Raw genomic sequence first — 111,109 nt, 5'->3', positions numbered from 1 at the left:
TTGTCGACGGGCGGTTCGGGAGCGGGCAGTACGCGCATGCTGCGCAGTGGGGAGAGGAGGAGCCAGAGAGCGGAGAGCGCGGTTCCCGCGGCTCCCGCCCAGACGGCGGAACGCGCGTCGTGGAACTCGGCGACAGCGCCGCCCAGGAGGACTCCCAGCGGCCTTGCGCCCCAGGCGAAGAACCGGACCGTCGCGTTCACACGTCCCAGCAGGTCCGGTGGTACGGACCGCTGGCGGTAGCTGACCTGGGCGACGTTGTAGATGACGAGTCCCGCCGCGAAGGCGAACTGCGCACAGGCCACGAGCGCGAGCCGGGGGCCTGTCCCGGTCAGGCCTGCCAGAAGGGTGCACGGCGCCGCCAGGGTCACGCTCAGGACGACGGCCCGGCCGTCGCCCAACCGTTCCACCACCCGCCCCACGAAGACTGTCGCAGCCAGGCCGCCCACGCCCCCCGCGGTGAACAGCAGTCCGATCGTGACGGCGGGTACCTCCAGGTCCTGGGCCAGCAGGACGAGCAGCATGCCGTATCCCATGCTCCAGCAGAACGTCATGGTCGTGGAGCAGGCCACCAGGGGGCGCAGCACGGTATGGCCCAGTACGTATCTGATTCCCTGGAGGATCGAACGGTCGAGGCGTTCACGTGGTTCCTGGGCGACCTGCTCCGGTGGGCCCCCTATCCGGGCGACGCAGAGGGCGGATGCGGCGTAGGAGACGCACGACACGACGATCGCCAGCGGTGCTGTGACGGCCTGGACGATCAGGCCTGCCATGCCGGGGCCCGCAGCCGAAGCCGTCTGGTCCACGGCGACGAGGCGGGCGTTGGCCCTGACCAGTCCGTCCCGCCCGACCACGTGCGGCAGGTAGCTCTGATCGGCGACGTCGAAGAAGACAGTGGCCAGGCCCACGACGAACGCGACCGCGCAGAGGTGGGCGACCGCGAGGGCATCCAGCATCCACAGCGCGGGCACCAGGGCCAGAGCCGCTGCCCGGACGAGGTCGGCCACGATCATGACGGGACGCCTGCGCATCCGGTCCACCCAGACGCCGACCGGCAGTCCGATGAGGAGGAAGGCGACCGTCTGGGAGGCGGAGACCATGCTGACCTGGAACGGGCTGGCCTGCAGAGTCGTCGCGGCCAGGAGGGGCATCGCGAGGCTGAGCACCACGAAGCCGGTCTGGCTCAGGGCCTGGGCGAGCAGGAGCCGGCGCAGGTTCGACTCCCGCCCGCTCCGACGGGCGCTGCCGGCCCTGCCCCCACGGAACTTGCTGATCTGCATGGCACCGCCAGTACTCCCCCGGCGGACCGGGCCCCGCGGGCGGGGACGCTTCTGGACGCCCAGAAGCTATGCGTCATCGGTGCCCCCCGCAATGCTCTGGAGATCGGGCCGAAGTGCACCGCGTCGGCTTTGTCGCAGGTCAGCGCCGTGAAATGGATGCCGGGCGGGTCTGGGACGGGGCGGTGGAGAGAGTCGGCGGAGAGTCCGGCGAGAGGTCGGTCGACGGGACGGCCCGCAGTGCCGCCTCTCCGCCGGACTTCCCGACTCGGGCGCGCGTTCGATGCGACGCCTTGCTGTCCGAACAGTCTTCGAGGCGCGCCGTGCACCCCACCCGCCGCACCCACCCCACCTGCCCCTGTACTCAGAAGGACTGGCGATCCGACAGAACTTGTAGACGTGGAGGGGCTCCGCGAACGGCCGGGCCTCGGCACAGGGGCAGCAGCCGGAGTTGGCCGAAAACGATGTCCTCCGTGGTAGGCCTGCTGGAGGCCGGAGGGCTTGCCGATCGGATGGCGGGGCGCGTCGACGGCAGCCGGAGCGGAGGGCCGCCCCGGCGCTCCGCGGGGCGGGGCGCCCTTCCGGAGCATCTCGGCCGTGGGCGGCGCACGGCGGCTGGGCGGAGTGTCCACACCGTTGGGTTCACCGGTGGGCCGGCCTTCCCGGGAGCGAACGGGGGCATGGCTGGACGCACTCCGTCCGGCGGAGCGGCCATGGCGGAGGCTACGCACTGTGCACTGTTCGTCGCCGGCGGCGGCACTGTTCGTGGTTGCGTAAGCACGCGAGCGGCAGCGCACCGGCTTCAGGAGGAGGACGCCGACCCCGGAAGGCGCCGTGATGACCGGACCCGTGCGGGAGGGGTCCGCGGAGAGGGTTCGCCCCGGGCCGAACGTCCGGACCGGCTCACGCGCTGTTCGGTTTCCGGTGATCCTGTCGGCAGTCGTCCGCCCCCATAGCGAATCAGCCAATTAACCGGCGCCCAGATGCGTCCATTGACACAAAGCTTCCACGTTCCGTCTACTTCTGACGCACAGCTCAACTGCAAGTTCGGGTAGGTCAGTAGGCGAAGGGTCCCCAGAATGAATGCAGATGACAGTCGCGACGCGAACCGGCCAGTTCACATCGCCGTGCTGGGTCCGTTCGAGGTGCACGCAGGCCCGGTGCGCGTGACCGTCCCGGGCCGTCGCCAGCAGGGGATGCTGGCTGCTCTGGCCCTGCAGTCCGGCCGGATCGTTGCCGCAGAGCAGCTGATCAGAGCCGTCTGGTACGACAGCCCGCCGCGTACCGCGACGGGGCAGGTCCAGACCGGCATCTGGATGCTGCGGACGGCACTCGTCGCCGCCGGAGCCCCCTCGGAGGTAGTGCAGTCCCATGCTACGGGGTACAGGCTGAACGCCGACCTGTGCTCCGTAGACGTCGCGATCTACCGGGCCCGACTCGCCTCGGCCCGCGCGATGCACCGGCGCGGCTGGCCCGACGAGGCTGCACGACTCGTGCGATCGGCCCAGGATCTGTGGCGCGGTCCGGCTCTCGCCGACATACCTCATCAAGGACTGCGGAGCTGCTCCATGCGTCTTGAGGAAGAGCACGTCGCCGCGGTGCACTACCGGGCTTCACTCGAACTCCAGCTCGGGCGTCACGAAGAAGTCATCCCGGAGCTCTTCGAGCTGGTCGACCACTACCCCTTGCGGGAGAGCCTGCACGCGGACCTCATGCTCGCGCTCTACCGCTCGGGCAGGCAAGCCGACGCCCTGGAGGTTTTCCACAGCGTGCGGCGGACCCTCTCGGAGGAGCTGGGCATCGACCCCGGCCCCGTCCTGCGTACCCTGGCCCAGGCGATCCTGCGACAGGACAGCACCCTCCTGCCCGCGTGACGAGAGGCGAGCCCGTTGCGGGCACAGCGTGGCCGAACCGCGAGTGCCCGAGCCGGCCACTCCCCGGCAGCGCACGGATCGCGCCCCCGCCAGGGCCCAGGCGCCCCACTCCCCGTCCGCTGAGGACCGGGAGACGGGCCGTGCGCCGCGGGTACCCGACCGGAGGGTGCCCGGAGCGGCCCCTTCCCGTCGGGTACGCGGCTTCGGCGCAGCTACCGGCGCGGAGTGAAGGTGATCACGTCACCGGCGCGCTCGCCACCAGTGGGGAGCTGGCCGTGGGAGTTCGTACGGATGTACACCCGGTGCAGCCACCGGTCCCTGCCGTCCCAGCGCGGCGTGAAGGGGGTCCGCGCGTGCGTGGTCCGGAAGTTGTCGATGATCAGAACGTCACCTGGGGTGAGGAAGACCCCCTCCGTGACGTCGTCCAGCGACCGGGACAGCTTCTCCACGGCTTCCGCGTCCGAGCCCGGGTGCGGTTTGAGCAGTTCGCGGTCGTATCCGAGCAGCGGATCGTCCAGGGGGCCGTACAGCGGCTTCACCTCCGCGATGGCACCGGGGTCCTCTATCCCGCCCCGGAACGCCACGTCGACCTCGCACGGCTGCTTGCTGTCGTGCAGCCGGCCGACGGTCTCCGGATCGAGGAGCCGGACGGCCTTGCGGATCGAGCCGACGAGCGTCTGCGCCCTGCGCTCGTGGTCGGCCCTGGAGCACGCCAGCATCACATAGTTGGGCTGGAGCGTGTGGTAGGCCATCTCCGTGTGGAACTCCAGGAGGGTCTCGCTGGTCTCCGACGACAGGTGGTGTGCGCCCGGTGACGGGTACACGTCGTGGTAGACCGTCCCCGACCTGAGCTCCGCGTACCCCGTGTGCAGACCGAGCCGCCGGCCGAGGATCGCGAGGAAGGCCTCCATGTGCAGAAGGCCGCGTCCGACCGGGGCGGGCGTGCTCGTGGGCGTCGGCGGGAGCTCCTCGTCCGCCTCGACCGGAAGCCCGCGCAGCAGCAGGTAGCCGTCCTCGTTGCCCACTCGGTTGAACGTGTCCAGCGCGTCGCAGACCGCGTACGGGAGTTCCTGCGCGAGCTTGTGCGCCACGTCGAGGAACCCGTACAGGTCCTGACGCGGTACGGCGGGAAGCTGTGCCGCAAGTGCCAGCAGGTGGTCGCGGTGCTCGGTGACGTCCAGGGTCGCCATGCCTACCTCTCCTCTTCCTTCTTGGCTCGGTGCGCGCGGGCGTACTGGTACAGCAGTTCGGCTCCCACCTCGGTGGCGAGCAGGCTGGTGATGCCGGCGTGGTCGTACACGGGAGACACCTCCATGACGTCGCACCCGACCGGATCGAGCTCACCGACCGTCCGCAGCAGTGCGAGCACCTCCCGGCTGGTGGGACCGCCGGGGGCGGGGGTGCCGGTGCCCGGGGCGAACGCGGGATCGAACACGTCGATGTCCACCGAGACGTACACCGGTCGGCCCCCCAGCCGTTCCCTGACGAGGTCGGCGGTGTTCCGCACTCCCAAGTCGGCGAACTCGTCCGAGGTGACGATGCGCACCCCGTGCCCCCGCGCGTAGTCCAGGCTGTCCGGCTTCGGGTTGTGCCCTCGGATGCCGAGCTGGACCATCGCGTCCGCCTGGACCAGCCCTTCCTCGATGGCGTGGCGGAACGGCGTACCGTGGTGGAACTCCCCGCCGATCATTGCCGGGTTGGTGTCCGAGTGCGCGTCCAGATGCAGAACCGCCACGGGGCCGTACCGGCCGTGCACCGCTCGCAGCGCGGACAGCGTGAGCGAATGGTCGCCGCCGAGCATGAGGAAGGAGGCGTTGTCCGCGAGTAGGGTGGACAGATGGTCCTGCGCCGCCTTGATGGCGAGGTGCTGGTTGAAAGGAGTCAGGTTCATGTCCCCGCCGTCGACGACCTCGATCAGGTCGAAGACGCCGGGGCCGCGGTCGATGCCGGTGCCGTGCACGAGCCCGGACTCGCAGCGGATCTGCTGAGGACCGAAGCGCGCCCCCGGGCGGTAGCTGGTCCCCCCGTCGTAGGGAGCGCCGATGACCACGACGTCCATCCCTCTGGGGGCAGGATCGTGCGGAAGGCGCATGAACGTGGGGACCTGCGCGTACCGCGGCGAGACGCTCGAATTGATCTGACCGCTCACGGAGCCGCCCTTCGGGTGCGGATGCGGATGCCCGCCGCTGCGCGCCGGGCTTCTTCCAGAGCGGCCTCGGCGGTGTCCCCGCGGGCGTAGACGAAGCCGACGGACGCCGAGTTGTCCAGCCGTTCGGCCACCAGGTCGCCCGGCTGGTGGTGGAGGCTGACCGAGACGCCGGGACGGGCTGCCCCGTCCAGCCCTTCGATACGGACGAACTCGCCGCTCTCGTCGGGGAACAGCACCACCACCGCGGCGCCGCCCACCGTCCCCCGGCCGGGTACTCCCTCCGGTACGTGCTCGACTCCGAGCGCGAGCAGCTTCGCGTCCAGATGCGGGTTGGTTCCGCACACGTCGGTGACCATCGTGGAGATCATGTGCGCCGGCAGCCGGGGGTTCACCTCGATGACGCGCGGCCCGTCACCGGTGATCATCACCTCGGTGTGGGCAGGGCCCTGCCGGTAGGAGATGGCATGCAGGGCCCTCTCCACGCTGGACCGGACCGCCTCCCAGACATCCGGGTCGAGGGCGACCGGGAACGAGTGGGCCTCCTCCAGCATGGTCTGCCTGTGCAGGTGCTTGGATGTCGCGCCGAAGAAGTGGGTGCTCCCGTCCACGGTCATGGACTCGACACTGACCTCGGTGCCCTCGGCGTACTCCTCCACGAGCACGTGACCGGGCCTCGGCTGCCCCCGCAGGGAGCGCCGGACACCCGACAGCTCGCGCCACGCCCCTTCGGCCTCCGCAACCGTCGAGCACTTGCGGACACCGTAGGAGATGGCTTCGGAGGGGGGCTTGGCGATCAGCGGCAGCCCGACGTGGGCGATGGCTTCGTCCAGCTCGTCGGCACAGGTCACGAGGCGCCACCGGACGTTCGCCGGGTCCCCGTCCAGCGCGGCCCGCAGCAGGTGTTTGTCGTTCGCCGAGCGGACCGCGTCCCGTCCCTGAGACGGCAGTCCGAGTGCCTCCGCCGCGCGGGCGGTCACCTCGGTGTGGTAGTCGGAGAACGACAGGACGCCGTCCACCAGGGGCTTGCCGTTCTCGTCGGTGAGGGCCTCCAGAACGGCACGCCAGTCGTGTGTGTCCACGTGCAGGACCCGGTCGACACGGCCGAGAGGGTGCTCGGACAGCGGCCGCTCCCCGCCGGTGTACCACTCCTCCCCCTGTACGAGCAGCCATATCTCACAGCCGAAGTCCCGGGCGCGGTGGATACCCGAGTAGAACGCGTCGTGGAGCATCGACTCCACGATGGCGAGCCGCTTGCCCCGGAACCGCTCGTATCCGGTCATGTCCCGCCCCCGCCCACGATCTTGTCGATGACGTCCTCGATGTCGATGCCGTCAGGCTGCTCGCCGCCCACCACCGTCCGGTCGAAGAGGTGCCGGACGACCCGGGCCTTGACCGAGGCGACGTCCTCCTCCCCGGCTCCTGCCCGGCGGACCAGGAGGGAGAAGGAGGCCGTCGTGCCCGATCCCTCGTGCACACCCAGCTTGGGCCGGGTCACGGTCTCGGTCGGCAACAGGTCGGACACCGAGGTCCGCAGGACCCACTTGTCCCGTCCGAACCTGCGTTTCAGACCGGACTCCAGCGAGGTCAGGAGCTCCAGCACCTCGCGGTCCCAGTAGGGGTGGGTGGACCAGTGGCCGGACGCGGCCGACAGCACCGGGCTCATCTCGTTGAGCCCGTCGAAGGTGTCCATGTCGAGGGCCACGGCCGCGTCCAGGTTCGGCAGCCTGTCCTCCCGGTGCATACCGCCCAGGGGGATGTCCGCTCCGTAGCCGGTGAGGACCCTGCGCGGCGGGCCGCCGATACAGCGGTACATCGCCGTCAGGGGCAGGAGGTACTCGATCACTTCCGGGTCCAGCGATTCAGCGGCGTGAACGGTGTGGGGGAGCAGGGCCAGCAGTTCGCCGGACTCCACCGTCATCTCCCGGTGGTCCGATCCCAGGTGCTCCGCGACGACTCTCGCCTGCGGGAACTCGTTCGAGACGTCCGTGCCCATCGACAGGGTGTCGGTCCTGGTCGGGGACGCGCCCGCGGTCAGCGCGGCGACGGCCGAGGAGTCGATTCCTCCCGACAGCACCACGAGTGGCCGGCCGGCGGCCGGAAGGCGCCGCACCACGGCCTTGCCCAGGGCCGCCCGTACCGCGTTGACGGCATCGTCCGGCTCCGTCAGGCACCGGTGCACGGGCGGAAGCCACGTGCGGTGCACCGCGGCGGACCCGGTGTCCACGCCGATGTCGACGACAGCCCCGGCAGGTACCTGGTGGAGCCCGGGAAGCCCGCGGATGCGGCGTGCTCCCAGCACCGGGGCGCAGCGGCCCACTGGACCGGCGCCGGCCAGTGCTTTGACCTCTGTGGCGGCCAGGACCTGACCCGGCTCGACGCGTACGTAGAAGGGGATCGAGCCCGCGTGGTCCGTGGCGGCCAGTACGCGGGTGCCCGACACGGCCAGCGCCGCGTACCGGCCGTTGATCATCCGGAATGCGTGCAGGCCGTACTTCTCGATCAGTCCCGTCACGAGAACGGCGTCCGACGCGCTCGCCTCCGTGCCCAGCGTGCCGTGGATCTCCTCGCGGTTGTAGATCTCCCCGGCGAACAGCAGCAGGGAGTCCCCGTCGGTCGTGTAGGCCCCGTCGGCGTCGGATCCGGGGTGGACCAGGACCGCGTCCACGGTCTGTGCGCGCAGCCGCTCGGCCAGCAGCGTCTGGTGTCCGCGCGTGGCGAAGACGGCCGCCGGCGTCCTGCCCCCGCCGGTGTGGGCGGAGGCCAGGAAGCCGTATGCGGCGGGAAGGTGGGTCTGCGTCATGTCAGATCTTCAGCGCTCCGAAGCCACCCGCGGTGAACTCGTAGTCCACCGGGACCTCGATCAGGTAGGGCCGCCCCAGCTCGACGCCCTTGCGCAGCGCGGCAAGAAGCTCTTCGCGCGTGGTCGCCTTGGTGCCGTCGACCCCGTTGGCCTGGGCCAGCTGCACGAAGTCCACCCCGGTGAACTTGACGGCCGGGTCGTGGCTGCGGTGGTGGCCGATGTTCTGGTACAGCTCGATCAGGCCGTTGGTGTCGTTGTTCACGACGACCGTGACGATGGGCAGGCCCAGACGCGCGATGGTCTCCAGATCGGCGCTGTTGGAGTGGAAGCCGCCGTCGCCCGCGATGAGGAACGTCGGCTGGCCGGGCCGGGCGAGCTGGGCGCCGATGGCCGCGGGGATGCCGTAGCCGAAGCTGGAGCAGCCGGCGGAGGTGAGGAACCCGTACGGCTGGTCGGCGCGGGCGAAGAGCACACCGTAGTGACGGAAGAACCCGATGTCGGAGACGATCGTCCCCTCGGAGCCCTCGGCGGTCTCGGTCATGACGGTGTTCATCGCGTCGATCACCTGGTGGACGCGCATGCCGTCGTCGTACTGCTCGGGGTCGGCCAGCAGCTCGGCGATCCGCTCACGGACCGCCGTGATCTCGTGCCGGTCCTTGGGCCGCACCTGCGAGGTGCCGGCTTCCAGGTGGTCGACGAACGCGAGCACGTCCGTGACCACGTCCACCGAGGGCCGGTAGATCCGCGGAACCGGGTTGGCCGTCGGGGACACCCGCACGGTCTGCTTGGACCTGCCCCGCTCCCACATGGAAGGCCGCAGGTCTTCCGCGTAGTCGTAGCCGAGGGTCAGGATGACGTCGGCCGGCCCGAAGAGCGATTCGAGCGCGGGGAACGACAGGATGCCGTCCATGTAGCCGGTGACCGCACCGTAGTTCAGCTCGTGGTCGTGGGGCAGCACGCCCTTCGCGATGTACGTGGTGATCACGGGGATGTTCAGCCGCTCGGCCAGAGCGCGGATCCCGGGGACCGCACCGGCGCGGATTGCGGCGGCGCCGACGACGAAGACCGGATTGGCGGCCTCGCGCACCAGGGCGACGGCCTGGTCCGCCGCGAGCTGCCACCCGGGCTGGACCGCTGTGATCGGCTTGGCGGGCGTGAGCGCGGGCCCGGGGTCGGACTCGATGTCGATGCCTTCCGAGGAGCCCAGCAGATCCACGGGCAGGCTGATGAAGGAAGGCCCGACCGGCTCCGTCATGGCTGCCGTCACCGCCGAGTCGACCAGGTCGGTGATCTCCCGCGGACGCTGCAGCTCGACGGCGTACTTCGACACCGGCTCGGCGATCCGGACCAGGTCGAGGCACTGGTGCGTGTCATTGGGGAAGATGTCGTGCGACTCCGACTGGGCCGCCATCGCGATCACCGGGGAGCGGTCGAGGACGCTGGTCGCCATGCCGGTGGCCAGATTGGTCATCCCGGGGCCCAGGGTGGCCCAGCACGCCTGCGGGCGCCCGGTGATCCGGGCCAGCACGTCGGCAGCCACGCCGGCGGTGAACTCGTGGCGGGTCAGGACGAACTCGATACCGTCCTGCTCGTCGAAGAGGATCGAGGCCGCCTCACGGCCGACCACGCCGAACACCTTCTCGACCCCGTGCTCTCGCAGGCGCTTGAGCAGGGCGTGCGCGGTGGTCGGCTGCTCACTGGGGCCGGTGGACACACGGGACATCTAGGTTCTCCTGTTCACGGTGTGACGGGGGGTCGGGGCCCACCCTGGGGCGGTCCGCTCTCGCCGTTCTCTCCAGCGGGTATCAAGGAGCGCGCCGAGAGCGGGTGGAGACCGCCGTAACCGAGGATCTGCCACGTGAGCAGTGCACTGGTGATCAACCGATGGCAGACGCCCGAGGACGCACGTGAAGCGGGCTGGGACACGCTCGTCGGGCCGGAGGACTTCTTCCTCCTACCGGACTGGATGCGTGTCCTGCAGGACTCCGCGGGAGCGCGGATGGGGTACCTCACGGCCCGGGTCGGCAGCCGTGTTCTCGCGGCGCTGCCCATGGTCCACGCCACTCGCGAGTCCCCGTGGTCGCTGGGCCGCACCGATCTGCTGATCCGGCACTGCGCCGACGAGGGCATGGACGGGGCCGCAGCGATACTGGGCGCGTTCGGCGAGGTCGAGCGGCTGATGCCCTCGATGATGTGCGGCGGACGCCACCTCGGACGGACCCGCCTCCTCCTGGGCCCCGGCGCCGACGCGGACACCGCGCACCGCATCCTCGAAGAGGCCGAGGGCACCGCCGCGCGGGAAGGGGCGCGGTCGATCTGCCTGCCGTACGTCGACGCAGCCGACCGGGTCCAGCGCAGCGTGCTCCGTGCACGCGGCTACGTGTCCCACGTGTCGGGGCAGTTCGCGTCCCTGGTCCTGCCCGGCGACGGCTTCGCCGACTACGCGTCGGCGTTCCCCGCCCGGCGTGCGCGCCGGGTGCGCGCCGAGCGTCGCCGCATCGAGGCCTCCGGCGTACGCATCACCCTGGAACCTCTCGACCCCGCCGACATCCCCCGCCTCGCCTCCCTGGAGACGGAACTGTTCGCCAAGTACGGCATGGCGGCCTGGGACCCCAAGCGCTCCGAGGCCGTTCTGCGTGCGGCCGCACAGCGCCTGGGAGACCGGGCGCTCGTCTCGAAGGCCGTTCAGGAGGGCCGGATCGTGGGGTTCGCCCTGATCCTCTCCCACTCAGACGCCTGGTTCGCCCACCGCGCCGGCTTCGACTACGCGGCCGTAGGCAAACTCCCGCTGTACTACGAGCTGTTGTACTACTCGCTTGCGGACCACGCCGCTCGGTACGGCGTGGGCACGATCCACTACGGCATCGGCTCCACCGAGGCCAAGGTCTCCCGCGGCTGCACTCTTTCGGAGCAGCACCTCTACGTGAAGGAACTCGCCTGATGTCCGGCTGGAACGCGGCGGTGGCAGCCCTGGCCAACCCCGGGGGAGCCCCGGGCGGCCGTCTGCGGATGGTCGCTTCGGCCGACGTCGACTCCCTCGACCCTGCCCGTACCTACTACGTCTGGTCATGGCTGCTCCAGCGGACCATGCACCGCACGCTCATGGCGTTCGGGACCGATCCCGTGTCCCCCACCGTCGTACCGGACCTCGCCATCGGCCCCGGTGAGGTCTCGGATTCCGGCCTGACGTGGACGTACCGCATCCGCGAAGGCGTCAGGTTCGAGAACGGCGAGGAGGTTCGCGCCCAGGACGTCGCGTACGCGGTGGAACGCGTCTTCGCCCAGGAGACCCTCGCCGGCGGGCCGACGTACCTCCTCGACCTCCTCGACCACGGCGACTACCCGGGCCCCTACCGGGGACAGCGCTGCCGAGCCGTCGACTGCCCTGACGACCACACCCTGCGCTTCCGGCTCAGAAGGCCCTTCGCGGACTTCGACTTCCTCATGGCACAGCCCAACACCGCACCGGTCCCGGCCCCTTGCGACACCCGCGGCGACTACGAGAAGGCCCCGGTGTGCTCCGGGCCGTACCGCATCGGCAGCTACGAGGCCGGCCGCTCCCTCCAGCTCATCCGCAACCCGCTGTGGAACCGCGCCGACGACCCGCTGCGCACGGCCCTGCCGGACGAAATGACCGTCACCTTCGGAGTGGACGTCGACGACCTCGACAGGAGACTCATCGCCGGGGAGTTCCACATCGACGTCGAAGGGCGCGGTATCCAGCACGCCGCACGGGACGCGATCCTCGCCGACCCCGTTCTGCGGGCCCGTGCGGACAACCCCGCAACGGGCTTCCTGCAGTACGTCACCGTCCAGACCTCTGTCCCTCCCTTCGACAACCTCCATGCCAGGCGTGCGGTCTTCTACGCCGCGGACAAGGCCGCGCTCCTCGAAGCGCGCGGCGGGGACGGAGTGGGCGGCTCGCTCGCCACCAGCCTGATCCCCCCGACTCTGCCCTCCCACACCGGCAGCGACCGCTACCCCTGCGGCGCCGACCTCAGGGGCGACCTGCCGGCCGCCAGAGCCGAACTGGCGGCCGCAGGAGTCCCCGACGGCTTCGAGACGGTGATCGCCACCCAGCCGGGCAAGTTCGAACTCGTGGCCCGCGCCCTCTCGGCAGCGGTCGCCCGAGTGGGGATCAAGGCCCGCGTCGAGGTTCTGGACACCGCTTCGTACTACCGGTCAGGCCTCGGGCACCCCGACACCGTGCGCGCGCTGGGCCTCGGCCTGGGAGTCACCGACTGGGGTGCCGACTACCCGACCGAGTACGGCTTCCTCGCCCCCTTGGTGGACGGGCGGCAGATCAAGCGCGACGGCGGAAACTTCAACTTCTCAGAACTCGACGACCCCCTGGTCCGGCGTCTCGTCGACGAAGCCCAGGCCCTTGCCGATCCGTCCGCGCGGCACGGGCTCTGGCAGCGCATCGAGGACACGGTCATGGAGCGCGCCGTGATCCTTCCGATGGCCCACGACCGCACACTGCACTACCGGCACCCCGACGTCACCAACGTGTACGTGCACCCCGCCTTCGGGCTGTACGACATCCAAGCCATGGGACTGGCCCGATGACGGAATCCTTCGCCCCTGTGACCCCGTCCGACCGGCAGGCGGTCGACGACGTGCACCGCCTGCGCCTCGCCGCGCAGGCAGCCGACACACCCCATCTCCCACCTCCCTGCCCGGCCGACCTGGAGGGCTCCCTCGCCGTTCCTCCGCCGGCCACCGCGATCGAGGAGTGGGCGGCCTACTCGGCCGACCGGACCTGTGTCGCCTCCGTACGGCTGGAGTTCCCCCTGGAGGAGAACGACAACGCCGTCACCGCGGCCGTCTTCCTCGTCCACCCCGCCTTCCGCCGCAGAGGCGTCGGAACGCGGGCCGCGGAGTTCGTGCGGGACCGTGCCACCGCGCACGGCCGCACGCGCATCCTGCTGGCCGCGGATGCGGGACCGGGGGACCGCTCCGCGCCGCCCGCGCAGCGGTACTTCGCCAAGGCCCTGGGAGCCCGGCCCCTCGCCACGTTCCACCACCTGCGGCTCATCGTCGACGCGGTGCCCCGCACCGGACCCGTCCCGGAACCGCTGCGGTTGCGCTTCTGGGGCTCGACGGTTCCCGAGGACCTCGCCGCGCAGGCGGCCCGCCTGGAAGCCACCCTGTCGGCCGATGCCCCGACCGGCCGGCTCGCATGGGCACCCCAGCCGAGCGCCGTGGCCCGGATCCGCGACTTCGAGCGCATGCGCATCGCCCGGGGCCGGCGCGCCTACCAGTGCGGCATCCTCGACGCCCGCTCGGGGCGGATGGCCGCGTGGACCGCGCTCTCGATGACGCGCGCCAACCCGGACAACGCCCTCCAGGCCGTCACCGTGGTCGACCCCGCCTACCGCGGGCGGCGTCTCGGACTGCTGGTCAAACAGCACAACCTGGCCGCGTGCCGAGCGGCCGAGCCCGGCCTCGCCCACGTGGACACGTGGAACTCGTCCGAGAACGCCCACATGCTCCGCATCAACGCCGCGTTCGGCTTCACCCCCGCCGGCACGCGGTCGATGTGGGAACTGGCCGTCCACCCGCCATCGGACGCCGGCCGGCCGGACGTGGCGCTGGATCACTAGACGGATCCAGGAACCCCGCACCATCCGCTCGACACGAAGGGCGCTGACAACACCGTGGCATCCCACACGACCTCGCACGGGATCGTGAATCCGTCCGACCGACGCGGCGGCACCCTCAGGTACGTCCGCACCGACGACTTCGACTCCCTGGACCCCGCCGACACCTACTACGCGTACACCTGGAACTTCATCCGGCTCATCGGACGCCCGCTCGTCGGCTACGCCACCGACGGCAAGGGCGGTTCCATCCTCGTACCGGACCTGGCGGAGCAACTCGGTCACGCATCGCACGACTCGCGCACCTGGACCTACCGGCTGCGCGAGGGAATCCGCTTCGAGGACGGCACCCCCGTCACGTCCCGGGACGTGAAGTACGCGGTGCTGCGCGCCGCTCACCCCGAGGAGGTGTACGGGGTCCCCGTCACGCGCGGGGGACCTGCTTACCTCCGCCAGTACCTCACCGGGCCGGAGGGGGTCGAGACGCCGGACGACCGCACCGTGGTCTTCCACCTGCGCGAGCCGTTCGCCGCGTTCGACTACCTCGCAGCGCTTCCCACGACGATCCCGGTGCCGCGCGAGCACGACGACTTTCCCGGGTACCGCCGCCACCCCGTGTCCTCGGGCCCGTACCGCATCGACTCGTACACACCAGGGGCAGAACTCGTCCTCGGCCGCAATCCGCACTGGGCCCTCGCAACCGATCCCGTACGCACGGCCCTTCCGGACCGCATCACGGTCCGGCTCGGGGTGAGCGGACAGGAGGTCGACCGCATGCTGATCGAGGGGGAGGCCGACATCGACCTCGCCGGCGTCGGGGTACAGCCCGGGACCCAGGCACGCCTCCTGGCCGACCGGGACCTGGTGGCGCAGGTCGACAACCCCCGCACGGGATTCGTGTGGCTCTACTGCATCAACGGGAACATCGGCCCGCTGGCGGACATCCACGCCAGGCGTGCCGTGCAGTACGCCACTGACAAGGCGTCGATGCTCGCCGCCTACGGAGGCGGCCCCGCCGGCGAGATCGCCACCACCCTGCTGCCCTCGTCCGTGGTGGGACACGAACCCTTCGACCGCTACCCGGTCGGCCCCGGGGGGACGGGGGACCTGGAGGCGGCCGAACGCGAACTGGCTCTGGCCGGACGCCCCGACGGGTTCGCCACCAGGATCGCCGCCCGGGAGGACCGCACCAAGGAGTGGAACGCCGCTCTCGCCCTTTCGGACGGGCTGGCCCGCGTCGGTATACGCGCCGAGGTGGTCCCGTTCACCTCCGGTGACTACTTCACCAAGGCGGTCGGGGTCCCCGAGTTCGTGCGGAAGCACGAGATCGGAATCGTCATGTTCGGCTGGGCCGCCGACTTTCCCGACGGCTACGGCTTCCTCCAGCAGATCGCCGACTCGCGGGCGATCAAGGAGACGGGGAACCAGAACCTCGGAGAGCTGGCCTCTCCCCGGATCGACGCACTGCTCGACGCCGGCGCGGCGACGCGCGACGAGCGGGAACGCGCGAGGATCTGGGCGACCGTGGACCGCGCAGCCATGGACGAGGCCGTCATGTGCCCCTACATGTACGTCAAGTCCGTCGTGTTCCGGGGGGCGAGGGCCGCCAACGTCGTCATGTCACCGGCCTACGGTATGTACGACTACGCGGTGCTGTCGGTCGCGGACACCGACCCGCCCGCCGCGGGCGGGGCGGTCGGCAACTGACAGGGTGAACGGAGTCCAGGGGCACGCCGCACGAGAGGTTCTGGTACCAAGGACGCGGGCGGCGGGCCACCGGCTTCCCGTCCACCTCTCACCTACGCCGTCCACATCTCCACGTGTCACGAATCGAGGACTTTCATGCATGGTGCGGTTCCCCGCGGGTTCACCCTTCACACCGCGCCGGTCGGAATCGAGGACGACGGGCGCGATGACCTGTGCATCATCGCCTCGGACGTACCGGCCCGCTCCGCAGCGGTCTTCACCCGGTCCAGGTTCGCCGGCCCTTCCGTGACGCTCTCGCGTGCCGCGGCGGCCGACGGAAGGGCGCGCGGCGTGGTCGTCATCGCCCGCAACGCCAACGTGGCCACGGGAGTGCAGGGGTCCCGGAACGCCACCGAGGTACGGGATGCCACCGCACGCGCCCTCGGCATCGCACCGTCCGAGCTGCTGGTCGCCTCCACCGGGGTCATCGGCCGCCAGTACCCCATGCCGCAGATCCTCGACCACCTGAACGGGCTCACGTGGCCGCCTGCCGGTGAGCCGCGCGACATGACCGCGGCCGCTCGGGCGATCATGACCACCGACACCCGGCCGAAGTTCCTCAGCGCGCGGATCGGCGAAGCGACCCTGACCGGCATCGCCAAGGGCGTCGGAATGATCGAACCCGACATGGCGACCCTGCTCACGTTCTTCGTCACCGATGCCGAACTGGGCGAGGAGACGCTGGCGTCGGTGTTCAGGCGCGTCATGGACATCACGTTCAACGCCGTGTCCATCGACACCGACACCTCCACGTCCGATTCGGCTGCGATCTTCTCGAACGGCCTGGCGGGGCCGGTCGATGCCGAGGAGTTCGAGCAGGCCCTGCTGTCGGTCGCGCTGGGGCTGGTGAAGATGATCGCTTCCGACGGCGAGGGCGCATCCACACTGATCCAGGTCGAGGTCGAAGGCGCGCGCGACGTCGCGCAGGCCAAGCGTGTCGGCAAGGCCGTGGTGAACTCCCCGCTGGTCAAGACGGCCGTCCACGGCGCGGACCCCAACTGGGGCCGGGTCGTGATGGCGATCGGAAAGTGCCAGGAGGACACGGACATCCTCCCGGAACGTGTTGCCGTGCGGTTCGGAGACATCGGCGTCTACCCTCCCGGAGCCGACGAGGACGAGCGCCGCGATTCGGTGGCCGCCTACCTCAAGGCCGCCGACGAGGTGGTCATCGGCATCGACCTGGGCATCGGAGAGGGACGGTTCACCGTGTACGGCTGCGACCTGACCGAGGGATACGTGCGCCTCAACTCGCAGTACACGACGTGACCGGCCCCCTACCCTCGTACACCGCGGGAACGTAGCCGAGCGACTTCCGGTCCCCGTCGGCGTCGCGGCCGGGAATCCGCCTTCCGACGTCCACTCGCTCGCCACTGTTCTCCGGGCCGGCCCCTGCGTACGTCCACGCGGGGGCCGGACGCGCCGGGGGCACGTCTTACTCCTGTTACTCCTGTGCCGATGACGGCAGCGGTGGGTGTGCGGCGGCCGGAGTGGCTTGCTGCAACGACCGGTTGAATCCGGTCAATACGCGAGTTTCCGGCTCGCCGAGCATCTGGGCGCCGTCGGCTTTTGCACAACCTGGGTGATCAAGCCGCGGTGGTCCTGGAAAACACTCGCCCAGGTCGAGCCGGCCCCCGCCGGGTGGATCGACTGGTACTGCCACCGGCGCCTGTGTGATGGGACCGGCCGCACACTCCGCCCCCGTCGAGTACGAGAGCAACTGCTACCTCACGACCACGAAACCCCAGGTCGCAAGGACTATCTGCGACCTCTGCCGAACCCGGGCGGTTCACCTGGCCCGACGGCAGAGCGGTTGCCGGGTCTGGGGGCGTGCGGCTGGTCGGTTGTGACCGGTCGGGGTGCATAACGGTGCGGGCGCGGACTTCCGGACGATCTTCGATTTGACGCGTGCGGATGTCCAGTGAAGTCCTCCGCCCGGGCCCGTAGCCGGTGACGGAGCTTGAGTTCGGCGCTCGGCCGGCCAGCGGTGTTGGTCGCGAAGCACGTGATCCGCATGCCGTCCGCGTACGTGAACATGGATGCCGCGGGACGAGTACGCCTTGTCTCCGGCGACCGCTTCGGGCCGGGTGCGGGGACGGCCGACGGGCCGTGGACCCGTATCTTCCCCGACCGGCTCCGGCCTCTGCTGCCCTGCCACCGCTCGGCCTTCATGGCCCTGGAGAGCGGGCTCACCACCGGTCACCGCCCGCCGGCGAACCGCACCGTCGCCCGGCCCGGCGAGTCTGCTCGCCGACTGCGCCCTCGACGGATGACCACCACGGCGGCCGTGGACGGACGCCACGGCCGCCGTGCGCCTGACCACCCGGACCCGGCCGCTCTTTTCCGAGCGGATCAAGCCCGGTACGGCCGCAATCGCCGAGCCCAGGGCCCGGGAATGCGGCCGTACGGTGTCCGGTGCCGGACGGCTCACGCGTTGTACTTGGCGAAGATGCGGGTGCCGCCCACCGCCGAGACGACCATCAGGCCCAGCACCACGGCCACGCCGACCACGACGTGGTGGGAGGTGTAGTCGCCGGTGAAGAAGTCCCGCATGGCGTCCACCGCGTAGCGCAGGGGGTTGGCATCGCCGATGGCCTGGAGCCAGCCGGGGGCGTAGGCCAGGGGCAGGAGGATGCCGGACAGCAGCATCAGTGGCAGCGCGATGCCGTTGAGGACGGGGGCGAAGAGCCACTCCGATGTCAGCTTCATGGCCAGCGCGTAGGAGAGGAAGGCCAGACTGATGCCGACGAGCATCATCAGGGCGATCGCGGCCACGATGCCACCGAACGGCGCGCGTAGGCCGAAGATCAGGGCGATGAGGACGATGACCACCGACTGGATGAACAGGGCCAGAACGTCCCAGAGGACCCTGCCGAGGAGCAGGCCGAGCCGGCTCGCCGGGGTCACCCGCAGCCGTTCCAGGTAGCCGGAACGGACGTCGGGGATGAGACCGAACCCGGCGTAGCCGGTGGCGAACAGGCCCAGCTGGACCAGCAGCCCGGGGATGTAAACCTGCCAGGCTGCCGGTCCGTCCTGCGGCAGCATCTTGACCAGCAGGGGGCCGAACAGAGCCATGTAGACGAACGGCTGGACGAGGCCGATGAGGAGACCCATCCTCTTCTGGGCCACGGCCGCGGCCTCGTCGCGGAAGATGATCGCCGCGTCGCGGATCGTGTGCATCCTTGGCTCCCCTCAGGCGTGGACGGCGTCCGCGCCACGCTGCGAACGCCGGTCGGTCATGGTCATGAAGACGTCGTCGAGCGTGGGCTTCAGCACCCGCAGGGACTCCACCCGGATGCGCGCGGACTCCAGCGAGCGCAGCAGGTCGACGAGAAGGCGCTCCGCGTCGCGGCAACTGATCGACAGGACCAGGCCGTTCACCGACACCTCGTGGACGTCGCGGTGGGCGGTGAGCAGCTCGGTGGCCCGTGCGGTGTCGCCGTCCACCTCGATCTCGATGGTGTCGTATGAGATCGCGGCCTTCAGGCTCCGCGGGCTGTCCTCGGCGATGATGCGGCCCTTGTCGATGATCAGGACACGGTCGCAGAGGCTGTCGGCCTCGTCGAGGTAGTGGGTGGTGAGGAAGACGGTGGTACCGCGTTCGTCACGCAGGCGGCGGATGTGCTCCCAGACATCGTTGCGGCTCTCGGGGTCGAGGTTGGCGGTGGGTTCGTCGAGGAAGAGCAGCTTCGGCTGGTGCATCAGGCCCAGTGCCATGTCGACGCGGCGGCGCTGGCCGCCGGAGAGGGTCTGGATGACCCGGCTCGCGAGCCCTTCGAGGCCGAGCTGGGCGATCGCCTCGTCGGCGCGGGCCTCGGCCTCGGGGCGGGACATGCCGTAGAGGCGGCCTTGGAGGACGAGGTCCCGGCGGACCGGGGAACTGGGCTTGGCGCCGCCTGCCTGGGAGACGTAGCCGATGTGCGTGCGGACCTTAGCGGGCTCGTGCAGCAGATCGTGGCCGGAGATGACGGCCGTGCCCGAGCTCGGCGGGAGCAGCGTGGTCAGCACCCGCATGGTGGTGGTCTTGCCGGCGCCGTTGGGCCCCAGGAAGCCCACGATCTCGCCCGCGTGGACGGTGAAGTCGACTCCGGCCACCGCCTCGACCGGGCCCTGCTTGGTGGTGAACGTCTTGGCCAGCCCCTTGGCCTGAATCATGGGTAATGCCCTCCTCGGCGGATACGGTGCGGCCCGCTGGTCGTGCGTTGCGGGTGGTGCGCTCATGCCTGCTGCTTCTCCGTCCTGTCGTGCGTCGTCTTGTCTTCCGTCCCGTCCCGGTCGATCCATACCTCGCGGCCTTCCTTGGTGGTGAGTTCGGGCCAGGTGAGGGTGCCGTCGTCGACCTCGGCGACGATCCGCCGGGCCCAGTCCCGCTCGGCTTCGGCCATCGTCAGGGCGTATTCGAGTTCGATCACAAACAACCGCGGCGTCTGCTGGTCCAGCACCTCGGTCCTTGCCCGGCGTGCCTCCTCGATCTGCTGGTCCAGGCGGGCGATGCGTTCCCGCAGGGCCTGGACAGCGCGCTCGGGCCCGAGGGCGCCGAGGTAGCTCACCGCGGCGAGGAAGCTGGGGTACTCCTTCACCGGGGTGCGGACCAGTTCGTCCAGCCAGCTCATGAACTCCTTGCGGCCCAGGTCCGTGTGGGCGTACACGGTGCGTTCCGGCCGGCGTCCGGCGCGTTCGGTGCTGTGCTCGGCGATCCAGCCGGCCCGCACCAGGGCGTCCACGACGTCGTAGAGCGAGCCGGTCCTGACCTTGAAGCTGGTGTCCTTGTTGCGCTCCCGCAGGGTCGCGGCCATCTCGTACGGATGCATCGGCTGCTCCAGCAGCAGCCCGAGGACCGCGAGCCCGAGCAGGTTGGACACCGGCCGTTTGCGCACCGCCATCTGCCTACCTCCTTTAGTCGGATCCGACTATACGGCATCGACTGATGTCGTGGGAGCGCCCTAGCCCGGGAGCAGCCCGCGCAGATGGCCAACGGTGGGGCTCCCGAGTCCGGGCGAAGGGTGTCCGGAGAGCCGCAGTGCGGCACGCTGCCCCCGGCCGCACCGCTGCCCGGACCCATGTCGATCAGCCAGTCCGCGGCGGCGGCCAGATGCAGGTCGTGCTCGGCGAGGACCACGGTGTTGCCCGCGTCGATCAGCACGTCGAACGCATCGACCAGCACCTGCACGTCCGCCGGATGCAGACCGGTGACCGGCTCGTCCAGCACCACGAGTCCGGGCTGCCGCGCGCCCCGGTGAGGCAGGTCAGCGCGCCCAGCGGGATGTCGATCCGGTCGGCCCGCACGGTCCGCATGTCGACGTCGGTCAGGCTGAGCATCCGGTCGGCGCGCACCGGGCGCCGGGTGCGCCGCACCCGTCCGCCCGGCATCGTCAGATAGCGGCCGGTCAGCGATTCGGGGACGGCGGCAATATCCCGCGGAGTGCCCTGGGCCACCAGCCGTCCGCCCCCGCGCCCGGCCCGCGGGCCGACGTCAATCACCCAGTCCGCCCGGGAGATCAGCTCGGGATCGTGCTCGATCATGAGGACGGTGTTCCCGGAGCCGCGCAGCTCCTCGATGAGATCGCCCAGCCGCGCCTTGTCGGCCGGGTGCAGTCCGGCGGACGGCTCGTCCAGGACGAACGCTACCCCTGACAGATCGGTGCACAGCTGGGCCGCCACCCGGGCCCGCTGCAGTCCCCCGCCGGACAGCGTAGGAGCCGGGCGGGAGAGCTGGACCTGTCCGACCCCGAGCCGGACCAGCAGCCTGAGCCGCGCCCGGAGGGCGGGCAGGACCGCCTGCGCCGCCTCCCGCCGGGCCGGCCCGAGCGTCGCGGGCAGGCCTTCGGCCCAGTCGAGCACGTCGTCGACCGGGCGGTCGAGGAGTTCGTGCAGGCGCCGACCGCCGAGCCGCACGGTACGGGCGACCATGCCCAGGCCCGTCCCCTCGCACGCGGCACAGGGCTCGTTACGGACGAACGGCTCTTACGTCGCCCGGACGGCGGGACTGGCTGCACCGCTGAACAGCCGCTCCGCCTCGGCGATCGCCCCCGGCCACGGGCGGCTGTCACGGACGCTGACCGCCGTGCCGCTCTTCATGGTCGCCTCGTAGGCGATCCCCACGGCTTCCTCGCCGGTGCCGTGCAGCACCGCCCGCCGGAACTCCGCAGGCTGCTCGCGCCAGGAGGGCGAGATCCACCGCGAAGCGGCGGGCCAGCGCCTGAACCGTCGCCCGCTCGGGAGCGCGCGCCATGGCGAACCACGGCGACGCCCCGTCCAGCAGCGGCCGGCCGGGCTCGGTGCTCAGCAGGGCCTCTGCGGACCGGGCCCGGCCTCCGCTGTCTGCGTCCGACGGGGCCAGGGCTCGTGCGTGGTGGCGGATGCCGGCGCTCGCGGCGCGGAGGCGGGGGGCCGCGTCGTCGGGGCGCGGGGGAGAGGCCGAAGGTGGTGGTCCTTCCTGCCGGTAGGCAGGGCGGCGACGGGCGCCCCGTCGAGAGCAACTCCGGATGTGACGGCGTAGGCCTCGATCTGTGCGCAGGCGGCGTGTCCAGGAGGGCGTCGGTCTCGGCGGTGACGGTGACCGGGCCGGTCAGGGTCGCGCGTGCCCGGCGATGAGCTGACGTTCACGGGTCTTGACGTCGGCGTACTCGACGGAATCCTCGTCGGAATCGGCCGTACGTGCCATAGGGGCTCGAGTCGATAAGGGAGAGGCCCGCGACGCACACCCGCCGTGAACATCAGCCCGTGCAGGAACCCTGCCCCCAGCTCGGTCCACGGCCAGTTTCCCCTCCAGTACTTCGCGTGCCGCGCGCTGTTGGTGGCGAGGCGCTCGTACTCCTCGAACCGCACGACGGGACCGGCGGCTGCAGGATCGGCCTCGGCGCGGCCGGTCGCGGACCACTGCTGGCGCGCAGTGAGCGCCTTCAGGTCGTAGGCGCTGCTCGCGAGAGTGGGCGAAGTCCTCCCTCCACCACCTGGCGGGACGTCAGAAAAGTCGGCAAGTGGTCAGCGCGAGTCCTGAAAACCTGGGGAAAGCTGCCCGGACATACGGCTCGTTGTAGGGTGTCGAAACAGCCTTTGACCTGCAAAAATGCAGGCAGGGAGCCTACTTGTGGGAGTGCCCCAATGTTGCGTACCATGTTCAAGTCCAAGATCCACCGGGCCACCGTCACCCAGGCCGACCTGCACTACGTCGGTTCCGTGACGATCGACGCCGATCTGATGGATGCCGCCGACCTGCTGCCCGGCGAGCTGGTCCATATCGTAGACATCGACAACGGCGCCCGTCTGGAGACGTATGTCATCGAGGGCGAGCGCGGCTCCGGTGTCATCGGGATCAACGGTGCCGCCGCGCACCTCGTGCACCCCGGTGACCTGGTCATCCTGATCAGCTACGCGCAGGTCGACGACGCGGAGGCCCGGGCCCTCGTGCCGCGGGTCGTGCACGTGGACGCGGACAACCGGATCGTGGAGCTCGGCTCCGACGCCTCGGCGCCGGTGCCCGGGACCCGTACGGAGCGGAGCCCGCAGGCCGTCGTCGCGGGCGGCTGAGCCGGGCGCCCGCACCCCCGGACGGGCGACGTCCGGGCCCAACGAGCGAGGGAGCGGCAGCCATGGCGGAGAACACGCCGGTGGAGATCAGGGACGACCGGGAGCGCGGCAGTCTGGTGGCCTACGAGGACGGGACGCCCGCCGGGACCATCGCGTACTTCGTCATGGAGCCCGACCCCGGCGCGCTGGTGGCCGTGCACACGGTCGTCCGTCCCGAGCACGAGGGCAAGGGCATCGCCGGGGCGCTCGTCCGGGAGTTCTACGCCCTTGCCGCCCGCGAGGGCGTGCCCGTCGTGCCGCTCTGCCCCTACGCGGCGAAGTGGGCCCAGCGCCACCCCGAGGAGGCGCCCGAGGCGTCGGCGGATCTGGTCCGGGAGGCGGAGCGGCAGCTCAGGAGTCACCGCGAGCTGTTCTGAGTGACGCCGCTCCGCCCATGTGTGGACTCGGCAGGCGCGGGCAGCCGCACCGGGAGACGGTGGAGGAGAGCTCCATCTGTCCGTTTCGTGTCGCTGTGGAGGACCGAATGACCCACCCGTACCCCGACCCCGTACCGCCCGCGCCGACGCCTCCGCCCGTGCCCGGTCCGCCCACCCCGGTGCCGAGCCCGCCCCCGGTGCCGCCGGGGCCCGCGCCCGTGCCGCCCGGTCCGGCGCCGGACCCGATCCCGCAGCCGCCCGGCCCGGAACCCGTACCGGAGCCGGAGCCCCAGCCCGCGGGGACGTGAGGGCGGGGCCGAAAGTCCGCTGGTCGGCCCTCAGGTGGTCGCCAGGGCCTCGTTCGCGCGGTCGGTGACGGCGTTCAGCACGCGTGCCGCCGTGGCCAGGTCCTCGGCGGGCAGGCCCCCGTAGAGCCGGGCGGTGAGTTCCGCGGTCCCGGTCGCGATCCCGGCCTGGAGCTCCCGGCCCGCCTCGGTGAGCCCGAGGCGGGTGCCCTCGCCAGGCAGCTCCCTGACCAGCCCGGCCGCCGCCAGTGCGGCCAGCACCGCCCCGGCCGTCGCGGCGTCGACCTTCAGCGTGCTCGTCATCCGCTCCACCAGGGCGGCACGGTCGGCCTCCCCGCCCCGGTCGGCGACCGCGTTGAGCGCCGCCGCCTCGTGGAACGTCGTGCCCTTCGTGGTCAGCAGGACTTCCAGCAGCGCCCGGGTGGCGTAGTGCGCCCGGCCGATGATCTGTCCGTTGACGTGGGTCGTCGAGCTCATGACTGCTCCTCCGTGTTCGTCGATGGGTCGAGCGATACGTCGAGGAGGCGTCGCACCTGTCCCGTGAAGTCCTCGGTGCCGGTCCCCGCGAGCCCGCCGAGCGGCTCCAGCAGGCGGTCCATGAGGTCCCGGACGACCGTGACGGCCCGGGCGGTGACGGCGTGCCCGTCGGCGGTGAGGCTCAGCTGGACCGCCCGGGTGTCGGCGGGGTCGGGTGTGCGGTCCAGCAGCCCAGCGGCCTCCAGGGTCCGGGCGAGCTTGGACACGTAGAGCGGTTCGAGCCCGGTGTGATCGGCCAGCCGCCGCTGACTGGGCCGGGCTCCGGAGTGCTGGAGGTCGTGCAGGGACCCCAGGAGCGCGAACTGCGCATGGGTCAGTCCCAGCGGTGCCAGCGCCCGGTCCACGGCCACCCGCCACTTCATGGACAGCCGCCAGACCAGGAATCCCGGTGTCGGACCGCCCGGGGCGGCTGCCCCGACGTCGTGGTTCGCTTCCTTCATGACCGACAGAGTACATAGCTGTTATGTACATGGCTACTAAATGCCGGGCCGCCCGCGATCGGCCGGACCGCCGCCCCGTACGCCGACCAGTGCGTCCGCGTGATCGAGACCGCTCTCCGCCGCGATCGAGTCCACCGACTGCGCGTCCCGTACCGTCGCGAAGGCCACCGGCCCGTCCGGCCCGACGCTCCGGAACCCGTACACCGCGCTCCGTGGCAGGCTGTTGTACGCCCACGGGGTGGAGAAGTAGTACGCCCCCGTGTCGTACAGCACGACCACATCGCCCTCGGCCAGCTCCGGGAGCTCCCTCCCGTACGCCACCACGTCCCCCGCGAAGCAGCACGGACCCGCGATGTCCTGCGCCAGCGGCGGACCGTCCTTGGGCGTGCCGTCCGGGCCGAACGCGCCGATCCGCAGCGGCCAGTCGTCGGGCATGAACACGGTACGGGTGGCGGTCTGCGCCCCGGCGTGGGTGAGCGCGATCCGGCGGCCCCCGGCGTCCTTCGTGTACTCCACCCGGGCCCCGATGAACCCGTTCTTCGCGAGCAGCGACCGGCCGAACTCGGTGACCAGCCCATAGCGCCCGGAGAAGAGGCCGGGAGCGGCCTCGGTGAGGGCCGCCACGTAGTCGGCGTAGGTGGGGCGTACCGTGTCGTCGGCGAAGTTGACCGGCAGGCCGCCGCCGATGTCCAGGCTGGTCACCTGCCGGGTCCCGAGCGTCGCGTTGATCTCGTCGGCCAGTTCGTACGTCCGGGCCACTCCGGCTGCGATCAGCTCCAACGGACAGCCCTGGGAGCCGACATGGGCGTGCAGCCGGGTCAGCCACGGGCGGTCCCGGAAGGCACGGACCACGGCCTCGCGGGCTTCCGCGTCGCGCAGCGCCACTCCGAACTTCGCGGTGTCCGTCGCCGTACTCATCGGCCCGATGGAGCCGCCGCCCACCTGCGGATTGACCCGGAGCCCGAGTACGGAGGAAGTGCCCCGGTTCCGCAGGGAGTCGATGCGGCGCAGCTCGTCGAGGCTGTCCGCGTTCACCGCCACACCGAGTGCGAGCGCCAGCCGGATCTCCTCGCGGGTCTTGGCGGGGGAGTCCAGCACGATGGAGGCCGGGGCGAATCCCGCCTCCACCGCGAGCCGCAGCTCACCCGGGCTCGCGACCTCGCAGCCCATGCCGCAGTCGGCGAGCAGCCGCAGCACCGGGATGAGCGAGCAGGCCTTGGCCGCGAACGTGTGCAGCACACCGGGCGTACGGGCGAAGGCGTCGTGCAGGGCGGCCACGGAGGCGCGCACCCCGTCCGTGTCGATGAACCCGGCGACCGGCCCGGCCTCGCTCAGCAGCCCCTGTCCGACGGCCGCCCGGACAGCGGCGTCGAACCGGGAGGACCGGGAGAAGCGGGAGGGCCGCGAGGGCCGGGAGGAAGAGGGTGGTGTCGGGCCGGAGTGCGCGGGGTGTGCCGAAGGCGTCTGCGTCCTACGGTCAGAATCCCGGATGGCTGCCCCGCTTTCCCGTGCCCCGTGTTCCATGCCCCGTCGCCCGTCGCCCGTCGCCCGTCGCCCGTCGCCCCTCGCCCCTGGTCCGTCTCCCGTCGTCCGCCCGCGCTCAGGCGATCAGGCCGACCGCGGCCTCCGGCGTCAGCATCCGGAAGGTGAACGCCTGCTGGAAGTAGAGGTGGAGGCTGGTGGCGTCGTGGTCCGCGTAGCCGATCGACAGGTCCTGGCCCAGGCAGAGTTCGAAGTCACCGCCCCGGGTGGACAGCAGCACCCCGCCCTTGACCGCGGGAGCCCAGAGGATCTCGTCGTCCACCAGGCGGCTCAGGTGGGTCTTGACCGGATACCCGTGGTCGGACGTCTCGGCGGCCTCGGTGAACGCGTCCGCGCCCAGCAGCAGCCGGTACGGTCCGTCCACTCCGGCCAGCCGCAGCCGTGTCACCGCCTGGCTGACCGCTACCGGATAGTCCCGGGCGTCGGCGGGCAGCGGCAGCGGGTCGTGCGAGGAACCGTCCCGCAGACCGGTGATCCCGGCCGAGGCGTAGCCGTCGATGATCGTCATGTCCTCGGCGAACGCACAGGTGCGCGCCGCGTCCTTGACGGGCTGCCAGTCGCTGTCGGCCGAACCGCGCTCCACGTCGTCCACGGCCTGCCGGGTCACCGTGAACGGCACCCGCCACTCGATGACCGGCATCGACGTACGAGCCCGGGCCAGTACGTCCGGCGTGGGCGGATCGATGTCGCGCAGATGGCCGTCTCCGACCGCGGCCAGCGTCGGGCCGTCCGGATCGGAGACGTCGACGACGCGGCGGCCCGCGACATGACGGCGGAACGTACGCCGGGCCTCCTCCTCGATCTCGTCCCAGGCGGCGGGCGTGACCGGTGCGAGTTCGCGGTGCAGATTGTTCATCACTGGGCGCTTTCTTGCAGGCTGCCGATGCGCAGCGAACCGTGGTCCGGCCCGGCCGCGACCGGCTCCTGCCGGACCGGTGCGGGCACCGGTTCCGGCCGGTCTGCGGAGCGGTCCGGGGAGGGCAGGGGCGGCGGGGCGTCGAGGAAACCGGCGCGGGGTGCGAAGAAGAGGGAACCGGTGACCGCCGTGGAGAAGTCGAGGATGCGGTCGTGCGTCCCGGGCGGATCACCGAGGAACATGTTGCGCAGCATCCGCTCGGTGACGTCGGGGTCGGCCGCGTACCCGATGAAGTACGTGCCGAACTCGCCCTGCCCGAAATTCCCGAACGGCATGTTCGCCCGCAGGATGTCGCGCTCGGTGCCGTCCGGATCGGTGATGGTGTTGAGCGCGAGGTGGGAGTCGGCGGGCTTCTCCTCGTCGGGGAACTCCACGTCGTCGAGCTTGGTACGGCCGATGACCCGCTCCTGCTCCTCGACGGAGAGCGCGTTCCAGGCCTTGAGGTCGTGCAGGTACTTCTGTACGACGACGTAACTGCCGCCCCCGAAGTCCGGGTCGTCCTCCACGCCGACGAGCGCCGCCGCACGGGCCTCCTCGCCCACCGGATTCTCCGTACCGTCCACGAATCCGAGCAGGTCCCGGTGGTCGAGGTAGCGGAAGCCGTGTGTCTCGTCCACGATCCGCAGGGCCCCGTCCAGCTTGTCGAGCAGCTGGGCGGCCCACTCGTAGCAGAGGTCCATCCGCTCGGCCCGGATGTGCAGCAGCACGTCTCCCGGGGTCGCCGGGGCGTGGTGAGGGCGGCCCCGCAGCTCCCGGAACGGGTGCAGCCGCGCGGGGCGCGGCCCGTCGAACAGCCGGTCCCAGGCGGTGGAGCCGAAGCCGGTCACACAGGCGAGCCCGGAGTCCGGATACCGGAAGCCGAGCGAACGCGCCACGGCCGCGAGATCCGGCAGCACGTCCCGCACGGCGCTCTCGCCGCCCGGCTCGATCGTGCCGACCAGGAAGAGCGCCGCGTTGGTCACCGGCGCCACGACGGGCTGGACGGAGACGGGATCGGGGACGGCGTCGGGCATGCGCGTACTCCACTGGACGGGGAACAGACGGGGTGAACAGGCGGAGGTGAACAGGCGGGGTGCATGGACGGCGACGAACGGTCGGCGCCGTATGGACGACGTCGAACGGACGGCACCGAACGAAGGGCACCGAACGAACGGCACCGAATGACGACGCCGATCGGTCGGCCCCCAACGAACGGCGGCGAACTGGGCTCGCAGCAACTAACCCACGTCCCGCCCCCGCCCGCACCCCGGGTGGCCCGGCCGGGGGAGAGCCCCGGGCGGCCTCAGCCGGCCACGACCTCGGACCGGTCGCCGCCCCAGAGCGTGTGGAACGACCCCTCCCGGTCCGTACGCCGGTAGGTGTGCGCCCCGAAGAAGTCCCGCTGTCCCTGGGTGAGCGCCGCGGGCAGCCGCTCCGCGCGCAACCCGTCGTAGTACGCCAGCGCGGCGGCGAACCCCGGCGTCGGCACGCCCTGGCGCACCGCCTCGGCGACCACCGACCGCCAGTCGTCCTGCGCCGCGCCGATCTCCCGGCCGAACTCCTCGTCTGACAGCAGGCTCACCAGGTCGGGCCGGGTGTCGTAGGCCGCCCTGATGCGGTCCAGGAACGCCGCCCGGATGATGCAGCCCGCCCGCCAGATCGCCGCCACCGCACCGGGGTCGATGGCCCAGTCGTACGCCTCGCTGCCCGCCCGGATCTGGTGGAAGCCCTGCGTGTACGAGACGATCTTGGAGGCGTACAGGGCCTGCTCGACCCGGTCCGCGAACGCCGCGGCCTCCGCCCCCTTGAGCGGCTCTGGCGCGGGCCCCGGCAGACCTCGGGCGGCCTCCCGCAGATCGGCGTGGCCGGACAGCGACCGGGCGAAGACCGCCTCGGCGATCCCGGAGACCGGAACACCGAGGTCGAGCGCGATCTGTACGGTCCAGCGCCCGGTCCCCTTCTGCTCGGCCCGGTCCTGCACGATGTCGACGAAGGGCGCGCCGGTCGCCGCGTCGGTGTGGGCGAGGACCTCCGCCGTGATCTCGATGAGGTACGAGTCGAGCCGCCCGGTGTTCCAGGTGCGGAAGACATCGGCGATCTGGGCGGGGGAGTAGCCGCCCACCGAGCGCAGCAGGTCGTAGGCTTCGGCGATCAGCTGCATGTCGGCGTACTCGATGCCGTTGTGGACCATCTTCACGAAGTGCCCGGCGCCGTCGGGGCCGATGTGCGTGGTGCACGGTGTGCCGTCCTTCGCCCGCGCGGCGATCTTCTCCAGCAGGGGTTCCAGCGATGCGTAGGACTCCGCCGAGCCGCCCGGCATGATGCTGGGCCCGTTGAGCGCGCCCTCCTCGCCCCCGGAGATCCCCGCCCCCACGAAGTGGATGCCGAGCTCGCGCAGCTCCCGTTCACGGCGCCGGGTGTCCTCGAAGTGGGCGTTCCCGCCGTCGATGATGACGTCGCCCTCCTCCAGCAGCGGCGCGAACTCCCCGATCACCGCGTCGGTGGGCTGACCGGCCTTCACCATGATCACCAGCCGCCGGGGCCGCTCCAGGGCGGCGACGAACTCCTCGGGGGTGTGCGCGGCGACGAAGGTGCCCTCGTCGCCGAACTCCTCGACCAGGGCGTCGGTCCGGGAAGCCGTGCGGTTGTGCACGGCGACGGTGAAACCGTTGCGCGCGAAGTTCCGGGCGAGGTTGCGGCCCATGACCGCGAGTCCGGTGACGCCGATCCGGGCGGTGCCGCTCATCTTTGTGCTCCTGGGGGATCAGGGGTGTGTGCGGTGCTGCGGTACGAGGCACGCGGTGGGCAAGCCGCACACACGGTGTGTGCTGTGCGTTCGCCCAGGGGGGTACGGAGCGGGGGACGGCGGCGTTCAGGGTGCGGAGCCCGGGGGTGTGCTCAGGGCGAGGGCGAGGCGGGCGTACCACTGGGGTCGGGCAGCGCGCCGCCGTCGATGAGCGGGTCCTCCTCCGCCGGGTCGGGGATGACGTGCATGGCCGCTTCCTCGGCGGAGGCCGCCGCGCCGTCGATGCCCACATCGCTGGCGGTGAGGGTGGCCGGAACACTCCCGTCGGCCTGCTGGGTCAGCCGCCCGGCACGTACGACGCCCACCTCGCCGTCCCAGAGCTCGCCGTCCCCGCCCACCAGATCGCCCACGCCGTCGCCCGGATATCCGTCGGGCTCGGGCAGCTCACGGGTCAGCCGGGCCTCCAGGGACTCGCCCGTGAGGCCTTCGGCCGCGGTGGTGCCGCGGCCCTCGACCGCCCACGGTCGGTCCGGCGGCGAATACCCCTCGTCGAGGGGGTCACCGGTGCCGGAAGGATCCATGAGCGTGTCCTCGGCGCCGAGCTGCTCATCGGGGTCGGAAGCCTCCAGCTGTTCCTGGGGCTGGTAGACGTCGTCCCCCCAGTCGGTGTCGCTCATGGTGCGTCCTTTCCTCGGGAGAACCACTGTCCCCTGTACGCAATTCCACTCCGGTCCTGCTCCGGCCGCAAAGGGAAGATCGGAATCCGGCGGGTGGCGAGAGCGCCGGGAACGGGTCCGTCCGCAGGTCGCGGACGTGCGCGGCCGCTCTGCTGCCGGTTCACGGACTGTTCAGCGGCAGAGCAGAGCAGGGCGGGGCAGGGCAGAGCACACCAGGGCAAGGCAGAGCTGGGCGGGGCCGGGCAGAGGAGGCCGGGGCGTTCCGGGCCACCGGGCCGCTCGCCTCGTGCCGGGCCGGGCCGGGCCGTGCCGTGCCGCAGGAGCGTGGGGCGATCGGGAGCCGGGCCGGGGGGCTTCCCACCGCACGTACACTCGGCGCATGGGACGTAGCGCAGAGCCGATGAAGTGCTGCCCGCACCGGGCCGCTTCCGCGCTGCCCCCGGCCGTCGCCCGCGCGGCCGCGCCACTGGCGCCCCCCGACGCGGCGCCCGGGACGGGGCGTACGGCACTGCACGGCCACGGCTAGCGATCTTCGCAGCGATTCCGGTCGGCGGCTACCGCTGACATCCGGCCGTATCTGGCCGTATCCGGCCGCGTCCGGCGTTCGCGGACCACGGCACCTCCGCCCCGGTCCTCCGCCCCACCACGCACCCGAACACCACCGCCTCCGGCCCGCCGAGCACCGGAGACACCGCCGCACCGGCACGCGCCGGACGCGAGATCCAACCATCGGCTCCACAGCATCACGCGGCCCACGGCGCACCCGCCCGGGCCGCTTCCCGGCGACGGCCGCACGACCGGGGCCGCGCCGCACTCGAAGGGATCATCGTGAAGCTGAGCGACCTACTGGCCGGGCAGGACCACCATGTGCTCCGGGGAACCCCGGAGCGCACGGACGTCACCGCCGGAACGACGTTCGACGTGGACCGGGTCACCCCCGGCTCCCTCTACGTCGCGGTACCCGGCCATGCCGCCGGCGGCCCCGAGGCCGTCGCCCCGGCGGTCGCACGCGGCGCGGTCGCCGTCCTGGTCGACGAAGAGGCACCACCCCTTCCCGCGGCCGTGGGCGACGCGTGCGCCGTACGTGTCCCCGACGTCCGCCGGGCCGCGGCGGTCGTCGCCTCCCGCTACCACGGGGAACCGGGCCGGGCGATGGACCTCATCGCCATCACCGGGACGAACGGCAAGACGTCCGTCTCGTACATGACCGAGTCGGTGCTCCGCCTCGCCGAGGGCGCACGGGTCGGCGTGATCGGAACCGCGGGGAGCCGTATCGGGGACGAGCCCATCCCGATGCCGCCCTCGGTGCTCACCACTCCGGAATCGCCCGATCTCCAGTACCTGCTGGGGTACATGCGCGACCGGGCCGCCGGCAGCGTCGTCCTGGAGGCCACGTCGATGGGCCTGTTGACGCACCGTCTGGACCGTACGTTCATCGATGTCGGCGTCTTCACCAACCTGACCCAGGACCACCTCGACGACCACGGCACCATGGAGAACTACCGGGACGCCAAACTCCGCCTCTTCCAGGGCCTGTGCCGCCGCGCCGTGATCAACGCCGATGACCCGGTGGGCGCCGGGATCCGTGACCTGATGCCCGACGCGGTGACCACGTACGCGCTGGACGGCGATGCCGACTACCGTGCGAGCGACCTCGCCGTGGACGCTTCGGGCACCCGGTTCACCCTGCACCACGACGGCCGCAAGTACCCGGCGGCGATCCCCTCGCCCGGGCGGTTCTCGGTCTCCAACGCGCTGGCGACGCTGGCCGCGTGCCACCTCCTGGGCCACGGCCTGACCGGGCTGGTGGACGCCCTGGAGCGGATGCCGCAGATCCCCGGCCGCTTCGAACGGCTCCGCACCCCTGAGGGCACCTCGGTGATCGTGGACTACGCCCACTCGCCGGACTCGCTCAGCAAGGTCCTCACCACGATCCGGGGCTTCGCCCGGGGCCGGGTGATCACCGTCTTCGGCTGCGGCGGCGACCGCGACACCACCAAGCGCGCCGAGATGGGCACCATCGCGGGCACCCACTCCGACCTGTGCGTCCTCACCTCGGACAACCCGCGCTACGAGGCCCCCGAGGAGATCCTCGACCAGATCGCGCCGGGCATCGCGTCGACCGGAACGCCGTACGAGCGGCACACCGACCGCCGCCAGGCCATCGCAGCCGCTCTGGCGGAGGCGGGCCCGGACGACATCGTGCTCATCGCGGGCAAGGGCAGCGAACCGCACCAGAGCGTCGAGGGCGTGCTGCTGCCGTTCAGCGACATGGCCACCGTGCGCGAGTTGACCGGAGGATAGCCGGGGCGGGGAGCGGCCCGGGCACCCTGCCGGACCCGCCCCGCTGTACGGAGCAGCGCCCCGCACCTCCCGTACCGCCGGGCGATTCACACCACCGATGCGTCAATCGCGACGATCAAGGTGTTGGTGCGGCAGCCGGGTGACCTGGGAAGCTGGCCCGGCCGGGCCCGAACGCCGGGTCGGCGGGCGGAACGACAGGGGGCTGCACGGGTGGACGTCTTCGCGACGGAGGCAGGGCGGGTACGGGGAGGGCGGGCCGCCCGGGACCGGGGGGTCGTGGCCGTACGCGGCCTTCCGTACGCGGCCCCGCCGTTCGGCGCACTCCGGTTCCGGGAACCGCGTCCGCCGGAGCCCTGGGACGGGGTACGCGACTGCACCGCGTTCGGGCCTGTGGCCCCCCAGTCGGCCGAGCTGCCCGGCGCACCGGTCTGGTCGCCCGGTGACGAGGACATCCTCACGCTGAACATCTGGACGCCCGCCGACGGCCCCGGGGACCTCCCCGTGCTGGTCTGGATCCACGGCGGTGCGTACGTCTTCGGCTCCTCTGCCCAGCCCGACTTCGACGGCACCGCACTCGCGGCCCGGGGGCTCGTCGTCGTCACCCTCAACAGCCGTCTCGGCTTCGAGGGGTTCGGCCACGTCCCCTCCGCCGAGGGCAGCGCACCCTTCCCCGACAACCGGGGACTGCTCGACCAGATCGCCGCCCTGGAATGGGTGCGCGACAACATCGCCGCGTTCGGCGGCTCGCCCGAGCGGGTCACGGTGGCCGGGCAGTCCTCGGGCGCCACGTCGGCGGCCTGCCTGGCGGTGGCGGACCGGGCGCGCGGCCTGTTCCGCCGCGCCGTCCTGCACAGCGCCGTCAACGCCTGCGCGTCGGTGGAGCAGGCGGCCCGCACCACCGCCGAGGTCGCTGCTGCGGCGGGGGTCCCCGCCACCGCCGCCGGACTGCTCGCCGCCCTGCCGCGGACCCTGGTCGCCGCATCGGACCGGGTCGTCGACCGCTACCGGCAGGACCCCGGCTCGGGGCAGCGCCACTACGACCCCGCGATCTACGGCCCGGTCACCGACGGCGTCCTGCTCACCGCCGACCCGCTGGAGGCACTGGCGGCAGGGGCGGGCGGCGAGGTGGAGCTGCTGGTCTGCCACACCACAGAGGAGTACTGGCTCCTGGACGCGGTCGGCAGTAGCGCGAAGGTCGCCACGGAAGGCCGACTGGCCGTTTTCGCCGCCGACTTCGGGCTCCCGTCGTCGCTGGTCGAGGGCTACCGCGACCGCCTGCCGGATGCCCCCGTGCTGGACGTCTATCTGTCCCTCTACTCCGACCTGCTGTTCGCCGAGTACAGCACCCGCCTCGCCGAGGCCCACGCCCAGGCGGGCGGCCGGGCCCACCTCGCCCGCTTCGACCGCCGCCGGGGCGGCCGGGGCCAACGCGTCCGCGCCTGGCACTGCGCGGACATCCCGTTCGCCTTCGGCAACCTTCACGAGGAGAGCGTCCACTTCCTCCTCGGCGGCCCGCCCGGCGAGGCCGACGAGGGGCTGTCACGGCGCATGATGCGTGCGTGGTCGTCCTTCGCCACCCACGGCGACCCGGGTTGGAACCCCCTGGCCACGGGTGTGGAGTTGGGAGCGGGAGCCGGGGCGGCGGTACAGGTGTGGTGTACGGCGGAGGAGGGGGCGGCGGGCTCGTCGGGCACGGCGGGCGATGGTTTCCGTGACCTGTGGCGTGCGGCCGGTCTCCCCCTGCTCGCACCTTAGGGGGTGCCCCACGGACCCGCCGGTCGCTCAGCCCTGACCAGCCACGATGTGCTGCGCAGCCGGATCGTTCCGTCCGCCGCCCCGTAGGCGCGCAGATGGTCCGCCAGGGTCCGGCGGGCGGCGTCCCGCGCCGTGGAGTGGGCCTGCCCCATCAGATGGCGGCCGGGACCCGTCGCCAGCAAGAACTCCGCCGCGTCCTCCGCGTCCTGCCCCCATGTCCCGTACGCCTGAGCCTGGGTGATGGTGATCGCGGTGAATCCGGCTGCTGTGAGGATGTCGCGGACGCGGTCCGGGGCGGCCAACGAGAACATGCCGGGCAGTCCCGGTCGCCCGAAGTCGCCCAGGGGCAGGAAGTCGCGCAGTGACTCCATCGCCGTCACCCACTCGTTGAGCGTGGCATCGGCCGGGCAGACGAACGCCAGGCGCCCGCCCGGCCGCAGTGCCCGGGCGACATTGGCGAAGGCCGCCACGGGGTCGGCGTAGAACATCACCCCGAAACGGCTGATCGCCGCGTCGAACGTGTCTGCCTCAAAAGGGTGTGCCTGCGCGTCGCCCTGCGCGAAGGAGACGTTGGTGAAGCCTTCCCGCTCGGCGCGGGACCGAGCCTCGGCCAGCATCGGGCCGGAGAGATCGAGGCCCAGCGCATGCCCCTGGGGCGCCCGGAGCGCGGCGAGGCGCGTGGTCTGCCCGGAGCCGCAGCCGAGATCGAGGGCGCGGTGGTCCCCGGTGATGCCCGCGGCGTCGAGGAGCCGCTCGTTGAAGCCCTCGTTCACGGCGTTCCAGCGGTCCTGATTGCGGGCCCAGTGGGCGCCCTCGGGGCCGTTCCAGGCCTGCGCCTGCTGAGTGTTGACGATGACTGACACGGGTGGCCTCCAGTGGTGGGCGACTGAGAATGGGCGTGTGCCCAAACAGTATGGGCAGACGCCCAAACTGGCAATCGCCGCTACGATCAAGGGGATGCGCTCCTTGAGGGCGGCCCAGGGCAACCAGGGCAACCAGGGCGACCAGGATGACCCAGGACGGAAGGGAAGAGGGGGCCATGTCTCCGCGCGGAGTGGCGACACCGGACGTACGCGAGAGGCTGTTCGCGGCCGCCGAGCGCGTCGTGGAAAGGGGCGGGCCCGGCGCGCTCACCAGCCGGTCCGTCACGGCCGAGGCGGGCTGCGCCAAGGGGCTGCTGCACGCGCACTTCGCGGGGCTCGACGAGTTCGTGGCCGAGCTCTGCCTCGACCGGTTCGCGCGGACGGCGGCGAAGGCGCGGGAACTGTCCGGGCTGGCCGGCCAGAGTACGGTGGCCCGCAACCTTGAGGCCGTCACCTTCGCGCTGTTCGAATCCGGCGGTGCCGCCATTTCGGGTCTGGCCGTGACTCGCCCAGCCGCCGCGCTGCGCATCCGCGAGGCCCTGGCGGCAGGGGCCCCCGGATTCGCGGCGATCCAGGATGCCATCACCGGCTATCTGGAGGCCGAGCGGGGGCTCGGCCGGGTGGCGGAGACCGTCGATCCACCCACCGTGGCCCTCGCTGTCGTCGGCACCGCCCACCACCTCCTGATGACCGGCTGGCCGGGCGCACCCGACCCGCGCGCCGCCATGACGCGCCTGGTGTCCGCGCTGGTGGAGGCGCAGGTGCGGTGACCCCCGGGGTTGTCGACGTGGTCGACCCGGAGCAGCCGTCGGCAGGCGCGAGCGGGCGTAAAGTCGGTGCGGTGTTCGCCGCCCCTGCTCCCGTGCCCGATCCTTCCACCCCCGCTCCAGCATCTGTCCCTGTCCCTGCTCCCGAGCGTGCACTCACGCTGCGACCGGCGACCCGAGCCGATCTGCCTGCTGTGCTCGCCCTGCTCGCTGACGAGGAGAAGACGGTGGACCCGGCCTCCGTCGTGGTCGGGGAGGTGTACGAGCGCGCCTTCGCGGCGATCGCCGCCGACCCGCGCAACGAACTGCTGGTCCTGGTCGACGACACCGTGGTGGGCTGCCTCCAGGTGACCTACATCCCCGGGCTCGGCAAAGGCGGAGCCGAGCGGGCCCTGATCGAGGCGGTGAGAATCCGCGCGGACCGGCGCGGCGGCGGACTCGGCCGCGCTCTGATGGAACGCGCGGTCGCACGGGCCCGCGCGCGGGGCTGCGCGCTGGTGCAGCTGACCAGCAACAAGCAGCGCGCGGACGCGCACCGCTTCTACGACTCGCTGGGCTTCGCGCGCAGCCATGAGGGCTTCAAGCTCCTCCTGTAGACCCAACGCCGGTCAGTTGAGGGCGGGGCCGGGGGCGGGAAGGCCGTACTCCCCCGTGCGGGGGAGGTGGATCATCACGCGGTACGACGTGCCGGGCCCGGTGGTGCGAGAGGTTCGGGTCGTGACGACAGATCCCGCCCCGCCCGAATCCCGCATTCCGCCGCCGGCCCGGCTGCCGGCCCCGCCACCCCCGCGCTGGGCGGTGCGCGCCGCCCATGTCGCGGCCTGGTCGACCGTCCCCTCCGGGGTGTGGCGCGTCGCGCTCGTGCTCGGGGTGCCGGTCGGGGTGATGGAGCGCGAGGAGATCCTCGCCGCGTTCCCCGGCAACTCCCCACTGATCGCCCTGGCTTACGTGCTGCTGATCGGTGCGGTCGCCGAGGCCGCCTCGTACCTCACGCTGGGCCTGGTACGGCCCTGGGGGGAGGTGGTGCCGCGCTGGATTCCGTTCCTCGGAGGACGCCCGGTCGAGCGCAGGCTCGCGGTCCTCGCCGCTTCGCTGGGAGCCCTCGCGGTCACCGTCCTGTGGTGGGTCCTCTTCTTCGGCGGACTGCTGACCTCCCCCAGCCCGGACCCCGGTATCTCGGCCGGTGAAGTCCTCTTCGTCGCCGCCTACGCCCCACTCCTGCTGTGGGGCCCGCTCCTGGCGGCGGTGACCTGGTCGTACCACCGAAGGCGCACGGCTCGTGCGAGGTTGTGATCGAACTCGGGTTCCATCCTTGTGTGTGGGGGCGATGGAACCTGCTGGGACACTGGGTTGACATACAGTCAATTCCCCCACGAACACGGGTAGTTCATCGGGCCGTACCTGCCGACAGGGCAGAGGCGGACCTGACCGGTAAAGCCCGTCTCGCCGCAGATCGTCGGTGCCGTCAGCTCCCCTGGCCCTGACTGCGGGCCATGCTGCCGACAGCCCGCAGTTCGTACCCGTGCTTGAGAAGGTGTGCATCCGTCTGCTTGTCGGCCGCCTGACTGATCAGCACCTCACACAACACCTAGTAGTGCTTGGTCATGTGTCGTTTGTGATGGCGTGTCTTCTTGAATGGTCGTGTCGTTGATCGTGTGTGCTGAGTGGGGAGTTGGCTGCGGTCCGGTGTGATCTGGAGGACTTCGCGGCGGAGATGTTCGAGCCGTTCGCGCGGGCGGATCAGCGGCGGTGGGGCGGGGTCTATCTGCGGGGCCTGCTGCTGGACGGCGGGCGCAAGTCGGTGGAGCCGATGGCCGCCCGTCTGGGCGAGGAGGGGAACCGGCAGGCGCTGGCCCACTTCGTCACCTCCAGCCCGTGGGATGCGGCGCATGTGCGGGCCCGGCTGGCCTGGCGCATGCAGCCGGTCATCAAACCCACCGCGCTGGTCATCGATGACACCGGCTTCCTCAAGGACGGGGACGCCTCGGCGTGCGTGACCCGGCAGTACACCGGTACCGCGGGCAAGGTCACCAACTGCCAGGCCGGAGTCTCGCTCCACCTGGCCTCCAACGGCGCCTCGGCGGCGGTGAACTGGCGTCTGTTCCTGCCCGGGAGCTGGGATCCCTCCTCGCCCAAGGCCGATCCGGCCAAGGTGGCCCGCCGCGACAAGTGCGCCATCCCTGCCCAGGTGGGCCATGTCGAGAAGTGGCAGCTGGCCCTCGACATGATCGACGAGACGCGGTCCTGGGGCATCGAAGTACCCCAGGTCATCGCCGACGGCGGCTACGGGGACACCGCCGCCTTCCGGCTCGGCCTGGAGACACGCGGTCTTGACTACGTGGTGGGGATCTCGACCACGACCACCGCGCAACCCGAGGACGCTCAGCCGTGCGTCCCGGCCTACTCCGGCCGTGGCCCACGGCCGGTTCCTGCCTACCCCGAGTCGGCACAGCGGGTGAAGGACCTGGTCATCGCGGCCGGCAAATCTTCCGCACGGCCGGTGCAGTGGAGGGAGGGATCACGGCCGGGCAGCGGCCGCAGCGGGGTGAAACGCATGTACTCCCGCTTCGTTGCGCTGCGGATCAGGCCCGCCGGGCGCGAGATCCGCCAGGCCACGACCACCGCCGACCTTCCGGTCCGCTGGCTGCTGGCGGAGTGGCCCGCCGACAGGGACGAGCCCGTGCAGTTCTGGCTCTCCAACCTGCCCGAGACCACCCCGTTGCCCGTCCTCGTGCGCACCGCGAAACTCCGCTGGGGCATCGAGAACGACTACCGCGAGATGAAACAGGCCCTCGGCCTGGCCCACTTCGAAGGCCGGACCTGGCCAGGCTGGCACCACCACGTCACCCTCGTCTCAGTCGCCCACGCCTTCTGCACCCTGCAGTGACTGAACAGATCCCCAAAAGAGACGGCGCCGACCTGAGCCTCTACCAAGTCGTCCGCGAGCTGCAGATACTCCTCGCGACCTGGACCGGCGCCTGCCCCACCTGTCACCGCAACATACCCGACCCCACACCAACATGACCAAGCACTACTAGGTAGTGGAGTACAGATGTCACGTGCTGTCAGCGAGCTGCCAGCCTGGTCGCGCTGCTCCGGCGGTGGCGGGTGTCGAGGTACACGGACGCGATGCCCGTCAGCGCGAAGACCTTCGACAGCGTATCGGTGACGCTCTCGGCGAGCTGCATAGCCCGCTCGGGTGCGTTCGCGGCGACTACCGGAGCGACGTCCGCCAGCGCCGCCTCCTCCACGAAGCGGTCACCTATGACGGCGATGATTTCCAGGGCCCGGTCAGGGTCAGCGGCCGCGACGGCTTGGGCGGTAGCCACCAGTCCTTCCGCTCGCCACGCGCGGTCGGAGATGCCTCGGGCGATGTGCAGGGCCCGCCGCGGGTCGGTGGCCGCGACCACTCGAGCGACGCCGGCCTGGGCTGGCGCATAAGGCTGCTGACCGGCAAACGGGGCGATTAGGCGCAGGGCCTCGTCGGGGTCGATGATTGCGAGGGCCTCCGCGACAATGGGCGCCGTCCAGGGAGCGTATTGGTCGGGAAGCAGACGGAAGGCCCTGCCGGGGTCTGTGGCCGCGACCTCGCGGGCGATCCCGGCCAGGGTGTCCGTGCGAAAACGCTCGTCGGTAATGCGGGCGGCGATCTCTTCGGCCCGGTCAGGCGCGAACGCGGCGACCGCCCGCGCGATCTCGCTCAAGGCGGCTGCGTTCCGACGAGGCGGGGGGCCGTCGAGGACGTAGGTGTCGAGGACGTACTCCCCGTTTCTTGGGTCGCGCAGCCCGTGATTCCTCACGATCTGGGCCAGCGCCGTGGTCCGGTAAGGCTCCATGCCGTTGATCAGCATGTCGATGGCGCGGAAGATGTCGGCGGCGGCGACGACCACGGCGATATCCGCCAGGACGGACTGCCGACGGTCCTCGTCTGACATGGTTGCGGCGATGGCCAGGGCCTGTTCCTCGGCCACGGCCGCGACGACCGGCGCGATCTGTGACAAGCAGATGCGTCGGAGCTGCTTGCTTTTTGCTCCCGACGTGTCGCGCAGCGCCTTCTCGATGAGGAGGGCGGCCCGGTCCTCGGCGCTGACGCTCTCGCTCGGCAGCCCGGGCGAGGGTCTCCCGACGGCCCCTGACCGACCGGTGACGGCCGCGTTCACCAGCACTGGAAGGGTTTCGTGCACAAGAAACTGACGAGCCGTGGATCCTTGCCGGTTGCGCACCAGGCCCAGCAGCTCGGCAGTGCCGGTGCCCTGCTGTTGTGGCACCGGCAGGCCCTCGGCCGTCAGCCGGGCAAGCAGGTGCCGGTAGATGTCGTTCATCGTCAGCATCTGGCTGGCCCTGGCGCTGCCGTCTTGAAACAGTCGGAGCAGTCGCTCGGTGAACGCGGTGTGCCGTTCACCATCCAGTGCCAACGCCACCCGGTTCTCGGTGGCGGCGGTCAGCGTGTAAGTGCCGGATATCTCCAGCGCAGTGAGCAGTGACTGCTCTTCACTGGCCAGCGGTCGACCGATGGCGCGTCCGCTGAAACAGCTGTCCAGAATGAGGACCCGGTTGTCCGCGCGGCTGTCGAGGAAGGTCTCGCGGACCACGTTGAATGTGAGCGCGGAGTATGCCAACTGGTCGGGGCGCGTCGCCGCAAGGCTCAGATAGAGGTTTCCGCGACGATCGATCAGTCCATGCCCGCTGTAGTAGACCAGGAGCAAATCGCTGGCCTGCTTGGCAGCGGTCGTGAGGATTTCACCGATCTGCGCGAGGTCGGCGTCCTCGGGCGCGGCACGGCAGTGCGTCTCAGCGAACCCGCCGAGTTCCGGGTCGGTGAACGCCGCTGCGAGGTCGGCCACGTTGTGGGCGACGACGGGTAGGTCCGGCAGGTGCTCGTCTTTATAGCGTGGGGTGCCGATCAGAACGATCCGCGACTGTGCGGGATCGACGGCGCGGAACGCCGGCCGGTTCACGCGTCACCGGCTGGTTCCTGCTCCTCGGAGACGACGAGCACCTGGCGCAGCAGCAACTCGACGTCCTCGACCCGCTGGGCTTCCAGCTCCACGCTCCGTCCGTCCGGCGTAGAGACCGAGATGCGCACGTCACTACCGCGAGGCCGCGTCAGGAACGCGTGCAACGATCCTGCCAGCACGCTGATCACGCCGCCGCTGCCAATCGCGGTAATCAGCACGTCGAATGACGCCCCCAGATCGTTCGGACCCGGCTGCACCGCCCGGGGCGTGACGCGGCCACGCAGCTCCGGTTCGCCGTTCAGCCACTCGTCGAGATCCTGCAGTTCGCGGACCGGGTTCCCGCCCCGTACCGAAAGCCACGCTTCCACTGTCCCTCCTTGGCTGGATGCCCAAAAGTGTAGGCGCAAAGGGCGGTCTGAGCAGGGCCCTTTGATCAACTTGCCCTGGTTCTGGGAGCGGCGTCGGGCTGGATATCAACGAAGGTGTTGTCCGAGCCTTTGAGTTCGCCGATCGGCGTGAACAACGCGTCCTCAGACGGGTCCTCAATGCGGTCGCCGCTCTCACCCTCGGCCCGGTAGTGAGGCGGCCATCGGCTCCACCGACTTGCGCCCACCGTCCAGCAGCAGACCCCGCAGATAGACCCCACCCCACCGCCGCTGATCCACCCGCGCGAACGGCTCGAACATCTCCGCCGCGAAGTCCTCCACATCACACCGGACCGCAGCCAACTCCTCGCTCAGCACACACGGTCAACGACACGACCGATCAAGAAGACACGCCATCGCAGATCGCACATGACCAAGCACTACTAGGGGGTGCCCGGCGGCAGCCGCAGTGCGCCCGTGCCCTCGCGCACATCGTGCACGATGCGGCCCTTCCCCACCGGATTGCCGTGTTCGTCCGTGGTCACCAGCACCGCGTCGTCGCTGTTGACGCACCGCCCGCGCGCGTCCGGCTCGGGGCAGAACAGTACGTAGCCGGTCTGCCGGTCGACCCGGCCCGGTTGGAGCCGCCAGATCCACTGGTAGTCGGCCATGACCACCCGGGGGTAGGCGGCGCGCAGTTGCTCCTTCACCGCGTTCTGGACGGTGTCGCCGAACTTCTGCCGCTCCCGGAACGGGCGGACGATCCGGGCGTTGCCCGTCGTGTCGACCCGGCCCGCCTCGATGTCGTAACTGACAGAGAAATAGGTGTGCTTGGTGAGCGAGGCCAAGAGCTCCGACCGGGTCAGCCGCAGAACCGTCGGCCACGAGTCCTTGCCCTTCTCGCGTCGTTCGGCGACCTCGGGGGAGACCACCTGGACGAACGACGCCTTCGCCCTGCCGAGTTCGCTGTCGGCCCCGCTCGCGGTGACCCAGCGCTGGACGCAGTCCCCGATCTCCCGGAGCCGCTTCGCGACGGTGGCGTTCGTCAGCTCGGCGACCACGTGGGGCGGGGTGCCGGTCGGGCCCAGGGCGATGACCTCGTAACCGCACGCGTCGAACGCGCTCTTGAGCGTGCGGTACTCCTCGGCCTGCGTGCGCCCGCGCCGCACCGCGTCCGTCAGGACCTCCGCGCACCCCTTGCGGTCGCAGGTGCCCGCGTCCGCGTCGATCCGGAGCCGAACCACGGCGTCCCGGTCGTCGGTCACCGCGAACGACACCTCGGAACCGCCCGCACCAGGGAAGAGCGTGCGCGCCCCGATCGCCTTGAGCTGCCCGGGAAAGTGCTTCTCGGCCAGCTTCTCCGCCTCGCGGCGGTCGTCCTCGGTGCTGACCACCCCGCACGCGCCGAGCAGGACGACCAGCGAACCCGCGAGCCCGCCGGTGAGTGCGGCTCGCCGCGTTCCGCGGTGCGATCCGGCCATGGTCTGCTCCTCGGGCTGGCCCTGTCCGGTGTTCCTGTGACAGTAGGACCAGTGTCGGCGTGCCGGATGAGTACGCCTACTCAACCCCGGTGCGCAGACTGCCTCGTACTCCTCCGGGACGCCTGCCGTCATTGGCATGGACCTGACTGTGGAACTCCGCTACAGTCCGGGAACGGCATATCTGAGAGCGCTCTCAAGGCGCGATCGGATCGCGCTCCCGGACGCCTCCCGTTTCACCCCCACGTCGTTGGAACAACAGGAAGGGTCACTCCCTTGAGACACGCAACCGTGCTGCGGACCGGTCTGTCCGCACTCCTGCTCCTCGGTGCCTGGACCGCCGCGGGCCCGTCGACCGCCTCCGCCGCCCCCGTCGACTCCGCCAACCCGCCCGCCTCCGCGGCCCTGCTGTCGGCGATGCAGCGCGACCTCGGCCTCACGGAGGCGCAGGCCCGTACGAGGCTCGCCGACGAGAAGGCCGCCACCGCCCTGGAGTCGAAGGCGCAGCGGGCTGCGGGCTCCGCCTTCGGCGGCTCCTGGCTCGACGCGAAGACCGGTCGGCTGACCATCGCCGTCACCGACGCCGAGAAGGCCGAAGCCGTACGGGCGACCGGTGCCGACGCCCGGCTCGTCGAGCACTCGGCCAAGCGGCTCGACGCGGCGAAGGCGCGCATCGACGCCTTGAAGACCCCCTCCGGTGTGAGCAGCTGGCACGTCGACCCGGCGGCCAGTCGCGTCGTCGTGAACGTCGTCGCCGCCGAACGGACTGACAACGATGTCCGCACCTTTGTCGCCAAGGCCCGCAAGGCCGGGCCGGTAACCGTCAGGACGACCGCCGAGGCCCCGCAGACCTTCGCCGCCGGAACGGTCGGAGGCGACCCGTACTACACCGGCAACGTCCGCTGCTCCATAGGCTTCTCCGTGCACGGCGGCTTCGTCACCGCCGGGCACTGCGGGGGCGTCGGCCAGCAGGTCCGCGGCTGGGACAACTCGTACATCGGCAACTTCCAGGGCTCGTCCTTCCCCGGCAACGACTACGCCTGGGTGAACGTCGGCAGCGGCTGGTGGACCGTCCCCGTCGTCCTCGGCTGGGGGACCGTCCCCGACCAGCTCGTCCGCGGCTCGAACGAGGCCCCCGTCGGCGCCTCGATCTGCCGTTCCGGCTCCACCACGCGCTGGCACTGCGGCCGGATCCTGGCCAAGAACGAGACCGTCAACTACAGCCAGGGCGCGGTGCATCAGATGACCAAGACGAGCGTCTGCGCCCAGGGCGGCGACTCCGGCGGCTCGTTCATCAGCGGAGACCAGGCCCAGGGCGTCACCTCCGGCGGCTGGGGCAACTGCACCAGCGGCGGCGAGACCTGGTACCAGCCCATCAACGAGATCCTCAACCGGTACGGGCTGACGCTGCACACCGCGTGATTCGGGGGAGCCGTGCCGCCGCCCTCCCGGCGGTGCGGCTTTCGCCGACGCGCCCGAGACCGTACGTGAGCGGTCCCGCCGGCGGGCGGGACCGCTTCCGTGCGCAGGGCGATGCTCACGGTGGAAGCCGGTCATGCCTGTCAACGCCCGTCACGCCCGTCACGCCCGTCACGCCGGTCGAGGCCGGTCGAGGCCCGACGGGTCACGTCAAGGCCTGTCGCCCCAACGCCTCTTGCCCCGGGGGAGAGCTCTCACGGGCTTTCCGTATGCCGTCCGCGCTCGCCCTATGTATCCTAGGTAAGTGCCTAGAGGGTCTAGGAAGTAGTGGGTGGAGGCATCGATGGCTCGCGCAGGGCTCACGGCCGACCGTGTGGTGGCGGCCGCCGCCGATCTGGCTGACTCCATCGGGTTCGACAAGGTCACGGTCACGGCACTGGCGCGGGGCTTCGGGGTCAAGGACGCCAGCCTCTACTCGCATGTGTCGGGCCTTCAGGACCTGCGCACCCGGGTCGCGCTGCTGGCCGCCGGAGAGTTCGCCGACCGGCTGAGCGAGGCGGTGGCCGGGCGCGCGGGTCGCGACGCGCTCGTCGGATTCGCGCACGCGTACCGGGCGTTCGCGCTGGAGCACCCCGGGCGGTATCAGGCGACCCAGATGAAGATCGACCCCGCCGTCGCCCAGGAGTCCAGCGCCTTCCGCCGGACGGTCGAGACCATCTACGCCATGATGCGCGCCTACCGGCTGACCGAGCCCGATCTCACCGACGCCGTGCGGATGCTGCGCAGCACCCTGCACGGCTTCAGCGACTTGGAGGCGGACGGTGCGTTCCGGGCCGACCGTGACGTCGAGGCGTCTTGGGAGCGGACATTGGACGCGTTGGACCTGGTGCTGAAGAACTGGCCCGCAGGGCCGCAAGGCGATTCGAAGAAGGGGGACGGCAATGAGGACAGGCATGCCGACGAGTAACGGAACCGCAGACCGAACCACAGACCGAGCCACAGACCGAACCGCTGTGCGTACCGGACGGCTGGATGTGCCCGGTGCGACGCTGCACTACGAGGTGCGCGGCTGCGGGCCGCTGTTGGTGATGATGCCGGGCGGAAGCGCCGATGCCGGAATCTACGACGCACTCGCGGCGGATCTGGCGGACCGGTGGACGGTGGCCACGTTCGATCCGCGCGGATACTCCCGCAGTACGCTCCACGGGCCCGTCACCGACCAACTGCCCCGGACGCACAGCGAGGACATCGCACGCCTCGTCGAGCTGCTGTCCCCGGACGGAGCTCCGGTGGCCGTGTTCGGTTCCAGCTCCAGTGCGGTCGTCGCGCTCGACCTGCTGTCCCGTCGCCCCGGCCTGTTGAGCCGGGTCGTGGCGCACGAGCCGCCGCTGGTGGAGCTGCTGCCGGACCCGGCCGCCGGCCGTGCCCTCTTCTCCGCCGTACGGGAGTCCTTCCGGAGGGACGGGGTGGAAGCCGCCATGGCGACGATGGCCGCGGGTTTGGCTCCTGACGACGGCTCGGAGCAGCAGAGGGGGGAGGGTGCGGACGACGACCACGACCGCCGGTCGGCCGACGCGGGAGAGAGCGGCGGCCCGTCCCCGGCGGAGGCCGCCACCTTCCGGCGGATGATGGCCAACCTGCCCGTCTTCCTGGAACACGTGCTCTGCCCGTTCAGCGGGTACGTCCCCGATCTCGCCGCCCTGCGTGCCGCCGCACCGAAGCTCGTCGTCGGCGTCGGACGGGACTCCCGGGCGATGCTGCCCGCCGTCGCCGCCGAGCGGCTGGCCCGGCGGGTCGGGAGCGGGACGGTGGACTTCCCCGGGAGTCATATCGGGCTCACGGAGGACCCGGTGGCGTTCGGCGCCCGGTTGCGGGAGACCCTGCTCGGCTGACGCCGGCGCCGTTCGAGGGGCTGGGCGGCTCAGGAGGCCGCCGCGCCACAGTAAGTTGAGGCCCAGTCGGTCCAGCCGTGTGGCGATCTCCGAAATGCCTGGTTGGGCCGGGAGTTGCCCGCCGCGAAGGTCGAGCGTGCTCCTGGGCTGGTCGCGACCGGCGATCGATGCGAGCCACCAGGGGTTGACGTGGCCGTCGGCGCGGCGGGCGGCGGCGCGGGCGGCCTCACTCCTGCCCGCCCCTGCTCGCCGGTTCGATCGGGCTCAGGTTGTCGACGGTGCCGACCCGGGCGTCCGACAAGGCCGCGTCGCGGGTCGCATGCACCGCGACCCCCTGGTCCAGACGCAGGTGGTACGAGGCGCGCACGTCGGCCGTCAGGTCGGTACGCGGCAGCCTCCTGCGCGCACCCCCGGTGCCTCGGCTCGTACTGCTGGTGGCCGACGTGGTGACCTGGTGGTCCGTGGTGGCGGTGGCGTAGCCCCCCACTTACCGCCCTTGGCTATCCTCCTCCCGGCGGGGGCGGCACCGGACTGCGGCGATGCCTACAGGCGGCTGAGCGTGTGTGTCCGGTGTCAGCCCGGTGTGGCCCAGTGGGGGTCCGCCCGGCCGAGCCACGCGTCCTGGTTGTCGGCGAGCGGCAGCCCCAGTGGCAGCGGGACGAACCGGCAGGCGAACCGCATCCCCACGTCGTCGCCCTCACCCCGGACCCGGTGCTCCCACGCCGACGGCCCGTCTGCCGGGGCGTTCAGCAGGAGGAACGTGGTCAGCCGGGGCTGCCCGGTCACGGGGTGCGCCCGCCCGTCCACCGCGATGCGCCGCACGACGCGGGCACCGGTCAGCCCGGTCTCCTCGGCGACCTCACGCAGGACGGCCCGCTCCGGAACCTCGCCCGGTCCGATGCCGCCCGCAGGCACCTGGGTGCCCGCCTCGGGGAAGTCGACATGGTCGAACACCAGGAGAGCGGGGGAGGGGTGACGACGTATCACGTACGCGGCGACTCGGATACGGGGCGGGGGAGCGGAGACGGCAGCCATGAATGCATCCTCGTGCATCCCGGCCGGCCCGGACTTGCCCCCGGTCCCGCGCCCGACACCACGGGGGGGCGATGGAGACGGCCCGCCGGGTCGCCAGTGACCTGGCCGCCCGGTTCGGGGTGCAGCCCGTGACGGAGACCGTGTGCCGGACGGACTCCTGGATCACCGGAACCACGTTCCGTACGCCGTCGACGACACGGACGCCGTGGCGCGCGAGACACAGGCCGCCCGCGCCGCACCCTCACATGCCGGGCGTACCGATCGACGGTTCAAGTTCCGCCACGCTCAGATGAATTCAGGCCACGCGTCGTCGGAGGGTGGCCGAGTGTCACCTTTTGCTTGTGATCAGTCACGGCGCGGACCTACGTTGCCCCTTGCGACGTGTCCCACATCCCATGGGGGAGTCAGGTATGGCCGCGAACGGACGGCACCGCAGGTATCAGCCCAGCCGGATCAACCGTGCCTCGCTCACGGTGACCGCGAGCGGTGCCGGCCTCGCGCTCCCTCTTGTCACCGCCGCCTCGGCGGGGGCCGCTTCCGGCGAGGTCTGGGAGAAGGTCGCCGCCTGTGAGTCCAGCGGCAATTGGGCCATCAACACGGGCAACGGCTATTACGGCGGGCTCCAGTTCAGCGGGTCCACCTGGGCGGCCTTCGGCGGCACGCAGTACGCGCCGCGTGCCGACCTCGCCACCCGCGACGAGCAGATCGCCGTCGCCGAGCGGGTGTTGGAGGGCCAGGGGCCCGGTGCCTGGCCGACCTGTTCGGTGCGCGCGGGGCTTACCCGGGGCGGTGAGGCGCCGACGACCACTCCGCGCACCGACCCGCAGAGCGCGGGGAACAGGCCCGTCCAGGCGGCGGTTCCGCAGAGCGCCCCGCCCCGGCAGCAGCCGCAGGCCCGCCCCGCCGCGGCGACGCCGACCCATGTGCCGGGCAAGCGTGACGCCTACACCGTGTCGAGCGGTGACTCGCTCTCCACGATCGCCTCGGCCCAGCGGGTGCGCGGCGGCTGGCAGGGTCTCTACGCGGCCAACCGTACAGTCGTCGGCGACGATCCCGACCTGATCTTCCCCGGGCAGCGGCTGACCCTCGACCCGAGCAGGGCGTCCAAGCCGGTCGACCGGCGAGGCCCCGTCCCGACCGCGCCGAGGACCGACAAAGCCGAGCCGAAGAAGACCGAACGGGACGGGTCCGCACCGAAGAAGCGGGCGCCGGAGCAGGAACCCCCCGAGCAGGAGGCGAGGAAGGAAGCCCCGAAGCGGCAGGCGCCCGAACAGGCCGAGCAGAAGAAGGCCGCCCCCAAGAAGGAGCAGCCCGCTCCGGAGCGGGCCGTGAAGCACTCCGGCCTCAGCGCCCCGGTGGCCGCCGGAACAGGCACCCCCTACCGTCAGGCCGGCTCCTGGTCCAGCGGCTACCACACCGGCGTCGACTTCCCCGTGCCCACCGGTACGTCGGTGAAGTCCGTGGCCCCGGGCCGGGTCGTCTCGGCCGGCTGGGCCGGAGCGTACGGCTACGAGGTCGTCGTCCGGCACGACGACGGCAAGTACAGCCAGTACGCGCATCTCTCGGCGGTCCATGTGCGCGCGGGCCAGTCCGTCTCCGGCGGGCAGCGGATCGCCCGTTCCGGTTCGACGGGCAACAGCACGGGCCCGCACCTGCACTTCGAGGTCAGGACGGGCCCCGGCTACGGATCCGACATCGACCCGCTCGCATATCTGCGGGCAGGCGGGGTGAGGGTCTGAGTGTTCCGCCGGGCTATCTGCGTGCGGGTGGCATCAGGGTCTGAACCGTCCGCTCGGAGCGCCGCCCCCGCCCGGCCCGGCGCCGCTGTTCGCCGAGTGCCCCCGCCCCGCCGAACTCCAAGCCCGGCACGGCCCGCCCCGGTGGCAGCGCCAGCGACGATGTGTGCGGTACGGGGGCCCGTCCCGCGGGCTCCGGCACGCCCGGCCGAAAGGGCAACGCCCCGTCGGGCGTCAGCGCTCCGGAGTCGGCGTCCGACGCCGTAACACCCTCCAGAGCCACACCACCCAGAGCAACACCCTCCGGAACGACATCATCCGGAACAGTGGCCTCAGTAACGGTGCCGTCAGGAACAATGCCGCCGGGAACAGTGCCCTCCGGGCCCCCGCCCAGCAGCCCGGTCTCCGCCGCCGCGCCCACGGCCCCCGCCCCCGCACGGACCGTCAGCCGCTCCCTGGCGCGCTCCGCGCTGAGCCGCTCCCGCGTCAGCAGAACCAGGCCGGCCGCCGCCAGTGCTCCGCAGGCGAGAGCGAGGGCCGTGCCCGGCCACCCGCCGCGGAAGTGCTCGCCGAACAAGGTGATCCCGACCGCTGCGGCCACCACCGGGTTGACCACGGTCACCGTCGCGAGCGGGGCCGTGAGCCCCGCGCCCCGGTAGGCCGCCTGGGACAGCAGCAGGCCCGCCGCCGCGAGTACGGCGATCACCAGCAGCGTCGGCAGCCCCGAGCGGACCGAGCCGGAAGTCCACTCCATGGCCACCGTTTTGGTGAACACCGAGGCCATGCCGAACGCCGCCCCCGCACCCGTGGCCAGGACGATGCTCCGCAGGACCGGGCGGCGCAGCGCGCGGGCGAGCACGACGATCGCGCCGACGCCCCCGAAGGTCACCGTCGCCAGCAGGAACTGCTCGGCCCCGTTCAGCGTGTGGGGCGCGGCCTCCCCTGTGAGAGCCAGCAGTCCGCAGAGACCGGCCGTCGCCATCAGTGCACCGCGCCAGGCCGTTGCCCCGGCCCGGCGCCCGACGAACAGGGCGGCCATCGGGAGGGCGAAGACGATCGTCAGCGCGCCCAGCGGCTGGACCAGGCTGAGCGGGCCGTAGGCCAGGGCCACCACGTGCAGGACCGCGCCGATCCCGTTGAGCAGCACGGCCACCCACCAGACGCGGTTGCGGAGCAGGGCGTACGAGGAGTTGTCACCGGTCGCCGCCACGCGCTCCTGGATGATCGCTCCGGCCGCGTAGGCGACCGCGGAGATCAGTGACAGCAGCACGGACAGCGCAAGGGAGCTCATGTACACCACGATGTCCCGTCCGGGGCCCCGCGTCGTCGTCCTTGAGACGGCAATTCGGCGTACTGCCCCAGTAGTACGCCCGTCGCACCGACGTCCTCCTTTCGACGGTAGTCCTGCTGCCCCCGGCCGTCAGAAGTTCCGCGTCGGCGGATACGGTGAGCGGCGAGGCGGGCACAGCCGGTCTCCGACGGACGACGTCATGGGAACGGCCGCCCCCACCGGCCGGGGGCCGAGGAGGAACACGGCATGGACCTGGCACTCCTGGCATCGGTCGGGGGATTCTTCGCCTTGCGGACGACCCCGGTGCCGGACGGCGCACACCGCCCGCTGGCACAGCTGTACGGGGGAGAGACCGGCCCCCTGACCGCGCGTGTCGACCGGGTCGCCGCCCGCCTCGCGGCCCCCGAGCGCCGGGTCGCCGCCTCCATCGCCCATCTCGGTCTCGCCGCGCGGCTCTGGTCACTCGCGCTGGGCCCGGCCGCGCTGTTCGGGCGGATTCCCGCACTGACGCCCGACGCACTCCACTGGGACCCGCTCTCCACCTCGCCGGACGATCTGTGGCTCGCGGAGGCGCCGGAACTGCCCGGTACGGCGGCCCGGGTTCGCGAGGAGGTCCAGTACGCGCATCTGGTGCCGCTGGCGGAAGCGTTCCGGCGCGACGGGAACATCTCCCCGCAGCTGCTGTGGGGCAACGCGGGCTCCGCGCTCGCCGGTGCCGTACGCGAACTGGTCGCCTTCGCCCGCGCCCAGGACCGGCCGGAGGTCGCCGCCCGGGCCCGCGCGCTGGCGGCGGAACTCTTCGACGATCCCGATCTGCGGGCCACCGGATCTCCGCACGGCCCGGCGTTCCGGCGGCGCAGCTGCTGTCTGTACTGGCGCTGTCCGGGCGGCGGGCTGTGCGGGGACTGCGTGTTCGACAAGGCACCGGGCTCAGCGGGAAAGTAGCTCAGCAGGAGAGCAGCTCCCCAGGGGACTACCCCAACTCCGCGGAAAAGCAGTAGCCCCCGTGAGCGTCGCTCCGTGAGCGTGGCGCCGTGAGTGTCGCCTTCGCCCCTCAGGCGTCGAAGTCGCGGCGGGAGGCCTCGATGTGGCCGAGGTGCTCGTGGGTCCAGTCGCACATGACATGGACCGTCCGGCGCAGCCCCTGCCCCGGACCGGTGAGCGTGTACTCGACCCGGGGCGGCACGGTCGGATGCACGCACCGCTCGACGAGGCCGTTGCGCTCCAGCATCCGCAGGTTCTGGGTGAGCATCTTGTGGCTGATGCCCTCGACCTCGCCGCGCAGCTCGCTGAAGCGCAGAGTGCCTTCGCCCAGTGCCTCGATGATCAGGAGGGCCCACTTGTTGGCGACGTCGGAGAAGATCTCCCGCGCCAGCGAGTCCGCCCGCCGCAGATCCGCGTCCTCCGGCGAGTTGCTGAACTGCTTGGTCACCATGAGGTTCCCCTGTCACCGAAAAGTGCGTTCTTCCATGTCAGCGGCCACTCTCCTACGGTTCCCGAGTAACCACAAGTGACCGGGAACGGCCCGGTCCGGTGGCAGCCGGGGCCCCACGGGCGCCGGACGAGGAGGCGGACAGCATGGCCATCACCCTGGTGAACCCGAGTGGACTGCCGGAGGTCGGCGCCTACCGGCAGGTGTCGGTCGCGACCGGATCGAGGCTGGTCTTCGTCGCCGGGCAGGTCGCCTGGGACGCCGACGGGACCACCGTCGGTCCGGGCGACCTCGCCGCGCAGGTCGAGAGGTGCTACCTCAACGTCGCCACGGCCCTCGCCGCGGTGGGCGGGTCCTTCGCCGACGTGGCGAAGCTGACCGTGTACGTCGTGGACTGGACGCCCGAGAAGATGCCCCTGTTCCTGGAGGGCGTGGCCCGGGCCGCCGCGGAGCTGGGGGCCACGCCCGTACCGCCCGGCACGCTGGTGGGTGTCGCGGCGCTCGACATCCCTGAGCACCTGGTCGAGGTCGAGGCCACCGCCGTGCTCGACGCCTGACGGGCTCAGGTGCTGAGCTGGAACTCCGCCCGGATCCGCTTGCCGACCGGCACCCGCTCCGCCGTGAGCCGGTCGCACAGCGCCACGACGATCTCCATGCCGTGACCGCCCAGTCGGGCCGGGTCGCGGGCGTACAGCACGGGCATCGCGGTGCTGCTGTCGTAGACGGTGACGCTGATGAGCTGCGCGTTGCCCTCCAGCTCCAGGAGGTAGGGGCCGTGGCTGTAGCGGTCGGCGTTGGTGACGAGTTCGCTCACGGCCAGCATGAGGTCGCTGCGCGTGTGCGCGCCGATCGTGGCGAGGCACTCCACCGCGAGCCTCGTCAGGAAGCGGTCGGCGAGTGCCCGGGCCAGTGCGATACAGCCCGGCTGGCCGTCGAAGACCTCGGCGCTGAGCAGTACCTCGGCGGACCGCAGCCCCTCACCCGGGTCTTCCGGTGGGGAGATGACCTGTTCGTTCATGTGCTCCAGCCAGGGCGCCGCAGTGAGGTCGGAGACCTTTTCCGCCATGCGTCTACCCGTGGCGAAGAATCCCACTCCAGGGGATTCGGGGTGATCCTACGCACGTCCGGGCAGCCGCACCACGGTCGGGGAGAACTGACCGGTTCAGCCCCTCCCGTGGTCTGCTCAGGCCTCGATGCTCATCCCCTTGCGCAGCCGCTGGACGATCCGGGTGAGCAGCCGCGACACATGCATCTGGGACACACCCAGCTCCGCGCCGATCTGCGACTGCGTCATCTCCGCACCGAACCGCATCTGCACGATCCGGCGCTCCCGGTCGTCGAGCTGTTCCAGCAGCGGCGCCAGGGTGTGCAGGTTCTCGACCGACTCGATCGCCGGGTCGGTCTCGCCGAGGACGTCCGCGTAGGCCTGCTGCTCCTGGCCCGAGTCGCTGTCCGCGGACGGGGTGTCGAGCGAGCCCGCCGAGTAGCCGTTGGCGGCCACCAGCCCCTCGATGATCTCCTCCTCGGGGAGGTCGAGGTGCTCGGCCAGCTCCTTGACCGTGGGGTCGCGGTCGAGCTCCGCGGAGAGCTGCTCCTTGGCCTTGGCGAGGTCCACCCGCAGCTCCTGGAGCCGCCGCGGCACATGGACGGACCAGGTGGTGTCCCGGAAGAAGCGCTTGATCTCGCCGACGATGTACGGGACGGCGAAGGTGGCGAACTCGACCTCGCGGGCCAGGTCGAACCGGTCGATCGCCTTGATCAGCCCGATCGTGCCGACCTGGATGATGTCCTCGGTGTCGTCGCCGCCCCGGTTGCGGAACCGGGACGCGGCGAAGCGCACCAGCGAGAGGTTCATCTCGATCAGGGTGTTGCGCGCGTACTGGTGCTCGTGCGTGCCCTCCTCCAGTACCTGGAGGCGGTCGAAGAAGATCTTCGACAGGGCCCGTGCGTCCTGCGGGGCGATCTTTCCGGCGTCCTCGACCCAGGGCAGCTCTCCGGCGACGTCGGCTGTCCGCGCTCCGGTCCGGTCGTCGCTCAGTGGCGCCGTCGTTCCGGTGGCTCGCGCTGACATGGCCGTCATGGTGTCGCCCTCCCTGCTGTCCGATGTGTCGGACGGTCGCCTGCCCGGTCTCCCCGGAGTCATGCCCTCCTTTTCCGCCTTCTTCGATCGGGCGGTGCGTTTTCCGCCTCATCCGTCTCCCCCGTCGCTCCTCGCCCGAACGGACCAGTGACCGACGCATGGCAAACTTGACCGGGGTGTTTCGGCCGTGGTGATCAATGACCCGCGGCGATGGAGATGACAGAGGAACGGCAATGACGGTGACAGAGGACAACCCGGAGCTCGCTCCCGGAACCGACGAGTTCGGCCCCGGCATCGACCCGGAGCGGCTGGCCGTCTGCCTGAGCGTGCTCGACGAGCTCGACCGGATCGAGGTCGACCACCCGGATGCCGTCGCCGTCCGCCGGGCCACCGCCGGTATCTACCGCACGGTGAAGCAGCGCCGCCGCCAGGAGCGCCGGGCCGCGAAGACCGCCCACGACCGGGCCGTCACCGAGGCCACCGCGACCGGCTCGGCCGAGCGCATCGACGACGAGACGCAGGGCGTCCTGCCCTCCTCCTCCGCCCAGGCCGAGATCGCGGGCATCCTCCAGCGGCCCCGGTCCTGCTACATCTGCAAGACGCGTTACGTCGAGGTCGACGCGTTCTACCACCAGCTCTGCCAGCCGTGCGCCAAGGACAACCGCGCCCGCCGCGACGCCCGCACCGACCTCACCGGGCGCCGGGCGCTGCTCACCGGCGGCCGGGCCAAGATCGGCATGTACATCGCGCTGCGGCTGCTGCGCGACGGTGCGCACACCACCATCACCACCCGCTTCCCCAACGACGCGATCCGCCGCTTCAAGGCGATGGAGGACAGCGACGAGTGGATCCACCGGCTGAAGGTCGTCGGCATCGACCTCCGCGACCCCGCCCAGGTCGTGGCGCTCGCCGACTCGGTCGCCGCCGAGGGCCCGCTGGACATCCTGATCAACAACGCGGCCCAGACCGTACGCCGATCCCCGGGAGCCTACAGCGAGCTGGTCAACGCCGAGTCGGCCCCGCTGCCCGCCGGCGAGCTTCCCGCCGCCGAGGTGATCGGCACCTTCAACAGCGGCACGGTCGACCGGGTGGCCGCGCTCCCCGCCGCCCGCAAGGAGGCTCTGAGCGCCCAGGAGGTCACCGACCTCGCACTGGTCACCGGCTCCGCCTCCCCGGCCCGGATCGCCGCGGGCACCGCGATCGACGCGGGCGGGCTCGTCCCCGACCTGCACGACACCAACAGCTGGATCCAGACGGTGGAGGAGGTCGAGCCGATCGAGCTCCTCGAAGTCCAGCTCTGCAACTCCACCGCCCCGTTCATCCTGATCAGCAGGCTTCGCCCGGCGATGGCAGCGACCGCCGCGAAGCACGCCTACGTCGTCAACGTCTCCGCGATGGAGGGTGTCTTCAGCCGCGGCTACAAGGGTGCGGGCCACCCGCACACCAACATGGCCAAGGCCGCGCTCAACATGCTGACGCGCACCAGCGCCCAGGAGATGTTCGAGAAGGACGGCATCCTGATGACGGCCGTGGACACCGGCTGGATCACGGACGAACGCCCCCACCCGGACAAGATGCGGCTCGCCGAGGAAGGCTTCCACGCCCCCCTCGACCTGGTCGACGGCGCCGCCCGGGTCTACGACCCGATCGTCCGCGGCGAGGCGGGCGAGGCGCTCTACGGCTGCTTCCTCAAGGACTACGCCCCGGCGAACTGGTAACCCGAACAGCCCAACCGGAGCGCATCCCTCCGTGCGCAGGCCGAGAACCCGGCCCAGGATTTCCCCTGGGCCGGGTTTCTGCTGTGCGGAGTGGCTGAAAGTGACCTACTGCACACGTTCTATCGAGCGCAGTGGCGCTCATTTGGTTAGGCTGAGGTGAACGGACGCCATCGAGGAGCCCACGAAGGTTCCCCGACCGTCCTGGGACATGGCCGGGTAACCCGGCCGCCGTCCCGCCCCGAACCGGCGCCACCGCGACCGACATATCCCAACCCCTGCCCGCTCAGGGCGGTCGCGCTCCGGCATCGGTGCCGGAGCGTCGGCGACGCCCTGGGTGACGCGACACAGAGGAGTGCGCGGTGACGACACCGGAACTGACCGAGCGAGAGAAGCGCCCCGCCGAACGGCACGGGGGACGGCCCGGCCGCCCCGAGACCCTGAGCAATATCGAGGTCTGGGCCAGGTCCGCCCCGATCCGGCTGGCCGGATACGAGGACGACCTCGCCGAGCCCCACATCCTGCCCGGCATCGACTGACGGCAGCGCCCCCGGCGGCCCGGGTCTCAGCCTCCCCGCTCCGGCGGGCGGGGCCGGGACACGGGCCGCAGGAATTCCCGTACGTAGGTCCGGTGCCACCAGCAGCCGGTGGCCCGCAGCTCCCGCAGATCCGTGAACCGGTAGTGGAACACCCGGGCGCGCACGTGGCGCGGCGGTCCGTCGGGGAACGGGTTGTGCCCCAGCAGCCGGAGCGTGTCCCGGTCGCCCTCCAGCAGCCGCTCGGCGAACGGCCCGAACCAGGAGCGCGCGTACGCGGGGGAGAGTGCCGCGAACCACATCATCCAGTCGAGCCGCAGATGGTACGGAGCGAAGGGGCGCGGCAGCCGGTGCGGATCGCCGGGCTTGCCGCGGAAGCCGTACTCCCGCCAGTCGCCGTCCTCGTGCGGCACCGCGTCGGCCGTGCCCTCCACCACCACTTCCAGCCGCATCCGGCTGATGGACCCGAAGGCCCCGTAGGTGTTGACCAGGTGCAGGGGGTCGTAGGACCGGTTCATCGCCTGCCGTCGCGAGAGCAGATTGCGCGCCGGGCGGTAGCTGAGCACCAGCACCAGGACGGTCACCGCGATGACGGCCGCCTCGTACCAGAGAGGTGGCGGGACCTGGGCGGGCGGCGGTCCGGCCAGGGGCGTCCAGTCGATCACCGAGAGCGCCAGGGCGATTGTCAGCCAGTTCAGCCAGGCGAAGTTCCCCGACAGGACCAGCCAGAGCTGGGTGAGGACCATCAGAGCGGCCGCCGCGCTCGCCACCGGCTGCGGGGTGAACAGCAGGAAGGGGACCAGCAGCTGGGTGACGTGGTTGGCGGCGGCCTCGACGCGGTGCACGGGCCTGGGCAGATGGTGGAAGAACCAGCTCAGCGGCCCCGGCATCGGCTGGGTCTCGTGGTGGAAGTCCAGACACGTCAGCCGCCGCCAGCAGACGTCCCCGCGCATCTTGATCAGCCCGGCGCCGAACTCCACCCGGAACAGCAGCCACCGCAGCAGCCACAGCACCAGTACCGGCGCGGCCGTGTCCCCGGTGCCCAGGAAGATCGCCAGGAACCCCGTCTCCAGCAGGAGCGACTCCCAGCCGAATCCGTACCAGACCTGCCCCACCTGGACGATCGACAGGTACAGCACCCACGGCAGCGCCCAGAGCAGCATGCCGCCCCACAGCGGCAGCAGACCGTCGAGCCCGGCCAGCAGGGCCACCGAGACGGCGCAGCCGCTCCAGGCGACGACGGCGAAGAAGCGGTCCGAGTAGTGCAGCCGGAAGAGCCCCGGAGCCGCCCGCCAGGGGGTGTGCCGCAGCAGTTCGGGTACGGGCAGCATGCCGCGCTCGCCGATCAGCGCCCGGAACTGGAGCGCGGCGGAGAGGAAGGCGACCAGATAGACCACGGCCAGAGCCCGCTGGAAGATCAGCCGGCTCAGCCAGTAGCCGTCCGCGGTGAACCACTCCATCCCTGCCAGTATCTGCCAGGCGTCAGCCCGCGGCGACGATGCGGCGGAGCGTGTGGCCCAGCCTGCGGGCGTACCAGAGCTGGACGGGCGGCACCAGCGGCCCGGCGAGCCGTGTGTACCAGGAGGCGGGGCGCGAGAAGGCCATGACCGTGAACCACACGGTGCCGTCGTCCGCGAGGTCGACGACGAAGCACTCCTCGCCGCGCTCCGGGTGCCCGGACAGGGTTCCGTAGGCGAAGCCGGTGCGCCCGTCCTCCCCGTACGCCGTCCAGACCACCTCGCACGGGGCGGTGAAGCGCAGCGGGCCCAGGCCCAGGGAGATCCGGACGCTCCCGCCGGGCTCGGCGCGCCGGGCCGGGGCCTCCACCCGGGCGCCCGAGGCGCGGTGCATCCGCCACTCGGTTATCGCCGCGCCCGCGGCGGCGAAGTCGGCCGCTCCCCGGCCGACCCGGGTGCGGTGGTGCAGGTGGTGGTAGCCCCGGGGGAGCGGGCCGAGGCGGGTGGCCCCGACCTCCGGGTAGCTGAGCGTGCTCATGCGGTCCTGCCTTCGGTGTGGATGAGGTCCTCGGTGTGGCCGGGGCCTGCGGTACGGGTGGGGCTTTCGGTGCGGATGCGCTGCCAGGCGAGCAGTGAGCAGAGCGCGAAGCCCAGCGCGTTGCCCAGTCCATGGGTGGCGGCCATCCAGGTCAGGTTGGGGTGGGGCAGACCGGTCGCCTCGCCCAGTGCCCAGCTCAGCGCCAGCAGCATCGTCGCCACCAGGACGGCCGCCGAGGAGAGCAGCAGCAGGCGCGTCGTCCGGTCCCGGTCCCCGGCGCGCCCCAGGCGCCAGGTGAGCAGGCCGACCGTCCACATCCCGGCCGTGAGGACCACGGCCCCGGCCAGTTCCGCCCAATCGCCGAGGAAGTAGCCCACCAGGACGAGCAGGGTGCCGAGCGGCACGCTCAGCGCGGCGAAGCGGCCCGCCGGGCCCTCGCTGATCCGGCAGACAAGCCCGGCGATCAGGGCGGCGGCGAATCCGGCGAAGTGGAAGTGCGGCACGGTCAGCGCGAGGATGCCGAGGTCGAAGCCGAACAGTTCGTGCCCCGAGCGCTCGGCGACCAGCGCGATCGCGGCGACGGCCGGAGCGACCAGCGCGGTGAGCAGCGCGATCCCGGCGGGGCCGAGGTCCCGGCCGCGCCACGCCAGGCGCGGGGCGTGCAGGGCGAGCAGGACGGTGCCCAGCGCGTAGCAGACGGCGAGCGCGGTGGCCGTCGTGCCGCGCGGCAGCCACAGGGCGAGCGCGCCATGGGCGGCGAAGAACGGCCAGAGTCTGCGGATGCGGTCCAGCTCCGGCAGCCCGGTCAGCCGCAGGCCGGCCGGGACGACCATGAGCATGCCCAGCATCACGATGGCGTTGACCAGTACGGACACGGCTGCCCCCCTCACTTCGAACGCTCGCTTTGAACGTGTTCAACTGTCGAGGTCGAGCGTAGAGCATGTTTTGAACGCGTTCAAGAGTGGGGTGCGGTACCGAACCGTCCGCTTGCGGGCCCGTGTCCGGTGCGGCACAGATGGTGACACCCATCCGTTCCACTGGGACAGGCAGGAGAGCTCTGTGCGCTCACCCAGACGATTCCGGCGTACCGCGCTCGCCGCGCTGTCCGCCGGGGTGCTGTGCGCCGTCGCCGGATGCGGCAGCGGCGGCGACCTGACGACGAAGGGCACCACGGGCACCGCGGAGGCCAAGGACGTCCTCCTCCAGCCGCTCGCCGCCCCCGGCCCCGGCCCCTTCACCGAGTCGACGGCCGGGGCGGCACCGTCCCCGGCTCCCTCGGACGCCCCGGACGGCGGGGCGCCTCCCGTCACCCGAACGGTCCATCCGGTGTCCGGCGCCGCCCCCGGGCTCTACGGCGGCACCCGGTCCGTCGCCGCCTGCGACGTCGAGCGGCAGATCCGCTTCCTGACCGGCGACAAGGGCAAGGCGCGCGCTTTCGCCGGGGTGGCGGACATCGAGGCCGTGCAGATCCCGGGCTACCTGAAGTCGCTCACCCCGGTCACCCTGCGCGTCGACACCCAGGTCACCAACCACGGCTACAGCGCCGGCGCGGCGACCGCCTTCCAGGCCGTCCTCCAAGGGGGCACCGCCGTTCTGGTCGACAGCCGCGGGCTGCCGCGCGTCCGCTGCGCCTGCGGCAATCCGCTGAAGGAGCCCGTCGTCGTGGACGGGGAGGTCGCCCACCGGGGCGAGCGCTGGCCCGGCTACGACCCCGCCCGGATCCTGGCCGTCCAGCCCAGCGCCCAGCCGCTCACCAGCCTGGTCATCGTGGACGACGACGACGGCAGCTGGATCGAGCGGACCGCCGGCGACAGCGGCGGCCGCGACCGCGACCCGGCCGACCCGCCGCCGTTCGAGCCCAGCGACGATCTGCTCTTCCCGTCACCGACCGGGCCCTCCGAACCGGCGCCCCCGGACGCCACCCCGCCCGGCCCGGCCCCCTCCGACCCCGCGGCCCCGGAGACGCCGGACGACTTCGGCGGCACACCGCCGCAGGAGCCCTGGGAGAGCGGCATGCCGCCGGGGGACCCGTGGGAGTACGAGGAGGGTGCCCCGGAACCGGTGCCCGAGCCGACCCAGGTCTTCCCCGCCGAGCCCGACGAGCCCGCGGAGCACGGAGTTCCCGAGCTGTTCGCCGGCTGACCCATCGCGTGCGGCCAGGTCGCACGGCCTCCCGCCGCCCCTCGGGGCGGCACCCGGATCACTCGAAGAATCGGACGAACAATGGCAGAGTGGCCCCCATGGATGATCGGGTAGCGGGTGCCCTGTCACTCCCCGACGACTGGCCCGCCCACCCGGATCTCAGCCTCGCCCTGAACCGTATGGGCAGCTTCGACTGGGACCTCGACACGGGCCTCATGCACATGGACCAGCCCGCCCTCGACGTGTTCGACCTGACGTCGGACGAGTACGACGACCGGCCGGTCTCGCTCTCGCAGCGGGTGCCCACGGACGAGGCCCAACGGCTGGACGGGATGGTCTCGCAGGCACTCAAGAGCGGCCGCACCAACTACGGCGCGTATTTCCGCATCCAGCGGCGCGACGGAACCCTTCGCTGGACCCACACCCAGGGCTTCGTCCGCCGCGACGAGACCGGCCGCCCCCGCCGCATCATCGGGATCGTCCGCGACGCCACCCAGGAACTGTCCGACTCCACGGCCCGGCTGGAGCTGGACGAGGAGCGCCGCCAGCGCACCAGCCTGGTCGAGGGCACCACCGCCGCCCTGGCGCACGCCCGTACCGTCAAGGACGTCATCGCCGTCCTCAAGAACTCCCAGGGGCTCGCCCACCTCGGAGCCACCAGTCTGGTCATGGGCCTCCTGGAGTCCGGCCGCATCCACCTCGTGGCCGACGGCCCCGAAGGCGCGTACGTCCCCGGCACCCGCTACACCCGGGTGGACGAGCAGTACCCGATGAGCGAAGTGGTCCGTACGCTCGCCCCGCGCTTCATCGAGTCCGCCGACGACTTCGCCGACTCGTACCCGGTCCTCTGGCCCCACATCAGCCACCTCGGCGTCACCTCGGCCGCCTACATGCCACTGATCGCCCAGGCCCGCCCGATCGGCGCACTCGGTCTGCTCTACCGCGACAAGGCCGGATTCACCGCCGACGAACGCAATCTGCTGATGGCGCTCGGCACCTCGATCGCCCAGAGCCTCCAGCGGGCCATGCTCTACGAGCAGGAGCACGACCTCGCCGAGGGGCTCCAGCAGGCGATGCTCCCGCGTCGGATTCCGGCCGTCCCCGGGGCACAGGTCGCCGTCCGCTACCGCTCCGCCCGCCTCGGCCGGGACATCGGCGGCGACTGGTACGACCTGATCCCGCTGCCCGGTGGCCGCGTCGGCGCCGTCATCGGGGACGTCCAGGGCCACGACACCCACGCCGCCGCCGTCATGGGCCAGCTCAGGATCGTCCTGCGCGCGTACGCGGCCGAGGGGCACAGCCCGGCCACGGTGATGGCCCGCGCCTCCGTCTTCCTCCACGAACTGGACACCGACCGCTTCGCCACCTGCACCTACGCCGAGGTCGACCTGACCACCGGAGTCGTCCAGGTGGTCCGCGCCGGGCACGTCGACCCGCTGGTACGGGACGTGGACGGCGGCTGCCGCAGGGTTCCGTCCGAGGGCGGACTGCCGCTCGGCCTCTCGGCGGAGTTCGGCCGTCTGGAATATCCCGTCTCCACCGTCGAACTGGACCCGGGCCAGACGATGGTCCTGTTCACCGACGGCCTCGTCGAACTGCCCGGCGCCGACCTCGACGAGGGTATGCACCTGCTCACCACGCTCGTCACCAACGGTCCCCACGACCTTCAGAAACTCGCCGACCAGCTCTGCGACGCCGTCGACGGGCGCGGCGGCCAGGACGATGTGGCGCTCCTGCTGCTGCGCCGCCGGGCCGCACACGCCCCGCAGCCGGGCGGCCGGCTCCAGCAGCACGTCGCCCAGAACGACCCCGAGGCGCTCAGCTCGTCCCGGCACATGATCCGGGCCGCGGTCCGGGCCTGGGGGGCGAAGGACCGGGCCGACGAGATCGAACTGGCCGCCGACGAGCTGATCACCAACGCGCTGATGCACACCGACGGCGGGGCCGTCGTGACGATCCGGGTGCTCGCCGGAACCGAACGGCGGCTGCGCGTCGACGTCGAGGACCGCTCCAGCGCACTGCCCCGGCGCAGGGACGCGGGGGAGTCCGGGGTCTCGGGACGAGGCCTGATGCTGGTGGACCGGCTGGCCGATGTCTGGGGCGTGGAGTCCCGGGGCAGCGGGAAGTGCGTGTGGTGTGAGTTCCTCATCCCCGCACGCTGAGCACCCCTCCCTGGATGTAACAGTACGTAACATGTCTGTGCTTGACCGTGACCAGGTGCGGGGATTGACTGCGGGGGACCGGCCGACCGCTACGACGACATGAGGACCCCGTTGGGTACCGAGCTGCTCGCCCCGCTCGATCTGGCCTTCTGGCACCTGGAATCCGATGCCCATCCGATGCACCTGGGCGCGCTCGCCGTCTTCGCCCCGGCGCCCGGCGCAGGTCCGGGGCGGATCATGCCCCTGCTCGGTGACCGCGCCGCAGCGATCCCCCGGCTCCGGATGTGTGTACGGGACGTCCTGCTGCCGGTCGGCGGCGCCGCCTGGAGGGTCGACAAGGACTTCGACGTGCACCGGCACCTGCACCATGTCGTCCCGGCCGAGGGCGACTTCATGGCCGAAGCCACCCGGCTGGCCGGTGAACTGATGGAACAGCCGCTGGAACGAGGGCGGCCGCCCTGGCAGATGTATCTCATCGGCGGCGAGGGCGACGGCCCTTTCGCCGTCCTGGTCAAACTGCACCATGCCCTGGCCGACGGGATGCGGGCGGTCGCCATCGGGGCCGGGATCTTCGACGAGATCGCCGCGGTCACCAGCGCCCGCACCGCCGCCCGCGGCCGTCCCGCGGTCCCGCCCCGCTCCTGGCTCCCCGACCCCCGCGAGATGGCGGGCATGGCGCTCGGGCGGATCGGAGAGGTCGGCCGGGCCCTCGGGGTGGGGGCCTCCGTCGTCCGCGCGGGCCGCCTGGACCTGCGCGGTTCGACCGCGTTCACCGCCCCCTCCAGCGGCACCCGTCGGCTCGCCACCGCCGACCTCGACGCCGGGGCCCTCCAGCGGATCCGGCGCGCCGAGGGCGGCACGGCCAACGACATCCTGCTCGCCGTGGTCGCCGGGGCGCTGCGCCGCTGGATGGCCGGGCGCGGCGAGCCGCTGCCCGCCGTCGACCCGCGCGCCCTGGTGCCCGTCTCCCGGCGCGGGCCCGGCGGCGCGGCGGCCTCCGGCAACCGGCTCTCCGCCTACCTCCTCGGCCTGCCGGTCACCGCCGCGGACCCACGCGAACGGCTGCGGGCCGTCCGCACGGCGATGGACCGCAACAAGGCGGCCGGTCCGCTCAAGGGCGCCGGAGCCGTCGCCGTACTGGCCGACCAACTACCGCCGCTCGCGCACCGGTTCGGCGCCCCATTGGCCGCGAACGCAGCCCGTATGCTGTTCGACGTCCTGGTCACCAGCGTGCCGCTGCCCCGCTCCGCGCTCTCGCTGGGCGGCTGCCCGCTCACCGCCCTCTACCCGATGGCGCCGCTGGCCCGGGGCCAGTCCCTCGCGGTGGCCCTGACGACCTACGGTGGCCGGGTGCACGTGGGTCTGGTGGCTGACGGCAAGGCGATGCCCGACCTCGACCGGCTCGCAGCGGCGGTCGGGGAGGAGTTCGAGGAGCTGTGCGACCTCGTCACCGGCCGCGGGGGAGCCCCGGTGTCCTGACAGGCAGCCGCCCCCCGGCTGCGGCAGTCTTGAGCCATGCCCGAACTGCCCGAAGTCGAAGCCCTGCGGGTCTTCCTCGACGACCACCTGGTCGGCAAGGAGATCGCCCGCGTCCTGCCGCTGGCGATCAGCGTCCTGAAGACCTACGACCCGCCGCTGACCGCGCTTGAGGACGAGAGGGTCACCTCGGTCGCCCGGCACGGCAAGTTCCTCGACATCGAGGCGGGCGGGCTGCATCTGTGCACCCACCTCGCCCGGGCCGGCTGGCTGCGCTGGAAGGACCCGTTCCCCGCCGCCCCGCCCCGCCCCGGCAAGGGGCCGCTCGCCCTGCGCCTGGTGACCACGGACGGCGACGGCTTCGACCTGACCGAGACGGGCACCAAGAAGAGCCTCTCCGTCCACCTGGTCCACGACCCGATGGACGTCCCCGGCATCGCCCGCCTCGGCCCGGACCCGCTCGCCGACTCCTTCGACCGCGACGCGTTCGCCGCGCTGCTCGCCGGGGCCCGCCGCCAGATCAAGGGGGCGCTGCGCGACCAGTCGCTCATCGCGGGTGTCGGCAACGCGTACAGCGACGAGATCCTGCACGTCGCGAGGATGTCCCCGTTCAAACGGACCGCCGACCTCGACGAGGACGACGTCACCCGCCTGTACACCGCGCTCCGCACCACCCTGAAGGACGCCGTGGACCGCTCCAGCGGGGTGGAGGCCGGGAAGCTGAAGGCCGAGAAGAAGAGCGGGATGCGGGTCCACGGGCGTACCGGAGAGGCCTGCCCGGTCTGCGGGGACACCATCCTGAAGGTCTCCTTCAGCGACTCCTCGCTCCAGTACTGCCCCACCTGCCAGACCGGCGGCAAACCGCTGGCCGACCGCAGGCTCTCCAAGTTCCTGAAATAAGCACCGCTCCTGAAACAGGCACTCACCGCGTCACCGTCACCAGCCGCCGCCCCGCCGCCGTCCGCACCTCGAAACGGTCGATGCCCTCCGGCCGCAGCGCCGCCCCGCCCGACACCTCCACCGGGCCGCCCCCCGCGCCCCGGGCCGACCAGCTGCTCACCGTCTCCTCGCTGCCGTCCCGGCCCACCGCGATCAGCGCGCACACCCCCTCGGCCGGCAGCCGTACGACCTGGAGCGCCACCTCCGTACCCCACTCGTGCCCCGCCGCCGTCACCACCGCTGCCGCGCCCGACCCCGTATCCGCCCCCACCCAGCGCTGCACCCTGGTCCCGTCCCCCGGACCGTCCGAGGTCCCGGCCACCACCGCCGGGCCGCCCACCGCCAGCACGACCGCGGCCGCCACCAGGGCGAGGCACCGCCGCCCCGCCCTGCGCCGGCCCTCCACCACCGTGCCCGTCAGGCGCTCCGCGAGCCCGGGCCCCGGCGTCACCGGCGGACCGGCCACCGCCAGCGAGTGCGCCACCCCGGCGAACTCGCGCGCCCGCGCACGGCACCCGGGACAGTCCCCCAGGTGCTCCTCGAACCGGAAGGCGTCGGCCCTCCCGAGCACCCCCAGCGCATAGGCCCCCACCCGGATGTGGGGTTCGGTCGTCTGCATGTACTGCGATACGGGAACCAGCTGCCGATCACTCACGCCACCGGGCCCGGGGCACCCCAGGGGGTTCGGGGCGGATCACGGCCGGGCCCGCCCCGAACCGCCCGCACCCCCTAAACTCCGGCCCATGCTGCGCGTACTCGCCGTCGACGACGAACAACCCGCCCTGGAGGAACTCCTCTACCTCCTGCGCGCCGACCCGCGCATCCGCAGCGCCGAGGGAGCCACCGGCGCGACCGAGGCGCTGCGCCTCATCGGCAGCGCGGTCGACGCGGGTCCCGACGACCCGTCCGCCATCGACGTCGTCTTCCTCGACATCCACATGGCGGGGCTCACGGGCCTCGACGTCGCCCAGCTGCTCGCCGGATTCGCCGCGCCCCCGCTCATCGTCTTCGTCACCGCGCACGAGGGCTTCGCCGTCCACGCCTTCGACCTGAAGGCCGTCGACTACGTCCTCAAACCGGTCCGCCGCGAACGCCTCGCCGAGGCCGTGCGCCGCGTCGCCGAACAGGTGGGGGAGCGGTCCGCCCCGGTCCACGACAGCGCGAGCGACCAGATCCCGGTCGAGCTCGGCGGCGTCACCCGCTTCGTCCCCGTCGACGAGATCGCGTACGCCGAGGCGCAGGGCGACTACGCGCGGCTGCACACCGCCACCGGCAGCCACCTCGTCCGCATCCCGCTCACCACCCTGGAGGAGCGCTGGCGCACCCGCGGGTTCGTCCGGATACACCGCCGCCACCTCGTGGCGCTGAACCGGATCGACGAACTGCGCCTGGACGCGGGGAGCATGAGCGTCCGCATCGGGGAGGCCGAGCTCGCCGTCAGCCGTCGCCACACCCGCGCCCTGCGCGACCTCCTCATGCGCCAGGGCGGCCGCTGAAGGAGGTCGCGAGGCCGTCGCTGACCTGCTGTGTTCTTCGGCGATCCCTTCCCACCGGCACCCGCCGCCGCCTACACTCCGAGCCCATGTCCGCAGAGCCATCCCCCCGGCGCGAAGTGGTCACGCGGGAGCCGAGGCGGGTGCGCCCGCTGCCCCGCCACCGCACCCAGTCGGAGATCGACGAGCAGACCGCCCTCGGCGGCGCCTATGTGCGCTCCCTGATGCGCGGCCAGCTCCGGGCCGCCCTCACCGTCTTCGGTGTGCTGGCCCTCGTCGCGGGCACCCTGCCGCTCCTCTTCGCCGCGCTGAACAGCTCCGCCCTGGTCTGGGCGGTGCTCGGCTTCGCCACCTACCCGCCGCTCACTCTGGCCGCCTGGTGGTACGTCCGCCGGGCCGAGCGCAACGAACGCGACTTCGCCCGGCTGGTGGAGGGCCGCCCCGCCCCGTGAGCGCCTCCGCCCCCATGGCGTCCTGGGTGGCCGTGGCCCTCGTCGTCCTCGCCACCGTCCTCGTCGGCGGCTTCGGCCTGCGCATCTCCCGTACGACCTCCGACTTCTACGTCGCCTCGCGCACCGTGCGCCCCCGCCTCAACGCCGCCGCGATCAGCGGGGAATACCTGTCGGCCGCCTCCTTTCTCGGCGTCGCCGGGCTCGTCCTCGTCCACGGCCCCGACATGCTCTGGTACCCGGTCGGCTACACCGCCGGATATCTGGTGCTGCTGGTCTTCGTCGCCGCCCCGCTGCGCCGCTCGGGGGCGTACACCCTGCCCGACTTCGCCGAAGGGCGGCTCGAATCGCGGCAGGTCAGGAGGCTGGTGAGCGCGCTCGTCGTCGGGGCGGGGTGGCTCTACCTCGTGCCGCAGCTCCAGGGCGCCGGGCTCACCTTGAAGATCCTCACCGGCGCGCCCGGCTGGCTCGGGGACGTCCTCGTCGCCACCGTCGTGACGGCCGCCGTCGCGGCGGGCGGCATGCGCTCCATCACCTTCGTCCAGGTCTTCCAGTACTGGCTCAAGCTCACCGCCCTGCTCGTCCCCGCCCTCTTCCTGGTCCTCGCCTGGCAGGGCGACGGGCGGCCCCGGGTCAGCTTCGACGACCAGCTCGCCGTCTTCCGCGCCGACCACCCGCTGTACGCCACCTACGGGCTGATCGTGGCGACTTTCCTCGGCACCATGGGCCTGCCCCATGTCGTCGTCCGCTTCTACACCAGCCCCAACGGTCGCGACGCCCGCCGCACCACCGTCGCGGTGCTCGCCCTGGTCGGCCTCTTCTACCTGCTTCCGCCGATCTACGGGGCGCTCGGCCGGCTCTACAGCCCCGAACTGCGGTACGGGGGCGACGCGGACGCCGCCGTGCTGCTGCTGCCCGCCCGGGTCATCGGCGGGCTCGGCGGCGACCTCCTCGGGGCGCTGATCGCGGGCGGGGCGTTCGCCGCGTTCCTGTCCACCGCCTCCGGGCTCACCATGGCCGTGGCCGGGGTCATCACCCAGGACGTGCTGCCCGGGCGCGGGGTGCGGCACTTCCGGTTCGCCACGGTCCTCGCCGTCGCCGTGCCGCTCGCCGGGTCGCTGCTGGTGAGCCGGGTGCCGGTGGCCGATGCGGTGGGCATGGCGTTCGCCGTCTCCGCGTCCTCCTTCTGCCCGCTGCTCGTCCTCGGCATCTGGTGGCGGCGGCTCACCCCGCCGGGGGCCGTCGCGGGTCTCCTGCTGGGCGGCGGCTCCGCCCTGCTCGCGGTGGGCATCACGGTCAGCGGAGCCGTGACCCCGCCCGGCTGGCCGCACGCGCTGCTGGCCTGGCCCGCCGTGTGGTCCGTGCCGGTCGGGTTCCTCGCGATGATCCTGGTCTCGCTCGCCACGCCGGGGCGGATACCGCCGGGCACCAACGCGGCGATGACCCGCTTCCACCTCCCCGAGGCCCTCACCTCGGCGCGGGCGGCCGCCGGGAGGGGCCGATGACCGGGGCAGCCGTCGCCGTACTCGTGGTCCTGGCCGCCCTGCTGCTCGGCGCGGGCTACCGGCTGGGCCGCCGCGCCGCCCGCCCGCTGCGCCCCAGCGACGTCGGCACCCCCGTCGAGCACGCCACGTTCGAGACCCTGCACACCGCGTCGCTGGCCGCGCCTCCGCTGCGCGCCGGGCTCACCGAGGAGAGCGCCCGCAGGGCCGCCCGGCGGCTGCGCTCGCTGCTCGGCACCGACGCACTCTGCCTCACCGACCGGGACCGGGTGCTGGTCTGGGACGGGACCGGGCATCACCACGGCAAGGACGTGATGGACCATCTGCGGGGGTTGCTGGACAACGGCCGCGACACCGCCTTCGACAGCGGGTGCGGCGATCTCGACTGCCCGCTGCGCTGGGCCGTCGCCGTCCCGCTCACCGTGGAGAACCGCGTCCTGGGCGCGCTCGTCGCCTATGCCCCGCGCGAGTCGGCCGTCCTGGCCCGAGCGGCGGGGGAGGTGGCCCGCTGGGTCTGCGTCCAGCTGGAGCTGGCCGAGCTGGACCGCTCCCGTACGCAGCTCATCGAGGCAGAGATCAAGGCGCTGCGGGCGCAGATCTCCCCGCACTTCATCTTCAACTCGCTCGCCGCGATCGCCTCGTTCGTCCGGACCGACCCCGAGCAGGCCCGCGAACTGCTCCTGGAATTCGCGGACTTCACCCGCTACTCGTTTCGCAAGCACGGGGAGTTCACCACCCTGGCGGACGAGTTGCACTCCATTGACCAGTATCTGGCCCTCGTGCGGGCCCGGTTCGGTGAACGGCTCGCCGTCACCCTCCAGGTCGCCCCCGAGGTGCTGCCGGTCGCGCTGCCCTTCTTGTGCCTCCAGCCGCTGGTGGAGAACGCGGTCAAGCACGGTCTGGAAGGGGCGGTCACCCGCAGCCGCATCACCATCAGCGCGCTCGACGCCGGATCGGAGGCCGAGGTCGTCATCGAGGACGACGGGACCGGAATGGACCCCGAACGGCTGCGTCAGATCCTGCGCGGTGAGGGCGGCACCTCCACCGGCATCGGCCTGCTCAACGTGGACGAGCGGCTGCGTCAGGTGTACGGCGACGACTACGGGCTCGTCATCGAGACCGGCGTCGGGGCGGGGATGAAGGTCACGCTACGGCTGCCCAAGTACCGTGCGGGGGTGCATGGTTCCTGAGCGCGGCGCTCAGTACAGGTGCACGGCCAGATGCCCCAGCGGGAGCCCCAGCTGCCACGCGGGCGTCCAGACCTGGACCTCGCCCTCCTCGTGCGGTCCCGCCCCCACCGGCTCCCGGGGCACGGGTGGCCCGATCGCGTCCAGGTCCGCGGCGAGCAGCTCGGTCTCCTCCAGCCACCGCCAGGCCGCCCGCGCCAGCGCCAGATCGGGGTCACCGGCCGCGGCCCGCCGGTCCGCCTCATCAAGCCGCTCGCAGACCCAGCTGCGCCAGGTGCTCCCGTACGCGGTCAGCAGCCGCAGTTCGTCGACACGGGGTTCGGGCAGGGCGCAGGGGGCGGGGGTGTCCCGGAGGAACTCGCTGAGGAACATCGTCAGCGCGAGCGCGTCGCGCCCCGCCCGGAACTCCAGGGTCGTCGGCTCCATCAGGTCGCCGGTCCGCAACAGCTCGTCGGCGATGTACTCGGTGGACAGCCAGGCCATCGGCACCGGCAGCCCGTTCCCACCGGTCCCATCGCTTCTCTCGGGACGCATCCCCTCTCGCCTCTCTTCCTCGTTCGGTACCGGGCTTCACGCAGCATTGAACCGGGGGCGGGCGCCCCGCGTGGGCAGAAGGGAGCGATCGCCCTCGGGGGAGTAGCCGGGCAGGGTGCGCGACAGGGTCCGCAGGGCGTAGTGCGAACGGGACTTGACGGTCCCGGCGGGGATGCCGAGCGCGGTGGCCGCCTCGCCGACGCTCATTCCGCGGAAGTAGATCTGCACCAGCACCGCCCGGTGCTCGGGGCTCAGGGTGCGGACCGCCTCGCGGACGTCCAGGGCGCGGACGGCCGAGTCCGCGGTGTCCTGGGCGGCCGGGGTGCTCTCCAGCACCGTGTCGCTGACCTCGACCGGGCGGGCCCGGCGGGAGCGGCGGGCGTCGATGGCGAGGCGGCGGCCGACGGTGAACAGCCAGGGCCGCATCGAGTCGTAGGGCGCCTCGAACGCCTCGGGGTGCTGCCAGGCGCGTACGAGTGTCTCCTGCACCAGATCCTCCGCTCGCTGCCGGTCCCCGAAGGTCAGGCCGAGCAGGAAGTGGAACAGGGCGGGGCCGTGTTCCCGCTGCAACTCCGCGATGGCCCGCTCATCGGTCGTCGTCGTGGTGTTCATGGACGTCCTCTCCCGCCGAGGCCCCTGACGGCCTCGTTCCGACGGGCGTATACGAACGCATTCGGGGGCGCGGGAACAGGTGGTGTGCCGAGGCGTGCGACGAGCGGTCGCTCAGTGCGGCGAATGGTGCGGTGAACGGTCGAGGGGCCGTCGGGGTCGGCCGGTACGACCAGTTCAGCTAGGTATACGGCAATGCTCCTTGCTTCTACGGTATGACGATCTGTGTAGTCGGATGGTCGTAATCATCCGAACGTGGAGTCGAGCAGATGACGCAGCGCATCCGACCGGCCGCCATGGCCGCCCTGGCCCTCCTGCTCGCCGCGGCCACCGGCTGCACCGGGCAGCAGCCCCCCGCCGCCGCGCCCAGCACGCCCGCCGCGGCCCGGGGCGCGGCCGGCCAGGACGCCCACGGGCCCCGCCCCTTCACCCTCATCGCCGCGGGCGACATCCTGCCGCACTCCTCCGTCATCGACCGCGCCGCCGCCGACGCGGGCGGCCGGGGTTACGACTTCACCCCCATGCTGGCGGGCGTCGCCCCGGTCGTCTCGGCGGCGGACCTGGCCATCTGCCACATGGAGACCGTGTACGGGAAGGAGGGCGGCCCCTACACCGGCTACCCGAACTTCAAGTCGCCGCCCGAGGTCGCCACCGCCCTGCGCACCACCGGCTACGACTCCTGCTCCACCGCCTCCAACCACACCCTCGACGACGGGGCCGAGGGCATCCGGCGGACCCTCGGGGCGCTGGAGAGGGCGGGCATCCGGCACGCCGGGTCCGCCCGCACCGCCGCCGAGGCCGCCCGGCCCACGATCCTGCCCGCCGGGCCGGGCAAGGGCGCGGCCAAGGTGGCCCACCTCGCGTACACCTACGGCACCAACGACATCCCGCTGCCGGCGGGCCGCCCCTGGGCGGTCAACCTGATCGACGAGCGGAAGATCATCGAGGAGGCCCGGGCGGCCCGCCGAGCGGGCGCCGACGTCGTCGTGCTCTCCGCGCACTGGGGCACCGAATGGCAGGACGAACCGGATGCCGAGCAGCTTCGACTCGCCCAGCGGCTCACCGCCTCCACCGACGGGGGCCGCCCCGACATCGACCTGATCATCGGCACCCATGCTCATGTCCCGCAGGCGTACGAGAAGGTCAACGGCACCTGGGTGGTCTACGGCATGGGCGACCAGATCGCCGGGGCGATGATCAACTACGAGGGCGTCCAGGACCCGCGCGGCAACCAGGGCTCGATGGGGCGCTTCACCTTCGCGCCGCCCGCGAAGCCCGGCGAGCGCTGGACCGTGAAGAAGGCCGAGTTCGTACCGCAGTGGTACGACACCGTCACCGGACGCGCCGTCAACCTCAACGTCTCCCTGGACCAGGGGGCCGGGCATCTGCGCGAGGTCCGCGACCGCATTCGCACCGTCGTCCTCGGCCGGGGTGCGGAGGCGGACGGGCTCCTCATGGGCAAGTAGGCGGCCGGGACGCGGTCACGGCACTACGGTGACCGGCCAGCGCCCCGCCTTCACCAAACGCACCGCCACCGAGCCGACGAAGCGGTGCCCCGCCGACTCCGACGCCCCGACCACCACCGCGTCCGCCTTCAGCTCGTCGGCCGCCGTCACGAGCCCGTTGTAGGGGTCGCCCCGGAAGGTGTGGAACTCCCACCGCACGTCCCACGCGTCCCGGAAGCGCTCCGTCGCCTCGCGGATCTCGGTGACCAGGTCCTCTGCCACCTCGGCCGTCGCATCGCCCATCGGCACGCCCAGCGCCGCGCCCGCGGTCAGCACCGGCTGCACGTAGACCAGGGCCAGCATGGCGTTCTGCCGCCGGGCGAGTCCGGCGGCGTAGGCGGCCGCGCGCATCGACGAGTCGGAGCCGTCGAGCCCCGCGACGATCACCTTGGGGCCGTCCGTGCCGCGTTCGAACTGATGAGGCTGCTGCTCTGTCACGGCTCCGAGGCTATCGGCTCGGCCCCTGGGGGCACGGCCCGGGAAGCCCCCTCGCCTTCATCGTGAGGAACATCCTCACGATGGACATGCTGCGTCGATCGGGTACAAAACGGTCGATGCCCGGTGTCGGCGACCGGGCCGGACGTTCAGCCGTGCGAGCAGTTGGCCATGAGAAGTGATCACACCGGACCCGAGCGCCGCACCCTGCTGAGAGTCGCCCTCGGCCTCGGAACGGCCACCGCCCTGCACCTGGTCGTCGCCGACCCGGCGTCGACGCCCACCCGCCCCGCACGCGCCGCCGGAACCCCGCCCGCCGCCGCGGCGGGACCCCCGGCAGGCGTCCGCGGCAGACCCTCCCCGTACCGCCTGGAACCCATGACGGCGAGGACGCCGCCCCGGTTCAGACCGGCCCGGCCGCCGGTGCGCACCCGGCCCTTCGAACACCTCCCCGACCTCGGGCACTCGATGGTCCTCAGCTTCGACGACGGCCCCGATCCGCTGTACACCCCGGACATCCTGACCACCCTGCGCAAACACCGGGTCCGCGCGATGTTCTTCGTCTGCGGCGAGATGGCGGACGCCAACCGGGACCTGCTGCGCGAGATGGCGGACGACGGCCACGTGGTGGGGAACCACTCCTGGTCGCACCCGCTGATCCCGAAGCTGTCCCGCGCCGCGATCCGCGACGAGCTCGGACACACCAGCGAGGTGGTCGAGGAGACGCTCGGGACGTCGCCGCTCTGGTACCGCGCGCCCTACGGGGCGTGGAACCGCAACTCGTTCGAGATCGGGGCCGAGTTGGGCATGGAACCCATGGCCTGGACCGTGGACACCCTCGACTGGAAGGAGCCGGGGACGGGCACGATCGTCCGCCGGGTGCTGGAGGGGGCGGGGCCGGGCGTGGTCGTCCTCTCGCACGACGCGGGCGGCGACCGCTCGCAGAGCGTCGCGGCCCTGCGCCACTACCTGCCCCGGCTGCTCGACTCCGGCTATCGCATCACGGTGCCGCACCGGGTCTGAGCCGCGCCGCGCAGGGCTGTGCCCCCGGCGGCCGGGGGCACAGCCCTGTCCGGCGGGCTCAGCGGGTGTCGACCAGCCGGGCGAAGACCACCACGTTCCCGTCGTAGCCGCCCGCCTTCGAGTAGCCGCCGCCGCAGGTGATGACCCGCAGCTCCGCGTGGCCGGTGTCGCCGTAGACCCGGGGGCCGGGGAAGTTGTTCTTGGAGAAGACCTCGACCCCGTACACCTCGAAGATCCCGACCCGGCCGTCGTAGCGGGTGACCTCGACGCGGTGCCCCTTCCGGAGCGAGCCGAGGCCGTAGAAGACGGCGGGGCCCGAGTTGTTGTCGACATGGCCGACGACCACGGCGGTGCCGCGCTGGCCGGGGGCGATGCCGTTCTGGTACCAACCGGCGAGGTTGGGGTCCTCGGCGGGCGGGGCGTCGATCCAGCCGCCCGCGTCCAGGTTCACATCGACGATGGGGGCGTCGACGTTGATCGACGAGATCTTCACGCGCGAGGCCGGGGCGTAGGGCAGCGGCTGCACCGGCTCGCCCTCGGCCTGCGGCACCGGGGCGTCCTGGCTCAGATCCAGCGAGGCGGCGGCGGCAGGCTGGGGCGGGCCCGCCTCCCCGAACTCCGTGCCGTTGCGCATGAGGGCGAGGCCGGTGAGCATCACCAGGGCGACCGCACCCCAGGGCACACGTCTGGTCCGCTCGCCACCGGCGTAGTCCCGGCCCATGGTTCTCCCTTCGTCGCGACGCTGTGAACGTTAGGGGCGCTGCGGCGGGGCGGCGATCAGAGAAGGGCGAACGGGTGGCGGGCGAATCCGCGCCGCCTCGGACGGCTGCCCATCGGAGTAATGAGCAGATAAAAGTTTTGATGGTCTGTGACCTGCGGCTCCGTCAGCTCACGGGGATTCCGCACGGCGTGTCGCGTCACCGGGGTGGAGCAGTGCCGAAGTGCGAGCCGCCGGTCCGCTGGTGAGTGTTCGTCATGGGAGGCGTTCTCGTCGATCCAGCCCGGAGGAAAAGCCTCCGGCGGCGTTTCCCGCAGGAGGTTCACACGATGCGCGCTTCACGCGTTCTCGCGGTCACCGCGACCGCATTCGCGGCCGTCGGGCTCGCGGCCCCCATGGCCGCTGCCACCAACGGTCCGAGCAACGTCACCGTCAACCCGTACTCGGTCCATCAGGGCGCCACCATGAAGGTCACGGCGCAGGGCTGCGGCCACGGCGGCAAGGTCTGGTCGAACGCGTTCCCGACGACCACGCTCTCCGCGGGGGGCACCGGTCACGCCACGGCCCACATCCGGCACAACACCACGCCGGGGCACTACCACCTCTCGGTGAAGTGCAGCGACAACGACCGGATCGCCACGCACAAGTTCACCGTGCTCGCCGGTCAGGGCGCGCAGGGCGGCCTCGGCGGCTCGATGGGCCCGAACTCCGTGGAGATGCAGGTCGGCGGCGGTCTGGTGGCCGCGGCGGCCGTCGGCGGCGCGGTCTTCCTCGTCCGGCGTCGGCGGACGAGCCATGCGGCGTTCTAGGGCGGCGAACCTCCCGCCCGGCCCGATACGCCCGTCGCCCCGAGTCCTGGATCAGGACCCGGGGCGACTGTCGTGCGGCGCACGTGACGGCTTCAGTGCCGGCGGGCGGTGTTGCGCCGACGGGCGAAGTAGAGGGCGCCCGAGGCGGCCGCGAGCACCAGGCCCGCACCGGCGGCGACCTCCACCGCGTCGGTGGTGCCGGAGCTTCCGCCGAGCCCGCCGCGCACGCCGCCCGGGACAAGGGCCGTGGAGCTCGCGGTCGGGACCCTGGGTGCCGGGGTGGGGGTGCTCGTCGCGCCGCCCGTGATGGTCAGGTTGACGTTGCGCGAGGTGCCGGTGGAGCCGCAGGTGAACGTGACGGCGTAGACGGCGCCCCGGCGGGCGTCCGTGTCGACGGTCGCGGTGGCCGTCGTGCTGCCGCTCGGGATCACCGTCGTGTCGAAGATGCCCGAGCTGACGGTCGTCTCACCCGTGCACCCGCCGGCGCCGAGGGTCACGCGGCCGCCCGGCGCGATGACCGAAGGCGTGATCGTCGGATTGAACGTGCTGGTGGCCCCGTCCGGAGCCGCGAGGGCGGCGGACGGGGCGATCAGCGTCAGGGCACTGGCGCCGAGCAGGGCGAACGGTGCGACACGTATCGCGCGCATGGTGGATCCTCCGGGTTCCCCGAGGGGCAGCTGCGGAACGAATTTCCACATAGCAGGAAAAATGCACCTCGATGCCCGACACGCTAGGAGGGGTCCCCACCGTGCGCGATCGGGGTCCGGCGAATGGGGCAGTCGGGTCCCCCGGCCGGCGCACCGGGCGGGGGAGCGCGGCGTCAGCGGGTGGCGTCCGGAAAGAGGTCGAAGAACGGTGTCGCGGTGGCCGAGACGCCCCGGCCGAAGGGCGCGTCGAAGTCCCAGATCAGGAAGAGCAGGAAGGCGATCAGCGCGCTGAAGAGGCCTGCCAGCAGCAGTTCGCGGAACGTTCTGCGGATCTGGAGGGTGAAGATCAGCCCGACGGTCACCAGCGCCCCGATGATCAGGCCGAACCAGACCACCCCGGGCATCGTCGCCTCGGCGTTCTGCCCCCGTGAGCTGCGGGCGTCGTCCGCCGCCGCCACCTGGTCGACCAGCGGCTGGTAGGCCTGCCCCTCGTGGTCGGTCTGCGGCTCGTAGTCGGTGACGTCGGCCCGCACCCGGTCCAGCAGCTGCGTGCCGCGTTCGGTGAGTCCGCCCCGCTCGGACATCACCCTCCACTCGTCCTCGACGACATGGGCGACATAGGCGTCCACGTCCGCCCGGATGCGGTCGCGGACCTCGGCCGGATAGACGGAGGCACGCGCCTGCACCTCGTGCAGCGCCTGCGCCTCCAGGCGTACGGACTCCTGGGCGGCGCTGCGGCCCTCCCACACCCCGGCGATGGCCAGGCCCAGGACGATCGCGTAGACCACGCCGATCATCATCGTCATGTACTCGATGACGTCGGGCGTCTCGGACGGGTCGTCGTCATCCCCGATCCGCCGGTTGTTCAGGACGGCGATGGTGAGGACGACCGCGCAGGCCGACGCCATGGCAATGCTCAGTACGAGCCATTCGGACATGCATCTCTCCTGGTCAGCGAGACGATCGTGGCCGCAGCACGGCGACGGCGAACACCGCGGGGGCGGTGATCAGCAGGGTCAGGGACACCAGTGACGGTCCGCTCCGGGGCTCCTTGCGGGTCGGTTTGCGGTACGCGGGCCGCGCCACGGGCCGGGGCGCCGCCGGTTGCGCCCGCACCGAGGGCTCCGGTGAGGCCGACGGCTTCGGCGGAGGCGGCGGTGCGGGAGGCGGTGCGGGAGGCGGTGCGGGAGGCGGCGGTGGTGCCGCAGTGGGCGGCGGCGGTGGCGGTGGCGGAGGAGGCGGCGGAGGAGGCGGCGGTGGCGGTGCGGGCGGCGGCGGTGGTGGTTTGGGAGGGGGCGGCGGTGGTGGCGGCTCCGGGGTGGAGACCGCCGCGCACCCCCCGTCGCCCGCCACGGCGACCGAGGAACTGCCGTCGCCCTGCCCGATCGAGGCCACCGCGCAGTTGTCGGCGGTCGCGGGCGGCGGTACGGCTATCAGCCAGAGGAGTGCGGCGGCTGCCGTGAGCCGTCCGATGCGTGATCCGTGCACGACGGGCAGCATGATCCACGCAGCCGGGGGAAACGCGGGACTTCCGGGTGATTCCCCTGATCGTGGGGATAATAGGCCATTCGTGTTTGCGTGGTGATCGCGTCCTGCCGGAATTCTTCTCCGCCTCCCGTTGAACGCGAACCGGTCGGCGCCCCGTACCTAGGGCCATGAACGACGCGGTCACGCGTCGTCATCGGCAGCGATACGACGAAGTACTACGGGAGTCGACATGAACACCTGGCGCAACGCCTCGCTCGCGGTCACCGCCGCGGCCCTGTTGACGCTCACGACGGCGTGCGGTCAGGAGAACGGCGCGGCCTCGCCCAACGGCCAGTCCGTCGGCAACGCGGCCCCGGCCCAGCAGCCCGCGGAGAGCGGGTACGGATCGGCCGGCGGCGGCTACGGCTCCGGGGCCGACGAGGACGCCGCGGAAACGAAGGAGGCCGGTCAACTCGGCGTGCAGGACAGCAAGAAGCTCGGGAAGGTGCTCACCGACAGCGAGGGCTTCACGCTCTACCGCTTCGACAAGGACACCGCGAACCCGCCCAAGTCGAACTGCGACGGCGAGTGCGCGGCGATCTGGCCCGTGGTGGGTGCGGGCAACGCCGTGGCCGCCGCGGGCACCGACGACGAACTGCTCGGGGAGGTCACCCGGGCCGACGGCACCAAGCAACTCACCATCGACGGCTGGCCGATGTACCGGTACGCGAAGGACACCGCACCGGGTCAGGTCAACGGGCAGGGGGTCGGCGGCACCTGGTTCGCCTCGGCTCCCGACGGAAAGAAGGCGGCGGTCAACGCCGACAGCGCGGGCGCGGGCGCCGCCGAGCCCGCCGACCCCGCGGGTCTCTCGGTCCGCAAGGACCCGAAACTCGGCGACATCGTGGTGGACGGCCGCGGTATGACCGTTTACCGGTTCACCAAGGACTCCGCATGGCCGATGAAGACGGCGTGCACGGGCGACTGCCTCAAGAAGTGGCCGGTAGTCGCTCCGGTGGCCAAAAGCGAGGTGGACGGAGTGACGACGAAGGGATTCGTCACCTTCGACCGCCCTGACGGTATCGAGCAGCAGACCATCGACTGCTGGCCGATCTATACGTTCGCCGGTGACTCGAAGCCCGGCGACACCAACGGTCAAGGAGTCGGCGGCACCTGGTATGCCGTTTCCCCCGATTCGAAACTCGTCGGTGCCGCCAAGTAATCGCGACAGCGGCGAATAACCGCCCAGGAGCCCCAAGTGGCCCCGAACCACCGGGAAACGGCGCCCGGCGTGCCGGTCCGTCGCTGCGTGTATACGCGCAGCGACGGACCGGCCGCACATGCCACCGGAGTGTGACCAATAACGGACCGCTAATTTCCGTTTCCACTCGCCCTCTTGGCGGCCGATCAGTAGCCTCTGGTCAACACTGACCATGAACATGGCCGGATCGCCGTGGCGAACTTGTTGGAGACATCGATGGAGCGTCCCGCCTGGGCACCGCAGGGCATTGACATTTCGGTGCCGAGCGTGTCTCGCATGTACGACTTCTATCTGGGCGGATCGCACAATTTCGAGGTGGACCGGGAAGCGGCGCGCAAGGCCATGGAGTTCCTCCCGGGCCTCCCCAAGATCATGCAGGCCAATCGGGCCTTTATGCGCCGCGCCGTCCGCCATGCCGTCGACACCGGGATCGACCAGTTCCTCGACATCGGCTCCGGCATCCCGACCTTCGGCAACGTCCACGAGGTCGCCCAGACCGCCGACCCCGGGGCCAAGGTGGCGTACGTCGACCACGACCCGGTCGCCGTCGCCCACAGCCAGGCGGTGCTGGAGGGCAACGACCGCGCGGTCATCGCCGCCGCCGACCTGCGCCGCCCCAAGGGCATCCTGGCGCACCCGGAGATCACCGGGCTGCTCGACCTGAACCGCCCGGTCGCCCTGCTGCTGGTAGCGGTGCTCCACTTCGTCGAGGACGCCGACGACCCGTACGCCGCGGTCGCCGAACTCCGCGACGCGCTGGCCCCCGGCAGCCTGATCGTCCTGACCCACGCCTCGTACGAGGGCATCCCGCTGTCCAAGGAGGAGGCCGACGGGACGGTCGGCGTCTACCGGAACATCCGCAACCCGCTGGTCATGCGCTCGCGCGAGGAGATCGGCCGGTTCTTCGACGGCTACGAGATGGTCGAGCCGGGACTCGTGCAGATGCCCGAATGGCGGCCCGACACCCCGCAGGCGCCGGGGCAGGAAGACCCGTACGCCTTCTCGGGCTTCGCAGGGGTTGGGCGCAAGGCGTGAGCATCCCCGCCCAGGCGTCCGGTGAGCCGGACACGGAACCGGACGGTCCCGAAGGCCGCCTCCGGAGATTCGCCAGGATCTGGAGCCGGGCCATCTTCCCGCTGACGGCCACCTCCCTGACCCGGCCCGAGTTCGAAGAGCATCTGCTGCCCCTGGCACGCGAGCTCAACGGCATCCTGCACGCCCGCCCCTTCGACGCCGCGCCCGCCCAGCGGGTGGGCGCGGCCCTGGTCGACGCGCACTGCACCGACCCGGACGCCCTCAGCTCCACGCTCGGCGTCGTCGACTCCTACCTCGTCCTCTACTGCGGCCACAACGGGCCCGGCGTCCTGTCCACCGAGGACGGGCGGGCCCGCTGCGCCCGCATCCAGCACACGCTGGCGGCCGGTTTCTCCCGGGCGCTGCGTGAGCGCACGCTCGCCGAGCAGGAGGCCATCGCCCGCTCGGCGCTGACGGCCCGTTCGCACGCCGAAGAGGCCCTGCACGCCACGGAGGCGCGGTTCCGCGCGGTCTTCGAGGACGCGGCCGTCGGCATCGGCATCGCCGACCTGGACGGCAATGTCCTGGAGGTCAACGACACCCTCACCAAGATGTTCGGCGGTCTGGAGCACCACGTCCGCAGCCACAAGGTGAACGAGTGGGTCCACCCCGAGGACTCGCCCCAGGTGTGGAGGTTCTACAACGAGCTGGTACGCGGCGAACGCGACCACTACCGGGTCGAGAAGGCGTACTACCGCAACGACGGTACGGTCCTGTGGACCAACCTCACCGTCTCCCTGCTGCGCGACCCCGAAGGCCGCCCGCAGTACCAGCTCGCGCTGATGGAGGACACCACCGAACGGCGCCTGCTCAACCTGCGGCTGCGCTACGAGGCCACCCACGATGCGCTCACCGGACTGCCCAACCGGACGCTGTTCTTCGAGCGTCTTGAGAAGGCCCTCACCGCCCGGGACGGCACCCGCTTCGGCCTGTGCTACCTCGACCTCGACGGCTTCAAGGCGATCAACGACAGCCTCGGCCACGCGGCCGGCGACCGCCTTCTCGTCGAGGTCGCCGACCGGCTCCAGAGCTGTGCCACCGCCCCCGGCGAGATGGTCGCCCGGCTCGGCGGCGACGAGTTCGTGGCCCTGACCACCGGCCCCGACACCGCCGACGAGGTGGACGAACTGGCGGGCCGCATCCTCAACGTGCTGGCCGCGCCCATCCGGCTGGACGGCCGCGAACTCACCGTCCGCGGTTCGATCGGCGTCGTCGAGGGGCCCTCCGGGGAGCGCAGTGCCGCCGAGGTGCTCCGCAGCGCGGACATCACCATGTACCGGGCCAAGGCGGCGGGCGGCAACCGCTACCAGCTCGCGGACGCGGAGGCCGACGCCCGTGCCATCACCCGGCACGGGCTGACCACCGCGCTCCCGGCGGCACTGGACCGGGGCGAGTTCTTCATCGAGTACCAGCCGCTCGTCCACCTCGGCGACGGCACGGTGCACGGTGCGGAGGCGCTCGTACGGTGGTGCCATCCCCAGTACGGGGTGCTGGGGCCCGACCGGTTCATCCCGCTCGCCGAGCACACCGGTCTCATCGTGCCCCTCGGGCGCTGGGTTCTGGAGGAGTCCGTCCGGCAGGCGAACTTCTGGCAGGAGCGGCACAGCGACGGCGGTCCCCTGCGGATCAACGTCAACCTCTCGCCGACCCAGCTGCACCACCCCCGCCTGGTCGCCGAGACGGTCGACGTGCTGGAGCGCTCCGGCCTGGAGCCGGGCGCGCTGTGCCTGGAGGTCACCGAGTCCGCCCTGATCGGCGCCGACGACGATCTCCTCAAGCCGCTGCGGCAGCTCGCCGAGATGGGCGTCGACATCGCCCTCGACGACTTCGGCACCGGCTACTCGAACCTGGCGAACCTGCGCCGCCTCCCGGTCAGCGTGCTCAAGCTGGACCGTTCCTTCACCCGGGGCATGCAGCAGCACCCGGCCGACCCGGTCGACCTGAAGATCGTGGAGGGCATCGTGTCGCTGGCCCACAGCCTGGAGCTGGCCGTCACGGTGGAGGGCGTGGAGACCGCCGCCCAGGCCGATCAGCTGCGCCGACTGGGCTGCGACACCGCCCAGGGCTGGTACTACGCCCGCCCCGGCGCCCCGGACCGCATCCACTCCCTGCTCCTGGCCGACGCGGTCTGACGGGGCGCCGGGCGGGGTCCGGCGCCCCGGCTCAGCCCGAGGCCGCCCCGAGCTCCAGCAGCATCCGCTGGAGCTCGCGCGCGGCCCGGGGCGGGGCGACGTCGCTGCGGTGCGCCAGGGCGATCGTGCGCCGCAGCCCGGCCCCCGCCAGCGGGGTCTTCCGCAGGTCGTGGCCCGCCCGGTTCGCGGCCATGCTCGGCACCACGGCGATGCCGAGCCCCGCCCGTACGAAACCGAGCACCGCGTCCATCTCGCCGCCCTCCACCGTGAACGAGGGCTCGAACCCCTCCGCGCGGCACGCGGCGAGCGTCAGCTCCCGCAGGTTGTATCCGTGGCGGAACATCACCATCGGAGCGTCGCGCAGATCGGCGATCCGCACCCGTCCGCCGCGCCCCGGCGCAGGTTCCGCCGCCGAGGACACCACCACCAGGTCCTCGTGCAGCAGCTCCACCGTGGTCAGCGCGGGAGACCCGGCGGGCAGCGGCAGCACCACCAGGGCCAGATCGAGCGCACCGCGCGCCAGTTGACGTACGAGGTCGTGCGAGCCGCCCTCCTCCAGCAGCAGCCGCACCCCCGGGTGCCGGTCATGGAAGGCGCGCAGAACGTCCGGCAGCAGACCCGTGCACAGACTCGGCGTCGCCCCGAGCCGCACCCGGCCGCTGCGCAGCTGCACCAGCTCCTGCACTTCCTGCCGCGCGGTCTCCGCGTCGGCGAGGATGCGCCGGGCCAGGGGGAGGAGCGCCTCGCCCGCGTCGGTGAGGGCGATGTTGCCCCGGGCCCGGCTGAACAGCTCGGCGCCCAACTCCGTCTCCAGCGCCCGGATCTGCTGGGAGAGCGAAGGCTGCGACACATGCACCGCCTCGGCGGCCCGGGTGAAGTGCCGGGTCTCGGCGACGGCCACGAAATAGGTGAGCTGCTGGAAGTGCATAGGGCGACGATAACGCCCATCAATAGTTATTGCCTATGGAGATCAGCCAGACCATGTCTTGGACTGATCAGGTCTTCCGCCCCTACCGTCAGGTTCATGGCATTGGCAACGCGGACGGACCGACGGCCGTCGATGACGCGTACGCTCTGGGACTCGACCGTCGGCAAGAAGACGATCATGGCTGGCTCCGGCCTGATCATGCTCGGGTACCTCGTCGTCCACATGGCCGGGAATCTGAAGATCTTCTTCGGACCCGGCACGTTCGACGGGTACGCCCACTGGCTGCGCACGCTGGGCGAACCGGTCCTGCACTACGAGTGGGCGCTGTGGATCGTGCGCGTGGGGCTCGTCGCGGCCGTCGTGCTGCACGGCGTCTCCGCCTACCAGCTGAGCCGCCGCGACATCAGGGCGCGACCCGCCAAGTACGTCCACAAGAGGCCCCGGGCGAGCTACGCCACCCGGACCATGCGCTGGGGCGGGATCATCCTCGCCCTCTTCATCGTGTGGCACATCCTCGACCTGACGACCGGTACCGTCCACACGAGCTTCGAGGCCGGGCACCCGTACCAGAACGTCATCGACACCTTCTCGACCTGGTACGGCAACGTCATCTACATCGTCGCCGTGCTCGCCATGGGCCTGCACGTCCAGCACGGCTTCTGGAGCGCCGCGCAGACCCTGGGCGTCGGCAACGCGACCCGCGACCGCATGCTGAAGACCCTCGCCAACCTCCTCGCCACGGCGCTGACGGTGGGCTTCGTCTCCGTACCCGTCGCCGTCATGACCGGAGTGGTGAGCTGACATGCCCGACTACACGCACTACGCCACGGGTGAGCCCGTCGTCGACACCAAGGCCCCCGAGGGCCCCGTCGCCGAACGCTGGGACACCCGCCGCTTCCAAGCCAAGCTCGTGAACCCCGCCAACCGGCGCAAACACACGGTCATCGTCGTCGGCACCGGACTGGCCGGCGGATCGGCCGGCGCCACCCTCGCCGAACAGGGCTACCACGTCGTCCAGTTCTGCTTCCAGGACTCACCCCGGCGCGCCCACTCGGTCGCCGCCCAGGGCGGTATCAACGCCGCGAAGAACTACCGCAACGACGGCGACTCCATCCGGCGGCTCTTCTACGACACCGTCAAGGGCGGCGACTTCCGCGCCCGGGAGTCCAACGTCCACCGGCTCGCCGAGATCTCCGTCGAGATCATCGACCAGTGCGTCGCCCAGGGCGTCCCCTTCGCCCGCGAGTACGGCGGCCTCCTCGACAACCGCTCCTTCGGCGGCGTCCAGGTCTCGCGTACGTTCTACGCGCGCGGCCAGACCGGACAGCAGCTCCTCCTCGGCGCCTACCAGGCGCTCTCCCGCCAGATCGCCACGGGCAACGTCGAACTCCACGCCCGTACCGAGATGCTGGACCTGATCGTGGTCGACGGCAAGGCGCGCGGCATCGTCGCCCGCGACCTCGTCACCGGGAAGATCGACACCTACTTCGCCGACGCGGTCGTCCTGGCCACCGGCGGCTACGGCAACGTCTTCTACCTGTCGACCAACGCCATGAACTCCAACGCCACCGCGATCTGGCGGGCCCACCGGCGCGGCGCCTACTTCGCCAACCCCTGCTTCACCCAGATCCACCCCACCTGCATCCCGCGCACCGGCGACCACCAGTCCAAGCTCACCCTGATGAGCGAGTCGCTCCGCAACGACGGCCGCATCTGGGTCCCCAAGGCCAAGGGCGACACCCGCCCGGCCGACCGGATCCCCGAGGACGAGCGCGACTACTACCTGGAGCGCATCTACCCGGCCTTCGGCAACCTGGTGCCCCGCGACATCGCCTCCCGGGCCGCCAAGAACGTCTGCGACGAGGGGCGCGGCGTCGGCCCCGGCGGGCAGGGGGTCTACCTGGACTTCGCCGAGGCCATCGGCCGGATGGGCCGCAAGGCGGTGGAGGCGAAGTACGGCAACCTCTTCGACATGTACCAGCGGATCACCGACGAGGACCCCTACACGGTCCCGATGCGGATCTACCCCGCCGTGCACTACACCATGGGCGGCCTCTGGGTCGACTACGACCTCCAGACCACCATCCCCGGCCTCTTCGCGATCGGCGAGGCGAACTTCTCCGACCACGGGGCCAACAGGCTCGGTGCCTCCGCGCTGATGCAGGGCCTCGCCGACGGCTACTTCGTCCTGCCCTCCACGATCAACGACTACCTCGCCCGCAACCCGCACACCGAGAAGCCCGATGCCCACCACCCCGCCGTCGCCGAGGTGGTGGCGGAGACCGAGGACCGGATCAACCTGCTGCTCTCCGTCGACGGCGACCGCACCCCCGACTCCTTCCACCGCGAGATCGGTGAACTCATGTGGGAGTACTGCGGGATGGCCCGCACCGAGGACGGACTGCGCAAGGCGCTCGCCAGAATCCCCCAGATCCGCGAGGAGTTCTGGCGCCGCATCAAGGTCCCCGGCACCGGCGAACAGTTCAACCAGTCGCTGGAGAAGGCCAATCGCATCGTCGACTACCTGGAGCTCGCCGAGCTCATGTGCCTCGACGCCCTGCACCGCGCCGAGTCCTGCGGCGGCCACTTCCGCACGGAGTCCCAGACCCCGGACGGCGAGGCCGAGCGGCGCGACGAGGAGTTCTCGTACGCCGCCGCCTGGGAGTTCACCGACACCGGCGGCGCCCCCGTCCTGCACAAGGAAGACCTCGTCTTCCACGACGTCCACCCCACTCAGCGGAGCTACGCATGAAGCTCACCCTGCGCGTCTGGCGCCAGCGAGACGCGGAAACGCCCGGCGCCATGGCCACCTACGAAGTCGACGGCATCTCCGCCGACATGTCGTTCCTGGAGATGCTCGACACCCTCAACGAGGAGCTCATCCTCGCCGGTGACGAGCCCGTCGCCTTCGACCACGACTGCCGCGAAGGCATCTGCGGCGCGTGCAGCCTCGTCATCAACGGCGACGCCCACGGCCCGGAGCGCACCACCACCTGCCAGCTCCACATGCGGTCCTTCGCCGACGGCGACACGATCGACATCGAACCCTGGCGCGCCTCGGCCTTCCCGGTCGTCAAGGACCTGGTCGTGGACCGCTCCTCGTTCGACCGGATCATCCAGTCCGGCGGCTACATCTCCGCCCCCACCGGCACCGCCCCGGACGCCCACGCCACCCCCGTGCCCAAGCCCGACGCCGACTTCGCCTTCGAGCACGCCGAGTGCATCGGCTGCGGAGCCTGTGTCGCCGCCTGCCCCAACGGCTCGGCGATGCTGTTCACCTCGGCCAAGGTCAACCACCTCGGTGTCCTGCCGCAGGGCGCCCCGGAACGCGAGACCCGGGTGCTGGACATGGTGGCGCAGATGGACGAGGAGGGGTTCGGCGGCTGCACCCTGACCGGCGAGTGCGCGACCGCCTGCCCGAAGGGCATCCCGCTGCCGTCGATCGCCGCGATGAACAAGGAGTGGCTGCGCGCCACGCGCAAGGTCCGCCGCTGAAACGGGTGTTGATCCCGTACGGCTCCGACAGTGCGGGGGCCGTACGGGATCAGCGCCGCAGCGCCTTCGCCAGATACGGTGCCGTACGGCTCCCCGCCGCCCGCGCCACCTCCTGCGGCGTGCCGGCCGCCACGATCCGCCCGCCCCGGTCTCCGCCCCCGGGCCCCAGATCGATGACCTGGTCCGCGCCCGCCACCACGGCCATGTCGTGCTCGACGACCACCACCGTGTTCCCCGCGTCGACGAGCCCGTGCAACTGCCGCATCAGCACCTCCACATCGGCCGGATGCAGCCCCGTCGTCGGCTCGTCCAGCAGATACAGCGTGTGCCCGCGCCGCGTGCGCTGGAGCTCGGAGGCGAGCTTGATCCGCTGCGCCTCGCCGCCGGACAGCTCGGTGGCGGGCTGCCCGAGCCGCAGATAGCCGAGCCCCACGTCCAGCAGCGTGGTCAGCGCGCGCTCGGCGGCCGGGGTCCCGGCAAAGAAGGAGGCAGCCGATTCCACGGTGAGATCCAGCACCTGGGCGATCGTCAGGCCGCGCAGAGTGATGTCCAGGGTCTCCGGGTTGTAGCGGGCGCCGTGACAGTCCGGGCAGGGCGCGTACGTGCTGGGCAGGAAGAGCAGCTCTACCGAGACGAACCCCTCGCCCTGGCAGGTCTCGCACCGCCCGCCGCTCACGTTGAACGAGAACCGCCCCGCCGTGTAGCCCCGCTCCCGCGCCGTCTCCGTCTGCGCGAACAGCTTCCGTACGCTGTCGAAGAGCCCGGTGTACGTGGCCAGGTTGGACCGGGGCGTCCGGCCGATGGGCTTCTGGTCGACCTGGACGAGCCGGTCCACGGCCTCAAGTCCGGTCGCGGAAGCGCAGTACTGCCCGCCGGCCCCGGCCTCCTCGCCCGACTGCCGGTCCGCGAGCACCCCGGCGAGGACCTGGCCGACGAGGGTCGACTTGCCCGACCCGGACACCCCGGTCACCGCCGTGAACACCCCGAGCGGGAAGGCCGCGTCGACCTCGCGCACGTTGTGCCGCTCCACGCCGGACAGCCGCAGCCACCCGGAGGGGCGGCGCGGCTCCCGTACGGCTGACGGCTCGTCGCCCTCGTGGAACAGGAACCGCCGCGTCGCCGACTCCGGGACCTCCGCCAGCCCCTCGGGCGGCCCGCTGTGCAGCACCCGCCCGCCGTGCTCCCCGGCCAGCGGCCCCACGTCCACCAGCCAGTCCGCCCGCCGCACCACGTCCATCTGGTGCTCCACCACGAACACCGAGTTCCCGGCTTCCTTGAGCCGGCCGAGCACCGCGAGCAGGGACTCCGTGTCGGCGGGGTGCAGTCCGGCCGACGGCTCGTCCAGGACATAGACGACACCGAAGAGTCCGGAGCGCAACTGCGTTGCCAGCCGCAGCCGTTGCAGCTCACCTGAGGAGAGCGTCGGAGCGGTGCGGTCCAGGCTCAGATAGCCGAGCCCCAGCTCGGTCACCGTCCCGATCCGGGCCAGCAGATCCCCGGTGAGCACCCGTGCGGTCTCCTCGCCGCCCGCCCCGGCCGCCGAGAGCGCGTCGGCCAGGTCGGACAGGGGCAGGGCGGCCAGCTCCGCGATGGTCCGCCCGGCGAACGTCACCGCCATCGCCTCCGGCCGCAGCCTGCTCCCGCCGCACGCCGGGCACGGCACACTGGTCAGGAAGCGTTCCGCCTTCGCCCGCAGGGTGCGGCTCTTGGTGTCGGCGAAGGTGTGCAGCACATAGCGCCGGGCGCTCATATACGTTCCCTGGTACGGGCGCTGGATGCGGCCCGCTTCCCGCACCGGGTGCACCGTCACCACCGGCTGCTCGTCGGTGAACAGGATCCACTCCCGGTCCTTCGCGTCCAGCTCGCGCCAAGGCCGGTCGACGTCGTACCCCAGGGCGTCCAGCACATCCCGCAGATTCTTCCCCTGCCAGGCACCCGGCCAGGCCGCGATCGCCCCGTCCCGGATCGACCGCGAGGGGTCCGGTACGAGCAGTTCCTCGTCCGTCCGGTGGATGCGCCCCAGGCCGTGGCACTCGGGGCAGGCCCCGGCCGCCGTATTGGGGGAGAAGGCGTCGGAGTCGAGGCGCTCGGCGCCCGCCGGATAGTCCCCGGCCCGGGAGTACAGCATCCGCAGCGAGTTGGAGAGCGTGGTGACCGTCCCCACCGAGGACCGGGCCCCCGGCGCCGACCGCCGCTGCTCCAGGGAGACGGCGGGCGGCAGCCCGGTGATCTCCCCGACGGCGGGCGCACCCACCTGGTGGATGAGCCGCCGCGCGTAGGGCGCGACCGACTCGAAGTAGCGGCGCTGGGCCTCGGCGTAGATCGTCCCGAACGCCAGCGAGGACTTTCCCGACCCCGAGACCCCGGTGAAGACCGTGAGGGTGTCGCGCGGGATGTCCACATGCACGTCCTGGAGGTTGTGCTCGCGCGCGCCGCGCACCCGGACGTACGGATCGTGGGGGGAGTGCATGGGGGTGGGCTCCGTACGGGGGTGGGGGAGGGGGCGGCGGCCAGAAGGGGCAAACGGTTCGATTCTAGGCGCGGCGGACTGTGCGGGCCGGTCGGGGCGGCTCGTGGCCCGGACCGCCGCTACTGCTCGCGCCGGTGCGCGACCCGTGAGCGGGTCGCCGCCCACCGGCGGCAGGCCGCGGAACGGGAAGGCGGGGCTGACCGGAGCGCCGTCCTGTGACGCGGCCGTTCAGGCGCTCCGCCGTACGATGCCGGCCAGCCGCCGCAGCGAGTCCGCCAGTGCCTCGCGGTCGTACGTGCTGGTCGTCACGAGCACCTCGTCCGCCCCGGTCTCCTTGATCGCTCTCTCCAGTTGCTCGGTCACCTGCTCCTCGGTGCCGTGGATGTGCCCGTCGAGCCCCCGCTCGTACAGATGGCGCTCCCTGGCCGTCATCGTGCGGGCCTCGATGTCCTCGGCGGGGGCCAGCGGGGGGAAGCTGCCGTGGGTGCGGGCGTACGCCATGGCCCAGGCCTCCGGGACCAGCAGGCGCCGGGCCGCCTCCTCGGTGGCGGCGACGGCCACCGTGCCGGAGACGATCACCTCGGGGCGTTCGGCGCGGGCCGAGGGGCGGAAGTCCCTGCGGTACACCTCGATGGCGCGCAGCACCTTCCCCCGGCCGCGCAGATCGCCGATGACGAGGGGGAGTCCGGCGGCGGCCGCGACCGCCGCGCCCTCGCCGATGGCCAGGACGTACGCGGGGATGCGCAGCCCCTCCGCCGGGCGGGCGTGCACCTGGGGATGGGCGCGCTGGGTGCCGTCGATCCAGCCGAGCAGTTCGGCGAGGCGTCCGGGGAAGTCCTCCGCGGCCTCCTTACCGTGGCCGAGCGCCCGGCGGACGCCGTCGGTGAAGCCCACGGAACGGCCGAGGCCCATGTCGATCCGGCCGGGGAAGAGGGCGGCGAGCACGCCGAACTGCTCAGCCACGACGAGCGGTTGGTGGTTGGGGAGCATCACGCCGCCGGTGCCGACCCGGATGGTGGAGGTCGCGGCGGCGACGGCGGCGGCCAGGACCGTGGGCGCCGACCCCGCGACGCCCGGCACGCTGTGGTGCTCGGAGACCCAGAGGCGGTGGTAGCCCAGCGCCTCCACCTCCCGCGCCAGCGTCACGGTGTCGCGCAGGGCCTGGGGGCCGTCGTGCCCCTCGCGGGTGCGGGAGCGGTCCAGGAAGGAAAACCGGGTGGAGGCGATCACAGAGCTCACACCCTCTGTCAACGCCCCGGACCGGTGAGGATTCCCGCGGCCTGAGCAGAGGGCTGGGCCACGGCCGCACGGCGCGGCCGGTGCCGGGGCTTCCTAAACTGGCCGGGTGAACAACGACGCCCGGCCGCTGGCCGTATTCGACCTCGACGGCACGCTCGCCGACACAGCCCACCGGCAGCACTTCCTGGAAGGCGCCCGCCGGGACTGGTCCGGCTTCTTCGCGGCGGCCCCCGCCGACCCGCCGCTCGCCGAGGGTGTACGGATGGTGCTCGCGAGCGCCGATGAGTGCGAGATCGTCTACCTGACGGGACGCCCCGAGCGGTGCCGCAAGGACACCGTGCGCTGGCTGGGCCGTCAGGGCCTGCCCGAGGGCACCCTGTTCATGCGGCGCGACGACGACCGGCGTCCCGCGCGCCGCACGAAGCTGGAGATCCTTCAGAGGCTCGGCCGCTCGCGGGACGTGCGTGTGCTCGTGGACGACGACGAGCTGGTGTGTGACGCGGCGGAAATGGCCGGATTCGCCGTGGTGCGGGCCCGGTGGGCCGAACCGTCGGAGGCGCTCAAGGCTGCGCAGGAGCGCGACGGGCGCACCTGATCAGGTGTTCTCGTCGAGCCGGAACCCCACCTTCAGGCCGACTTGATAGTGCGCGATCCGGCCATCCTCGATATGGCCGCGAACTTGATTAATCTCGAACCAGTCGAGATTGAGCAACGTTTCCGCGGCTCTTGCGATGCCGTTCTGGATCGCCGCGTCGATGCCCTCCTGGGAGGTTCCTACGATCTCGGTGACCCGATACGTGTGATTCGCCATTGTTTGTCTCCTCTCCTGTGACCACGTTGCCTCAATCCGGGGTGTCCCGCGAGGGGGCGGTCGAGGCGGGGCGGGGCGGGCACGCGCCTTGACCTACGCATTGGTCCATACCAAAATTCAGCCAAACACCCGTGCGAGCGCCGCCCGCAATCCCCCACACCGGGTCCTGATCTCGTCGTGCCGTTTCGCAGAAGGTGACCACGTGAAGAACCGCATACTCGCCGGAGCCGTAGCGCTCGTGTCGTCCGTAGCGCTCGGCGGATGCGGCTACCTGCCGGGTTCGGGTGGCGGAGACCGCACGGTCACCATCTGGCTGATGAAGAACAGCGCCTCGCCCGGCTTCCTGGACAAGTTCACCCGCTCGTACGAGGAGGAGAACCCCTCGATCGAGCTGGAATTCAAGATCCAGGAGTGGGGCGGCATCGGCCCCAAGGTCCTCGCCGCACTGGAGGGCGACGACGCCCCGGACGTGATCGAGGTCGGAAACACGCAGGTCGCTCAGTACGCGGAGAGCGGCGGCCTGCGTGATCTCACCCTGGAGTCGATGCGGGACCTCGGCAGCGAGGACTGGCTGCCCGGCCTTGCCCAGCCCGGCAGCATCAACGGCGTGCAGTACGGCATCCCCTGGTACGCGGCCAACCGGGTGGTGATCTACAACAAGGAGATCTTCAAGGAGGCGGGCATCGACTCCGCCCCGAAGACCCGCGCCCAGTGGATCGCCGACACCGAAAAGCTCAACACCCGAGGCAACCAGGGCATGTACCTCGCCGGTCAGAACTGGTACGTGCTCGCCGGATTCGTCTGGGACGAGGGCGGCGAACTCGCCGAGGACAACGGCGGCGACTGGCAGGGCGCCCTGGACAGCGAAGAGGCCCTCGCGGGCATGGAGTTCTACAAGGAACTCCAGGCGCTCGGTGACGGCCCGACCGACGCCGACGAGGAGAAGCCCCCGCAGAACGACGTATTCGCCAAGGGGGACGTCGCCCAGATCATCTCGATGCCCGGAAGCGCCGCGCTCATCGAGCAGAAGAATCCCGAACTCAAGGGAAAGATCGGCTACTTCCCCATTCCGGGAAAGACCGCGAAGGCCCCCGGATCCGTATTCACCGGCGGCTCGGATCTCATCGTGCCGAAGAACGCCGACGAGCGCGCCGCGGGCATCGCCGTCGTCAAGGCACTGGCGGGCGAGAAGTGGCAGACTGAACTCGCCCGGAGCATGAGTTACGTCCCCAACAAGCCGAGCCTCGCCCATGTCGTCGAGGGCGACGAGGGCACCGCGGCGATGGCGGAGGGAGCCACCGAGGGCCGCGCCACCCCCAACTCCCCGCAGTGGGCCCGGGTGGAGGCGGAGAACCCGATCAAGCCGTACATGACGGCGGTACTCCAGGGCGGCGACCCGAAGAGGGAGGCCCGGACCGCCTCCGAGCGCATCACCGCGATGCTCGCGGGCAGCTGATCGACGGGGGGCGTCCCCGGGGGACCGGTCGGCGTCCCCGCGGATTCAGCCGTCGCACATCCCCGCTCCCCACAGCGGTCATGTCGAATCCAGCCGGTGACGGAAGAAGTAAGGGGCCGGGCCGTCGCACCCCGCGGCGACCCGGCGGCATCCCCCGCCGATCCGTCCCCGGAGACCGCCATGACCGTGCTGCCCACCGCCCCGCACGCCCCGCTGCACACCACCACCGCCCCCGCCCCGGCATCGCCCCCTGCCCAGGCCCCGGCCGGCGCTGCTGAACCCGCCTACCGGGTCTCCCTCGCCACCTGCCAGGAAGACATACGCGCCGCCCAGCGCCTGCGACACCTCGTGTTCGCCGGGGAGCTCGGTGCCCGGCTGGACGGGCCCGAACCCGGTCTGGACAGCGACGCCTTCGACGCGTACTGCGACCACCTGCTGGTCCGCGAGACCGCCACCGGGGACGTCGTCGCCACCTACCGGCTGCTGCCCCCGGACCGCGCCCGCATCGCCGGACGCCTCTACGCGGAAAGCGAGTTCGACCTCACCCGGCTCGACCCGATCCGCGACGACCTCGTCGAGGTCGGCCGCTCCTGCGTCCACCCGGCCCACCGCGACGGCGCGGTCATCGCCCTCGTCTGGGCCGGACTCGCCCGCTACATGGAACGCACCGGACACAACTGGCTCGCGGGCTGCTGCTCCCTGCCACTGGCCGACGGCGGCACGCTCGCCGCCCGCAGCTGGAACACCGTACGCGAAGCGCACCTCGCGCCCGAGGAGCACTGGGTCACCCCGCACCGCCTCTGGGACGCCTCCGGTCACGGCGGGGCCACCGGCTCCCGGGCGGACCTGCCGCCCCTGCTGCGCGGTTACCTCCGGCTCGGCGCCTGGGTCTGCGGAGCCCCGGCGTACGACCCCGACTTCAACGTCGCCGACCTGTACGTCCTGCTCTCGCTGCGCCGCACCGACCCCCGCTACCTGCGCCACTTCCGCTCGCTGGCCCCGCTGCGATGAGCGCCTGCCCGGACCTGACGGGCGCCCGCCCCGCCGCCACGAGCCCCTGGCTGCCCGTCGCCCCGTGCACCCCGCACGGCTGCGCCCGGCACACCGGAGCCGTACGCGCCCCGCTGCCCGCCGCAGTCCTGCTGCTGGCCGGCTGCGCACTGGTCCTGCTGGGGGTGGTCTGCGCCCCGCTCGCCGCGCTGCTCCCGGCCGCCCCGCGCGACCGGCTGGTACGGCGCTGGGCGGACGCCGTACCGCGTGCCTTCGGCGTACGGGTCACGGTGCGCGGCCGCCCCGAGGGGCGTGCCACCACCGGCGAACTGGTCGTCGCCAACCACATCTCCTGGCTGGACATCCCGATCGTCGCCGCCGTCCTGCCCGGGCGGATGCTCGCCAAGAGCGAGATCGGGCGCTGGCCCGTCCTCGGCCCGCTCGCCGCGCTCGGCGGCACCCTGTTCATCGAGCGCGACCGGCTGCGCGCCCTGCCCGCGGCCGTACGGACCCTCACCGGGGCCCTGCGCTCCGGCTCCCGGGTCGTGGTCTTCCCCGAGGGCAGCACCTGGTGCGGACGGGGCGGCGGCGTGTTCCGGCCCGCCGTGTTCCAGGCGGCGATCGACGCGGGCGCGACCGTACGGCCCGTACGCATCGCCTACCGCGCCGCCGGGGCCTCCGGCCCGCCCGCGGGCGCCGTCGCGTTCGTCGGGGACGACCCGCTCGGCGCCTCCCTGTGGCGGGTGGTGCGGGCCGCCGGGCTCACCGCCGAGGTCGACGTCCTCGCGCCGATCCCCGCAGACGGTGAGCCCGGCCGCCGCGCCCTGGCCGACCGGGCGCGGGCGGCCGTGTTCGAGCGGCCGGGCGAACCGGCCCGGCCCGGTCGTCAGACGGCCGTCGCCAGCGACAGGGCGAACCGGCCCGCCGCATCCGTCCACCACTGAGACAGCCGCAGCCCGGCCGCCGCCAGCTCCTCGCTCACGTCCTCCCGCCGGAACTTCGCCGACACCTCCGTACGCAGCTCCTCACCGGCCTCGAACGGCACCACCAGGTCCAGTTCCCGGATCTTCACGCTCAGCGCCCGACGGGCGCGCAGCCGCATCTCCACCCACCGGCTCTCCGCGTTCCACACGGCGACGTGCTCGAACTCCCCCAGCGGGAAATCGGCCCCCAGCTCACGGTTGACGACACTCAGCACGTTCTTGTTGAAGGCCGCCGTCACCCCGGCCGCGTCGTCGTACGCGGCCACCAGCGTCTCCTTCTCCTTCACCAGGTCCGTGCCCAGCAGCAGCGCGTCGCCGGGGGAGAGCAGCGAACGCACCGAGTGCAGGAACGTCGCCCGCTCCTCCGGCAGCAGATTGCCGATCGTGCCGCCCAGGAACACCACCAGCCGGGGTCCCGGAGTTCCCGGCAGGGCCAGACCGCCGGTGAAGTCGGCGATCAGCGCGTGCACGTGCAGCTCCGGATGCTCGGCGAGCAGCGACTCGGCCGCACCCCTCAGCGCGCTCTCGCTCACATCCACCGGGACGTAACTGTGCAACTGAGGCAGGGCGTCCAGGAGGTGGCGGGTCTTCTCGGACGACCCCGAGCCCAGCTCGATCACCGTGCGAGCCCCCGAGACCGCGGCGATCTCCTCGGCCCGCTCCTCCAGGATCTCCCGCTCCGCGCGCGTCGGGTAGTACTCGGGCAGCCGGGTGATCTCCTCGAACAGCTCACTGCCGCGCGCGTCGTAGAACCACTTCGGCGGCAGCGTCTTGGGGTGCCGGGTCAGGCCGCTGAGGACGTCGGCGCGCAGCGCCGCGTCCGTAGCGTCCACCGGCAGGGTGCGGGTCAGCAGGAAGGGACTCACGCGGGGGGCTCCTTGAGCGGGGTGAGCAGGACGTCTGCGGAGGTCGCGACCAGCAGGGTGCGGTCGGGGACCTCGCGCCAGAGGGGGTCGTCGTCGTACGGCTCCGAGGCCACCGACGTGGAGCGGCCCGGCACCGTGCGGTACCAGAGGGTGTCGCCCCAGGCGGTCGCGGTGATGGTGGCCCCGTCGGTGAGGAGCAGGTTCAGCCGCGAGCCGGGGGCGGTGGCCGCGACCTCGCGGACGGTCTCCGCGACCGCGCGCGGCACCTCGTCCCCGGCCTCGGCCCGGTGCCGGATCAACGCCCAGACCAGCGCGGAGTCGTTACGGGCCGCCAGGGACAGCAGTCTCTCGGCGGGCAGGGCGGCGGCCAGCGGGGCGAGCGATCCGGGCCAGCCCCGCACGACCCCGTTGTGACTGAACAGCAGCCTGCCGGCGGCGTACGGTGCGGCCGCCGCCTCCCCGTCCGCCCCCGCCTCGGTGGCGTCCCGTACGGCGGCCAGCAGCGCGGTGCTGCGGACCACCCGGGCCAGATCGCTGAAGGTCTCGTCGCCCCATATGGGCCCCTGGCGCCGGTAGCGTCCGGGCACCGGGTCGCCGTCCGCGTACCAGCCGACGCCGAACCCGTCCGCGTTGACCGTGCCGTACCGCTGACGGCGCGGCTCCCAGGACTGCCGCACCAAGCAGTGCGGGGGCTTGAGCAGGATGTCCCCGAGCGAGACCGGCTCGCCCACGTAAGCGATGTGACGGCACATCAGGCATCCCTCGCCGTACGGAACCCGGAGAAGATCTGCCGCCGCACCGGAAGGTCCCAGTTGCGGAACGTGCCCCGGCAGGCGACCCGGTCCACGGCGAACGAACCGCCGCGCAGCACCTTGTGGGCCGGGCCGAAGAACACCTCCGAGTACTCGCGGTAGGGGAACGCCACGAACCCCGGGTAGGGCAGGAAGTCGCTCGACGTCCACTCCCACACATCGCCCATCAACTGCCCCGCGCCGGAGGGTGACCGGCCCTGCGGGTACGCCCCGGCCCGCGCCGGACGCAGATGGCGCTGCCCCAGATTGGCCCGCTCCGGCGTCGGATCGTCGTCGCCCCACGGATAGCGCCGGGAGCGGCCGGAGGCGGGATCGTGCCGGGCGGCCTTCTCCCACTCGGCCTCCGTGGGCAGCCGCCGCCCCGCCCAGCGGGCGTACGCGTCCGCCTCGTACCAGCTTACGTGCAGGACCGGCTCGTCGTCCGGCACCGGCTCGGTCACCCCGAACCGCCGGCGCAGCCACTGCCCGGCCTCCCGGTGCCAGAACAGCGGAGCGGCCAGGCCGTGTTCGCGGACCATGGCCCAGCCCTCGGGAGCCCACCAGCGCTCGTCCCGGTAGCCGCCGTCCTCGATGAAGCGGACGTACGCGCCGCAGGTCACCGGCGCGGTGTCCAGATGGAAGGCCGCCACATCGCGGCGGTGCGCGGGCCGCTCGTTGTCCAGGGCCCACGGCTCGGCCGAGGTCCCCATGGTGAACGGGCCCGCCGGTACGAGGACTTCGTCGGGAAGCGTCCCGGCCCCGACCGGCTCGGGCGGCGGGGGAGCGGCCAGCACCGCCGGGCCGGATCGCAGCTGATGGGTGATCAGCATCGTCTCGTCATGCTGCTGTTCATGCTGGGCGATCATCCCGAAGGCGAACCCGGCCCGCTCCAGCGGACGCCCCCCCTCGTGCAGCGGTGCGCCCTCCAGCAGCTCCAACGCCCGGCCCCGGACGTCGGAGGCGTACGTCCGCGCCTCGGCGGGAGCCAGCAGCGGCAGCGAGGGGCGGGAGGCGCGGGAGTGCTCGAAGGCGTCGTACAGCCCGTCGATCTCCGGTCGCAGCGCGTCCCGGCCGCCGACGGCGCGCAGCAGCCACTGCTCCTCCTGGTTGCCGATGTGCGCCAGGTCCCAGACCAGCGGCGACATCAACGGGGAGTGCTGGGCGGTCAGTTCGCCGTCGTCCACACTGTCGGTAAGCAGCGCGGTGCGTTCGCGCGCGGTCAGCAGCGCGTCCAGGGCGCGTTGCCGCAGGGCTTCGGGGTCGGTGCCGGGGGCGACGGGGAAACCGGTGGCGGCGGGCCCGGCGGACCGGGCCGGATCGAAGGCATCGGAGTGCTGACGCCGCTCGGTGCGGTCGGAGTGCCCGGTCATGCGGAGGCCGCCTTTCCGGAGTGCGGCGGGAGATCCGAGTGCAGTCGCGGATCGGTGAGGCCGCCCGGGTCGGGCAGGTCATCGGCCGGACAGCGCCCCCGGGCCACATAGCGGTCGGTGAAGGCGGCCACGGAATCCCGTACGACCTGGCTCGCGCCCATCCGCTCCAGCGCCGGCAGAGCGGCCGCGAAGCAGCCGGTGGCCGCGGCCCGCAGCTCCGGGTCGGCGAGGCCGTCGCGGGCGGCCGCCGTCCAGAGCGGATTGCGCGGAGGAGCGGCCGTCCCCGCCGTCTCGGCCAGCGGCTTCACAGCGCGGTACACGGTCTCGGCGGCCTCCGGGTCGTCGAACAGGGCCGTGGCGACGGCGAGCGGCACCAGCCACCCGTCGGGGCCGTTCTGCGCGTCGATCATGCGCAGCTCCAGGTGGCCGCGCGGCCGGATCGGCGGAAACAGCGTCGTGAGGTGATAGTCGAGATCGGCCCGGACCGGCGGGCGGGGCGCCCCGGTGCGGATCCACTCCCGGAAGGTCAGCCCCTCCGGCACCTCCCACGGGCCCGCTTCGCACCGGATGCACATCACCGCGGCGTCCAGGACGTGCGCGGCCCAGGCCTCGCGCGGGGCGTGCCCGCCGTCCGGCGCCAGCGCCCGGCCCGGGTCCAGCTCGGCCCACAGCGCCTGCCGGGTGGACCGCCACCCGGTACGGCGGCCCTGCTGGAACGGCGAGTTGGCGAACGCCGCCACCAGCACCGCGCCCAGCAGATGCGCGAGCTGCCAGCGCCGCCCGTACCCCAGCGGCCCCGGCTCCTCCTCGCCCGCGTCCAGACAGACCTGGACCGAGGCGGAGGTGCACATCATGGCCCGCCCGGCGGGCCCCGAACGGTCGAGCGCGGCCTCCATCGCCTCGTAGCGCGGCTCCCGCAGTCTGCGGCGAGGCGGCTGCCACGGGTCGACGCCGAGACCGACCGGCGCGAGCCCCGCCGCGCCCAGCGAGGCGCGGACGGCCGCCAGATCCGCGGCGGTGGCCTCGACGCACTCCATCAGGGAGCCGGCCGGCTGCGAGCTGAGCTCCAGCTGACCGCCCGGCTCGAAGGTCAGCGCCGCGCTGAGCGGCAGCGCCCGGACCGCCGCGACGGCGCTGTCCAGCCGCTCCTGGCCGACCGGGAGGTCAGGATGTTCCCGGTCGTGAATGAGCCATTCGAGTTCCACCCCGACCGTGCGGGGAGGGCCCGTCTTGAAACATATGCCGCGCAGTAAATCCTCCGCCCCGGTCTCGTCGAGGGGGGCGGCGGCCGGGCGTGAGCCGGTTGCGCCGGGAATGTCCGGAGCCATGAGGGGCCTCCTTCTCAGCTGTCTGCCTACCACCCAAACCCGTACGCGGAGATCGCACAAGAGTGCCCCCGAGCCAGGGAAACACGGTTGCGCCCGGGCCGGGGTCACCACCAGCATCCCCCGTACGCACCACACGGGGGAGCGCGTGCGGGCGCGCCGCCGCACGGCATCGCACGGGAGACGAATGCGGTGGCCGAGGCCGGTCGCCATCGCAACGTGGCAGGTCAGGAGGTGTCCATCGAGCGGGCCGTGACCGCCGCCCTGACCCGCACCCGGCGCTACGGACCGGCCCCCGGTGCCCGTCACCGCTCCGGACGCCGACCGCGCACCCCGCACATCGAGGTCGCCGGCGAGGCCCCGGCGAGGCCGTCGTCCTCAGCCGCGGCTCGCCCCGCATCCCCGGCGGCAATCTGCGGCCTGTGTGCCGCCGCCGGTCAGCTCCAGCCGTACCGCTCCCGCAGACGCCCGGTGACCCGGTCGAAGCGGTCCCGGTCCAGGGCGCAGGCCTCCCGGCGCATCCCGTCCTCATGGACCCGCAGCACCCGGTCCAGATCCACCCAGGACGGCCGCCCCGAACTGTCCCAGGGACCCGCGCCCAGAGCCACCCACTCGTGGTCCCGGTCGTGCTGCTTGCTGGAGAGCTGCACGGCGAGCAGCGTGCCCGCCTCCTCCCTGGCGACGACGAGCACCGGCCGGTCCTTGCCGCGCCCGTCGTCCTCCTCGTACGGCACCCAGGTCCAGACGATCTCGCCGGGGTCGGGATCGCCGTCGCGGTCGGGGGCGTAGGAGGTGCGTACGCGACCGACGTCCTCGGGATCGGCCTGCACCGTGGCGGTCGGGCCGCTGCTGCCGGGGACGTCGAAGGGATTGTCGGAACGGTATGCGCTGTCATGGAACGTCATCGCAACACCGTAGAACCTTTAGCGCCCGTTCCCGGGAGCGGGGCGACGGACCACGACCGCGGGATGTTGTTCCGGCCATCGGGCCGGGCAGGCGACCCCCCGGGCCGGAACCCTGCCCCACGGGTCTGGAAGACTGCCGGACGCCATGAGCCAGTTACCCAAGCAGCCCGCCGAAGTCTCCGTTCCGACCAGCGCCGATGTCGCGCGCCTCGCCGGAGTGTCCCGGGCCACCGTGTCGTACGTACTGAACAACAACGCCACCGTCCGGATCAGCGAACCCACCCGACGCCGGGTCAGGGAGGCCGCCGTCCAGCTCGGTTACGTCCCGCACGCCGCTGCCCGCAGCCTGCGCGCCGGACACAGCCGCATGGTCCTGCTGCCCTCCGGCCACATATCGGCAGGACCGCTGCACCACTACTTCTTCGATGAACTCCAGTCGGGGCTGCGCCGACTGGACTACACCGTCGTCCAGTACGGCAGCGTCGGCCTCACCGCCGACGAAGCGGCCACGGCCTGGGCCGAACTGCGGCCCGTGGCCGTCGTCGTACCGCCGGGCATCGCCCTCACCCCGCACGGCACGGACATCCTCACCCGCTCCGGCGCCAAAGCGGTGATCACTCTCGGCCCCGAAGCGGTGGCCGGAGCGCACGGCCTGGTCATGGACCAACGGCGGGTCGGCGGCAGCGCGGTGGAACACCTGCTGGCCCGCGGCCGCCGCCACATCGGCGTCGTCATGCCCGGGGAACCGGGCCGCTCGCCGTTCTCCGAACCCCGCCTCGCCGGGGCCCGGCGCGCCGCGGAAGCAGCCGGGGCCCGAATCCGGCCGCTTCCGCTGCGCTACGAGGAGGACTCCGCGGCCCGGCTCGCCGCCCGCTGGGAGCGGCTCGGCCTGGACGCCGTGTTCGCGTACAACGACGAGTACGCCATGCTGCTGATGCGGGCCCTCCAGGACGCGGGGATCTCCGTGCCCGCCGACACGGCGGTGATCGGGGCGGACGACTCCCTCATCGGCAGGCTGCTGCGCCCCCGGCTCAGCACGGTCCGCATGGAACTCGCCATGCCGCAGCCGCTCGCCGAGACCATCGACCGCATGGTTCAGCACCCGGGCGGGCCACCGGTCCGCCACGACCTGCTGCGCACCGCCGCCGTGCACCGCGAATCCAGCTGACCGCCCGCGGTGCGACGACATGCGGGGCGCGCGGCGGATGTCTAGCGTCGGAGGCATGAGCCATCCGCAGAGTTACGAGCTGCTCCTGATCCCCGACCACAGCAGGACCCGGACGGGAGCCCCGGGGCGGCCGATCCGGTCCGCGGTGGTGGCCGCCACCGGGGAGACCGGGGCGTCGGGCTACCCCCGGTACGTGGGGGAGGGCATGGAGGCGGACATCGACCCGGAGACCCGGACGGTGGAGGCGGTGCTGATCGACGGCGAGGAACTGGACTACGGGATGTCGGTGCGCGTCGGGGAGGGTGAGGGCGACCGCCCGGCATGACCGAGGGCCCTGACCGGTACCACCGCGTCCGTGAAGATGACGATGACGGTGTCGGTCAGGGCCCTCGCCCGCTGCCGTGCGCCGGTCGGCCGGCTACTGGGGCTCCGGCTGCCCCTGCCCGTCCTCGGCCGCCCGCTTCTGCTCCTCGACGGACTTGCGGACCTCGTCCATGTCCAGATTCCGGGCCTGCCCGATGACGTCCTCCAGGGCCGCCTCGGGCAGCGCACCCGGCTGCGCGAAGACTGCCACGTTGTCGCGGACGATCATCAGCGTCGGGATGGACCGGATCTCGAAGGCCGCCGCCAGCTCCTGCTGCGCCTCCGTGTCGACCTTGGCGAAGACCAGGTCGGGGTGGCGCTCGGAGGCCGAGTCGTAGACCGGCGCGAACTGTCGGCAGGGGCCGCACCAGGAAGCCCAGAAGTCGATCAGGACGAAGTCGTTGTCACTCACGACCTGATCGAAGTTTTCCTTGGTGAGCTCTACGGTGCTCATGCTGGGGATACCTCTTCCTGTGCCCGCCCGTGGGGTCCTGTCGGGGCCTGTCCGGCACAACGGTGACTGCGCTTGCGCTATTCCGCCTGCCCATGTGGCCGGGGCGCACACCCGCGACGACACTGTTTCCATGACTGACGCAGGGAAGATCCCCGAGCACTCCCCGTACGACGTAGTGGTCATCGGCGCCGGTCCGGTGGGGGAGAACGTGGCCGACCGGGCCCGTGCCGCCGGACTCTCCACGGCGGTGGTGGAGTCCGAGCTCATCGGCGGCGAGTGCTCCTACTGGGCCTGCATGCCGAGCAAGGCGCTGCTGCGCCCCGTCGTGGCCCGCGCCGACGCCCGCCGTGTCCCCGGACTGAGCGCGGCCGTGCAGGGCCCCCTGGACGTGCGGGCGGTCCTCGCCCACCGGGACGACGAGGCGAGCCACTGGAAGGACGACGGCCAGCTCGCCTGGCTGGAGGACATCGGAGCGGACGTCTTCCGCGGTACGGGACGGCTCACCGGCCCCCGCGAGGTCTCCGTCACCACCCCCGACGGCACCGGTCACCGGCTCACCGCCCGGCACGCCGTCGCCGTCTGCACCGGCACCCGGGCCGTCGTCCCCGACCTCCCCGGCATCGCCGACGCCCGCCCGTGGACCAGCCGCGAGGCCACCAGCGCCAAGGAGGCGCCCGGGCGGCTCGTGATCGTCGGCGGGGGAGTCGTGGGCGTGGAGATGGCGACCGTCTGGCAGGCGCTGGGCTCCGAGGTGACGCTGCTGATCCGGGGCAAGGGCCTGCTCCCGAAGATGGAGCCCTTCGCGGGCGAGCTGGTGGCCGAGGCGCTGACGGAGGCCGGTGCCACGATCCGTACCGGCGTCTCCGTCACCGCCGTGCACCGCCCCGAACAGGACGGCCCCGTCACCGTGGAGCTGGACGACGGCGGCCGGGTCGAGGCCGACGAGATCCTCTTCGCCACCGGCCGGGCCCCGCGCACGGACGACCTGGGCCTGGAGACGATCGGCCTGGAACCCGGTTCCTGGCTCACCGTGGACGACAGCTGCCGCGTCGAGGGTACGGACTGGCTGTACGCGGTCGGGGACGTCAACCACCGCGCCCTGCTCACCCACCAGGGCAAGTACCAGGCCCGCATCGCGGGCGCCGCGATCGCCGCCCGAGCCCAGCAGGTCCCCCTCCTCGAAACCGACCGCTGGGGCGCCCATGCGGCCACCGCCGACCACGCCGCCGTTCCCCAGGTCGTCTTCACCGATCCCGAGGCCGCATCCGTGGGCCTCACCCTCGCCGAGGCCGAGCGCACCGGCCACCGCGTCCGCGCCGTCGACCACGACCTCGCCGCCGTGGCGGGCTCCGGCCTCTACGCCGACGGCTACCGGGGCCGCGCCCGGATGATCGTGGACCTGGACCGCGAGATCCTGCTCGGTGTCACCTTCGTCGGCCCTGGCATCGGGGAACTCCTGCACTCGGCGACTGTCGCGGTCGCGGGCGAGGTCCCCGTGGACCGCCTGTGGCACGCGGTTCCGGCGTATCCGACGATCAGTGAGGTGTGGCTGCGGCTGCTGGAGGCGTATCGGGGCTGAGGGCCCGCCGTCGAACTGCCGCCTGCCGGGCCCGGCCTCGTACGACGCGTAGGACGCGTATGAGGGCACCGACATCGCCCGCGCCCGTCTCGCGTACGGTACGGCGGGACCTCAGCGCACCGACGGAGAGGGCCCCGGCGTTCGCGCCGGGGCCCTCTCCGTGTGCGGGCACCGTGACAGGTGCGCCGGAGTCCTTGTCAGACGTTCACCTTCGTCGACTCCTCGGCATCGTCCCCGCCCGTTCCGCCGGTGTTCCGGGTGCGGACGTACTCAAGGAACTTGTCGAGTTCGCGCTTGACGACGGGGGCGAGGAGGTACAGGCCGATGATGTTGATGACGGCGAGGGTGAAGAGAACCGCGTCGGCGAGGTCGATGAGGGTCTGCAGGGTGAGCAGGGACCCGGCGACGGCGAACAGGGTGTAGAGGATCTTGTAGATGGTCTCGCTGGTGCGGCTGCGGCCGAAGAGGTACGTCCAGGACTTGAGGCCGTAGTAGCCCCAGGTGAGGACCGTGGAGATCGCGAAGAGGATCACCGCGACGGTCAGGACGTACGGGAACCAGGGCAGCACGGTGGCGAAGGCGTCCGAGGTGATCGTCACGCCGCCGATGGACGCGTCGTCGCGGGCCTCGCCCCAGCTGGCGGGGTTGGCGATGACGATGGTCAGCGCGGTCATGGTGCAGATGAGGACCGTGTCGATGAACGGCTCCAGCAGGGCGACCAGGCCTTCGCTGGCAGGGTGCTTGGTCTTGACCGCGGAGTGGGCGATCGGCGCGGAGCCGAGACCGGCCTCGTTGGAGAACGCGGCCCGCTTGAACCCGATGATCAGTGCGCCGAGCACACCGCCCGCGACGCCCTCGGGGTTGAACGCGCCCTCGACGATCGTGCTGATCGCGGCGGGCACCGCGGTGACGTTGACGAGGATGACGACGAGGCAGGCGGCGATGTAGATGCCGGCCATGGCGGGGATGAGCCGGCTGGTGACCTGGGCGATGGAGCGGATGCCGCCGAGCAGGACGATGCCGACGAGGGCGGCGATGAGGATGCCGAAGAAGAGCGCCCCGCCGGAGGAGCCCATCGCACCGCTCTCGCCGCCGGTGACGGAGACGAGCTGCGCGTAGGACTGGTTGACCTGGAAGAGGTTGCCGCCGAAGAGCCCGAAGAACAGGATCATGATCGAGGCGAGGACGGCGAGGGCCTTGCCGAGGGTCTTGCCGTTGTTGCCGAAGCGCTCGGCCAGCCCCTTGGGCAGGTAGTACATCGGCCCGCCGGAGACGGTGCCGTCGGCGTGGACCTCGCGGTACTTCACGCCGAGGGTGACCTCGACGAACTTGGTGGCCATACCGAGGAGACCGCAGAGGATCATCCAGAACGTCGCTCCGGCGCCGCCGATGGACACGGCGACGGCCACACCGGCGATGTTGCCGAGGCCGACCGTGCCGGAGACCGCGGCGGTCAGCGCCTGGAAGTGGTTGACCTCGCCCGCCGAGTCCTTGTCGTCGTACTTGCCGCGCACCACGTCGACCGCGAGGCGGAACTTGCGTACCTGGACGAACCCGAACCAGCCGGTGAAGACCAGACCCGCCACCACCAGCCAGGTGACGATGAGCGGCACCTCCGCACCGGCGATGGTCACGGAGTAGAAGACGATCCCGCCCAGCCAGTCGGCTATGGGCTCGAAGAATCCGCTGACGGATTCGTCGATGTTCTGGGTGATGGAGTCGAGTGTCACGTGGGCTACCTCGATGACGCAGGGCCGGCAGAGGGTTCTGTGCCGGTGGGTGTGCGGTGGGGGGATGCACGAACGTCGTTGTCCGGTGGGGGTGCGAGAAGCCGCGTGGGTACGCGGACCGCGGTCGCTCCGGTCGTGGTCCGGCTGGCTACCGGTCGTTCACAGCGGCGGCTGTTCCGCCTGCGGAGTGGGGAATTTTTACCATGCTCCTTACGGAACGTTTAGTGACATGGGTCACATGGCGGACAATCTCCCGCTCCGCCATGGGCTGGGTGACCGGATCGTTATCCGGCGCCCGAAGTCTGTTTATCGGACATCTATCGGACGTCTCTCGTTTGAGTGGCGAGGCCTCACTCAGGGTCACGTTCGGCTCGCCTCGCGACGGCGGCCGGTCCCACAGCGCCCTGTCCGCTCGGGCCGATCGACGAGCCGGGCCCCGGGAGGCAGGGTGCTCGGCCCGCCCGCGCCCCTCGCGGAGGGCGTCCGCGGCCGGCCTGGCAGCCCGCGGTGCGCGGTCCGCCGCCGACTCCGTGGGCCTCGGCGCACGGGCGGCGGTCAGGTGGTGAACGACCAGGGGCGGCAAGGGGGTTTCATCGGCTGTGTCCCCCTCGCCGAAGGTCCGCAGCGCCTTCAGCTCCGCCGGAATCGGTTGTCGGCCCGCGGCGGCAGCTGTTTCCGGCAGGGGTGGGCAACCGTCGCGGTCCGTGGTGCGGTCGCCCGGCGACACGGCTGCACGGGCCATCAGATGGTCGGCCCGTCGTGTCCCGCGAGCGGGGCGGGTCCTGCGGCCGGGCGGCGACGCGTGCTGGGGCCGCTCCTTCTCAAGGGCATGGTGAAACCTCTGAAGTCCTCACGGAGCAGGAGAAGGCAGTTGCCCTCTCCTACGCCGACCAGGCTTCCCGGCACACCAGCGCCCCGAGGCGCGTGCGCACATCGTAGGGGCGACTCTCCGGTAACACACGGGGCCGGACGCGAGCGCGTCAGATGCGCAGGACTGCGGCGATGCCGGGCTCGCGGCCCGCTGGTGCTCAGCTCCGAGAAGGCGGGTGACCGGCATGCGCACGTTGGCCCGTCGGGCCCGGTCCGGAGCCAGTACGGGGCCGGGGAGGCGGAGGCGGGCCGCCCGGCGAGGTCCTCAGGAGTGTCCCCGGCGCACGGCCGTTCAGTCGATCGAGCCGCTCGGCCCGGGTTCCGGACGGGGTCGGGCACCCGGGGACCGGGTCGAGGGCCGGGCCGGTGCGCGTCGTCTCGATCCGCGGCGGGGAACGTCGGGGGAGACGGCGCTGGGCTTCGACGGGCTCCTTGATGCTCCAGGGCATCCGCCGGTCCTCCTCGCGACGGTCGCGGGCCTCTGCCCGGAGCGGGTGAGAGGTCCGGCCGACCGTCACAGGCAAGGGCCGTGATGCGGGCCAGTGCACCCGGATCAGTGCACCCGGATCAGTGGTCCCGGCGGAGCTCCAGCGTGCAGCACTTCACGCTGCCGCCCGCCTTGAGGAGCTCCGAGAGATCCACGCCGACCGGGTTGAAGCCCCGGTCGCGGAGCTGGTCGGCCAGACCGGTGGCGTTCTGCGGGAGCACCACGTTGTGTCCGTCCGACGTCGCGTTCAGCCCGAACACCGCGGCGTCGGCGGCCGAGGCGAGGACCGCGTCCGGGAACAGGCGCTCCAGTACGGCCCGGCTGCCGGGGGAGAAGGCGCCCGGGTAGTAGGCGACCGTGTTCTCGTCGAGCGCGGTCAGGGCGGTGTCCAGGTGGTAGTAGTCGGGGTCGACGAGTTGCAGTCCGATCACCGGACGTCCGAAGAACTCCTGCGCCTCGTCGTGGGAGCGCGGGTCGCTGCGGAAGCCGGTGCCCGCCAACAGCCAGTCCCCGACGGGGAGATAGTCGCCCTCCCCCTCGTTGATGAAGGCGGCCGTGCGCAGCTCCGGAAAGCCGTTGTCGCGCAGCCAGTCGTGGTAGGCCGGGCCTTCCGCCATACGTTCGGCGTCACGGAACCGGGCCACGAGGGCCCGGCCCGCGAGGACGGTCGCGCCGTTGGCGGCGAAGACCATGTCGGGGAGGCCGGGGACGGGGTCGATCGTGTCGACGGTGTGCCCGAGGTTCAGGTAGACCTCGCGCAGCCGCTCCCACTGGGCGATGGCCAGCGGGGTGTCGACGGGCTTCGTCGGGTCCATCCAGGGGTTGATGGAGTAGACCACGTCGAAGTAGGTGGGCCGGCACATGAGGTAGTGCCGGGCACGCGCGGTACGCATGGGTGGGTCCCGATCGTCAGGGGCGGTCGGTGAGGCAGCCGCCCATCGAGGTGAAGTGCTCGGTCCAGGAGGGCTTGGGTGATCAATCGGCGCCTAAGTAAAGCAAGGCTTACCTAACAACACAACGGCACTTAATGGCCACGGCTGTTGACACCGAGGTGCGGGCCGCTGTCCACTCCATCCCGTCGGCAGATGGGGGAGTCGGGGGTGCGGATCGCCGCCCCCTGGCCCGCGAGGGACGGACCGGTCATGCTCTGCACGAGGCTGACGAACGCTCACATCCTCACGATGGACCCGCGCCACCCGGTCGCCCACGACCTCGGCATCTGGCGGGGGCGGATCGTCGGCGTGGACGAGGCGGTGACCTCCCTGCCCGCCCGCGAGGTCCTCGACCTCGGCGGCGCCACCGTACTGCCCGGCTTCATCGACAGCCATGTCCACCTGGCCTGGGCCGGGTTGAAGGCCGGGACGCCGAGCGTCGCACCGTGCGAGCGGGTCGAGGACATCCTCGCCGTGGTGGACGCGGCCGCCCGGCGACCAGCCCCGTCCGGCGCCTGGGTGGAGCTCGCCGGGTACGACCAGCGGGCGCTGGGCCGCCACCTCACCGCCGCCGAGCTGGACCGGGTCAGCCACGGTCGCAAGGTCTTCCTGATGCACGACTCCGGGCACGCCTGCGTGGTCAACACCGCCGTGCTGGAGCTGCTGCCGGCCGAGATCCCGCACGAGCGGGGTTTCCTCGCCGAGAGCGCCATGACCGCCGCCCGCGGGCTGCGGCTGCCCTACTCGCAGGAGGAGCTGGCCGACGCGATCGAACTGGCCGCCCGCGGCTGTCTCGACGAGGGCGTCACGGCCTGCGCCGAGGCGGGCATCGGCGGTGGCCTCCTCGGCCACAGCCCCGTCGAACTCGGCGCCTACCAACTGCTGCGGGACCGGGGCCGCCTGCCCCTGCGGGTCCAGCTCATGGCCTCCGGCGACACCCTGCGGCCGCGCGCCGCGCACGCCGACGACGGCTTCACCCGGGCCCTGGACCTCGGCCTGCGCACCGGGTTCGGCGACGACTGGCTGTCGCTGGGCGCGCTCAAGATCTACACCGACGGCGGGATGATGGCGCGTACGGCCGCGCTGACCTCCCCGTACGAGGGTACGACCGGCAACACCGGCCGGTTCCAGGACGACCCCGAGCGCCTGACCGCCCTCATCGTCGACGGGCACCTCGCCGGATGGCAGCTCGCCGTCCACGCCATCGGTGACCGCGCCGCCGACCTCGCCCTGGGCGCCCTGGAACGGGCCCAGAAACGGCGGCCCCGGCCGGACGCCCGCCACCGTATCGAGCACGCGGGGCTGATCCGGCCCGACCAGCTGCCCCGCTTCGCGGCCCTCGGTGTGAGCGCCGTGATCCAGCCCAACTTCCTGCGCTCCTTCGGTGACGACTACGCGGCGGTGATGGGGGAGGAGCGGTCCGGCTGGATGTACCGGGGCCGGGGCTTCCTGGATCACGGGGTCGCCCTGGTCGGCAGCTCCGACCGGCCCGTCACGGACGGCTCACCGCTGCGGGCGATCCAGTTCATGGTCGAACGCACCTCCGCCTCGGGCCGCCCGATCGGTCCCGACGAGGCCGTCACCGTCGACGAGGCGCTGCGCGCCTACACGGTCGCCGGAGCCCGTGCCTGCCACTGGGAGCACACGGCGGGCGCTCTGACCCCCGGCAGCCGCGCCGACCTGGTGGTCCTGGGTGACGACCCGCACCGGGTGGACCCGTCGCGGATCGGGGCCATCGAGATCCTGAGGACTTTCGTGGCCGGAGTGCAGGCCTCCTGAGTCTGCCCCCCGACCGGCCCGTGGCGCGACTACCGGGCCGCTTCAACTCCTCCCGCGAGAGGACCACTTGGGTCTGACGGCGCACTGCCCCCTGCCTGCGGTCGCCGGTGCGGCAGAAGGCGGGGTGGCGCGGTGGCGGGGTGGCGCCAGAACAATGCGTGCCCCTTTTCGTGTTATTTGGGATGTATGGGGACATTGGCCCGTAGGTTGGGGAGAAACGCCACCCGAGTGGCGTCCCGTGTCCCCGACGAGGAAAGGCAGGGCAGGTGAACGTGCTGGGGATCATCGCCTCCGGTGTGGCCGCGCTGTTCATCACGGTCGTACTCGCCAAGGGCGCCCGCCGCGCGGCGCTCCGGCCCCCCGTCCCGTACGAACCCGGCGGGCGGACCCCACGGACCCGGCGCCGGGCCGCGGGCGGCGCGACGGTCGTCCTCGGTGTCGGTACGGCGGCCGGCGGGGCCCTGTGGCTCGGCGCGGTGGACGGCTCCGCGGACCCGGTGGCGGGGATGCTCGCCGGGGCCGCGATCGTGGCCGCACTCGGGCTGGTCCACGACCTGAAGCCGCTGTGGGCCGCCCTCCGCCTCGCCGTTCAGTGGGCGGCCGCGGTCCTCGTCGTCTGCCTCGCGGATCTGTCACCGGCGGCGGGCGTCCTGGCCGTGCTCTGGATCGTCCTCGTCACCAACGCCTTCGCCCTGCTGGACCACTCCGACGGGGCCCTGCCCGCTGTCGGCATCGTCACCGCCTCCGGGCTGCTCGCCTGCGCGGCTCTCGACGGCGGTACCGGACCGGCCCTCCTCCCGGCCGCCCTGGCCGCGGGCCTCATCGGCTTCCTGCCCCACAACTGGCGCCCCGCTCGCCTCCACCTCGGCGGGTGCGGCGCGCAGTTCACCGGATTCGTCCTGGCGTCCTCCGGTGCGCTGATCCAGGCGGCCGCCCCGTCCGGGCGCGCCGTGTGGGCCGCGCTGCCGGTGCTGGCGACGGTCGCCCTCGCCGACGCCGCCCTCGTCGTGATCTCCCGCCGCCGCGCCGGGCGTTCCCCGCTGCGGGACGCGGACGACCACATCGCGCACCGACTGCGCCGGGTCCGCGTCACCGTGCCGGGGACGGCGATCCTCCTGGCCCTCTGGGCGGGCGTGTCGGTGGCGGCCGGAACGCTGGTGTACGCGCGGGTGCTGCACCCCGCCCTCCTCCTCGTACCGTCGGCCGGGACCGTGGCCGCCGTGCTCGCCCTGCTGAGGATCCCGGCGTACTCCGCTCCGCCCCGCCCCGCCGCCCGGCGCACCCCGACGGGACGCACCAAGGGCGCCACGCCCACGGCCCCCGCCCCGAGCGGCACCCGGCTCGCGCCTGCCGCCCCGTCCGGGCCCGGGGCCCCCGCCCTCGCGAGGCTCACACCGGTCGCCCCCGCTCCCGCCCCCAGCCCCGTGAAACCCGAGCCGATCACCTCCGCCCCCGTCCGCACCGCCGCGGGTCACCCCACCGTGCCGCCGCCCCCCGCCGGCCGTTCCGCCGCTCCCCTCGCCGCCGAGCGGAGCTGAGCTCGTACGGTCCGTCTCACCCCCGCCACCGTCCGAGGGTGGCTCGGGCCGCGGTCCGTGCGTACGGGGAGAGCATCAGCAGTGGCGCCCACGGCCAGGTGTGGCGCAGGCAGTAGAGGCACCACTGACGGGGCGGCAGTTCCCGTACGGACGTCACCCGGCGCAGCGCCTCCCGGACGCCGATGCCCGGTTCCCGCGAACCGGGGGTGTCCGGGCCGTCCGCGCACGCGCCGGCGTGGCCGGGGGCGACGAACGCGGGCACCCCGGCCCGCCGGGCGCGGCACCCGTGGTCGTAGTCGCCCATCCGGTGGCGGAAGACCTTGTCGGGGTCCCCGACCAGGTCGTACACGGCACGGGACAGCAGCACCACCCGGCCGTCGTAGGTGTCGCAGCGCTCGGGCCGGTACTCGCCGGGCTCGACGAGCGCCAGGGACCTGCCCCGCCGCCCGGAGTACACGGTGTCCCCGTACGCGTTGCGGACCGCGCCCACGACGACCGCGTCGGGTCCGACCGCCTCCGCCGTCCCCAGCAGGGTCGCGAGCGCGTCCGGGTGCAGTTCGACGCCGTCGTCGAGCCACAGCTGATGCGTCCACGTGTGGCTCGGTCCGCCCGGCGCGCCGAGCGGGCCCCCGCCTCCGCCCCCGCTCCGGCTGTTGCGGCTCGCGATGCGCAGCGCCTGGCTGCGGAGGACGCCCGGGCCCACCGTCATGACCTCCACGGCCGGATACCGCAGCCGTACCGCCTCCGGCGTACCGTCGGTGCTGCCGATGTCGACCAGATGCACGCCGAGCGTCGTCCCGGCGGGGAGCCCGCGCTGCTCCTCCAGGGCGCGCAGCGCGGACAGCGTCCTCGCACGGTGGTCGT

101 protein-coding genes and 6 pseudogenes (2 of these 107 running past the window's edge) are annotated in these 111,109 nt (G+C 71.9%); 51 read left to right on the top strand and 56 right to left on the bottom strand.

Annotated features, from left to right (window positions below; translation table 11 throughout):
* Positions 1-1,277 carry the 5' portion of an MFS transporter gene (locus ACZ5WC_RS19725; RefSeq protein WP_468541989.1) on the bottom strand. The gene continues 13 nt to the left of window position 1, outside the view, so only the first 1,277 of its 1,290 coding nucleotides appear in the window; its start codon is at positions 1,275-1,277; its stop codon lies off the left edge, out of view.
* A gap of 1,157 nt (positions 1,278-2,434) precedes the next feature.
* On the opposite strand from ACZ5WC_RS19725, the gene ACZ5WC_RS19720 reads away from it, so the two are divergent.
* Complete coding sequence (locus ACZ5WC_RS19720) at positions 2,435-3,148, top strand: AfsR/SARP family transcriptional regulator (protein ID WP_468541988.1); 714 nt, start codon at positions 2,435-2,437, stop codon at positions 3,146-3,148.
* A 212-nt stretch (positions 3,149-3,360) separates the two neighbouring features.
* Here the strand turns inward: ACZ5WC_RS19720 and cs1 are convergent, their stop codons facing one another.
* The 5 genes from cs1 to ACZ5WC_RS19695 are packed head-to-tail and all read right to left on the bottom strand — an operon-like array spanning position 3,361 to position 9,820.
* A complete protein-coding gene (gene cs1, locus ACZ5WC_RS19715; protein WP_468541987.1) occupies positions 3,361-4,338 on the bottom strand; it encodes a clavaminate synthase Cs1 in 978 nt (325 codons plus the stop codon).
* A 2-nt stretch (positions 4,339-4,340) separates the two neighbouring features.
* The gene (gene speB, locus ACZ5WC_RS19710) at positions 4,341-5,240 is read right to left on the bottom strand and encodes an agmatinase (RefSeq protein ID WP_468542032.1); all 900 of its coding nucleotides are present in this window, start codon (positions 5,238-5,240) and stop codon (positions 4,341-4,343) included.
* A 53-nt stretch (positions 5,241-5,293) separates the two neighbouring features.
* A complete protein-coding gene (locus ACZ5WC_RS19705) occupies positions 5,294-6,577 on the bottom strand; it encodes an ATP-grasp domain-containing protein (protein ID WP_468541986.1) in 1,284 nt (427 codons plus the stop codon).
* The gene (locus ACZ5WC_RS19700; protein WP_468541985.1) at positions 6,574-8,097 is read right to left on the bottom strand and encodes an asparagine synthase-related protein; all 1,524 of its coding nucleotides are present in this window, start codon (positions 8,095-8,097) and stop codon (positions 6,574-6,576) included. The genes ACZ5WC_RS19705 and ACZ5WC_RS19700 overlap by 4 nt, the downstream gene beginning before the upstream one ends.
* 1 nt (position 8,098) lies before the next feature.
* The gene (locus ACZ5WC_RS19695) at positions 8,099-9,820 is read right to left on the bottom strand and encodes a thiamine pyrophosphate-binding protein (RefSeq protein WP_468541984.1); all 1,722 of its coding nucleotides are present in this window, start codon (positions 9,818-9,820) and stop codon (positions 8,099-8,101) included.
* Positions 9,821-9,955: 135 nt separating this feature from the next.
* Between ACZ5WC_RS19695 and ACZ5WC_RS19690 the strand changes: the two genes are divergently transcribed.
* The 5 genes from ACZ5WC_RS19690 (at position 9,956) to argJ (ending at position 16,712) form a co-directional block, all read left to right on the top strand.
* Complete coding sequence (locus tag ACZ5WC_RS19690; RefSeq protein ID WP_468541983.1) at positions 9,956-11,038, top strand: GNAT family N-acetyltransferase; 1,083 nt, start codon at positions 9,956-9,958, stop codon at positions 11,036-11,038.
* On the top strand, positions 11,038-12,666 hold the full coding sequence (locus ACZ5WC_RS19685; RefSeq protein WP_468541982.1) for an ABC transporter substrate-binding protein: 1,629 nt from the start codon (positions 11,038-11,040) through the stop codon (positions 12,664-12,666). Before ACZ5WC_RS19690 ends, ACZ5WC_RS19685 begins: the two co-directional genes overlap by 1 nt.
* Positions 12,663-13,703 (top strand): GNAT family N-acetyltransferase, encoded by a 1,041-nt coding sequence (locus ACZ5WC_RS19680; protein WP_468541981.1) that lies wholly within the window; start codon positions 12,663-12,665, stop codon positions 13,701-13,703. The genes ACZ5WC_RS19685 and ACZ5WC_RS19680 overlap by 4 nt, the downstream gene beginning before the upstream one ends.
* Positions 13,704-13,757: 54 nt before the next feature.
* Positions 13,758-15,407: an ABC transporter substrate-binding protein gene (locus ACZ5WC_RS19675; RefSeq protein WP_468541980.1), complete on the top strand. Its 1,650-nt coding sequence runs from the start codon at positions 13,758-13,760 to the stop codon at positions 15,405-15,407.
* 135 nt (positions 15,408-15,542) lie between these two features.
* A complete protein-coding gene (argJ, locus tag ACZ5WC_RS19670) occupies positions 15,543-16,712 on the top strand; it encodes a bifunctional glutamate N-acetyltransferase/amino-acid acetyltransferase ArgJ (RefSeq protein ID WP_468541979.1) in 1,170 nt (389 codons plus the stop codon).
* Between the two features lie 1,158 nt (positions 16,713-17,870).
* On the opposite strand, the gene ACZ5WC_RS19665 is transcribed toward argJ, so the two are convergent.
* The 7 genes and pseudogenes from ACZ5WC_RS19665 to ACZ5WC_RS19635 all read right to left on the bottom strand — a co-directional run.
* Complete coding sequence (locus tag ACZ5WC_RS19665) at positions 17,871-18,623, bottom strand: ABC transporter permease (RefSeq protein WP_468541978.1); 753 nt, start codon at positions 18,621-18,623, stop codon at positions 17,871-17,873.
* A gap of 12 nt (positions 18,624-18,635) precedes the next feature.
* Positions 18,636-19,598, bottom strand: coding sequence for an ABC transporter ATP-binding protein (locus ACZ5WC_RS19660; RefSeq protein WP_468541977.1), 963 nt, complete (start codon positions 19,596-19,598; stop codon positions 18,636-18,638).
* 62 nt (positions 19,599-19,660) lie between these two features.
* Positions 19,661-20,326, bottom strand: coding sequence for a PadR family transcriptional regulator (locus tag ACZ5WC_RS19655; RefSeq protein ID WP_468541976.1), 666 nt, complete (start codon positions 20,324-20,326; stop codon positions 19,661-19,663).
* Positions 20,327-20,579: 253 nt separating this feature from the next.
* The gene (locus ACZ5WC_RS19650; protein ID WP_468541975.1) at positions 20,580-21,353 is read right to left on the bottom strand and encodes a hypothetical protein; all 774 of its coding nucleotides are present in this window, start codon (positions 21,351-21,353) and stop codon (positions 20,580-20,582) included.
* Between the two features lie 54 nt (positions 21,354-21,407).
* Positions 21,408-21,572 (bottom strand): hypothetical protein, encoded by a 165-nt coding sequence (locus tag ACZ5WC_RS19645; RefSeq protein WP_468541974.1) that lies wholly within the window; start codon positions 21,570-21,572, stop codon positions 21,408-21,410.
* 190 nt (positions 21,573-21,762) lie between these two features.
* A pseudogene (locus tag ACZ5WC_RS19640) lies at positions 21,763-21,855 on the bottom strand (DUF6238 family protein); the annotation flags it as partial.
* Between the two features lie 23 nt (positions 21,856-21,878).
* Positions 21,879-22,361 (bottom strand): annotated as a pseudogene (locus ACZ5WC_RS19635) (SCO6880 family protein); the annotation flags it as partial.
* Positions 22,362-22,547: 186 nt separating this feature from the next.
* Between ACZ5WC_RS19635 and panD the strand changes: the two are divergent.
* Positions 22,548-22,973: an aspartate 1-decarboxylase gene (panD, locus tag ACZ5WC_RS19630; protein WP_468541973.1), complete on the top strand. Its 426-nt coding sequence runs from the start codon at positions 22,548-22,550 to the stop codon at positions 22,971-22,973.
* A gap of 62 nt (positions 22,974-23,035) precedes the next feature.
* Positions 23,036-23,389: a GNAT family N-acetyltransferase gene (locus ACZ5WC_RS19625; protein ID WP_468541972.1), complete on the top strand. Its 354-nt coding sequence runs from the start codon at positions 23,036-23,038 to the stop codon at positions 23,387-23,389.
* A gap of 338 nt (positions 23,390-23,727) precedes the next feature.
* On the opposite strand, the gene ACZ5WC_RS19620 is transcribed toward ACZ5WC_RS19625, so the two are convergent.
* From ACZ5WC_RS19620 to ACZ5WC_RS19590, 7 genes are all read right to left on the bottom strand, one after another.
* Positions 23,728-24,171 (bottom strand): hypothetical protein, encoded by a 444-nt coding sequence (locus ACZ5WC_RS19620; RefSeq protein ID WP_468541971.1) that lies wholly within the window; start codon positions 24,169-24,171, stop codon positions 23,728-23,730.
* On the bottom strand, positions 24,168-24,671 hold the full coding sequence (locus ACZ5WC_RS19615) for a MarR family winged helix-turn-helix transcriptional regulator (RefSeq protein ID WP_468541970.1): 504 nt from the start codon (positions 24,669-24,671) through the stop codon (positions 24,168-24,170). The genes ACZ5WC_RS19620 and ACZ5WC_RS19615 overlap by 4 nt, the downstream gene beginning before the upstream one ends.
* Positions 24,672-24,707: 36 nt before the next feature.
* Positions 24,708-26,195, bottom strand: coding sequence for a type III PLP-dependent enzyme domain-containing protein (locus ACZ5WC_RS19610; protein WP_468541969.1), 1,488 nt, complete (start codon positions 26,193-26,195; stop codon positions 24,708-24,710).
* Between the two features lie 76 nt (positions 26,196-26,271).
* Positions 26,272-27,069, bottom strand: coding sequence for a family 1 encapsulin nanocompartment shell protein (locus ACZ5WC_RS19605; protein WP_468541968.1), 798 nt, complete (start codon positions 27,067-27,069; stop codon positions 26,272-26,274).
* Positions 27,069-28,142, bottom strand: a complete 1,074-nt coding sequence (locus tag ACZ5WC_RS19600; protein ID WP_468541967.1) for a Dyp-type peroxidase — start codon at positions 28,140-28,142, stop codon at positions 27,069-27,071. The genes ACZ5WC_RS19605 and ACZ5WC_RS19600 overlap by 1 nt, the downstream gene beginning before the upstream one ends.
* 269 nt (positions 28,143-28,411) lie before the next feature.
* Entirely contained in the window at positions 28,412-29,854 is a 1,443-nt protein-coding gene (gene gndA, locus ACZ5WC_RS19595; protein ID WP_468541966.1) for an NADP-dependent phosphogluconate dehydrogenase, read from the bottom strand.
* 152 nt (positions 29,855-30,006) lie between these two features.
* A complete protein-coding gene (locus tag ACZ5WC_RS19590; RefSeq protein WP_468541965.1) occupies positions 30,007-30,531 on the bottom strand; it encodes a DUF5709 domain-containing protein in 525 nt (174 codons plus the stop codon).
* A gap of 379 nt (positions 30,532-30,910) precedes the next feature.
* Here ACZ5WC_RS19590 and ACZ5WC_RS19585 point away from each other — a divergent pair, with 379 nt between their 5' ends.
* The 3 genes from ACZ5WC_RS19585 (at position 30,911) to ACZ5WC_RS19575 (ending at position 34,590) form a co-directional block, all read left to right on the top strand.
* Complete coding sequence (locus ACZ5WC_RS19585) at positions 30,911-31,057, top strand: hypothetical protein (RefSeq protein WP_468541964.1); 147 nt, start codon at positions 30,911-30,913, stop codon at positions 31,055-31,057.
* A 302-nt stretch (positions 31,058-31,359) separates the two neighbouring features.
* Positions 31,360-32,835, top strand: a complete 1,476-nt coding sequence (locus ACZ5WC_RS19580; RefSeq protein WP_468541963.1) for a UDP-N-acetylmuramoyl-L-alanyl-D-glutamate--2,6-diaminopimelate ligase — start codon at positions 31,360-31,362, stop codon at positions 32,833-32,835.
* A 210-nt stretch (positions 32,836-33,045) separates the two neighbouring features.
* Entirely contained in the window at positions 33,046-34,590 is a 1,545-nt protein-coding gene (locus ACZ5WC_RS19575) for a carboxylesterase/lipase family protein (protein WP_468541962.1), read from the top strand.
* On the opposite strand, the gene ACZ5WC_RS19570 is transcribed toward ACZ5WC_RS19575, so the two are convergent.
* The gene (locus tag ACZ5WC_RS19570; RefSeq protein ID WP_468541961.1) at positions 34,587-35,453 is read right to left on the bottom strand and encodes a class I SAM-dependent methyltransferase; all 867 of its coding nucleotides are present in this window, start codon (positions 35,451-35,453) and stop codon (positions 34,587-34,589) included. The genes ACZ5WC_RS19575 and ACZ5WC_RS19570 overlap by 4 nt on opposite strands.
* 176 nt (positions 35,454-35,629) lie before the next feature.
* Here ACZ5WC_RS19570 and ACZ5WC_RS19565 point away from each other — a divergent pair, with 176 nt between their 5' ends.
* The 5 genes and pseudogenes from ACZ5WC_RS19565 (at position 35,630) to ACZ5WC_RS19545 (ending at position 39,107) form a co-directional block, all read left to right on the top strand.
* Entirely contained in the window at positions 35,630-36,223 is a 594-nt protein-coding gene (locus ACZ5WC_RS19565; RefSeq protein WP_468541960.1) for a TetR family transcriptional regulator, read from the top strand.
* Between the two features lie 191 nt (positions 36,224-36,414).
* Positions 36,415-36,816, top strand: coding sequence for a GNAT family N-acetyltransferase (locus ACZ5WC_RS19560; protein ID WP_468541959.1), 402 nt, complete (start codon positions 36,415-36,417; stop codon positions 36,814-36,816).
* 121 nt (positions 36,817-36,937) lie between these two features.
* The gene (locus ACZ5WC_RS19555; RefSeq protein ID WP_468541958.1) at positions 36,938-37,513 is read left to right on the top strand and encodes a hypothetical protein; all 576 of its coding nucleotides are present in this window, start codon (positions 36,938-36,940) and stop codon (positions 37,511-37,513) included.
* 131 nt (positions 37,514-37,644) lie between these two features.
* Positions 37,645-37,781: pseudogene (locus tag ACZ5WC_RS19550) on the top strand (IS5 family transposase); the annotation flags it as partial.
* Between the two features lie 96 nt (positions 37,782-37,877).
* Positions 37,878-39,107 carry an IS701 family transposase gene (locus ACZ5WC_RS19545; protein ID WP_468541957.1) on the top strand — a complete coding sequence of 410 codons (1,230 nt, stop codon included), beginning with the start codon at positions 37,878-37,880 and terminating at the stop codon, positions 39,105-39,107.
* A 178-nt stretch (positions 39,108-39,285) separates the two neighbouring features.
* Here ACZ5WC_RS19545 and ACZ5WC_RS19540 read toward each other — a convergent pair whose 3' ends face one another.
* From ACZ5WC_RS19540 to ACZ5WC_RS19525, 4 genes and pseudogenes are all read right to left on the bottom strand, one after another.
* Positions 39,286-41,178, bottom strand: a complete 1,893-nt coding sequence (locus ACZ5WC_RS19540) for a caspase family protein (RefSeq protein ID WP_468541956.1) — start codon at positions 41,176-41,178, stop codon at positions 39,286-39,288.
* Complete coding sequence (locus ACZ5WC_RS19535) at positions 41,175-41,546, bottom strand: effector-associated constant component EACC1 (RefSeq protein ID WP_468541955.1); 372 nt, start codon at positions 41,544-41,546, stop codon at positions 41,175-41,177. Before ACZ5WC_RS19535 ends, ACZ5WC_RS19540 begins: the two co-directional genes overlap by 4 nt.
* A 204-nt stretch (positions 41,547-41,750) precedes the next feature.
* A pseudogene (locus ACZ5WC_RS19530) lies at positions 41,751-41,864 on the bottom strand (transposase); the annotation flags it as partial.
* Between the two features lie 122 nt (positions 41,865-41,986).
* A complete protein-coding gene (locus ACZ5WC_RS19525; protein WP_468541954.1) occupies positions 41,987-43,024 on the bottom strand; it encodes an SCO7460 family lipoprotein in 1,038 nt (345 codons plus the stop codon).
* A 273-nt stretch (positions 43,025-43,297) separates the two neighbouring features.
* Here ACZ5WC_RS19525 and ACZ5WC_RS19520 point away from each other — a divergent pair, with 273 nt between their 5' ends.
* The 3 genes from ACZ5WC_RS19520 to ACZ5WC_RS19510 all read left to right on the top strand — a co-directional run bounded on the left by ACZ5WC_RS19520 (position 43,298) and on the right by ACZ5WC_RS19510 (position 46,332).
* A complete protein-coding gene (locus ACZ5WC_RS19520) occupies positions 43,298-44,443 on the top strand; it encodes a S1 family peptidase (RefSeq protein WP_468541953.1) in 1,146 nt (381 codons plus the stop codon).
* 340 nt (positions 44,444-44,783) lie between these two features.
* On the top strand, positions 44,784-45,407 hold the full coding sequence (locus ACZ5WC_RS19515) for a TetR-like C-terminal domain-containing protein (protein ID WP_468541952.1): 624 nt from the start codon (positions 44,784-44,786) through the stop codon (positions 45,405-45,407).
* Positions 45,394-46,332 (top strand): alpha/beta fold hydrolase, encoded by a 939-nt coding sequence (locus tag ACZ5WC_RS19510; protein WP_468541951.1) that lies wholly within the window; start codon positions 45,394-45,396, stop codon positions 46,330-46,332. Before ACZ5WC_RS19515 ends, ACZ5WC_RS19510 begins: the two co-directional genes overlap by 14 nt.
* 226 nt (positions 46,333-46,558) lie before the next feature.
* On the opposite strand, the gene ACZ5WC_RS19505 is transcribed toward ACZ5WC_RS19510, so the two are convergent.
* From ACZ5WC_RS19505 to ACZ5WC_RS19495, 3 genes and pseudogenes are all read right to left on the bottom strand, one after another.
* Entirely contained in the window at positions 46,559-46,819 is a 261-nt protein-coding gene (locus ACZ5WC_RS19505) for a hypothetical protein (RefSeq protein WP_468541950.1), read from the bottom strand.
* 86 nt (positions 46,820-46,905) lie between these two features.
* Positions 46,906-47,367 carry an NUDIX hydrolase gene (locus ACZ5WC_RS19500; RefSeq protein WP_468541949.1) on the bottom strand — a complete coding sequence of 154 codons (462 nt, stop codon included), beginning with the start codon at positions 47,365-47,367 and terminating at the stop codon, positions 46,906-46,908.
* A gap of 44 nt (positions 47,368-47,411) precedes the next feature.
* Positions 47,412-47,640, bottom strand: a pseudogene (locus tag ACZ5WC_RS19495) (helix-turn-helix domain-containing protein); the annotation flags it as partial.
* Between the two features lie 137 nt (positions 47,641-47,777).
* Between ACZ5WC_RS19495 and ACZ5WC_RS19490 the strand changes: the two are divergent.
* Entirely contained in the window at positions 47,778-49,106 is a 1,329-nt protein-coding gene (locus ACZ5WC_RS19490; RefSeq protein WP_468541948.1) for a transglycosylase family protein, read from the top strand.
* A 13-nt stretch (positions 49,107-49,119) separates the two neighbouring features.
* On the opposite strand, the gene ACZ5WC_RS19485 is transcribed toward ACZ5WC_RS19490, so the two are convergent.
* On the bottom strand, positions 49,120-50,394 hold the full coding sequence (locus tag ACZ5WC_RS19485; protein ID WP_468541947.1) for a DMT family transporter: 1,275 nt from the start codon (positions 50,392-50,394) through the stop codon (positions 49,120-49,122).
* Between the two features lie 246 nt (positions 50,395-50,640).
* Here ACZ5WC_RS19485 and ACZ5WC_RS19480 point away from each other — a divergent pair, with 246 nt between their 5' ends.
* The gene (locus ACZ5WC_RS19480) at positions 50,641-51,339 is read left to right on the top strand and encodes a (2Fe-2S)-binding protein (RefSeq protein ID WP_468541946.1); all 699 of its coding nucleotides are present in this window, start codon (positions 50,641-50,643) and stop codon (positions 51,337-51,339) included.
* A gap of 109 nt (positions 51,340-51,448) precedes the next feature.
* On the opposite strand, the gene ACZ5WC_RS19475 is transcribed toward ACZ5WC_RS19480, so the two are convergent.
* A complete protein-coding gene (locus tag ACZ5WC_RS19475; RefSeq protein ID WP_311122463.1) occupies positions 51,449-51,829 on the bottom strand; it encodes a winged helix-turn-helix transcriptional regulator in 381 nt (126 codons plus the stop codon).
* Between the two features lie 143 nt (positions 51,830-51,972).
* Here ACZ5WC_RS19475 and ACZ5WC_RS19470 point away from each other — a divergent pair, with 143 nt between their 5' ends.
* Entirely contained in the window at positions 51,973-52,383 is a 411-nt protein-coding gene (locus tag ACZ5WC_RS19470) for a RidA family protein (protein ID WP_468541945.1), read from the top strand.
* 5 nt (positions 52,384-52,388) lie between these two features.
* Here ACZ5WC_RS19470 and ACZ5WC_RS19465 read toward each other — a convergent pair whose 3' ends face one another.
* Both ACZ5WC_RS19465 and ACZ5WC_RS19460 read right to left on the bottom strand, forming a co-directional pair.
* Positions 52,389-52,844 carry an ATP-binding protein gene (locus tag ACZ5WC_RS19465; RefSeq protein WP_468542031.1) on the bottom strand — a complete coding sequence of 152 codons (456 nt, stop codon included), beginning with the start codon at positions 52,842-52,844 and terminating at the stop codon, positions 52,389-52,391.
* Positions 52,845-53,009: 165 nt separating this feature from the next.
* Positions 53,010-53,906, bottom strand: a complete 897-nt coding sequence (locus ACZ5WC_RS19460) for an RNA polymerase sigma factor SigF (protein WP_096627408.1) — start codon at positions 53,904-53,906, stop codon at positions 53,010-53,012.
* 233 nt (positions 53,907-54,139) lie between these two features.
* Here ACZ5WC_RS19460 and ACZ5WC_RS19455 point away from each other — a divergent pair, with 233 nt between their 5' ends.
* Together ACZ5WC_RS19455 and ACZ5WC_RS19450 are read left to right on the top strand one after the other, a co-directional pair.
* Positions 54,140-55,624 (top strand): SDR family NAD(P)-dependent oxidoreductase, encoded by a 1,485-nt coding sequence (locus ACZ5WC_RS19455; protein WP_468541944.1) that lies wholly within the window; start codon positions 54,140-54,142, stop codon positions 55,622-55,624.
* A gap of 359 nt (positions 55,625-55,983) precedes the next feature.
* Positions 55,984-56,160 (top strand): hypothetical protein, encoded by a 177-nt coding sequence (locus ACZ5WC_RS19450; RefSeq protein ID WP_179500123.1) that lies wholly within the window; start codon positions 55,984-55,986, stop codon positions 56,158-56,160.
* Between the two features lie 26 nt (positions 56,161-56,186).
* On the opposite strand, the gene ACZ5WC_RS19445 is transcribed toward ACZ5WC_RS19450, so the two are convergent.
* The 3 genes from ACZ5WC_RS19445 to ACZ5WC_RS19435 are packed head-to-tail and all read right to left on the bottom strand — an operon-like array spanning position 56,187 to position 59,027.
* Positions 56,187-57,617: a lipase maturation factor family protein gene (locus tag ACZ5WC_RS19445; protein WP_468541943.1), complete on the bottom strand. Its 1,431-nt coding sequence runs from the start codon at positions 57,615-57,617 to the stop codon at positions 56,187-56,189.
* Between the two features lie 22 nt (positions 57,618-57,639).
* Entirely contained in the window at positions 57,640-58,152 is a 513-nt protein-coding gene (locus ACZ5WC_RS19440; RefSeq protein WP_468541942.1) for a DUF1990 family protein, read from the bottom strand.
* Positions 58,149-59,027, bottom strand: coding sequence for a YndJ family protein (locus ACZ5WC_RS19435; RefSeq protein ID WP_468541941.1), 879 nt, complete (start codon positions 59,025-59,027; stop codon positions 58,149-58,151). Before ACZ5WC_RS19435 ends, ACZ5WC_RS19440 begins: the two co-directional genes overlap by 4 nt.
* 184 nt (positions 59,028-59,211) lie before the next feature.
* On the opposite strand from ACZ5WC_RS19435, the gene ACZ5WC_RS19430 reads away from it, so the two are divergent.
* The 4 genes from ACZ5WC_RS19430 to ACZ5WC_RS19415 all read left to right on the top strand — a co-directional run bounded on the left by ACZ5WC_RS19430 (position 59,212) and on the right by ACZ5WC_RS19415 (position 64,832).
* Complete coding sequence (locus tag ACZ5WC_RS19430) at positions 59,212-60,294, top strand: DUF6777 domain-containing protein (protein ID WP_468541940.1); 1,083 nt, start codon at positions 59,212-59,214, stop codon at positions 60,292-60,294.
* A gap of 98 nt (positions 60,295-60,392) precedes the next feature.
* Positions 60,393-62,456 (top strand): SpoIIE family protein phosphatase, encoded by a 2,064-nt coding sequence (locus ACZ5WC_RS19425; protein WP_468541939.1) that lies wholly within the window; start codon positions 60,393-60,395, stop codon positions 62,454-62,456.
* 111 nt (positions 62,457-62,567) lie between these two features.
* Positions 62,568-63,935, top strand: coding sequence for a wax ester/triacylglycerol synthase family O-acyltransferase (locus ACZ5WC_RS19420; protein ID WP_468541938.1), 1,368 nt, complete (start codon positions 62,568-62,570; stop codon positions 63,933-63,935).
* Between the two features lie 36 nt (positions 63,936-63,971).
* Positions 63,972-64,832, top strand: coding sequence for an Fpg/Nei family DNA glycosylase (locus tag ACZ5WC_RS19415; RefSeq protein WP_468541937.1), 861 nt, complete (start codon positions 63,972-63,974; stop codon positions 64,830-64,832).
* A gap of 22 nt (positions 64,833-64,854) precedes the next feature.
* On the opposite strand, the gene ACZ5WC_RS19410 is transcribed toward ACZ5WC_RS19415, so the two are convergent.
* A complete protein-coding gene (locus ACZ5WC_RS19410) occupies positions 64,855-65,490 on the bottom strand; it encodes a zf-HC2 domain-containing protein (protein WP_468541936.1) in 636 nt (211 codons plus the stop codon).
* 124 nt (positions 65,491-65,614) lie between these two features.
* Here ACZ5WC_RS19410 and ACZ5WC_RS19405 point away from each other — a divergent pair, with 124 nt between their 5' ends.
* The 4 genes from ACZ5WC_RS19405 to ACZ5WC_RS19390 all read left to right on the top strand — a co-directional run bounded on the left by ACZ5WC_RS19405 (position 65,615) and on the right by ACZ5WC_RS19390 (position 69,505).
* Positions 65,615-66,367, top strand: coding sequence for a LytR/AlgR family response regulator transcription factor (locus tag ACZ5WC_RS19405; RefSeq protein ID WP_096630110.1), 753 nt, complete (start codon positions 65,615-65,617; stop codon positions 66,365-66,367).
* A gap of 86 nt (positions 66,368-66,453) precedes the next feature.
* Positions 66,454-66,816 carry a hypothetical protein gene (locus ACZ5WC_RS19400; protein WP_311122472.1) on the top strand — a complete coding sequence of 121 codons (363 nt, stop codon included), beginning with the start codon at positions 66,454-66,456 and terminating at the stop codon, positions 66,814-66,816.
* Positions 66,817-66,830: 14 nt separating this feature from the next.
* Complete coding sequence (locus ACZ5WC_RS19395) at positions 66,831-68,318, top strand: sodium/solute symporter (RefSeq protein ID WP_468542030.1); 1,488 nt, start codon at positions 66,831-66,833, stop codon at positions 68,316-68,318.
* Positions 68,315-69,505, top strand: coding sequence for a sensor histidine kinase (locus ACZ5WC_RS19390; RefSeq protein ID WP_468541935.1), 1,191 nt, complete (start codon positions 68,315-68,317; stop codon positions 69,503-69,505). Before ACZ5WC_RS19395 ends, ACZ5WC_RS19390 begins: the two co-directional genes overlap by 4 nt.
* Positions 69,506-69,514: 9 nt before the next feature.
* Here ACZ5WC_RS19390 and ACZ5WC_RS19385 read toward each other — a convergent pair whose 3' ends face one another.
* Entirely contained in the window at positions 69,515-70,036 is a 522-nt protein-coding gene (locus ACZ5WC_RS19385) for a hypothetical protein (RefSeq protein WP_468541934.1), read from the bottom strand.
* Positions 70,037-70,072: 36 nt separating this feature from the next.
* On the bottom strand, positions 70,073-70,648 hold the full coding sequence (locus tag ACZ5WC_RS19380) for a sigma-70 family RNA polymerase sigma factor (protein ID WP_096630118.1): 576 nt from the start codon (positions 70,646-70,648) through the stop codon (positions 70,073-70,075).
* 266 nt (positions 70,649-70,914) lie between these two features.
* On the opposite strand from ACZ5WC_RS19380, the gene ACZ5WC_RS19375 reads away from it, so the two are divergent.
* On the top strand, positions 70,915-72,111 hold the full coding sequence (locus ACZ5WC_RS19375; RefSeq protein ID WP_468541933.1) for a CapA family protein: 1,197 nt from the start codon (positions 70,915-70,917) through the stop codon (positions 72,109-72,111).
* A 15-nt stretch (positions 72,112-72,126) separates the two neighbouring features.
* Here ACZ5WC_RS19375 and ACZ5WC_RS19370 read toward each other — a convergent pair whose 3' ends face one another.
* Positions 72,127-72,588, bottom strand: coding sequence for a universal stress protein (locus ACZ5WC_RS19370; RefSeq protein ID WP_468541932.1), 462 nt, complete (start codon positions 72,586-72,588; stop codon positions 72,127-72,129).
* Between the two features lie 168 nt (positions 72,589-72,756).
* On the opposite strand from ACZ5WC_RS19370, the gene ACZ5WC_RS19365 reads away from it, so the two are divergent.
* Positions 72,757-73,608 carry a polysaccharide deacetylase family protein gene (locus ACZ5WC_RS19365; RefSeq protein ID WP_468541931.1) on the top strand — a complete coding sequence of 284 codons (852 nt, stop codon included), beginning with the start codon at positions 72,757-72,759 and terminating at the stop codon, positions 73,606-73,608.
* A 58-nt stretch (positions 73,609-73,666) separates the two neighbouring features.
* On the opposite strand, the gene ACZ5WC_RS19360 is transcribed toward ACZ5WC_RS19365, so the two are convergent.
* The gene (locus tag ACZ5WC_RS19360; RefSeq protein ID WP_468541930.1) at positions 73,667-74,329 is read right to left on the bottom strand and encodes a class F sortase; all 663 of its coding nucleotides are present in this window, start codon (positions 74,327-74,329) and stop codon (positions 73,667-73,669) included.
* A 326-nt stretch (positions 74,330-74,655) separates the two neighbouring features.
* Between ACZ5WC_RS19360 and ACZ5WC_RS19355 the strand changes: the two genes are divergently transcribed.
* Entirely contained in the window at positions 74,656-75,135 is a 480-nt protein-coding gene (locus ACZ5WC_RS19355; RefSeq protein WP_096630124.1) for a hypothetical protein, read from the top strand.
* A 92-nt stretch (positions 75,136-75,227) separates the two neighbouring features.
* On the opposite strand, the gene ACZ5WC_RS19350 is transcribed toward ACZ5WC_RS19355, so the two are convergent.
* The 3 genes from ACZ5WC_RS19350 to ACZ5WC_RS19340 all read right to left on the bottom strand — a co-directional run bounded on the left by ACZ5WC_RS19350 (position 75,228) and on the right by ACZ5WC_RS19340 (position 77,118).
* Positions 75,228-75,782, bottom strand: coding sequence for a hypothetical protein (locus ACZ5WC_RS19350; RefSeq protein WP_468541929.1), 555 nt, complete (start codon positions 75,780-75,782; stop codon positions 75,228-75,230).
* Positions 75,783-75,955: 173 nt separating this feature from the next.
* Complete coding sequence (locus tag ACZ5WC_RS19345) at positions 75,956-76,720, bottom strand: bestrophin-like domain (protein ID WP_468541928.1); 765 nt, start codon at positions 76,718-76,720, stop codon at positions 75,956-75,958.
* Positions 76,699-77,118 (bottom strand): hypothetical protein, encoded by a 420-nt coding sequence (locus ACZ5WC_RS19340; RefSeq protein WP_468541927.1) that lies wholly within the window; start codon positions 77,116-77,118, stop codon positions 76,699-76,701. The genes ACZ5WC_RS19345 and ACZ5WC_RS19340 overlap by 22 nt, the downstream gene beginning before the upstream one ends.
* Positions 77,119-77,499: 381 nt before the next feature.
* On the opposite strand from ACZ5WC_RS19340, the gene ACZ5WC_RS19335 reads away from it, so the two are divergent.
* From ACZ5WC_RS19335 to ACZ5WC_RS19325, 3 genes are all read left to right on the top strand, one after another.
* Positions 77,500-78,471 carry an SCO0930 family lipoprotein gene (locus ACZ5WC_RS19335; protein ID WP_468541926.1) on the top strand — a complete coding sequence of 324 codons (972 nt, stop codon included), beginning with the start codon at positions 77,500-77,502 and terminating at the stop codon, positions 78,469-78,471.
* A 255-nt stretch (positions 78,472-78,726) separates the two neighbouring features.
* A complete protein-coding gene (locus ACZ5WC_RS19330; protein ID WP_468541925.1) occupies positions 78,727-79,545 on the top strand; it encodes an SAM-dependent methyltransferase in 819 nt (272 codons plus the stop codon).
* A complete protein-coding gene (locus ACZ5WC_RS19325) occupies positions 79,542-81,716 on the top strand; it encodes a putative bifunctional diguanylate cyclase/phosphodiesterase (protein ID WP_468541924.1) in 2,175 nt (724 codons plus the stop codon). The genes ACZ5WC_RS19330 and ACZ5WC_RS19325 overlap by 4 nt, the downstream gene beginning before the upstream one ends.
* A gap of 31 nt (positions 81,717-81,747) precedes the next feature.
* Here the strand turns inward: ACZ5WC_RS19325 and ACZ5WC_RS19320 are convergent, their stop codons facing one another.
* Positions 81,748-82,644, bottom strand: coding sequence for a LysR family transcriptional regulator (locus ACZ5WC_RS19320; protein ID WP_468541923.1), 897 nt, complete (start codon positions 82,642-82,644; stop codon positions 81,748-81,750).
* Positions 82,645-82,776: 132 nt separating this feature from the next.
* Between ACZ5WC_RS19320 and ACZ5WC_RS19315 the strand changes: the two genes are divergently transcribed.
* From ACZ5WC_RS19315 to ACZ5WC_RS19305, 3 genes are read left to right on the top strand one after another with little or no spacing between them, the layout of a single operon-like run.
* Entirely contained in the window at positions 82,777-83,445 is a 669-nt protein-coding gene (locus tag ACZ5WC_RS19315; protein ID WP_468542029.1) for a succinate dehydrogenase, read from the top strand.
* 1 nt (position 83,446) lies between these two features.
* The gene (locus ACZ5WC_RS19310) at positions 83,447-85,396 is read left to right on the top strand and encodes a fumarate reductase/succinate dehydrogenase flavoprotein subunit (protein WP_468541922.1); all 1,950 of its coding nucleotides are present in this window, start codon (positions 83,447-83,449) and stop codon (positions 85,394-85,396) included.
* Positions 85,393-86,139 carry a succinate dehydrogenase/fumarate reductase iron-sulfur subunit gene (locus ACZ5WC_RS19305; protein WP_468541921.1) on the top strand — a complete coding sequence of 249 codons (747 nt, stop codon included), beginning with the start codon at positions 85,393-85,395 and terminating at the stop codon, positions 86,137-86,139. The genes ACZ5WC_RS19310 and ACZ5WC_RS19305 overlap by 4 nt, the downstream gene beginning before the upstream one ends.
* Positions 86,140-86,188: 49 nt before the next feature.
* On the opposite strand, the gene uvrA is transcribed toward ACZ5WC_RS19305, so the two are convergent.
* Positions 86,189-88,609, bottom strand: coding sequence for an excinuclease ABC subunit UvrA (gene uvrA, locus ACZ5WC_RS19300; RefSeq protein WP_468541920.1), 2,421 nt, complete (start codon positions 88,607-88,609; stop codon positions 86,189-86,191).
* Positions 88,610-88,684: 75 nt separating this feature from the next.
* On the opposite strand from uvrA, the pseudogene ACZ5WC_RS19295 reads away from it, so the two are divergent.
* Positions 88,685-88,828, top strand: a pseudogene (locus tag ACZ5WC_RS19295) (CGNR zinc finger domain-containing protein); the annotation flags it as partial.
* Positions 88,829-88,837: 9 nt separating this feature from the next.
* Here ACZ5WC_RS19295 and ACZ5WC_RS19290 read toward each other — a convergent pair.
* Positions 88,838-89,839: an MsnO8 family LLM class oxidoreductase gene (locus tag ACZ5WC_RS19290; RefSeq protein WP_468542028.1), complete on the bottom strand. Its 1,002-nt coding sequence runs from the start codon at positions 89,837-89,839 to the stop codon at positions 88,838-88,840.
* Between the two features lie 115 nt (positions 89,840-89,954).
* Between ACZ5WC_RS19290 and ACZ5WC_RS19285 the strand changes: the two genes are divergently transcribed.
* Positions 89,955-90,443, top strand: a complete 489-nt coding sequence (locus tag ACZ5WC_RS19285) for a phosphatase domain-containing protein (protein ID WP_468541919.1) — start codon at positions 89,955-89,957, stop codon at positions 90,441-90,443.
* Here the strand turns inward: ACZ5WC_RS19285 and ACZ5WC_RS19280 are convergent, their stop codons facing one another.
* The gene (locus ACZ5WC_RS19280) at positions 90,444-90,659 is read right to left on the bottom strand and encodes a dodecin (protein ID WP_468541918.1); all 216 of its coding nucleotides are present in this window, start codon (positions 90,657-90,659) and stop codon (positions 90,444-90,446) included.
* A gap of 202 nt (positions 90,660-90,861) precedes the next feature.
* Between ACZ5WC_RS19280 and ACZ5WC_RS19275 the strand changes: the two genes are divergently transcribed.
* The 3 genes from ACZ5WC_RS19275 (at position 90,862) to ACZ5WC_RS19265 (ending at position 94,049) form a co-directional block, all read left to right on the top strand.
* Positions 90,862-92,115, top strand: coding sequence for an extracellular solute-binding protein (locus ACZ5WC_RS19275; protein ID WP_468541917.1), 1,254 nt, complete (start codon positions 90,862-90,864; stop codon positions 92,113-92,115).
* Positions 92,116-92,295: 180 nt separating this feature from the next.
* Entirely contained in the window at positions 92,296-93,126 is an 831-nt protein-coding gene (locus ACZ5WC_RS19270; RefSeq protein ID WP_468542027.1) for a GNAT family N-acetyltransferase, read from the top strand.
* The gene (locus ACZ5WC_RS19265) at positions 93,123-94,049 is read left to right on the top strand and encodes a lysophospholipid acyltransferase family protein (RefSeq protein WP_468541916.1); all 927 of its coding nucleotides are present in this window, start codon (positions 93,123-93,125) and stop codon (positions 94,047-94,049) included. The genes ACZ5WC_RS19270 and ACZ5WC_RS19265 overlap by 4 nt, the downstream gene beginning before the upstream one ends.
* On the opposite strand, the gene egtD is transcribed toward ACZ5WC_RS19265, so the two are convergent.
* From egtD to ACZ5WC_RS19240, 5 genes are all read right to left on the bottom strand, one after another.
* Positions 93,992-94,954 carry an L-histidine N(alpha)-methyltransferase gene (gene egtD, locus ACZ5WC_RS19260; protein WP_468541915.1) on the bottom strand — a complete coding sequence of 321 codons (963 nt, stop codon included), beginning with the start codon at positions 94,952-94,954 and terminating at the stop codon, positions 93,992-93,994. The genes ACZ5WC_RS19265 and egtD overlap by 58 nt on opposite strands.
* The gene (gene egtC, locus ACZ5WC_RS19255; RefSeq protein WP_468541914.1) at positions 94,951-95,706 is read right to left on the bottom strand and encodes an ergothioneine biosynthesis protein EgtC; all 756 of its coding nucleotides are present in this window, start codon (positions 95,704-95,706) and stop codon (positions 94,951-94,953) included. Before egtC ends, egtD begins: the two co-directional genes overlap by 4 nt.
* Positions 95,706-97,115, bottom strand: a complete 1,410-nt coding sequence (egtB, locus tag ACZ5WC_RS19250; RefSeq protein WP_468541913.1) for an ergothioneine biosynthesis protein EgtB — start codon at positions 97,113-97,115, stop codon at positions 95,706-95,708. Before egtB ends, egtC begins: the two co-directional genes overlap by 1 nt.
* Complete coding sequence (gene egtA, locus ACZ5WC_RS19245) at positions 97,112-98,443, bottom strand: ergothioneine biosynthesis glutamate--cysteine ligase EgtA (protein WP_468541912.1); 1,332 nt, start codon at positions 98,441-98,443, stop codon at positions 97,112-97,114. Before egtA ends, egtB begins: the two co-directional genes overlap by 4 nt.
* 434 nt (positions 98,444-98,877) lie before the next feature.
* Positions 98,878-99,345, bottom strand: coding sequence for a type II toxin-antitoxin system PemK/MazF family toxin (locus ACZ5WC_RS19240; RefSeq protein ID WP_468541911.1), 468 nt, complete (start codon positions 99,343-99,345; stop codon positions 98,878-98,880).
* A 145-nt stretch (positions 99,346-99,490) separates the two neighbouring features.
* Here ACZ5WC_RS19240 and ACZ5WC_RS19235 point away from each other — a divergent pair, with 145 nt between their 5' ends.
* Both ACZ5WC_RS19235 and ACZ5WC_RS19230 read left to right on the top strand, forming a co-directional pair.
* Entirely contained in the window at positions 99,491-100,513 is a 1,023-nt protein-coding gene (locus tag ACZ5WC_RS19235; protein ID WP_468541910.1) for a LacI family DNA-binding transcriptional regulator, read from the top strand.
* Positions 100,514-100,568: 55 nt separating this feature from the next.
* The gene (locus ACZ5WC_RS19230; protein WP_468541909.1) at positions 100,569-100,838 is read left to right on the top strand and encodes a hypothetical protein; all 270 of its coding nucleotides are present in this window, start codon (positions 100,569-100,571) and stop codon (positions 100,836-100,838) included.
* A gap of 93 nt (positions 100,839-100,931) precedes the next feature.
* On the opposite strand, the gene trxA is transcribed toward ACZ5WC_RS19230, so the two are convergent.
* On the bottom strand, positions 100,932-101,330 hold the full coding sequence (gene trxA, locus ACZ5WC_RS19225; RefSeq protein ID WP_468541908.1) for a thioredoxin: 399 nt from the start codon (positions 101,328-101,330) through the stop codon (positions 100,932-100,934).
* 130 nt (positions 101,331-101,460) lie between these two features.
* On the opposite strand from trxA, the gene ACZ5WC_RS19220 reads away from it, so the two are divergent.
* Positions 101,461-102,909, top strand: coding sequence for a dihydrolipoyl dehydrogenase family protein (locus ACZ5WC_RS19220; RefSeq protein ID WP_468541907.1), 1,449 nt, complete (start codon positions 101,461-101,463; stop codon positions 102,907-102,909).
* A gap of 197 nt (positions 102,910-103,106) precedes the next feature.
* Here ACZ5WC_RS19220 and ACZ5WC_RS19215 read toward each other — a convergent pair whose 3' ends face one another.
* Both ACZ5WC_RS19215 and ddaH read right to left on the bottom strand, forming a co-directional pair.
* On the bottom strand, positions 103,107-104,639 hold the full coding sequence (locus ACZ5WC_RS19215) for an alanine/glycine:cation symporter family protein (protein ID WP_468541906.1): 1,533 nt from the start codon (positions 104,637-104,639) through the stop codon (positions 103,107-103,109).
* Positions 104,640-106,076: 1,437 nt separating this feature from the next.
* Positions 106,077-106,976 (bottom strand): dimethylargininase, encoded by a 900-nt coding sequence (gene ddaH, locus ACZ5WC_RS19210; protein ID WP_468542026.1) that lies wholly within the window; start codon positions 106,974-106,976, stop codon positions 106,077-106,079.
* A gap of 162 nt (positions 106,977-107,138) precedes the next feature.
* Between ddaH and ACZ5WC_RS19205 the strand changes: the two genes are divergently transcribed.
* Complete coding sequence (locus ACZ5WC_RS19205; RefSeq protein WP_468541905.1) at positions 107,139-108,707, top strand: amidohydrolase; 1,569 nt, start codon at positions 107,139-107,141, stop codon at positions 108,705-108,707.
* A gap of 266 nt (positions 108,708-108,973) precedes the next feature.
* Positions 108,974-110,245, top strand: coding sequence for an MraY family glycosyltransferase (locus ACZ5WC_RS19200; protein ID WP_468541904.1), 1,272 nt, complete (start codon positions 108,974-108,976; stop codon positions 110,243-110,245).
* Between the two features lie 16 nt (positions 110,246-110,261).
* Here the strand turns inward: ACZ5WC_RS19200 and ACZ5WC_RS19195 are convergent, their stop codons facing one another.
* Positions 110,262-111,109: the 3' portion of a glycosyltransferase family 2 protein gene (locus ACZ5WC_RS19195; RefSeq protein WP_468541903.1), read on the bottom strand. 52 nt of this gene lie beyond the right edge of the window; the window shows 848 of its 900 coding nt (coding positions 53-900); its start codon lies off the right edge, out of view; the stop codon is at positions 110,262-110,264.

This window comes from Streptomyces sp. NPDC033165 (assembly GCF_055577965.1).
The sequence above is the reverse complement of the archived record's forward strand: the minus strand, read 5'-3'. Positions and strand labels throughout refer to the sequence as shown.

What these genes read in the sequence shown, in the direction of transcription:
- ACZ5WC_RS19280 (WP_468541918.1), bottom strand. Translation starts at nt 90,659, where the DNA reads ATGGCGAATCACACGTATCGGGTCACCGAGATCGTAGGAACCTCCCAG.
- ACZ5WC_RS19655 (WP_468541976.1), bottom strand. Translation starts at nt 20,326, where the DNA reads ATGGCGGTGCGCAAACGGCCGGTGTCCAACCTGCTCGGGCTCGCGGTC.
- ACZ5WC_RS19305 (WP_468541921.1), top strand. Translation starts at nt 85,393, where the DNA reads ATGAAGCTCACCCTGCGCGTCTGGCGCCAGCGAGACGCGGAAACGCCC.
- ACZ5WC_RS19460 (WP_096627408.1), bottom strand. Translation starts at nt 53,906, where the DNA reads ATGACGGCCATGTCAGCGCGAGCCACCGGAACGACGGCGCCACTGAGC.
- ACZ5WC_RS19410 (WP_468541936.1), bottom strand. Translation starts at nt 65,490, where the DNA reads ATGCAGACGACCGAACCCCACATCCGGGTGGGGGCCTATGCGCTGGGG.
- ACZ5WC_RS19415 (WP_468541937.1), top strand. Translation starts at nt 63,972, where the DNA reads ATGCCCGAACTGCCCGAAGTCGAAGCCCTGCGGGTCTTCCTCGACGAC.
- ACZ5WC_RS19620 (WP_468541971.1), bottom strand. Translation starts at nt 24,171, where the DNA reads ATGAGCTCGACGACCCACGTCAACGGACAGATCATCGGCCGGGCGCAC.
- ACZ5WC_RS19445 (WP_468541943.1), bottom strand. Translation starts at nt 57,617, where the DNA reads ATGGAGTGGTTCACCGCGGACGGCTACTGGCTGAGCCGGCTGATCTTC.
- ACZ5WC_RS19485 (WP_468541947.1), bottom strand. Translation starts at nt 50,394, where the DNA reads ATGAGCTCCCTTGCGCTGTCCGTGCTGCTGTCACTGATCTCCGCGGTC.
- ACZ5WC_RS19385 (WP_468541934.1), bottom strand. Translation starts at nt 70,036, where the DNA reads ATGCGTCCCGAGAGAAGCGATGGGACCGGTGGGAACGGGCTGCCGGTG.
- ACZ5WC_RS19510 (WP_468541951.1), top strand. Translation starts at nt 45,394, where the DNA reads ATGCCGACGAGTAACGGAACCGCAGACCGAACCACAGACCGAGCCACA.
- ACZ5WC_RS19685 (WP_468541982.1), top strand. Translation starts at nt 11,038, where the DNA reads ATGTCCGGCTGGAACGCGGCGGTGGCAGCCCTGGCCAACCCCGGGGGA.
- ACZ5WC_RS19705 (WP_468541986.1), bottom strand. Translation starts at nt 6,577, where the DNA reads ATGACCGGATACGAGCGGTTCCGGGGCAAGCGGCTCGCCATCGTGGAG.
- ACZ5WC_RS19465 (WP_468542031.1), bottom strand. Translation starts at nt 52,844, where the DNA reads ATGAACGAACAGGTCATCTCCCCACCGGAAGACCCGGGTGAGGGGCTG.
- ACZ5WC_RS19395 (WP_468542030.1), top strand. Translation starts at nt 66,831, where the DNA reads ATGGCGTCCTGGGTGGCCGTGGCCCTCGTCGTCCTCGCCACCGTCCTC.
- ACZ5WC_RS19610 (WP_468541969.1), bottom strand. Translation starts at nt 26,195, where the DNA reads ATGGAACACGGGGCACGGGAAAGCGGGGCAGCCATCCGGGATTCTGAC.
- ACZ5WC_RS19310 (WP_468541922.1), top strand. Translation starts at nt 83,447, where the DNA reads ATGCCCGACTACACGCACTACGCCACGGGTGAGCCCGTCGTCGACACC.
- trxA (WP_468541908.1), bottom strand. Translation starts at nt 101,330, where the DNA reads ATGAGCACCGTAGAGCTCACCAAGGAAAACTTCGATCAGGTCGTGAGT.
- ACZ5WC_RS19235 (WP_468541910.1), top strand. Translation starts at nt 99,491, where the DNA reads ATGAGCCAGTTACCCAAGCAGCCCGCCGAAGTCTCCGTTCCGACCAGC.
- speB (WP_468542032.1), bottom strand. Translation starts at nt 5,240, where the DNA reads ATGCGCCTTCCGCACGATCCTGCCCCCAGAGGGATGGACGTCGTGGTC.
- uvrA (WP_468541920.1), bottom strand. Translation starts at nt 88,609, where the DNA reads ATGCACTCCCCCCACGATCCGTACGTCCGGGTGCGCGGCGCGCGCGAG.
- egtA (WP_468541912.1), bottom strand. Translation starts at nt 98,443, where the DNA reads ATGGCTCCGGACATTCCCGGCGCAACCGGCTCACGCCCGGCCGCCGCC.
- ACZ5WC_RS19425 (WP_468541939.1), top strand. Translation starts at nt 60,393, where the DNA reads ATGGATGATCGGGTAGCGGGTGCCCTGTCACTCCCCGACGACTGGCCC.
- ACZ5WC_RS19205 (WP_468541905.1), top strand. Translation starts at nt 107,139, where the DNA reads ATGCTCTGCACGAGGCTGACGAACGCTCACATCCTCACGATGGACCCG.
- ACZ5WC_RS19330 (WP_468541925.1), top strand. Translation starts at nt 78,727, where the DNA reads ATGGAGCGTCCCGCCTGGGCACCGCAGGGCATTGACATTTCGGTGCCG.
- panD (WP_468541973.1), top strand. Translation starts at nt 22,548, where the DNA reads ATGTTGCGTACCATGTTCAAGTCCAAGATCCACCGGGCCACCGTCACC.
- ACZ5WC_RS19230 (WP_468541909.1), top strand. Translation starts at nt 100,569, where the DNA reads ATGAGCCATCCGCAGAGTTACGAGCTGCTCCTGATCCCCGACCACAGC.
- ACZ5WC_RS19350 (WP_468541929.1), bottom strand. Translation starts at nt 75,782, where the DNA reads ATGCGCGCGATACGTGTCGCACCGTTCGCCCTGCTCGGCGCCAGTGCC.
- egtB (WP_468541913.1), bottom strand. Translation starts at nt 97,115, where the DNA reads ATGACCGGGCACTCCGACCGCACCGAGCGGCGTCAGCACTCCGATGCC.
- ACZ5WC_RS19380 (WP_096630118.1), bottom strand. Translation starts at nt 70,648, where the DNA reads ATGAACACCACGACGACGACCGATGAGCGGGCCATCGCGGAGTTGCAG.
- ACZ5WC_RS19470 (WP_468541945.1), top strand. Translation starts at nt 51,973, where the DNA reads ATGGCCATCACCCTGGTGAACCCGAGTGGACTGCCGGAGGTCGGCGCC.
- ACZ5WC_RS19265 (WP_468541916.1), top strand. Translation starts at nt 93,123, where the DNA reads ATGAGCGCCTGCCCGGACCTGACGGGCGCCCGCCCCGCCGCCACGAGC.
- ACZ5WC_RS19360 (WP_468541930.1), bottom strand. Translation starts at nt 74,329, where the DNA reads ATGGGCCGGGACTACGCCGGTGGCGAGCGGACCAGACGTGTGCCCTGG.
- ACZ5WC_RS19700 (WP_468541985.1), bottom strand. Translation starts at nt 8,097, where the DNA reads ATGACGCAGACCCACCTTCCCGCCGCATACGGCTTCCTGGCCTCCGCC.
- ACZ5WC_RS19585 (WP_468541964.1), top strand. Translation starts at nt 30,911, where the DNA reads ATGGGACGTAGCGCAGAGCCGATGAAGTGCTGCCCGCACCGGGCCGCT.
- ACZ5WC_RS19365 (WP_468541931.1), top strand. Translation starts at nt 72,757, where the DNA reads ATGAGAAGTGATCACACCGGACCCGAGCGCCGCACCCTGCTGAGAGTC.
- ACZ5WC_RS19515 (WP_468541952.1), top strand. Translation starts at nt 44,784, where the DNA reads ATGGCTCGCGCAGGGCTCACGGCCGACCGTGTGGTGGCGGCCGCCGCC.
- ACZ5WC_RS19405 (WP_096630110.1), top strand. Translation starts at nt 65,615, where the DNA reads ATGCTGCGCGTACTCGCCGTCGACGACGAACAACCCGCCCTGGAGGAA.
- ACZ5WC_RS19315 (WP_468542029.1), top strand. Translation starts at nt 82,777, where the DNA reads ATGACGCGTACGCTCTGGGACTCGACCGTCGGCAAGAAGACGATCATG.
- ACZ5WC_RS19455 (WP_468541944.1), top strand. Translation starts at nt 54,140, where the DNA reads ATGACGGTGACAGAGGACAACCCGGAGCTCGCTCCCGGAACCGACGAG.
- ACZ5WC_RS19270 (WP_468542027.1), top strand. Translation starts at nt 92,296, where the DNA reads ATGACCGTGCTGCCCACCGCCCCGCACGCCCCGCTGCACACCACCACC.
- ACZ5WC_RS19355 (WP_096630124.1), top strand. Translation starts at nt 74,656, where the DNA reads ATGCGCGCTTCACGCGTTCTCGCGGTCACCGCGACCGCATTCGCGGCC.
- ACZ5WC_RS19480 (WP_468541946.1), top strand. Translation starts at nt 50,641, where the DNA reads ATGGACCTGGCACTCCTGGCATCGGTCGGGGGATTCTTCGCCTTGCGG.
- ACZ5WC_RS19400 (WP_311122472.1), top strand. Translation starts at nt 66,454, where the DNA reads ATGTCCGCAGAGCCATCCCCCCGGCGCGAAGTGGTCACGCGGGAGCCG.
- ACZ5WC_RS19525 (WP_468541954.1), bottom strand. Translation starts at nt 43,024, where the DNA reads ATGGCCGGATCGCACCGCGGAACGCGGCGAGCCGCACTCACCGGCGGG.
- ACZ5WC_RS19680 (WP_468541981.1), top strand. Translation starts at nt 12,663, where the DNA reads ATGACGGAATCCTTCGCCCCTGTGACCCCGTCCGACCGGCAGGCGGTC.
- ACZ5WC_RS19600 (WP_468541967.1), bottom strand. Translation starts at nt 28,142, where the DNA reads ATGCCCGACGCCGTCCCCGATCCCGTCTCCGTCCAGCCCGTCGTGGCG.
- ACZ5WC_RS19650 (WP_468541975.1), bottom strand. Translation starts at nt 21,353, where the DNA reads ATGGTCGCCCGTACCGTGCGGCTCGGCGGTCGGCGCCTGCACGAACTC.
- cs1 (WP_468541987.1), bottom strand. Translation starts at nt 4,338, where the DNA reads ATGGCGACCCTGGACGTCACCGAGCACCGCGACCACCTGCTGGCACTT.
- ACZ5WC_RS19390 (WP_468541935.1), top strand. Translation starts at nt 68,315, where the DNA reads ATGACCGGGGCAGCCGTCGCCGTACTCGTGGTCCTGGCCGCCCTGCTG.
- ACZ5WC_RS19345 (WP_468541928.1), bottom strand. Translation starts at nt 76,720, where the DNA reads ATGTCCGAATGGCTCGTACTGAGCATTGCCATGGCGTCGGCCTGCGCG.
- ACZ5WC_RS19240 (WP_468541911.1), bottom strand. Translation starts at nt 99,345, where the DNA reads ATGACGTTCCATGACAGCGCATACCGTTCCGACAATCCCTTCGACGTC.
- ACZ5WC_RS19500 (WP_468541949.1), bottom strand. Translation starts at nt 47,367, where the DNA reads ATGGCTGCCGTCTCCGCTCCCCCGCCCCGTATCCGAGTCGCCGCGTAC.
- ACZ5WC_RS19695 (WP_468541984.1), bottom strand. Translation starts at nt 9,820, where the DNA reads ATGTCCCGTGTGTCCACCGGCCCCAGTGAGCAGCCGACCACCGCGCAC.
- ACZ5WC_RS19320 (WP_468541923.1), bottom strand. Translation starts at nt 82,644, where the DNA reads ATGCACTTCCAGCAGCTCACCTATTTCGTGGCCGTCGCCGAGACCCGG.
- ACZ5WC_RS19660 (WP_468541977.1), bottom strand. Translation starts at nt 19,598, where the DNA reads ATGATTCAGGCCAAGGGGCTGGCCAAGACGTTCACCACCAAGCAGGGC.
- ACZ5WC_RS19590 (WP_468541965.1), bottom strand. Translation starts at nt 30,531, where the DNA reads ATGAGCGACACCGACTGGGGGGACGACGTCTACCAGCCCCAGGAACAG.
- ACZ5WC_RS19615 (WP_468541970.1), bottom strand. Translation starts at nt 24,671, where the DNA reads ATGAAGGAAGCGAACCACGACGTCGGGGCAGCCGCCCCGGGCGGTCCG.
- ACZ5WC_RS19490 (WP_468541948.1), top strand. Translation starts at nt 47,778, where the DNA reads ATGGCCGCGAACGGACGGCACCGCAGGTATCAGCCCAGCCGGATCAAC.
- ACZ5WC_RS19220 (WP_468541907.1), top strand. Translation starts at nt 101,461, where the DNA reads ATGACTGACGCAGGGAAGATCCCCGAGCACTCCCCGTACGACGTAGTG.
- ACZ5WC_RS19375 (WP_468541933.1), top strand. Translation starts at nt 70,915, where the DNA reads ATGACGCAGCGCATCCGACCGGCCGCCATGGCCGCCCTGGCCCTCCTG.
- ACZ5WC_RS19335 (WP_468541926.1), top strand. Translation starts at nt 77,500, where the DNA reads ATGAACACCTGGCGCAACGCCTCGCTCGCGGTCACCGCCGCGGCCCTG.
- argJ (WP_468541979.1), top strand. Translation starts at nt 15,543, where the DNA reads ATGCATGGTGCGGTTCCCCGCGGGTTCACCCTTCACACCGCGCCGGTC.
- ACZ5WC_RS19605 (WP_468541968.1), bottom strand. Translation starts at nt 27,069, where the DNA reads ATGAACAATCTGCACCGCGAACTCGCACCGGTCACGCCCGCCGCCTGG.
- gndA (WP_468541966.1), bottom strand. Translation starts at nt 29,854, where the DNA reads ATGAGCGGCACCGCCCGGATCGGCGTCACCGGACTCGCGGTCATGGGC.
- ACZ5WC_RS19625 (WP_468541972.1), top strand. Translation starts at nt 23,036, where the DNA reads ATGGCGGAGAACACGCCGGTGGAGATCAGGGACGACCGGGAGCGCGGC.
- egtC (WP_468541914.1), bottom strand. Translation starts at nt 95,706, where the DNA reads ATGTGCCGTCACATCGCTTACGTGGGCGAGCCGGTCTCGCTCGGGGAC.
- ACZ5WC_RS19665 (WP_468541978.1), bottom strand. Translation starts at nt 18,623, where the DNA reads ATGCACACGATCCGCGACGCGGCGATCATCTTCCGCGACGAGGCCGCG.
- ACZ5WC_RS19475 (WP_311122463.1), bottom strand. Translation starts at nt 51,829, where the DNA reads ATGGTGACCAAGCAGTTCAGCAACTCGCCGGAGGACGCGGATCTGCGG.
- ACZ5WC_RS19565 (WP_468541960.1), top strand. Translation starts at nt 35,630, where the DNA reads ATGTCTCCGCGCGGAGTGGCGACACCGGACGTACGCGAGAGGCTGTTC.
- ACZ5WC_RS19440 (WP_468541942.1), bottom strand. Translation starts at nt 58,152, where the DNA reads ATGAGCACGCTCAGCTACCCGGAGGTCGGGGCCACCCGCCTCGGCCCG.